Here is a 113,245-nt window from a genome sequence, read left to right on the forward strand (position 1 = left end):
GGCGACCGTCAGGTCGATGTCGATGACGGGCTTGGCGGCCAGCCCGGGGACCGACGTCGACCCCACGTGGTCGATCCGCAACGCGCGCTCGCCGAGCGCCGCGACGATGCCCGCGCGGAGCGTCTCGAAGAGCTCGGGCCAGGCGGCATCCGGATCCACGATCTCGATGTGCCGCACCTGCTCCACGGCGCCGACCCATGGCGAGAGTCCAGGCGGGGGCGGGGTGTCGTCGAACGACACGATCTGAGCGGCGGTGAGCACCACCCGAGCTTAGGAGTCGGCGAGGGCCGCGAGGCGCGCTTCTTCGTCGGCCGTGATCGCCGACTCGATGATCGGGCCGAGGGCGCCGTCCATGACCTGATCGAGGTTGTACGCCTTGTATCCGGTGCGGTGATCGGCGATGCGGTTCTCGGGGAAGTTGTAGGTGCGGATGCGCTCGGAGCGATCCATGCCGCGAATCTGCGACTTGCGCGCATCGGCGGCGACCGCGTCGCGCTCCTCCTGCTGCTTGGCGAGCAGGCGGGCGCGCAGCACGCGCATACCGGCCTCGCGGTTCTGCAGCTGCGACTTCTCGTTCTGCATCGACACGACGATTCCGGTGGGAACGTGGGTGATGCGCACCGCGGAGTCGGTCGTGTTCACGGACTGACCACCGGGGCCCGAGGAGCGGAAGACGTCGATCTTCAGGTCGTTCGGGTCGATGCCGACCTCTTCGGGCTCGTCGACCTCGGGGAACACGAGCACGCCCGTGGTGGAGGTGTGGATGCGACCCTGCGACTCGGTGGCGGGCACGCGCTGCACGCGGTGCACTCCGCCCTCGTATTTCAGGTGCGCCCAGACACCCTGAGCGGGGTCGCTCGACGATCCCTTGATCGCGACCTGGACGTCTTTGTAGCCGCCGAGATCGGATTCGGTGCGTTCGAGCAGCTCCGTCTTCCAGCCCATGGATGCCGCGTACTGCAGGTACATGCGCAGCAGGTCGGCCGCGAAGAGGGCGCTCTCGGCCCCACCCTCGCCGCCCTTGATCTCCATGATCACGTCACGGGCGTCGTCGGGGTCGCGCGGGATGAGCAGGCGCCGCAGGCGCTCCTGCGTCTCGGCCACGCGCTCCTCGAGCGCCGGGACCTCTTCTGCAAAGGCGGAGTCCTCACGGGCGAGCTCGCGAGCCGCCTCGAGGTCGTCGGACGCCGCGGTCCACGCTTCGTGGGCCGCGACGATCCGCGACAGCTCGGCGTAGCGTCGGTTGACGCGCTTGGCGCGCGCGGCGTCCGCGTGCACGGCCGGGTCGGAGAGTTCCTCCTGGACGGCCTTGTGCTCGTCGAGCAGTCCGCGGACCGACTCGAACATGGCGGGTTCCGACATCGCGCCTCCCGCCCCGATCAGCGGATGCTGTTGTCGTCACCGCCGCGCGAGGGCGCCGGGATCGACTTCTGCATCTGCACGAGGAACTCGACGTTGGACTGCGTCTCCTTGAGCTTTCCGAGCACGACCTCGAGGGCCTGCTGGGGGTCGAGACCGGCCAGCGCGCGACGGAGCTTCCAGGTGATCTTGACCTCGTCGCTCGACAGCAGCATCTCTTCGCGACGGGTGCTCGACGCGTTGACGTCGACCGCCGGGAAGATGCGCTTGTCGGCGAGCTGGCGGCTCAGGCGCAGTTCGCTGTTGCCGGTGCCCTTGAACTCCTCGAAGATCACGTCGTCCATCTTGGACCCGGTCTCCACGAGCGCCGTGGCCAGGATCGTGAGCGATCCGCCGTTCTCGATGTTGCGCGCGGCGCCGAAGAAGCGCTTGGGCGGGTACAGCGCCGAGGCGTCGACACCGCCGGAGAGCACGCGGCCCGAGGTGGGGGCGGCGAGGTTGTACGCGCGGCCGAGGCGGGTGATCGAGTCGAGCAGCACGACGACGTCGCGGCCGAGCTCGACGAGACGCTTCGCGCGCTCGATGGCCAGCTCGGCGACCGTGGTGTGGTCTTCGGCCGGACGGTCGAAGGTCGAGGCGATGACCTCGCCGCGCACGGTGCGCTGCATGTCGGTGACCTCTTCGGGACGCTCGTCGACGAGCACGACCATGAGGTGGACCTCGGGGTTGTTCGTCGCGATCGCGTTGGCGATCTGCTGCAGCACGATCGTCTTACCGGCCTTGGGGGGCGCGACGATCAGGCCGCGCTGGCCCTTGCCGACCGGGGCGACCAGGTCGATGATGCGCTGCGTGAGCTTCTCGGGGCCGGTCTCGAGGCGCAGGCGCTCCTGGGGGTACAGGGGCGTGAGGTTGTTGAACTCGACGCGGGTGGCGGCGTCGTCGACCGACAGGCCGTTGATCGAGTCGACCTGCACGAGCGCGTTGTACTTCTGACGGCCCTGCTGCTCGCCCTCGCGGGGCTGCTTGATGGCGCCGACGACGGCGTCGCCCTTGCGGAGGTTGTACTTCTTGACCTGACCGAGCGAGACGTAGACGTCGCTCGGGCCGGGCAGGTAGCCGGTGGTGCGCACGAACGCGTAGTTGTCGAGCACGTCGAGCACGCCGGCGATGGGGACGAGCACGTCGTCTTCGCCGATCTCGGTCTCGAACTCATCGCCCGCGGTGGTCTGGCCGCGGCGCTTGTTGCGCTGACGGTTGCGGCTGTTGGCTGCGCCGCCCTGCTGCTGCTGCGCCTGCTGGCCGTTCTGCGCGTTGTCGCGCTGGGCACCGTCGCGCTGGCCGCCGTCACGCTGGCCGCCGTCGCGCTGGCCGCCGTCGCGCTGTGCGCCGTTGTCGCGACCGCCCTCGCGCTGGCCGCCCTGCTGCTGCGGGGCCTCGGCCTCGTCGGCGGCGGGCTGAGCGACGTCGGCCTTGTCGGCGTCGGTCTTGTTGCGGTTGCGGTTGCGCGAGCGGCTGCGGCCACGGCCACGGGCCGGGGTCTCGTCGGCCTGCTCGGCACCGTCGGCGGGCGCGGCGTCTGCCTGCTCGGCGTCGGCCTGCTCGGCGTCGCCGTCAGCGGTCGCGGCGTCGGCGGCGGGAACCTCGGTGGCGGCAGCCTCGTCGACCGCGGGGGTCTCGGTGCTGGCGTCGGCGTCGGCGGCCACGTCGGCGGCCGTGGTGACCGGGGTGGTCGCGGGCTCGTCGGTCACGGCGTCGGCGGCAGCGGTCTCGGCGGCGGGCGCCTCGGCGGCGGCGGCCTCAGCGGCGGCCTTCTCTTCAGCGGCGGCGGCCTCGGCGGCGGCCGTCTCTTCGGCGGTCGCGCTCTTGGCACGGCGCGGAGCACGCTTGCGCGGGGCGCGCGCGGGCTTCTCGACCGGCGCCGCCTCTACGGCGGCGGGCTCTGCGGCGACCTCGGCGGCGGGCGCCTCCGCAGCGGCGGGCGCGTCGGCGACCGTCTCGGCCGGGGCCTCGGCGGCGAGAGCGTCATCGGTGAACAGTGCCTCGGGGGCGGCGTCGGCCGGGGCCTCGTCGGCCTCCGGGGCCGCTTCGCCCTCGGCCGCAGCGGGCGCGTCGGTCTGTTCGGTGTCGGTGCCCTCCACCGCAGCCGTGGGCTGCTCTTCGGTGGGGGTCTCGGCGCCCTCGGGCGCGTCGACGGGCTGGGTCTCGGAGATGGACTCCACGAGTGCTCCTCAGGATGAAACGTGATCAGATCGCGCGTCGTCGTGCAGATCGCAGACGACGGACACCAGCGGTTCGGGAGACTGCAGCCGATACCGGGTTCGCGATGTGTTGCGGATTTCGCAGGTGGTGCAGAGGCTCAGATTCGCGAATTTACGCGGAACCCTCTGCGTTTTTCACTGTACCACCCTTGACGTCGACGGCGAGCATGAGCGCCTGCCACGGGGTGTCGACGACGGATGCCATAAGATCCGCGGCCGCGAGTCGCTGTCCCGGCCCGTCGGCGAGGACGAGCACGCTCGGTCCGGCACCGGACACGACCGCGGCGTACCCCTCCGCGCGGAGGGCGCGCACGAGCCGGTCGGTCTCGGGCATGGCCTGCGCGCGGTAGTTCTGGTGCAGCTTGTCTTCGGTGGCCGCCATGAGCAGCTCGGGGCTCTGCGTCATCGCCGCGATCAGCAGCGCCGAGCGCGAGACGTTGAACACCGCGTCTTCCCGCGGCACCTGCAGCGGCTGGAGGCTGCGCGCGACCGCCGTCGACATCGTGAAGCTCGGCACGAGCACGAGGGGCGACACACCGCGGTGCACGATCAGCTGCTTGTGCTGGGGGCCGGCGGCATCCATCCACGCGATCGTGAGACCGCCGAACAGCCCGGGGGCAACGTTGTCGGGGTGGCCCTCCATCTCGGTCGCGAGGCGCAGCAGGTCGACGTCGCTGAATGCGACCTCGCCCTCAAGCAGACCCTTCGCGGCCAGGATGCCGGCGACCACGGCCGCACCGGACGAGCCCATGCCCCGCCCGTGCGGGATGACGTTGTGCGCGGTGAGGCGGAGCCCCGGCAGGGTGCGGCCGACCGAGGCGTACGTGTGCGCCATCGCGCGCACGACGAGGTGCGACGCATCGCGCGGCACCTCGGCGACCCCTTCGCCCTCGACCTCGATCTCGAGGCGGTCGCCCTCGAGCTGCTCGACGACGAGTTCGTCGTAGACGCTCAGTGCGAGGCCGAGGGTGTCGAAGCCGGGCCCGAGGTTCGCGCTGGTGGCGGGAACCCGGACGGCGACCCGACGGCCGGGGCCTGAACTCACGCGGTCACCGGCTGCAGGTCGAGCACGGAGGCGACCTCCGAGGTGGCGGCGTCGACGACGGTCGGCTGCACGTCGGTGCCGTCGGACTTGCGCAGGGCCCACTGGGGGTCCTTCAAGCCGTGGCCGGTGACGGTGAGCACGACCTTCGCGCCGGCGGGCACGATGCCGGCCTCGGCGCGCTCGAGCAGACCCGCGACGCTGATGGCCGAGGCGGGCTCGACGAAGATGCCCACCTCGCCGGCGAGGATCTTCTGCGCCTCGAGGATGCGGGCGTCGTCGATCGCGCCGAAGTAGCCGTCGGTGGCCTCGCGGGCTTCGAGGGCGAGATCCCACGACGCGGGGTTGCCGATGCGGATGGCGCTGGCGATCGTCTCGGGCTGCCTGACGACCTCGCCGCGCACGAGCGGCGCGGAACCCTCGGCCTGGAAGCCGAACATGCGGGGCACGCGCGTGGCGACGCCGCGGGCGGCCTCTTCGCGGTAGCCGCGCGAGTACGCGGTGTAGTTGCCGGCGTTGCCGACGGGGATGAAGTGGAAGTCGGGGGCGTCGCCCAGAACCTCGACGACCTCGTAGGCGGCGGTCTTCTGCCCCTCGATGCGGTCGGGGTTCACCGAGTTCACCAGGTGCACCGGGTAGTGGTCGGCGAGCTCGCGCGCGATCTCGAGGCAGTCGTCGAAGTTGCCGCGGATCTGGATGAGCCGGCCGTTGTGCGCCACCGCCTGGCTGAGCTTGCCCATGGCGATCTTGCCCTCGGGCACGAGCACCGCGGCGGTGATGCCGGCGTGGGCGGCGTAGGCCGCGGCCGAGGCCGAGGTGTTGCCGGTCGAGGCGCAGATGACGGCCTTCGCCCCATGCTCGACGGCGCGCGAGAGGGCCACGGTCATGCCGCGGTCCTTGAACGAACCCGTCGGGTTCATGCCCTCGTACTTCACCCAGACGTCGGCGCCGGTGCGACGCGACAGTGCGGGTGCGGGCAGCAACGGAGTGCCGCCCTCGCCCAGGGTGACGACGGTGGAGGCGTCGGTGACACCCAGACGGTCGGCGTATTCGCGGAGGACTCCGCCCCAGAGGTGTGCCATGTCAGTTCCCTTCCACACGCAGCACGGAGACCACGCGCTCGACGACGCCGCTCGCGGCGAGACGCTCGACGGTCTCGCTCAAATCCTGCTCGCGGGCCTTGTGTGTTCCGATGACCAGGCGGGCCGATCCCGCTCCGGTCGCTGAGCCTTGCGCTTCGTTCGCTGAGCCCGTCGAAACGACGGCACCCGAAGACGCCTCGATGACGGTCTGCTCGACGGTCGCGATCGACACGCGACCCTCGCTGAGGATGCCCGCGACGGTGGCCAGCACGCCCGGCTGGTCGTCGACCTCGAGCGTGATCTGGTACCGCGTGATGACGTGCCCGATCGGCACGGCGGGCAGGTTGGCACGGGTCGACTCACCCACGCCGATGCCGCCGGCGATGTGGCGGCGCGCGGCCGAGACCACGTCGCCGAGCACGGCCGAGGCGGTCTGCACGCCGCCGGCGCCGGCGCCGTAGAACATCAGGTCGCCCGCGGCCTCGGCCTGCACGAAGACGGCGTTGTTCGCACCGTGGACGCTCGCCAGCGGGTGCGTGCGCTCGACGAGCGCGGGGTACACGCGCACCGAGATCGACTCACCGCCGCCGTTCTCGCCGGCCAGGCGCTCGCACACGGCGAGGAGCTTGATGACGTAACCCGCGTGCCGGGCCGACTCGATCATCGCGGCGTCGACCGCGGTGATGCCCTCGCGGTGCACGGCGTCGAGCGGGACGGTGGTGTGGAAGGCGAGGCTCGCGAGGATCGCGGCCTTCTGCGCGGCGTCGTAGCCCTCGACGTCGGCGGTGGGGTCGGCCTCGGCGTACCCGAGGGCCTGCGCCTGGGCGAGCACGTCGCCGAAGTCGGCGCCCTCGGTGTCCATGCGGTCGAGGATGTAGTTCGTCGTGCCGTTGACGATGCCCATGATGCGCACGACCCGGTCGCCGGCGAGCGAGTCGCGCAGCGGTCGGATGATGGGGATGGCACCCGCGGCGGCGGCTTCGTAGTAGACCTCGGCGCCCACCTGGTCGGCGGCCTCGAACACCTCGGAGCCGTGGGTGGCCAGCAGCGCCTTGTTGGCGGTGACGACGTCGGCGCCCGACGCGATCGCGTGCAGCACCTGCGTGCGGGCGGGCTCGATGCCGCCCATGAGCTCGATGACGATGTCGCTGCCGACGATCAGGGTGTCGGCGTCGGTGGTGAACAGCTCGCGCGGCAGGTCGACGTCGCGCTTGGCGTCGAGGTCGCGCACGGCGATACCGGCGAGTTCGAGCTTCGCGCCCGCGCGGTCGGCGAGCTCGTCGCCGTGCCTGAGAAGCAGGTCGGCGACCTGCGAGCCGACGGCGCCGGCGCCGAGGAGCGCCACGCGGAGCGTGCGGTAGTCGGTCATTCGGTGTCTCCGTGGGGTGTTTTCGTGGGGGCGGATGCCGGGATCCCGGCGTCGCGCGCGAGCAGGTCGTCGATGCTCTCGCCGTGGACGATCACGCGGGCCCGACCGTCGCGCACGGCGACGACCGGCGGACGCGGGGTGTAGTTGTAGTTGCTCGCGAGCGAGAAGCAGTAGGCACCGGTGGCGGGCACGGCCAGCAGGTCGCCCGGGGTGACGTCGGAGGGGAGGTACTCGGCATCCACCACGATGTCGCCCGACTCGCAGTGGTGGCCGACGACGCGCGAGAGCGCCGGGGTCGCGCCGCTCGTGCGCGAGACCAGCCGCGCCGAGAAGTCGGCGCCGTACAGGGCGGGCCGGGCGTTGTCGCTCATGCCGCCGTCGACGCTGACGTAGGTGCGGTCGAGGTTCTCACCCGCCGTCACGGTCTTGACCGTGCCGACCTCGTAGAGGGTGATGCCGGCCTGACCGACGATGACGCGACCGGGCTCGGTGGCGACGTCGGGCATGGGGATGCCGCGCACCGCGCACTCGTCGGCGATGGCGTCGACGATGCCGTCGGCGATCTCTTCGATGGGCTTCGGGTAGTCGACCGAGGTGTACGAGATGCCGAAGCCGCCGCCGACGTTGAGCAGGGGGATCTCTCCCCCGGCCAGCAGGTCGGCGTGCAGGTCGACCAGGCGTGCGGCCGACTCGCGGAAGCCCGAGGAGTCGAAGATCTGCGAGCCGATATGGGCGTGCAGACCGACGAAGCGCAGGCTCGACAGCTCGCGGATGCGGGCCACGGCTTCGGCCGCCCCCTCGAGCGAGAAGCCGAACTTCTGGTCTTCGTGGGCGGTGGCGAGGAACGCGTGGGTCTCGGCGTGCACGCCCGTGCGCACGCGCACGAGCACCGACTGCACGGCGCCGCGACGCTCGGCGATCGCGGCGAGACGCTCGATCTCGATGGGGCTGTCGACGACGACCGAGCCGATCCCCACTTCGACGGCGCGTTCGAGCTCGGACACGCTCTTGTTGTTGCCGTGGAAGCCCAGGCGTGCCGGGTCGGCACCGGCGGCGAGCGCGACTTCGAGCTCACCACGCGTGCAGACGTCGACCGCGAGTCCTTCGTCGACGACCCAGCGCACGACCTCGGTCGAGAGGAACGCCTTGCCGGCGTAGTACACGCGGGCACGGATGCCGTGGCGCGCAGCCGCGGCGTCGAAGGCGGCGCGAGCGCGACGCGCGTGGGCGCGCACCTCGTTCTCGTCGAGCACGTAGAGGGGGGTGCCGAATCGGTCGCGGAGGTCGAAGACCGACACCCCGCCGACCTCGACGGAGCCGTCGGCGACGCGATGCGCGGACGAGGGCCAGACGGAGGCGACGAGCTCGTTCGCTTCGGCCGGGGCGGTGAGCCAGGCGGGCACGAGCGCGGAGTGCGAGGCGGACACAGGGGGACCAATCGGGTTTTGCGGCGACGCGACGGCCGCGGATCACGGCTCCCACCCGCGCGGAGAGTCACGCGGCGGGCAGTCCTTGCAGTCTAGGGCACGTCGTATGCCGCACCTTTCCCACGCCGGGGCGACGGTCACACCACGAAACGCCCACCCCGGATCGCGAGGGTCTGCGGCCGCGTGGTCACCGCGTCGACCCGGACGCTGTCGCGGTACACGCGCACGCGGTCGACCTCCGCGGCGTTCACGACGAGGACGAAGCCGTCGGCCACGGGGAAGCCGTCGAGGGCGGTCACGACCTTGTCGTGTGTCTCGTCGCCGTTCACCGACACGCTCACGAGCTCGGCGCCGTCGGCATCCGTCAGGGTGAGCTCGTAGTAGAGCCGCCCCTGGAAGTAGTAGTCGTGCGGGCGGATGCCGGTGGAGGTCGCGGTCAGGTGGGTTCCGTCGCGACTGATCCCGACCCACCCGGCGAGCCAGTCCATGATGCCGACGAACTGCAGTCCCGAGGTGACGCTGACGGGTGCGGGACGCCACAGCGCCTCGAGCGTGCCGTCGGCGCTCTGCAGCACCACCGTGACGCGGCCGTCGGTTCCGACGTCCTTCGCCGTCGACTCGGCGGCGGCGACCACGCTCGTCGCCCCGCCGAGCGTGGACAGGCCGGTCACGCGACCGGACGAGCCGTCGTGCTCGCCCAGGTCGATCGTCCCGTCGACGAGCGAGAGCGATCCGACGGGCAGGTCGTAGCCGACGGAGCGCTCCACGACCGCGTCGTGGGAGTCGACGGCCGCCCAGATCGGGTTCTGCAGCGCGGGGTACGCCGAGAGGGACGACAGCACGGATGCCGACAGGGGCACGCCCCACTCGGTGAAGAACGGACCCAGGTCGCGGTCGGCGACCCGCGACGCGATCTCGGCGAAGAGGTCTTTCTTGTCCTGGTCGGGCTCGGGCATCGACAGCCCGCGGATTCGCCGAACGCGGTACTCCTGGTTCAGCGCGGGATAGAAGGCGTCGCCGAAGGATCGGCGGAGCTGCTCGAACAGGTAGAGGCCGAGGAACGGATCGTCGGCGGTCATCTGCGCGTGGTCGCGCTCGTCGAGCGGGCGGGCGAGGTAGTGCGCGGCGCGGTCCTTGCGGTCGGCCTCGTCGTCGAGGCGGTTCTGCCCGGTCAGCCGGTTCTGCAGGGCGAGGGCCGAGATGTTGACGGTGACCTCCATCAGCCCGCTCCACCGGTACGCGGGCGCCTGGAAGGTGTGACCGACCTCGTGCCAGATCCCCCAGCTGTCGGTGTCGGTCAGCAGGGTCTCGCTGGCCCCGGTGTCGACCTGGAAGCACACCCACTGGCTGGTGGCGAACGCCCATCCGCCGCCGGAGTCGGGCCCGCCGAAGTACACGCGACCCGGGTACTTGCGCGCGACCCCGACCGCGGCGCGCGAGAGCCCGTAGACGTCGCAGGTGTACGCCACGACCCGGTCCAGGCGCAAGACGACGTCGGCCGGATCCCACGCCACGCCACGCGAGGCGAGGTCGTCGATCACCCGTCGCTGCAGGTCGGCGAAGGCCCGCTCCCCCACCAGCGTCACGGCCGGCGCGGCCGCCCACGCGGCGAGCTGGGCGGCGAACTCGTCGGGCTTGGTCTGATCCTTCACCCACACCGGGTGCGGGGCTCCACCGGAGATCGTCAGCGCTCCGGAGCGTTCGGTGGAGCCGTTGCGGACGAAGACGAGGCCGTCCTGGGGTGCGGTGATGCTCTGGGCACCCGGCGACAGGGCGATCACGCTGAGGTCCTGCTGCTGTCCCGCGTTGAAGGCGCGCCACGGCCCTCGCACCCCGATCACGAGCGACATGTCGGCGGGCGCGTCGGCTGCGACGACGACGTCGAGCGCGTCGCCTGCGAAGACGTACCGCCCGGTCGGCTGCAGGTCGCTGTGGGCGAACTGGCGGTTCTCGACCGCGGCGACGGCGTCTTGGCTCCCGTGCGCGAGCGCGATCACACGCGTGGTCGCGCCCGAGGAGTCGTGCGTCGAGGCCCGCGGCGCCCGCACCTCGAACGCGCAGCTCGCGGTTCCCGAGGCGGCGGCCACAGAGAGGGTGCCCCCGCCCGCCGCGGCGTCGCCGCGGACGCGCAGGGTCGTTTCGTACACCCCGGTCGCGTCGGTCAGACCCGTGGGCTGGTCGATGACCCCCTGGCCGGGGTCGCCCAGCGCGAGCACGACGGGCCGTCCCCCGAGCGGCGCGCCGTCGTCGTCGGGGCTCGTGACGCGCACGGCGACCACCTCGTCGGGATAGGCCCACGCGGGAGAGGTCGTCACCGTCCAGCCGCGCACGGCGCTCGAGGTCGATGCGGGCGCGGCCGCGACGGCGGCCACCGCGGGGACGGCCCAGGCGCCGGCGGCGAGCACGCTGCGGCGGGTGAGGGGGATGCTCATCGATCGGCCTCCGGATCGGGGTCGGCCCTTCGCGGGAGGTCCGGTGGGCGCGGGGCAGCATACGGCCGCGCGCCCCGCGGTCGCCTTCGGCGCCGCCGCGGAACGCTGCAGCGATCGCGGACCAAGGCGACACCACCCGCGGGTGAGGCCGCGGGCGATGCGCGGGCACCCCCCTGCGGGCGGGCGACGACCGCGTGTGGACCGCGACCTAGGGTGGCCCGGTGTCGTCCTGCCCCACCGTGCCCCCGCTCCTCGTCGACGCCGTCGGATCACGCGTGGCGATCGACCATTCAGGGCTCGACCCCGACGCCCGGGCCGCGGTCGAGAGCGCGTGGCGCGACGCCCGCAGCCGTGACGTCGTCACTGCCGACGCCACGGTCGTCGCCGACCCGTCGGTCTCCCGCGCACGCATGCTCTCCGACCTGTCGAGCGCCGTCACGCAGGCCGCGATCGTCGCCGGGCGCGGAAAGCGCTGGATGCTGCACGCGGCGGGCCTTGAGGCCTCCGACGGACGCGTGATCGTGCTGGTCGGCGCCTCGGGTGCGGGCAAGACCACCGCGACGCGCACCCTCGCCCGTCGGTGGGGGTACGTCTCGGACGAGACGGTCGGCATCGACCTCGACGGCACCGTGCATCCCTACCGCAAGCCGCTGTCGATCATCACCGACGGCCACGAGGTCAAAGTGCAGCGCGCCCCCGGCGACCTCGACCTGCGCGGGCTCGAGTCGACCCGTCTGCGGGTGGGCCGCATCGTGCTGCTCGACCGCCGCGCCGACCTGCGGCGAGCCCGACTGGTGCCCGTGTCACCGGCCGAGGCCCTCACCGCCTGCGCCCCGCACTCGAGCGCCATCACCTCTCTGCCGCGTCCGCTGCACGCGATCACGCGTCACCTCGACGCCACCGGAGGCGCACTCCGGGCGGAGTACACCGAGGCGGAGCAGCTGCTCGCGCTGTGCGACCACCTCGACCTCGCGGCCGCGCCGATCGAGCGGCCCCCGCTCGACGACGTTCCGCTGCGGGTCGCAGAGGCGACCGGGGGCCCGCGATATCGGCTGGCGGATGCCGTGGACTCCCTGTCGTTCGACGACGGGCGCCTCGCCGTGCTCACCGCCACCTCCGCGGGGGCGGGCACCCTGCGCGTGCTGGCCGGGCTGGCTCCTTCGCTGTGGAAGGCCGCCGACGGCGCGACGCTGGACGCCCTCGAAGACGCGGTGATGCACGGGCTCGGCGACGAGACGGCGGGTCCCGCGGTGCGCGGCATCCTGGATCAGCTCGTCGAGGCCGAACTGCTGCACGTCGAGGCCTGATGCCCCTGCGGCGCGCGAGAGCGTCTCAGCCGCAGCTGCCGTCGGCCTGCAGCGCGGGGTCGTCGAGGATGCCGCCGGCGACGTCGAAGGTCGCGACGAGGTCCTGCCCCTGCACGGTCGCCGAGGTGAGGGTGAGCCCGGCCGGAAGGCGATCGGCGATGCACAGGCTCTGCGTCTGCACGAGCGGGTCGGCGATGCCGCCGAACTGACCGCGGAGGGTGTCGGCGTCGATCGCGTTGCCGCCCACCGAGAAGGCGGAGGGCGTGAGCGTCAGGTCGCCCTCGGCCGCACCGGGAGACACCGTGGCCCCGATGGGGATGGCGATGCCGAACAGCGACAGCGAGGTCTCGAACGTCACGTCGGGGGCGGCCACGGTGACGGTGCCCGAGGGGAAGTCGGGGATCTGCGCGAGCAGCGACCGCAACTGGTCCTGGTCCAACCTCACCGAGGCGACTCCCCCGTCGGCCGCCGACGCACCCGACACGGGGACTCCGCGCAGCTCCACGCGCACGTCCCCGGTGATCGGGCCGAGGGTGACGTCGTCGGACGACACCGTGACGTCGTCGAGCCGCCCCGTGATGACCTGCGGCAGCACGAGGCCGCTCAGCTGCACGTCGACGTCCTGATCGGCGGGGAGGCCGACGTTCTCGACCACGAGCGTGCGGACCGTGCCGGTCACGACCGAGCGCGCGATGAACTCCGCCGCCACGACCGCGGCGACCAGCAGCACCACGACCACGACGAGCACCGCGATCCACCGCCCGCGACGGCGGCGGGGCGCTCGGGCGGGGGCCGCGGCGTCGGTCATCGTTACATCCGCTCCGGAGCGCTGACGCCGAGCAGGTCGAGGCCGTTGCGCAGCACCTGACCGGTGGCGTCGTTCAGCCACAGGCGCGTGCGGTGCACGGGTTCGACCGGGGCGTCGCCGAGCGGGATGACGCGGCAGTTGTCGTACCAGCGGTGGTAGAGACCCGCGAGCTCCTCGAGGTAGCGCGCGACGCGGTGCGGCTCGCGCACCTCGGCGGCGTAGGCGACGATGCGCGGGTACTCCTGCAGCGCTCCCAGCAGAGCCGATTCGGTCTCGTGGGCGAGGAGCTCGGGGGCGAACTCCGAGCGGTCGACACCCGAATCCGCGGCGTTGCGGGCAACGTTGTGCGTGCGGGCGTGCGCGTACTGCACATAGAAGACGGGGTTGTCGTTCGTGCGCTTCTGCAGGATCTCGGGGTCGAGCGTCAGCGGCGAATCGGCCGGGTAACGCGCGAGCGAGTACCGCAGGGCGTCGGTGCCGAGCCAGGCCTGCAGGTCGTCGAGCTCGACGATGTTCCCCGCTCGCTTCGACAGGCGCGCGCCGTTGATCGACACGAGCTGACCGATGAGCACCTCGATGTCCTTGTCGGGGTCGTCTCCCGCCGCACCCGCGAGGGCCTTGAGGCGGTGGACGTAGCCGTGGTGGTCGGCGCCGAGCAGGTAGATCTTGTGCGCGAAACCGCGGTCGCCCTTGTTGAGGTAGTACGCGGCATCGGCGGCGAAGTAGGTGTACTCGCCGTTCGAGCGCCGGATGACGCGGTTCTTGTCGTCGCCGAAGTCGGTCGTGCGCACCCACACGGCGTCGTCCTCGTCGAAGACGTGCCCCTGCTCGCGCAGGCGGTCGACGGCCTCGTCGACGAGGCTCGGCTGGCCCTCGATCCGCGCGTGCAGGTCGCGCTCCGAGAACCAGACGTCGAAGTGCACGTTGAAGCGCGCGAGCGAGGCCTGGATCTCGCCGAGCTGGAACCCGTAGGCCAGCTCGGTGGCGACGGAGATCTGCTCGGCGCGATCGAGGTCGAGGATGTCGGTGCGGGCGGCCTGCACGCGCTCCGCGAGAGCCGCGATGTACGCTCCGCCGTACCCGTCCTCGGGAGTCGGCTCGCCCGCGATGGCCGCGACGACGGAGCGACCGAAGCGCTCCATCTGGGCGCCGGCGTCGTTGATGTAGAACTCGCGCACCAGGGTCGCGCCGCTGGCCAGCAGCACGCGGGCGATCGCGTCACCCAGGGCCGCCCAGCGGGTGTGGCCGATGTGCAGCGGCCCGGTGGGGTTGGCGCTGACGAACTCGAGGTTGATCGTGTTGCCGCGCTGGGTGTCGTTCGTGCCGAACGCCGCTCCCTGCTCGACGATGAGCTTCGCCAGCGCGCCCGCCGCAGCGGCGTCGAGGCGGATGTTGATGAAGCCGGGGCCGGCCACCTCGACGCTCGCGATGCCGTCGACGGCCTCGAGGCCCGCGGCGATCTCGGCCGCGAACTCGCGCGGGTTCGCCCCGACGACCTTCGACAGCTTCAGGGCGGCGTTGGACGCCCAGTCGCCGTGGTCGCGGTTCTTCGGCCGCTCCAGCGGCAGATCGGCGGCGGTCAGCCCCGCCGACGAGCCCTCGCGTCGCGCCTCGGCGAGCGGAGCGATGACGGCGAGAAGGGCGGCGGAGAGGGCTGCAGGATCCATAACCCTGCAATTCTAGGCGGAGCGGACGACCCGACCCTCCGTTCGCCCTCAGGCGATCTGCACCAGGCCGCGGTGGTCGTCGGGCCCGACGGGGGCCTCGTCTTCGAGCACCGCATCGACGCGCATGCTCTCGAGGCCGACGTACCCGCCGTGATAGCTGAGGAAGGCGCAGTCCGCGGCGTCGCGCCCGGTCGCGATCCGCACCAGCGACCGGCGGTCCGACAGGCGCGTCGCGTCGATGACGTGCCACTGTCCGTCGAGGTACGCCTCGGCGACCGCGTGGAAGTCCATGGGCACCAGGCCCGGCGCGTAGCAGGCGGCGTAGCGGGCGGGAACGTCCATCGCGCGCAGCAGGGCGATCACGAGGTGCGCGTAGTCGCGGCACACGCCTTGACCGCTCGCCAGCGTGGTGACGGCGCTGTCGGTGCCGAGGCTGAGTCCGGGCGAATACGTGACGGTGGATGCCACGAACTCCGACACCGCGTCGATCAGGTCGGCGCCGACCAGTCCGCGGAACTGGCGACGGGCCTGCCCGAAGACCTCATCGGACTGGCAGTACCGACTCGGACGGAGGTAGGCGATGGTGTCGAGCGCGCTCGTCGCCGGCGGCGTGGCTTGCGCGTCGATGACGGCCTCGTACCGGATGCTCAGCGGACCCTGGTCGCCGATCAGCCGGTGCAGACGACTCCCGGCGGCGTCGACGAGCTCGGTGGCCGCCCACGTGAGGTCACCCCTCGAGAAGGTCAGCGTCTCCTCCGAGAGCGGCACGCCGCGCGCAGCGGTGATCTGGAAGATGAGGTCGACGGACGTCCCCAGATCGAGGTCGAGTTCGGCGGTCACGCGGCGCGGCACCGAGCAATCCTCGCACGCGGTGCGCACCGCACGGGCCGCCGCGACGAGCGGGCTTCAGCCCTTCTTGCCCGGACCACCGCCGGGCCCGCCGCCGTCTTTGCCGGGACCCTTGTCTTTGCCGTTGTCCCCGGGCCCGGGCGCCTTGTCGGCGGGGCCGTCGTTCGACGAATCGTCGCCGCCGTCGTCGGTCACCGTGTCCTGCTGATCGTCGGTGCTGGACTCGGTGGTCTGCGAGGGTTCGGGCGTCGGCGTGGGGGTCGACGCCGGAGCCGGGACCAGCGAGGTGAGGTCGGCGCGAACGGTGGCGATGCGCGTGAGGATGGCGTCGGCCTCGTCGGCCGCGATCTCCCCCGCGTCGCGGCGCGCGGTGACCTCGGCCTCGAGGGCGTCGAGGCTCGTCAGGGCCGTCGAGTAGTCGCCCGTCGAGGCCTGCTCGGCGACCGTCTGCACGCTCTGCTGCCACGCGGTCGGCGTCGCGGCGGGCGGGGTGCAGCCCGCGAGCACGAACACCGCCGCGACGGTCACGACGACCGCGGGAAGTCCGTGTCCCCTCACGGGGCCACCTCGTCGTAGAGGTCGTTCATGTGCTGGTCGAGGGGCTGCGGCAGCGTCGGCAGAGCGGGTTCGCTCGCGGCGCCCGTGTTGGTCATCGCGACGGCGGCGGTGATTCCCCCCGCGACCAGGACGGCGGCGACGACCGCGCCGATGATCATCGTGCGCCGCGACGGACGCCGGTCCGACCGCGGCTCCGTCGCCCGACCCGCATCGCGAGGCGCCGGTTCGAAGATGCGCGTCGGCGCGGTCGACCCGGGCAGGGTCCGCGTCTGCGCGGCGGCCTCCGCCGAAGCAGGCGGCACCGCCACATCGGACAGGGTGCGCAGGGCGACGATGAGGCCCGTGGCATCCGGTCTCTCGCTCGCTTCGATCGCCGTCATGCGCTCGAGCACCTCGCGCCACGCATGCGGGAGGTTCGCGGGAAGGTCGGGGGCCGAGACCAGTCGGGCCGCGAGCGCCTCGTGCGGCGTGCGCGAGCCGAACGGACGCTTCCCCGTGAGCGCCTCGAGCAACACCAGGCCCAGCGAGTACACGTCGCTCGCGGGGGCGGCGGGCATGCCCCGCGCCTGCTCGGGGCTGAGGTAGGCGGCGGTGCCGATGACGGTGTCGGCCTTGGTCATGCGCGTCGCACCGACCAGGGAGGCGATGCCGAAGTCGGCGAGGGTGGCCCGGGGCATCGCGCCCGTGTGCGCGGCGGGGCGGATGAGGATGTTCGACGGCTTCACGTCGCGGTGGACGATGCCGCGGCCGTGGATGACCGCGAACGCCTCGGCGATCTCGCGCCCGATGCGCGCGACCTCCGGGCCGGGGAGTGGTCCGCGCTCGATACGCTCCGCGAGGGTCGGGCCCGCGATGAGCTCCATCGCGAGGTACGCCGGAGTCGCGTCGAGCTTGGCGTCGTAGAGGGTGACGAGCGAGGGGTGCGAGAGAGAGGCCAACAGCCGGATCTCGGACCGCACCCGCGCCACGTCGGAAGGGTCGGCACCGTCGCCGTCGATGACCTTCAGCGCGAGCGTGCGCTCGAGCGCGGTGTCGACCGCCTCGTACACGCACGCGTAACCGCCCCGGCCGAGGGTACGGCCGAGACGGTAGCGACCGTCGAACAGATCGTCGACGGCAGGGTCGTAGGCGACGGTGGGTGTCGGTTCGCTCATGGGTGTCCTCCGGGGCGGCGGCCCCGCCGCGTCACACGAGGGGGTCGTTGTCGGAGCGCGTGGTCGACCGGGTGACCTGCGCGCCCCCGACGCCTTCGGTGCGGGTGACCGTGTCGGTCTGACGGCGACGGACGAGCATGACCACACCGATGAGGAAGACGACGACGCCCGCACCCATCATGATGTAGCCGATCGTGGTCAGATCGACGAACTGGTTGGGCAGATCCACCGCGAACGCGAGGATGGCGCCGATGACGAACAGCGCGATGCCGGCTCCGATGCTCATGATGAACCCCTTTCGAAGGTGCCCCCAGCATGGCAAGGACGGGGCGGATGCAGTATGCGCTTGACAACGGCTGTCAAGAGCGGTGCGGCTCCCGGCACGGGGGTGTGACATGGACGCCATGAGCCAGAACGACGTGACCACCCGATCCAACCGCGGCCAGTGGGAGAACTCCGTGGAGGGACGCCCCGAACTCTCGGCGAGCTTCTCGAGCCGGGAGGAGGCGGTCGATCAGGGTCGCGCCGTCGCCGACGAACTCGGTTCGCAGCACGTCGTCGAAGACGCCGAGCCGACCGGAGCCGTCACCGACGAGGACTGACCGCCCGGAGGACGACGAAGGCCGCGATCGATGCGATCGCGGCCTTTTCTCGGTGCCCCCGACAGGAATCGAACCTGCGACCTTTGGTACCGGAAACCAACGCTCTATCCCCTGAGCTACGGAGGCGGACCGGTCAAGGCTATCACCGCGCCCGGCGCCACCCCGACGCGGATCGGTGCCGCGGGGCGTGCGATCGCACCACCCCGCGGCATCCGGATCACTCGTCGCCGATGACGCCGATGCCGGTGGCCTGGTGGTCGGCGTTGGGGTCGTCCTTCGACGGCGCCTTGGCCTCTTCGTCGACGTCGTTCTCCTGGCTGGGCTTGACCGTGTCGTCGTCGCCGAGGTCGGCGGCGTCGTCGGGGGTGGAGTTCTGCTGGTCGCTCATGCGGGTCCCTTCGTCGCGTGGACCCCCAGCCTCGCAACCGCGACCCGGCGGAGGCACCGGCTTGACCGCGACCGCCGCCGGCTCTATCGGCCGAAGAGTCCCCGCACGCGTCGACCGATGGCCTGCGTGAGGATGACCTGCCGGCCGTTCACGTCGACCGTGAGCGTGGAGCCGGCCAGGCCCCGGCCGCGCACCGGCTCGGCGTCACCGCGCACGTAGGCCTCGGCGACGTCGACGTACACCGCGAGCAACTGCGCGCTCTGGTCCTTCGACGAGTTCGCATCGACGATCTGCACGCGATGGCCGGTGTCGGTCTCGACCGAGAACCAGCGCGACCCGGGGGTCGACACCAGCGCCCACCTGTCACCGCGGGCGAACCGCGCCCACGCGGCGCCGTCGCGCAGCTCGGTCGTCACCGCCAGATCGGCCTGCGCGAGCGCGAGCACCTCGAGCATGGCCAGCGCCTCGGCGGCAGTGACGTAGTCGCCGCGGTCGGCGCTCAGCCCACCCCACTCGAACCGGCGTTCGCTCATGCCGTCGCCTCCTCGCCGCACGCTCTCGACAGAGCGTAACCCCGCTCGAGACGGCCGGCGTCGACTCAGGCGGGCCGCAGGCTGTCGTCGGGGTGCAGGCTGCGCAACGGCACGGAGCCGTCGACGATCGCCTGCAGAGCTCGCGGACTGACCTCGAGCTCGGCCGAGATGGTCTCGATCGCGGCTCCCGACGACACGGCTTCGCGCAGGGCCGTCTCGGCCTCGCGGGACGCGGCGTCGACCTCCCCCGCCGAGCTGAGGACGAACGCCGACAGGCGTTCCCTCGCGAGACGGATCCACGCGCGCTGTCGTTCTCGCCGGTCGGCGACCTGCTGTGGTGACACGGACTCAGGTGACATGGTTCGCACTCCAGGGGGGAAGTGACGGCCCGCGCGGCTTCGCGAGCTCCCTTCCATGCTCATCGACCGAGGACGCTCCCGCATCCTCCGGAAGAACGACATTCGGAGGATCGCAGACGGATGCCACGGGCGCTCGCTCGCGCCCGTGGCATCCGGTTCAGTCGCCCTTCACGTTGACGATCTGCCGCAGCACGTGTCGCACGCTCACCAGGTCGGCGGCGTCGGCCATGACCCGGTCGATCGGCTTGTAGGCCTGCGGGATCTCGTCGAGGAAGGCGTCGGTGTCGCGGTACTCGATGCCGCGCATCGCCTCACGCAGCTGCTCGTGCGTGAAGGTCTTTCGCGCGGCCGACCGGGAGTACTCCCGGCCCGCCCCGTGCGGCGACGAGTTGAGCGACACCGGGTCGCCCCTCCCCTCCACCACGTACGACGCGGTGCCCATCGACCCCGGGATCAGGCCCGGCCGACCTTCGTCGGCCATGATCGCGCCCTTGCGCGAGACCCACACCCGCTTGCCGAAGTGCATCTCGGACTCGGTGAAGTTGTGGTGGCAGTTGATCCGCTCGCGCTCTTCGACAGGGGTGTCGAGGAACCGACCGAGCTGGTTCGCGACGCGGTCCATCATCTCTTCGCGGTTGAGCAGCGCGAAGTGCTGGGCCCACCGCAGTTCGCGGATGTACCGCGAGAACTCCGGCGTGCCCTCGACCAGGTACGCGAGGTCGGGATGCGGCAGCTCGATCCACCACTGCCTCGCCAGGCGCTGCGCGACACCGATGTGGTGCTTCGCGATGCGGTTGCCGATGCCCCGCGACCCGGAGTGCAGGAACATCCACACGTCGTCGTTCTCGTCGAGCGAGATCTCGATGAAGTGGTTGCCGCTGCCGAGCGACCCCAGCTGGTGACGCCAGTGCCCCGCGTACGACGCCGGATCGAACTCGGCCTTCTCGGCGCGGTCTTCGAGCTCGGCGATGCGCGGTTCGGCGGTCGCGACGATCTTGCGGTTGTCGCGGCCGGCCGACAGCGGGATGGCGCGCTCGATCTGCTGACGCAGCTCGGACAGGTCGCGTCCGTCGAGGTCGGCGGCGGTGAACTGCGTCTTGACGGCGATCATGCCGCAGCCGATGTCGACGCCGACGGCGGCCGGCATGATCGCCCCGAGCGTGGGGATGACCGAGCCGACCGTCGCGCCGAGGCCGAGGTGGGCGTCGGGCATGAGGGCGATGTGGGGGTGGATGAACGGCATCCGCGACGAGGTGCGGGCCTGTTCGACGGTCTTGTCGTCGATCAGGCTCGCCCACGACACGAGTCGTTCGGTGAGCTTCTGCATGGTTCCTTTCCTTCGTGCGTTGACGTCGTGCGGGTGTCCCGTAGACGTCGCGGGAGCGGCCTCGGATCGAGACGCCTCCCCCACGAGGGAAAGAGAAAAGCCCCGACCTGACGGTGCGGGGCGTGAGCAAATGAGCTTCAGACGACCGGCGCCGGAGGGTACGACGAGAGAGGGAACGACTTGTTCGTTCCCTGCTGCTCCTGACGCAGATCGCGCATGGCGGTCATCGTCTCGTCCTCTCGGCCTTCCGTGCCGGCGGCACGGACTTGCGAACATAACGGATGCCTCCGCGGCGGGCAAGCATCGATTCGTTGCTCACCCGCGCGGCGGCGGAATCACCCGGTGCGTTCTCAGGCCTGCGTGGGCTGATCGAAGTCCCAGTCGATGGGCTCGTCGTCGGCGTGAGGATCGGGGTCGACGGCGCGCAGGTGCGGTCGGGGGAACAGCCGGTGCTCCTTCAGCTCCTTCGCGGCGTGCGAGAAGTCGGGCTGCTCGTCATCCCACTCGAGGGGTGCCGACAAGACGTCGTTGCCGACGCCGATCACGAGCTCAGCCTGTGCGACTTTCTTGTCGTCGGTCACGATCGGAATGCTCACGGCCTCGGCCTGGCCCTCCTTGGCGACCGCCGCGGTCAGCTCGACCAGTGACGCCGCGACGTCGTCGGTGGTGATCACGGTCTCGCCGGCATAAGTCACGCATCGCATGCTGCAACACTGCGGCCTCGCGCCCCGCACCGCCGGTGGGTTGCCTCGCGACTCCCCGTGCAGTACGGCTCAGTCGCGACGCTGCGTCGTGCGGAACATGGCCTCGTCGAGCTCGAACCACACCGCCCGCACGGTGTCGAACTCGCCGAAGGGTGCGGGCTGCGGGTCACTGAGGGAGAGGCGGTAACCGCGGGGCAGATCATCCACGTGCTGTCCGTCGCGCGGGCCGCCGACGAGCACATAGATCACGGCGAATCGACCGCCGGGGTCTCGACCGCGACGCCGTCGACGGCGTCGCTCATGCGCTGCAGGAACGCCACGACCGCTGCGGACTCGTCGGGCGTCATGTCGATGACGGCGGCGAGCATGCGGTCGTGCATGTTGCCGAGCGTCTGTCGCACCTCGGCGTGAGCGCGCGGGGTGGCCTGGATGAAGATGCTGCGGCGGTCGTCGGGGTTGTTCGACCGCGTGATGTGACCCGACCGCTCGAGACGGTCGAGGATCGCCGTGGTCGATGCCGTGGAGAGACCGAGATACCTCGTCAGCTCCCCCGGCCGCACCCGCCGCGTGGAGTCGCGAAGCAGGTAGCGCAGCACGAGCAGTTCGTTCTCGCCCATCGACATGGAGTCGCGGGTACGACGACGCATCGCCACCTCGGCGGCGCGATAGATGCGCAAAGCCTCGAGCACCGCCTTGCTGCGGTGTCGTCGATCGCTCGGCTCGTCTCCGTACCAGTAGGTGACCTCGTCGGTTCCCGTGGGCGTGAGTCCGCGGGACGTGGTTTCGACGTCTGTCATGACACACTCCTCCCCGCTCTTCCCGGAACTGTACACCCGAAATAATAGTTAGACAAACTAGTTACTAATCGAGTATGTTCTAAACACAGCTAATCGCTTCCGAAGGGAGTTCCCCATGGGCCACCTGTACTACGGCACCGCAACCGAGTCGATCCAGATCCCGGACCGCCTGCTGTCCCACCTCAAGGTCGTCGTCACGACCAAGCTCCGCCGCAGCGAGAGCTTCACCCTCAGCTGGACGCACGTCGACGGCACCCCCGGCCGCTCCACCCTCTGGCTCCAGCCGGCGATCCCGATGCGCTTCGTCTTCGACAGCGCCGAGCCGGAGACCCTCAACGCCACCGTGCTGAAGAACATGGCCGACATGGCCAACTCCTCCGCCGGCCTGGTGGTCGACCTCCGCGTCGACATCCCCACCAGCGAGGCGTCGCCTCGTGTCAACCCCACGCGAACGACGGCGCCTGCGCGTCGCCGCTCGCTGTCTGTGGCGGCCTGAGATGACCACGGCATCCATCCCCTCCACCCTCGGCGCCGCTCGCGTGCTCTGGGCCAACGTTGACACCGGATTCTGGGTCGCCCACCGCGGCGGCGAGTACTTCGGTTGCGTCGACGCCGTTTCGGGCGGGTATGTCTCGCGCGACGCGCACGGCATTCCGATCGGGCGCTACGACGCCCTGAGCGCCGCGAAGGCTTCGCTGCGCACCACCTCCCACCCCGCGAACACCGCCCGTCGACACCGCTTCGAGCGTGCGAGCGTGTTGACGGCGACCGCGGTCGGCGGCACCGCCCTGGCTTTCGCCCTGACCGCCGGCGCCCTCGCGCCGCTGCTGTGATCGCGATGGGCGATATGGACCTGCGCGACGACGCCGACGACTTCGAGGAGGCGGCGACCGCCGACTTCCGCGAGCGCTACGGCGTCACCCCGCTCTGACCCCCGACGTGTCCGAAGAGGCGCGTCGACCCCCTTGTCACCCGGGCGCCCGCGTGCGAGCGTCGCCGATACGTCGAACGCGAGGAGAAGCGATGACCACCCACGACAAGAGCACGCCCGACCATGATTCCGCCGGCGCGGGCAGCGAATCGCCCGAAGAGGGCGCGGCCGCCCAGCACGACGCCGACGAAGCGGCGACGACCGAGGGCTCGCCCGCCGGCGACATCAGCTGACCGCCGCAACGCGTCGTCAGAAGGCGTAGCGCACCCGGCAGTACGGCAGCTTGCGCGCCACCAGCTCCGTCAGCGCGGCGACGCTCTGCGCCTTCAGCGGGTGGCGATAACGCACGTTCGTCGCGCCGTTCTGCGACACCTTCTCTTCTTGGACCTCGGGCGTCCACAGCAGGTCTTCGCCCTTCGGGTGCCACCCGAGGTTGACCTCGTGAAGCGCCTCGTTGTGCGTGAGGAAGATGATCTCGCACGCGAGTTGCGCCTTGGCGCGCGCGTGCAGCGCCGCGTCGAGCTCGTCGAACAGTTGCTCCCAGTCGGCGAGCCAGGTGGGCGTGAGGATGACGGGCGAGAAGTTGACGTGCACCTCGAAGCCCGCGTCGACGAAGTCGTTGATCGCGGCGATGCGCTCCGACATCGGCGTGGTCCGCAGGTCGGTGACGCGGGCCGTGCCGGCCGGCATGAGCGAGAACCGCACGCGGGTGCGACCCGCGGGATCCCACGCGAGAAGATCGCGATTGACGAACTTCGTCGCAAACGACACCTTCGCCGTCGGCATCATGCGGAACAGGTCGCACACGTCGCGGACGTTCTCGCTGATCATCGCGTCGACCGAGCAATCGCCGTTCTCGCCGATGTCGTACACCCACGCGTCGGGGTCGCACTGGTTCGGCTCGGTCTTGGCCCCGCGCGCCGCCACATGGCGCGCGAGGTGGCGCGAGATCTGCTCGACGTTGGCGAACACCGTGATGGGGTTGCTGTAGCCCTTGCGTCGCGGAACGTAGCAATAGCTGCAGGCCATCGCGCACCCGTTCGAGAGCGACGGCGCGATGAAGTCCGCCGAGCGGCCGTTCACCCGCGTGACGACGCTCTTCTTGACCCCGAGCACGAGCGCCTCGGTCTTGATGCGCACCCACCGGGCGACGTTGGTCTCGTCGCCGTGCACCTCGGGGATCTGCCAGTGCGAGGTGATCGGCACGATGTCGGCCTCGGGCCAGCGTGCCACGATCTCGCGCCCGCGTTCGAGCTCGAGAGCGGCGTCTTCGGCGTAGATGCGGGTGACCCGCAACAGGTTCTCGCGTTCGACGGCCATGGTTCCGTTCTACCCGGAACCTCCGACATCGGGCCCCTCGGGCATCGGCTGGCACCGCGGACACCACCACGTGCGACGCTGCTCGGGATCGTTCGCCACCTCATCGCGCACGCGCACGCGCGTGCCGCAGCGCAGGCAGGGCCGCCCGGCTCGACCGGCCACCCAGTGCGACGCTCCCTTGCGCGCGTTCCCCGTGGTCACCTGATACATCCCGGGCACCGTCGCCGAGACGCGCAGGCACCGCGCCGCCAGCTCCACGAGCGCGTCGAGGTCGGTCGCCCCGATGGGTGCGAAGGGGTGGATGCCGCGGAGGAAGGCGAGCTCGTTCACCCACAGGTTGCCGAGGCCGGCGATCAGCGACTGGTCGAGCAGCGCCGCGACGAAGGGCCGCGAGGGGTGCACCGAGAGGCGCCGCACGGCTTCGGCGGCGTCCCAGTCGTCGCGCAGCGGATCCGGGCCGAGGAAGCCGACGACGTCGACCTCGCGGGCCGTGGGCACGAGGTCGACCACGGGGAGATCGAGGCCCCACACCTCGCGCCCGTCGTCGAGGCGGAACCGCACGCGCGCCTTCTCGCGCACGGCGGTCGGCAGCGCCCGGCCCGCGCGGGTGATCGTCCAGCTCCCCTGCATCCGCAGGTGGGTGTGCAGCGTCGACCCGTCGTCGAACCGCGTCAGCAGGTGCTTCCCGTGGGTGTCGTGGCTCCGGATGCCGAGACCCGCCAGGCTCCTGCCCGCAGCGTTGCCCGAGCGGAGCTCGCCGTCGGCGATGCGCACTCCCCGGGTGGCGGCGTCGAGTCGTCGCCGCAGCCGGAAGACGCTGTCGCCCTCGGGCACGGCTACGACGCCGAGGAGGCCGCCGCGTGCAGCTGGTCGTCGCGGGGAGCGAGGTCGGGTCGCAGGCGCGTGCCGAACTCGTGGCGCAGAGCGCTCAACGCCGCGTGCCATCCGGCCAGACCGTGAACGCCGGGCCCGGGACTGGTCGACGACGAGCACAGGTAGACGCCCTTCATCGGGGTACGCCACGGGTCGGGGCTGTAGACGGGACGCCCGAGCAACTGCGTGAGGTTCGGAGCGCCGGCCGAGATGTCACCGCCGGGGAAGTTGGGGTTCCACGCCTGGATGTCGGTCGCGGTGCGCGACGAAGACGCCAGCACCGTGTCGCGGAAGCCGGGGGCGAAGCGCTCGATCTGGCGAACGACCGCCTCTTCCCGATCGGCCGGGCTGCCCGACGGCACGTGCGTGTAGGCCCAGAGCACGTGCTTGCCCTCCGGCGCCCGGGTGGAGTCGAACAGCGTGGGCTGGGCAGCCAGCACGTAGGGCGCGTCGGGCAGTGCGCCGCGGGCGACGGCGTTCTCGGCCGCCGCGATCTCGGCGCGCGTGCCGCCGATGTGGATCGTCCCCGCGCGGGCGACGTCGGGGTGGGCCCACGGCACCGGATCCGAGAGGGCGAAGTCGACCTTGGCCACGCCGCCGCCGTAGCGGAAGCGCTCCAACTGACGGCGGTACAGCTCCGGCATCCGCTCCCCCGCCATCGTCACCAGTGCACGCGGAGTGGTGTCGAGCAGCACCGCGCGCGAGGGCGGGAGTTCGTCGAGCGCGGTGACCTCGACACCGGCGTGCAGCACTCCGCCGTGCGCGCGGATGTCGGCGATCATGGCATCCGCGATCGACTGACTGCCACCCACGGGGATCGGCCAGCCGCGTCCGTGCCCGTACGTCGCGAGCACCAGGCCGGCCCCACCCGCGGCGAGACTCGGCTGGTGCAGGATCGTGTGCGCCGAGACGCCGGTGATCATGCTGGGCACGACGTCGTCGCGGAACCTCGCGTTCCACCACGGACCGCCCTGCTCGAGCGCGCGCAGGCCGAAGAACACGGCCGCGAGAGGATCGCCCGGAATGCGCAGCAGCGCATTGCCCGTGAAGTCGGCGACCCCGCGGAGGTGCTCGACCAGAGGGCGCATGAGGCGTTCGTACGCGGGGCCGTCGACGCCCAGCCCGTCGGCCGCGCGGGCCAGGTCGCGGTAGGCGAGGCCTGCGCGCCCGCCGTCGAGCGGGTGCGCGTACGACACCTCGGGCACGATTAGGGGCACGCGGCGCTCGAGTCCGAACTCGCGGAAGAACCACGACTCCAGGGCCAGCGGGTGCACCGCCGAGCCGACGTCGTGGCGGAATCCGGGGAGGGTGAGCTCGGCCGTGGAGGCCGCTCCCCCGAAGGTCTCGGCCCGCTCGTACACGGCGACCGACAGGCCCGCCCGGGCGAGGGTGACCGCCGCAGCCAACCCGTTGGGGCCCGACCCGACGATGACGGCGTCGTAACTCTCGCTCATCGCTGGATCGGCTCCCTCTCGGCGGTGGATGCGAAGCCCGCCGCCGCAGAGCCGCCCGAGGTTTCGGGCGCCCCGCCCTCGGCGAGGTAGGCGAGCCGGTGCAGCGTCTCGGCGTTGCGGTAGCGCGTGATCGCGTCGAACACGGTGTCGGGCAGAAGTTTCGTCGGGCCGGTCACCGGCTCCTCCTGGATGCGGACGACGCACGCGTCACCCCGTGCCCTCACGTCGATCGCGACGCGGGCGATGCCGATCGGTCCGCCGTGCGGCTCGAGGACCGCGCGGCGCGGCGGGTCCCACTCGCGCATCACCGTCGTGTCGTTCACCACGAGGGGCCATGACCCGAACGAGTGATGCAGGGTCGCCCCTTCGGCGGGCCACTGCTCCGAGACGTCGCGCATGCGAGAGGTGCCGACCACCCACAGCGGGTACAGCCAGCCGTTCGCCAAGACGCGGAACACGTCGTCGGGCGTGCAGCGCAGGAGGCGCACATTGCGGGCCATGGGTCGCTCCTCCTCGTCGGCGGGGGCGGGCTCGCGCCCGGCACGGCCTACGCTACGGCTCCGTCCGCACTCGTGGCACGGAGGTTGCGCCCCGGCGCGTCGCGGGATAACGGACTCAGGCGGCAGCGGGCAGCACGAACCACGCGCGCGTGCCACCGGCGGGAGACTCGTCGAGGCCGATCGAGCCGCGATGCGCCTCGACGATGCGCCGGCACGTCGCCAGACCGATGCCGATGCCCTGCACCTCGGCCCCGTGACCGCGCTGCATCGGTTCGAACACCCGCTCGCGCTGGTCTTCGGAGACCGCGTCGCCGTTGTCGTCGACGTTCACGCGCCAGCCGTCGGGAAGGGTCTCGACGCTGATCACGATGCGCGGGACCCGGTCGGCGGCGACGGTGAACTTCACGGCATTGGCGATGAGGTTCTGCAGCAGCACGCGCAGCAGGGTGTCGTCGGCGCGGACCTGGGTCGACGTGTCGACCGTCACCTCGGCCCCGGCGCTCACGACGACGCCGTCGAGGTCTTCGAGCACGGCGTCGACCGTCTCGGCGACGTCGACCTGGGTGATGTGCGGTCGCGCCCCGCCCATCCGCGCGAAGTCGAGGAGGTCGGTGACCATCGACGTCATGCGGCCGGCGGCGGCCTCCGCGCGCGCGAGCGACTGCGCCGCGCGCGGGGCGTCGACCATCTCGGGGCTGTCGGCGGCGAGCTCGAGGAAGCCGGCCAGGGCCGTCAGCGGGTTGCGCAGGTCGTGACTGATCTGCACCGCGAAGTGCTCGAGCTGCTCGTTCGACTCGATGAGATCGCGCTGCGCCCGCCGCAGTTCGAGCACGTCGATCACCTGGTGGGCGAGCAGATCGAGGGCCCGACTACTGGCATCCGACAGCTCTCCGACCTCGGTGTCGAAGACGCACAGCGTGCCGATGGCCACCCCGGCCGGAGTGATGAGCGGGCTCGAGGCGTAGAAGCGCGTGAACGCGATCTCGCCGGTGACGAAGGCGTTCTGGGCGAAGCGGGCATCGAGTCGGGCATCGGGGACGACAACGCGACCGGGGGTGCTGATGACGGCCGCGCACATCGAGTCTTCCCGCGCGCACGACGCGGCCTGGATGCCGACGGCCGCGACCTGGTGCTGCATGCGGTCGTCGATGATGTTGATGACCGCCGTCGGCACTCCGCACACGGTGGCGGCGAGCTCGACGAGACCCTGCAGGTCGGGTTCGGAGGGTTCGCCGACGAGGCGGTACTGCGCGATCGCCTCACGCCTGCTCACATCGTGTGCTGTGGACACGTCGTTCCCCCGATCTGGTTCCCGGGAAAGCCTACTGGTCGGCGGTTACACCGCGGCCGTCCGAAGCGAAAGGGGCTCGCGCCATCGTCTCGCAGCGCCGAGAGTCGGGGCATGAGCACTCCGTCCTTCCCCCAGACCCCGTCCGAGCCCACACCGCCGAACCCGTCGGAGCCGCTCGCCCCGACGCCGACGGAACCGACCGTCCCTTCCCCGGCCGAGCCGAATCCGGCACCGAGCGCGGGGACGTCGTCACCGGATGCCGTGGCCTCGGCGGGCCGCGACGGCGGAGCAACCGATGACTCCGAACCCGGCGCTTTCGCCACCGACGACGCCGAAGCCGTGGGATCGGCCGAGATGGACGCCGACAACGCCGTGGAGCAGGACACGATCGACGCGGTGGACCCGGGCGGGCGCCCCGACTGACCGACCGACGACGTGGAAAAGGGCGGTGCCTTCCGGCACCGCCCTTTTTCGTCCGTTCAGATGAGGATCACGGGTTGCCGCGGGTCCACAGCAGCAGGATCGCCACGGCCTGCAGCACGAGGCATCCGACCAGGATCGCCGTGCGGCGGCGCGGCGTCGACGACCACCGCTCGTCGCCCAGCAGCGGCGCCATCGGCATGAGGAGTCGGAACGTGCTCTGCTGCGGCAGGAACACCGCGAAGATGTAGACGCCGTAGCTGAAGCCGTAGGTCACGACCATCAGGCCGAGCTTGCGCACCGGCCGCGACCACATGAGCGCCGCGAACGCGACGAGCAGAGCGATCACGAGAACGATGCCCACGAAGCCGAGGTGCGTTCCCGCCTGGCGGAACCACGGCGTGAACGGCGTGAACTCGTCGTTGCCGACGTAGTCGAGCCACCAGCCGAGCTCGGTGCGGATGTAGGCGTTGTGGGTCCCCGTGACGTACTGCGCGATGTGGTTCCACGACAGGCCCGCCACGGCGATCACGAGGCCCGACGCCATGAGCGAGGCCCACTCGCGCATCGGGAACGGGTCGACCTTGCGGCGGAAGAAGCGCACGAGGAAGACGATGCCCAGCGCGAGCCCCAGGGCGAGCACGCCCGGCCGCGTGTACGCGGTGACGAGCCCGATCGGCAGGATCCACAGGTAACGCCGCTTGATGGCGAGCAGCATGCCCGCGAACATCAGCAGCATGAACAGGCCCTCGCTGTACCCGATGACGAAGAGGAACGACATCGGGGCGAAGGAGAAGAACACCAGCGCCCACCAGGCGGCCTGCGGCTTGGTGACCGTGCGCATCAGCACGAACAGTAGCCAGGTGGCGCCGAGGCTCGCGCCCAGGCTCATCATCACCGACACCGGCTGCCACCCGAGACCGGTGGCCCCGGAGATCACGCGGATCATGGTCGGCCAGACGGGGAGGAACGCCCAGTTGTTCGGGAGGATGTCACCCGAGACGTTCATGGGCAGCGACATCGGGTAGCCCTGAGCGGCGATCTGACCGTAGCGGTCGGCGTCCCACCCGGTGAGGTAGTCCCAGAAGGTGCCGAGGCGCTCGCTGTCGGGCCCGAAGCCCCAGCGCGCGGCCTTGGCGATCGAGTAGAAGCCCCACAGCATGCCGAAGTTGACGACGCGGGCGATGGCCCAGAGGATCAGGACCTTCGTGAAGGCACCGCGCTCGACCGGGACGACGCCCTCGGGCTTGCGCATGACGTCGCGCCCGTACTGGACGAGGGCACGACCGAGGCGCGAATCGCGCACGCGATCAAGGCGGCGCTGTCGCCCGATGACGGGTGACGGGCGGGTCGCGGGGGCAAGCTCGCTCGGCGGTGCGCTCACTCGGAACCTTTCACAGGGGAAGACATGGGCGAGTGACGACGGTGTCTGGCCCGGACAAGTGCAATTGGGTCGGATCGTACCGGATGAAACCGAACGTTCCCTCCGGTTGACTTTCGGCGAAATGGCCTGATCAGTGGGTGTCGCCCACGAGTTTCAGGCCGATCACGCACCCCACCAGACCGAGCACGAGCAGCACCTTCACCACCGAGACCGCCTCCGTGCCGCCGATCATCGCCACCACGACGGTGAGGGCTGCACCGATGCCGACCCAGACCGCGTACGCGGTGCCGGTCGGGATCTCGCGCATCGCGAAGGCGAGACCGCCCATGGATGCGACGAGGGCGACGCCGAAGATCACGCTCGGCCAGAGCTTGGTGAAGCCCTCCGAGCGCCCCAGGGCGGTGGCCCAGACGGCCTCGAGGATTCCGGACAGGATGAGGACGATCCACGACATGACGGTGCTCCTTGGCCAGTCTTGTCGCAGTCCGGGTACTGATCCGTCGTCCGGGGACGCGGGTCGGCGTCCGTCTTCCAGGGTAGCGAGCCGACCTGGGCAGGACCCGGGCACCGCGGCATCCGGGATCAGATGAGGAAGATCGATGCCGAATCCGGGTTGTGCGCGTGCACGAGGACTCCGAAGACGACCGCGTCGAACAGCAGGTGCACGGTCACCACGTACCAGAGCGAGCGGGTCTTCAAGAAGAGGAAGCCCTGCACGATCGCGAACGGGATCGTCAGCAGCGGGCCCCACGCCTGGTAGCCGAGCTCCCACAGGAACGACACGAACACGACCGCCTGCAGCAGGTTGGCGGTGAGGTCGGGGAAGTGCCGGCGCAACAGGACGAAGACCGTGCAGATGAAGAAGAGCTCGTCCCAGATGCCCACCGCGCCGACACCGACGAACAGGCGCGCGATGAGGTCGCCCGTGACCACCTCGGGCCAGTTGCGGTAGACGCCCGAGGTGATGAAGTAGAACGGCAGGATCAGGTAGCCGAGCACGATGACTCCGCCGAGCCACGCCCACTGCCACCAGGTCCAGCGGCCTCCCCCGCGCCAGGGGAAACGGATGGCGTAGTCGCGGTAGACGAAGCGCGAGACCACGTACGGCACGACGACGGCCCCGCCGAGGGCGAGGGTGAAACGCACGAACGCGGGGTTGTCGAGCTCGGCGTGCAGCGGGATCAGGCTGACGATGAACTGCCCGATCGCGATGAGCGATACATCGCGGGCGATGCTCGGCTCCTCGCCGCGCGCGAGGGCGACGCCGCCCAGGCGGTCGACGAGCACGGCGGATGCCACGGCGAGGGCGAGCAGGATCCACCCGAGCCACACGATCTGCACGACGAAGAGCGCGGGGGCGGCGAGGCACACCGCGAGCGCCGGGATCAGCTTGGGCGTCCACGTGGAACGCTCGCGGACCGGCACCGCGGTGTGCGCGGTCACGGCGAAACCCGCGTGTAGGTGAGGTCGCGGATGTCGCGGCCGACGCGCAGACCCTTCTGCTCGAAGGCGGTGAGCACGCGCCCCTCGAACCGCTCGGCCCAGTCCCCGTCGAATGCCCGCTCGAAACCGGGGGCGTCGTCGAGCACGTCGCGCATCTGGTCGGCGTAGTCCTGCCAGTCGGTCGCGAGGCGCAAAGTGCCGCCCGGGCGGATCGCCTGCGCGGCGATGCGCGCGAACGCGGGGGCGACGAGACGGCGCTTGGTGTGCTTGTTCTTGTGCCACGGGTCGGGGAAGAACACCCACAGCTCGTCGACGGATGCCGCGGGCAGCAGGTGCTCGAGCGCCTCCGGCGCGTTGGCCTCGACGAGGCGGAGGTTCTCCACGCCCTCGCGGTCGGCGTCGAGCATGGTGCGGGCCAGCCCCGCGGTGAACACCTCGACGGCGAGGAAGTCGGTGTCGGGGTGAGCGGCGGCGGCCGAGACGATCTGGTGGCCCTGGCCGGAGCCTATCTCGACGACCAGGCGGGCCGTGCGGCCGTAGACGGCGGCGGGGTCGACGGCGGTGCCCGGCTTGACGCTGGTCTCGGCGGCTGCGCGCTTGACCGGCAGCAGGTAGAACGGCGAGAGCTCGGCCCACGCGCGATCCTGCGCCTCCGACATGCGGCCGCTGCGCCGCACGAACGACACCGGCTTGTCGCGGAAGACAGGCGCGGCGGTGTCCATGCCGTCCAGGCTAGAGGGACGGTCGCCGGGAATGTGACGAACGGGCACCTTGCGGCCGCTCACGGGACGGTCACGAAGTCGATGAGCTCCTCGACGCGGCCGAGCAGGGCCGGCTCGAGGTCGCGGAAAGTGGTGACCTTCGACAGGATGTGCTGCCACGCGCGGGCGGTGTCTGCCTGCTCCTCGGCGGGCCAGCCCAGGGCGCGGCAGACGCCCACCTTCCACTCGATGCCGCGCGGTACCTCGGGCCACGCGGCGATGCCGAGGGCGCGGGGGGTGACGCACTGCCACACGTCGACGAAGGGGTGTCCGACGATGCGCACGTGCGCGCCGTGGCGGCCGCGGGCGATCTTCTCGGCGATGCGCGACTCCTTGGAGTTCGGCACGAGGTGGTCGACGAGTACGCCGTACCGGCGCTCGGCGGTGGGCGGCTCGGCGTCGAGCTTCTCTTCGAGCAGGTCGACGCCCTCGAGGAACTCCACGACCACGCCCTCGGCGCGCAGGTCGGCGCCCCACACCTTCTCGACGAGTTCGGCGTCGTGCTTGCCCTCGACGAAGATGCGGCTCGCGCGGGCGGTGCGCGCGCGCTGGTCGGCCGCCGCGAACGAGCCGGAGGCCGTGCGCGTGCGCCCCTTCGGCGCGGCCGCGGGAGCCTTCAACACCACGGGCTTGCCGTCGACGAGGAAGCCCCCGCCGAGCGGGAACAGCCGGCGCTTGCCGAAGCGGTCTTCGAGCTCGACGTTCATGCCGTCGATGCGGGTCACCGCCCCGACGAAGTCACTGCCGGCGACCTCGACGACGAGATCGGCGGATGCCGCGACCTCGGCGGGCGTGATGCGTCCGGCGTCGCGCCACCCGCGGGCGAGCACGTCGGTGCCGTAACGGTCGTCCATGGTGTACCTCCGAGCGTTCGAGCCTAGGCGGCGCCCGCGTGCGCTGACAGCGGACGCGCCGCTCCTTCCCCGGTGTCGGCGGTCGTTTGTAGGGTGGAACCTCCGGCCGCCGAAGGGGGATGCATGCGAAAGCCGATGCTGGCTCGTGCGATCTGCGTCGTGATGCTCGCGCTCATCGGCGTGGTCGTGGCGCCGCTGAGCGCCTCGGCCGTGCCGCCGCCGTCGCTGGGCTCGAGCTTCGTGCTCGACGACGTGAACGCGCTCACCGACGCCCAAGAAGCAGAGGTGCAGGCGAAACTGCTCGCCCTGTCCGACCAGACGGGCCTCGACATGTGGGTCGTCTACGTCGATTCGTTCACCAATCCCACCAGCGCGGCCGACTGGGCGAACGAGGCCGCCAACCGCAACAACCTCGGCCCCCACCAGTACCTCCTGGCGATCGCGATCCAGGGCGACACCTTCGAGTACTACCTCTCCGGCGACGTCGACGGCGGGGACCTCTCCGCCGACCAACTCGCCTCGATCGAGCAGGACCGCGTGCAACCGGCTCTCGAGGCCGGCGACGACGCCGGTGCCGCGATCGCCGCAGCCGACGGCATCCGCACCGCCCACGCCCAGGCCGGGGGCAACAAGCCCGCTCCCCCGCCGACCCCCGCGACCCAGAGCGGCCCGGCCATCGTCCCCGTCGTGCTGGTCGGCGTGCTGCTGCTCGCCATCGCGGGCGGTCTCATCTTCTTCGCGGTGCGACGACGTCGCGCCGCCGCACAGGGCGGATCGACCGCTGCCCCGGCCGAGAGCGTCGACGAGCTGCGCCGCCGCGCCGGATCGGCCCTCGTCGCCACCGACGACGCGGTCAAGACGAGCGAGCAAGAGCTCGGATTCGCCCGCGCTCAGTTCGGCGACGAGGCCGCGGCGCCCTTCATCGAGGTGCTCGCCCAGGCCAAGGCCGATCTCGACCGGGCCTTCTCGATTCAGCAGCAGCTCGACGACAGCACCCCCGAGACCCCCGAGCAGCAGCGCGCGGGCTACGCCGAGATCCTGCGCCTGTGCACCTCGGCCGACGAGGCCCTCGACGCCAAGGCCGCGGCCTTCGACGAGCTGCGCGCCCTCGAGGCCGACGCCCCCGCCGCCCTGGCTGCGGCACGCGAGCGACGCACCGCCGCCGAGCAGGCCCTGACCGCCGCCGACGCCGAGAGCACGCGGCTCGCGACCCTCTTCACCGCCGAGGCGCTCGCGTCCATCGCCGACAACCCCGCGCAGGCGCGGGCGCGGCTCGCCCTGGCGACCGAGCAGGAGGCCGCAGCCGATGCCGCCCTCACCGCCGGGCGCACGGGCGAGGCTGCGTTGGCGATCCGCGCCGCCCAAGCGGCGGTCGCTCAGGCCGAGACCCTCGAACGCGCGATCACGACGCTCGGCACCGACCTCGCCGAGGCCCAGCAGACCGCGGCGTCCCTTCGGGCCGAGGTCGAGGGCGACCTCGCCGCCGCGGCGGCGCTCCCCGATACCGACGGTCGCATCGCCCAGGCCATGGCCTCCACGCGGGCCCAACTCGACGCCGCGCGTGCCGCCGCGAGCGGTGCCCGCACCGACCCCCTCCGCGCCGTGCAGTCCCTGCAGCAGGCGAACGGCACCATTGACGCGGTACTCGACGCCGCTCGCGACGAGGCCGAACGCCGTCGCCGCGCCGAGGCGCAGCTCGAGGCCACGCTGACGCAGGCGCGTGCCCAGGTGCGCGCCACCGAGGACTTCATCGCCGCGCGCCGCGGTGCCATCGGACCGACCGCCCGCACGCGCCTGGCCGAGGCGGGCGCGGCGCTCGTGCAGGCCGAGCAGATGCGACAGACCGACCCCGTCACGGCATTGACCGCCGCGCAGCGCGCCGCGCAGTTGGCGGGCGACGCGAGCTCGCTCGCCCAGAACGACGTCGGTGCCTTCGGCGGTTCGGGGGGCTTCGGCGGAGGTGGCGGCGGAGGCGATCTGATGGGCGCCATCCTCGGCGGCATCGCCGTCAACTCGGTGCTGGGCGGCGGACGCCGCGGCGGCTTCGGCGGAGGAGGCCTGGGCAGCGTGCTCGGCGGACTGGGCGGAGGCCTCTCCGGCTCGGGGCGCTCGAGCGGCGGGTTCTCCGGCGGCGGTCGCTCCCGCAGCGGCGGCGGCGGCTTCGGCGGCGGGTTCTCCGGCGGCGGTCGCTCCCGCAGCGGCGGGGGCGGCGGGTTCTCCGGCGGAGGCCGCAATCGTGCCGGGGGCGGACGAGGAGGACGCCGCTGATCCACCCCCTCGCGGAGCATCGCCCGATCACAGAGAATTCGTAGCAACCGCCACCAGACTCGACATCGTCGCCTTCTGAAAGGAACACCCCGCATGGCCAAGCAGTCCATCTTCGGTCGCATCTCGACCCTCGTCCGCGCGAACATCAACGCGCTCCTCGACCAGGCCGAGGACCCGCAGAAGATGCTCGACCAGCTCGTCCGCGACTACTCGAACTCGATCGCCGACGCCGAGTCGGCCATCGCCGAGACGATCGGCAACCTGCGCCTGCTCGAGCGCGACCACCAGGAAGACGTTCAGGCAGCCGCCGAATGGGGCAACAAGGCCCTCGCCGCCAGCCGCAAGGGCGACGAGCTGCGCGCCTCCGGCAACGCGAGCGAGGCCGACAAGTTCGACAACCTCGCCAAGATCGCGCTCCAGCGTCAGATCACCGCCGAGAGCGAGGCCAAGGCGGCCGAGCCGACCATCGCCTCGCAGACCGAGGTCGTCGACAAGCTCAAGGACGGCCTCAACGGTATGAAGGGCAAGCTCGAGCAGCTGCGAGGCAAGCGCAGCGAGCTGCTCGCCCGCGCCAAGGTCGCCGAGGCCCAGAACAAGGTGCACGACGCCGTCAAGTCGATCGACGTGCTCGACCCCACGAGCGAGCTCGGCCGTTTCGAAGACAAGATCCGCCGCGAGGAGGCCCTCGCCGCCGGCAAGCAGGAGCTCGCCGCCTCGAGCATCGACGCGCAGTTCAACGCCCTCGAAGACGTGGGCGAGCTCACCGAGGTCGAGGCGCGCCTCGCCGCGCTGAAGGTCGGCGGCCCCCAGCGCGCCGCGATCGACGCACCGAGCCCCGACCAGGTCTGACAGACACCCGAGAGTGCATCGCCCGGACCCCGGGCGGTGCACTCTCGTCACACGTGCGAGGGAAGCCGCCCATGACCCGATTCATCGTCGCCCCGCAGTGGCAGGGCTCGTCGTCGTCCCGCGCGATGCAGCTGGTCGACGGGGCCGAGGCCGTCGCGGGCGACCTCCCCCGTGCCGCGACCACCCTGCTCGAGGCCCCGACCGAGGCCGGCGACGCGCAGGGCTCGCGGATCCACCGCATGAGCGCTCTGGTGCGCATGCGGCAGCGCATCGAAGACGCCGTCCGCTCGGCCGACGAGACGGCGATCGTGGTCGGCGGGGACTGCGGCGTCGCCCTCGGGGCCGTCTCCGCCGTGGCCGGCGACGATCTCGCGGTCGTCTGGATCGACGCGCACCCCGACCTCAATACCCCCGACTCCTCCCCCAGCGGTGCCTTCACGGGCATGGTGCTGCGCGGCATCGTGGGCGAGGGTGAGCCGCTGCTGCGCCTCGAGCCCGGGATCGACCCCGCGCGCCTCGTGCTGGTGGCCACGCGCGCGTGGGATCCCGAAGAAGAGGCCTTCGTCGCGGCGCACGGCATCACGGTCGTCTCTGCCGACGAGCTCTCCTCCCCCGACGCCCTCGCCGACGCGGTCGCCGCGACCGGTGCCAGCCGCGTGCACGTGCACGTCGACCTCGACGCTCTCGACCCGGCCGAGATCGGCGGCGTCGCGCAGGCCGTTCCCTTCGGCGCCCGCACCGCCGACCTCGTGGCATCCATTCGTCGCCTGAAAGAGACGACGCCGCTCGCGGGAGCCACCCTGACGGAGTTCTCGCCCGCGTCGCCCGCCGCGGCCGTCGACGACCTGGGCACGATCCTGCGACTGATCGGAGCCCTCGCGTGAGCCCGATCGCCCGCCCGCCCGCCGGATGGCGCGAGCGCGCCGACACGGCCGTGGCCCGCGGTCGCCGGTTCGACCGCTTCATCCCGGCGGCGTTGCTCGACTCCCGCGTCAGCCGGGTGGGCTACTGGTACGGCTGCACGGTCGGATGGGTGTGGGGCTCGATCTGGAGCACCGGACGCATCGAGAAGCGCCACGGGCTCTGGGTGTTCCGCGGGCTGCCGTCGTGGGCGTTCCCGCGGGGCGGCGTATGCGTGGGCGGATGCTTCCTCACCGGCGACGACCGCCCGAGCGACGCCGTGCTGGGCCACGAGGCCGTGCACAAGCGCCAGTGGCAGCGGTACGGCTTCCTTATGCCGCTGCTCTACGGGCTGGCCGGGCGCGATCCCCTGCGTAACCGCTTCGAGATCGAGGCGGGGCTCGTCGAGGGCAACTACGTACCGCGCGGCAGCTGAACCGCCGCGCGGCACGCGACCCGCGACGCACAGGTCCCTGAGCTCGTCGAAGGGCCCGGTGCACAGGTCCCTGAGCTTGTCGAAGGGCCCGGTACCCGCGGTTGTCCCGGTGCACAGGTCCCTGAGCTTGTCGAAGGGCCCGGTACCTGCGAAGGCCCCGGTGGCTTCGACAGGCTCAGCCACCTGGCGCAGCATAGGTCCCTGAGCTTGTCGAAGGGCCCGGTACCCGCGAAGGCCCCGGTGGCATCGACAAGCTCAGCCACCTGGCGCAGCAGAGGTCCCTGAGCTTGTCGAAGGGCCCGGTACCCGCGGTTGTCCCGGTGGCTTCGACAGGCTCAGCCACCTGGCGCAGCATAGGTCCCTGAGCTTGTCGAAGGGCCCGGTACCTGCGAAGGCCCCGGTGGCTTCGACAGGCTCAGCCACCTCGCGCGGTGCACAGGTGCCTGAGCTTGTCGAAGGGCCCGGTACTCGCGAAGGCCCCGGTGGCATCGACAGGCTCAGCCACCCCGCGACGCACAGGTCCCTGAGCTCGTCGAAGGGCCCGGTCCCCGTCAGCGGGCGGTCGAGAGACCGAAGCGCTCCGGCGTGTGGATCGCCTGCGGGTCGACGCCGTGGCGCGCGACGAGTTCGTCGACGATCTCGGCCGTGCCCAGGTAGCCGCCGAGCAGCACGACGCGGGTGGCGTCGTCGTCGCAGCAGAGCATCTCTCCGGCCCAGCCCGACACCGCACGGGTGACGGCCTCGCCCGGAGCGCAGCCGCGACCGGTGCCGGGGGCGCCGCCGCGACGCGAGCGGTCGAGCCAGCTCAGCGTCATGCGGGCGGGGGCGGCGATGCGGCCGATCCACGACTCGTCGGGCACCTCGATGAACACGCGGCCGGTCGAGCAGATCGGCAGGGTGGCGAGCAGGGCCTCGAGTTCGGCGAGCGAGTTCTCGTCGGCGGTCACGAGGTGCTGGACGCGGGTGTGCCGCGACGCGCGGCAGGCGGCGTCGTTGTGCTCGGTGGAGGTGGCCATGATGACCCCCACTATACCCTCAGTGAAGGGTTGCCTAACCTTGGTGTCGGCTGATGATCCACGCGTGGATCATGCCACCAGCACCTCGCGCAACCGCTCGAGCTCGGCATCCGTCATGCCGTGGGCGCGGAGATAGCCCGCGGGCGACCCGAACTCGCGGTCGAGGCGATCGAGCAGCGCCCGCATGGCGCGCGCGGGCGACCGCGTGGCCAGCTCGTCGGCGTGCACGTTGTCGGGGTGCAGGGCGCGGATCGCGGCGCGCACGCGCTCGGTGCGTGCGACCGGCAGCAACTGCTCGGTGCGCGCGTAGTCGGCGATCACGGCCTCGCGGTCGACGCCCGCCGCGGCGAGCGCCACCCCGATCGTGACTCCCGTGCGGTCTTTGCCGACGGTGCAGTGCACGAGCACGGGCTGGGCGGTCAGGATGCCGCGCACCACGGCGACCACGCGGTCGGCCGAGTCGTCGACGATGGAGGAGTAGAGCTCTTCGAGGCTGACGTCGCGCTCGAAGAACGACGCGACCGATCCCAGGAACAGCGGCTCGTGCTGCACCTCGATGAGAAGGTCGTCCAACCGGCTCGGATCGTTCGCGAGTTCGGCCTCGTCGCGCAGATCGATGATGCGGCGGATGCCGAGGGCTCGGAGATCCGCGATGCCGGTGTCGTCGACCTGCACGAGGTTGCCCGAGCGGAAGAGCACCCCCGAGCGCGTGGTGCCCTCACCTGCGGGGAGTCCTCCGACGTCGCGGAAGTTCGAGGCCCCCGAGACCAGCGAGCCGGTCATGCGGTGCCGTCCGCGTGCACGTGCGGGGCGGCACGGGCCGAGGGGCGCGGCGGCACGGGGTACCGACCGGCGATGGCGACGCGGTTGAAGGCGTTGATGGCCACGAGCACCCAGCTGAGCGCGACGTACTCCTGCTCGCTGAGGATGCCGCCTGCCTGGTCGTACACCTCGTCGGGGATGCCGTCTTCGTGGATGAAGGTGAACGACTCGGTCAGCTCCAGCGCGGCGCGCTCGCGCTCGTCGAAGACCCCCGACTCGCGCCAGGTGGCGATCTGCGCGATGACGTCGGCGTCGAGCCCGGCGGCGACCGCGGCATCGACGTGCACGCGCACGCAGTAGGCGCAGCCGTTCAGCTGCGAGGCGTGGATCTGCACGATCTCGCGCAGCCGCGCGTCGATGCCCGCCTCAGCGGCGAGGCGCCCGACGGTCGTCGAGAACGAGCGCAGCGCCGCGTAGGCCTCGGGAGCCGATTTCGACAGGTGCACGCGCCGTTCTTCGCCCATGGCCACAGCCTACGGCGACCCCGCGGGGCCGGGGCGTGGCGTTCGCCGAGTCCACGGCATCCGCTCACCCGGGGTTTCCCCCGCGGCGGTACGGCAACGCGACGGCGGTGGCGGCGGAGGCCGCGCGGTGACAGGCTGGACGGATGCCCGAGCTCGACGAGTTCTCGTTCCTTCCCGCCCAGGCCGCCGATCTCGGCCGCGAGGTCGCCGCCGTCGAACGCGTCGACCTGACCCTCGCCGACCACCGCCGGCTGAGCGCCCTGCGGTGGGGCGACGCCGATCCGGCGATCACGCTGCTGCACGGGGCGGGACTCAACGCCCACACGTGGGACACGACGCTGCTGCACCTCGGCGTCCCCGCGCTCGCGCTCGACCTCCCCGGGCACGGCGACTCGTCGTGGCGCGACGACGCCGCATACGTGGCGCGCGTTCTCGCCCCCGACGTGATCGCCGCCCTCGAGGCGTGGACGAGCGGTCCGCAGGTGCTGGTCGGACACTCGCTGGGCGGCCTCACCGCCGCAGCCGTCGCCGCTGCGCGCCCCGACCTCGTGTCGCGTCTCGTGATCGTCGACATCACCCCCGGCGTCGACCCGAGCGCGGGCCCCGCGCAGATCCGCGCCTTCTTCGCGGGCCCGACCGATTGGGCCTCGCGCGACGAGCTCGTCGAGCGCGCCCTGTCGTTCGGCCTCGGCGGCTCGCGCGAGGCGGCCACGCGGGGTGTCTTCCTCAACTCGCGCGTGCGCCCCGACGGCCGCGTGGAGTGGAAGCACCACTTCGCGCACCTCGCCGCCGCCGCGGTGAACGCCGGAGCGGACCCCTCGACCCCCGATGCCGTGCGCGCGGTGCTCGCGAGCACGGGATGGGACGACCTCGAGGCCGTGCGCGAGCCCGTCACCCTCGTACGCGGCGAGCGCGGATTCGTCACGGCACCGGATGCCGCGGACTTCGCCCGGCGCGTGCCCGGGGCAAGCATCGAGACCCTGTCGACGGGGCACAACGCCCAGGAGGAGGATCCGGCGGGTCTCGCGGAGCTCCTGCGCGGCGCGGTCGACGCGGCGCGCTGACCCCGACGCGTCGATCAGCCGGGCAGGGCGTGGGTTAGTGGACTCTGCGCCCCGCGTCACATGCCGTCGCGCACCGTCACAGACGACGGCGAGGGAATGCGGGTGAAAGTAGGCTGTTGCCACCCCTGCACGGCATCCACAGCACTCGGATGCCTTCGGCCTGCGAAAGGACACCCCGCAATGCTGCGCCGCACCGCCCTCGCCACGAGCGCGCTCCTGATCGGAGCTCTCCTGCTCACCTCGTGCACCGGCACCGACACCTCCCCCGCTCCGACGGGTGAAGCCGACCCGAACGGCACCCTCACGGTGGGGCTGAGCCTCGAGCCGACCAACCTCGACATCCGCCACACCAGCGGCGCCTCTCTCGAGCAGGCGCTCATCGACAACGTCTACCAGGGTCTGGTCACCCGCAACGGCGACGAGAACAACGCGATCGTCCCCGCCCTGTCGACCGCGTGGACGATCTCGCCCGACGGCCTCACCTACACCTTCACCCTGCGCGAGGGCGTGACCTTCCACGACGGCAGCGCGCTGACCGCCGACGACGTCGTCACGTCGCTGCAGACGACGAAGGACGACGCGACGATCCAGAACAGCGCCGACCTGGCGAACGTGGCATCCATCTCCTCCCCCGATGCCTCGACCGTCGTGGTCACCCTCGCGCAGCCGAACATCGACTTCCTGTTCGCCCTCACGGGCCGTGCGGGGCTCATCTTCAAGAACGGCGACACGACCAACTTCCAGACCTCGGCCAACGGCACGGGCCCCTTCCGCGTGGAGTCCCGCAACGTCGGCCAGAGCGTGACGCTCGCGCGCTACGACGGCTACTGGGGCGCCAAGGCCGGAGTGGCCGAGGTCGTGCTCGATTACATCCCCGACCGCAACGCCGCCGTCAACGCCGCCGTCGCCGGCGATCTCGACGTCCAGCTCGAGGTCGACCCCGAGCTGCGCGGACAGATCGACGGGACGAACAACTTCACGATCGATTCCGGCCTCACCACCGACAAGGGCACGCTCGCGTTCAACAACGCCAAGGCCCCGCTCAACGATCAGCGCGTGCGCGAGGCGCTGCGCCTGGCGATCGACCACGACGCGCTGATCCAGACGCTCGGGTCGGGCGAGACCCTGTCGGGCCCGATCCCGCCGCTCGACCCCGGGTACGAAGACCTCTCGGGCAGCATCTCGTACAACCCCGACCGCGCACGCGAGCTGCTCGCGCAGGCCGGCGCCGAGAACCTCAACCTCACGCTGACGATCCCCAACGTCTACCCCGGCGCGATCTCGACCTTCCTCGTGTCGTCGTTCGCCGACGTGGGCGTCACCCTGCAGGTCAAGCAGGTCGACTTCTCGGCCTGGCTGCAGGACGTCTACCAGAACAAGGACTACGACCTCAGCTTCGTGCGCCACGTCGAGGCCCGCGACTTCGGCAACTGGGCGAACCCCTCGTACTACTTCGGCTACGACAACGCCGAGGTGCAGGGTCTCTACGCCCAGGCGCTGGCGACCACCGACGAGCAGCAGTCGTCCGACCTGCTCGCCGAGGCCGCGCGCATCGTGAGCGACGACGACGCCGCCGACTGGCTGTTCCTGTCGACGCCGCTCACCGCGGTCGGCACGAACGTGGCGAACTTCCCGAAGAACTCCCTCAACGTGCGACTGCCGCTGTCGGCTGTGACGGTCGCGTCGGAGTGATCCGTTACGCGCTGACACGGCTGGGCCTGCTCGTTCTGGGCCTGGCCGTGGCCAGCGTGCTGATCTTCGTCTCGCTGCGGGTGCTCCCCGGCGACGTCGCGCAGGTGATCGCCGGAACGCAGGCCACCCCCGAGCAGATCGCCGCCCTGCGCGCGAGCCTCGGACTCGACGCTCCCCTGTGGACGCAGTACGCCGACTGGATCGGCGGTCTGCTGCGCGGCGACCTCGGCACCTCTCTGCTCACGGGGACGTCGGTGAGCGCCGAGCTGATCGACAAGGCACGGGTCACCGTGCCCCTGTCGATCATGTCGCTGACGATCGCGCTGCTGATCGGCATTCCGTTCGGTGTGCTCTCCGCCCTCGGGCGCCGGCGTGCGGCGGGGGCAGCGCTCAGCGTCGCCGCGCAGGCGCTCGCGGCGGTGCCGGTGGTGTGGGCGGGACTCATGCTCGTGGTGGTGTTCGCCGTGGGGCTCGGGTGGTTGCCACCCCAGGGTTTCCCGCGCGCCGGCTGGAACGACCCCGCCGCCGCATTCCGCGCGCTCGTGCTGCCCGCGCTGACGATCGGCGTGATCGAGGGGGCCATGCTGCTGCGGTTCGTGCGCAGCGCGACCCTGCAGGCGATCGGCCAGGACTATGTGCGCACCGCCGCCGCCAAAGGCCTGACCCGCACGCGCGCGCTGCTCAGCCACGGTCTGCCCAACGTGGGCCTCTCGGTCATCACGGTGCTGGGGCTGCAGATCGCCGGGATCATCGTGGGAGCCGTCGTCATCGAGCAGCTCTTCACGCTCCCGGGCGTGGGCCGCATGCTCGTCACCGACGTCGCCTCGCGCGACCTGCCCAAGGTGCAGGGCGAGCTTCTCGCGGTGACCGGCTTCGTGCTCATCGTGGGCTTCGTGGTCGACCTCGCGCATCGCCTGATCGACCCTCGACAGCGGGAGGCCGAGTGAACACCCTGAAACGCCTCTGGGGGCTGGGCACCGGCCGCTTCGGTCTCGTCATCGTGCTGCTCGTGCTGCTCGCCGCCGCGGTCTCGCTGGTGTGGACGCCGTTCGACCCCGCCGCCGTCGACGCCCGCGCGCGGTGGACGGATCCCTCGTGGCCCCACGTGCTGGGCACCGACGACAGCGGCCGCGACATCGCAAGCCTCCTGCTCGCCGGCGCCCGCACGACGGTGGTCGTCGCGGTCGGGGCGGGGGTCGTGGCATCCGTCATCGGCATCGCCCTCGGCGCCCTCGGCGCCCTCACGACCCGGTGGGTGCGCGAGAGCGTCTCGGTGCTCGTCGACATCCTCATCGCCTTCCCGGTGCTGATCATCGCGATGATGATCTCGGCCGTGTGGGGCGGGTCGCTGTTCGTGGTCATCTGGTCGGTGGGCATCGGGTTCGGCGTCAACGTCGCCCGCGTCACCCGGCCCGAGCTGCGCCGCGTACTGCACAGCGACTTCGTGCTCGCCGGGCGGGCCAGCGGGCTCTCGACCTGGCAGAACCTCACGCGGCACCTGCTGCCCAACGTCGCGCCCGTGTTCATCGTGCAGCTGTCGTGGGGCATGGCCGTGGCCGTGCTCGCCGAGGCGGGACTGTCGTACCTCGGGTTCGGCGCCCCCGTCACGCAGCCGTCGTGGGGCGTGCTGCTGAACAGCCTGCAGCCCTACATCGCCGTGCACCCGCTCACGGTGGTGTGGCCGGGGCTGGCGATCACCCTGACCGTGCTCGGACTCAACCTGCTGGGCGACGCCCTGCGCGAGGCGGCCGACCCGACGCTCGCCGAGCGCGCGCCGTCGGCACGGACGCATGTTCCGGGGGTGGTCGCATGAGCCTCGAGGTGACCGACCTGCGCATCGAGATCGGCGGCCGGGCCGTCGTCGACGGCATCTCGTTCGCGGTGCCCGACGGCGCACGCGTGGGGCTCATCGGCGAATCGGGCTCGGGCAAGTCGCTGACGGCCCTCGCCATCCTCGGGTTGCTGCCCGACGGGGCCGTGGCCTCCGGCAGCGTGCGGTGGAACGACCGCGAGATCCTCGGACTCCCCGACCGCGAGCTCGCGCGCCTGCGTGGCGACGACATCGGCATCGTCTTCCAGGAGCCCCGCACGGCCCTCAACCCCATCCGCACGGTGGGTCGCCAGATCGGCGAGTCGGTGCGGATCCACGAGAAGGTGTCGAAGCGCGAGGCCCTCGCCCGCGCGGTCGTCGAGGCCGAGCGCGTGGCCCTCCCCGACCCCGAACACCTCGTCTCGCGCTACCCGCACCAGCTTTCCGGCGGCCAGCGCCAGCGCGTCGCGATCGCGATGGCCCTCGCGTGCCGCCCGCGCCTGCTCATCGCCGACGAGCCGACCACCGCCCTCGACGTCACGATCCAAGCCGGGATCCTCTCGCTGCTGCGCTCCCTCGTGCACGACGCCGGCATGTCGCTGGTGTTCATCACGCACGATCTCGCGGTGCTCGCGCAGGTGGCCACGCATGCCGTCGTGCTCGAGCACGGCCGCGTCGTCGAACAGGGCGCCGTCGAAGAACTGCTGCGCGCGCCGTCGTCGCCCGTCACGCAGGCTCTGCTGCGCGATGCGACCGCGACGCTGTGGCATCCCGAGACCGGAACTCCCACCGCGATCCCGGAGGCCGCGACGCCCCAGCCGGCGCAGGGCTCGGGCGAACGGCATCCGGAATCGACCCCGGATGCCGCGGCACAGGGCTCCGCGCCGGATGCAGGCGCCGGTCGGCCCGACGCGACCCCGGCGGGTCCGGCCGACGCGCGGGATGCTGGCCGGCGGCCGCCCGAGACCGGGCCGGACGAGGAGGACACGCCGTGAGCGAGACGCTGATCCGCGCGCGGGGACTCTCGCGCACCTACCCCGCGCCGCGCGGCAGAGGATTCGGCCGCCCCGAGCGCACCGTCGGGCTGAGCGACGTCGACGTCTCGGTGCGGGAAGGCTCCGCCGTCGGGATCATCGGCGAATCGGGCTCGGGCAAGTCGACGCTCGTGCGCCTGCTGCTCGGACTCGACGTGCCCACCGCGGGCACCATCGAGGTCGAGGGACGCCCCGTCGACGCGCGCGGATCGGCGCGCTCGCTGCACTGGCTCCGCCGTACGACCGGCATCGTGTTCCAAGACCCGTACGCCTCGCTCGACCCGCGCATGAACGTCGAGCGCATCGTCGGCGAACCGCTGTGGGCGCTCGGCATCGAGGGCGACCGCCGCGCCCGCGTGCGCGAAGTGCTCGAGCAGGTGGGCCTCGAGGCCGACATGGCCACGCGCTTCCCGCACGAGTTCTCGGGCGGTCAGCGCCAGCGCATCGCCCTCGCGCGCGCGATCGTGCATCGTCCGCGCATCCTCGTCGGCGACGAGCCGCTCTCGGCCCTCGACGTCACGGTGCGCGCGCAGATCCTGCGCCTGCTGGCGCGGCTGCGGACCGAGGAGCAGCTGACCCTCGTGCTCGTCTCGCACGACATCGGCGTGGTGCAGAACGTCTGCGACCAGGTCGTCGTGATGAAAGACGGCCGCATCGTCGAGCAGGGACCGACCGAGAAGGTGCTGCTGCAGCCGCAGGCGGCGTACACGCGGCAGCTGCTGGCGTCGATTCCGACACTGCCGGCCTGACACTCGCCCGCCGGCGGTCACGAGAACAGGAGAGTGTCACCGGAACAGGCCGTTCCGGCGCGGATCGCCCTGTTCTCGTCGCATCTCCTGTTCTGGTGACGGATGCCGGCGGATCGGCCGTTCGGCACGGTCGCGCACGCGCCGATCAAGGGATCCCGCGATGTCGGAGGTCGGCGCTACCCTCGGCGCATGACCCCCGGTATCGTCCCCCCGTTCCTGCTCGACCGACTCGCCTCCACCGACGACCCGCGCATGGCCCGGGCCGCGGAAGCGGCGCGCAAGACCCTCGCCGTGCCGCGGCCGACGCGTCCGACACGATCCCGCCTGCGACTCTCGATCGAGGGCGACACCCTCGTGGCCGAGACCGGGCCGGCGCCCGATCGCATCATCTCCGACGCGGCGAACACCGAGAACCTGCCGGGCCGTCGCGTGCGCAGCGAAGACGACGCCCCCTCGGGCGACGCCGCCGTCGACGAGGCCTACGACGGCCTCGGCGAGACCTACGACTTCTTCTGGGAGGCCTTCGCCCGCGACGGCATCGACGCCGCCGGCGGGTCGCTGCTGGCCACCGTGCACTTCGGCGACGACTACGACAACGCGTTCTGGAACGGCGAGCGCATGGTCTTCGGCGATGGCGACGGCGACGTGTTCGTCGGGTTCACCCGGTCGCTCAGCGTGATCGCGCACGAGCTCGCTCACGGCGTCACCGAGGCCTCCGGCGGGCTCGAGTACCAGGGGCAGTCGGGCGCGCTCAACGAGTCACTGTCCGACGTGTTCGGTGCCCTCGCCGAACAGCACCACCTCCGCCAGAGCGCCGACGAGGCGTCGTGGCTCATCGGCGAGGGCATCTTCGCCGCCGCCGTGCAGGGCGAGGCCCTCCGCTCGATGAAGGCGCCGGGCACTGCCTACGACGACGACGTGCTCGGCACAGACCCGCAGCCGGCGCACATGCGCGACTACGTCGAGACGAGCGATGACAACGGCGGGGTGCACATCAACTCCGGCATCCCGAACAAGGCCTTCTACCTCGCCGCGACCGCGCTCGGCGGGTTCGCGTGGGAGCGCGCCGGTCTCATCTGGTACCGCACGATCACCGCCGGCACCCTGTCGCCCACCGCCGACTTCTCGGCGTTCGCGACCGCCACCCTGTCGGCCGCGGCCAGCGAGTACGGTGAGGAGTCGGAGGAGGTCGCCGCCGTCCGCGCCGCGTGGGCCGGGGTCGGCGTCGAGGAGGATGCCGCAGCCTGACACCGAGGACGACACCGAGAGCGCGGAGCGCTTCGTCGTCATCGTCGTGCGCTCGGGCGGTCTCGCGGGCCTGACGAAGCAGTGGCGGGCCGAGCCCGACCCCGAGGGTGCCCCGCACTGGCGTGCGCTGGTCGAGAGTTGCCCGTGGGACGCAGCCGCCGAGCCCTCCCCCGGAGCCGACCGCTACAGCTGGCGCATCGAGGTGCACCACGGCGACAAGGCCGTGCACGAGGTGCGCCTCGGCGACACCCAGGTCGCGGGCCCGTGGCGCGCGCTCGTCGACGAGGTGCGCCGCGCCGCGCCCGCGACGCCGGTCCGCCGGTAGCCGCCGGCTCAGCCACCTCGCATCAGAGGTCCCCGAGCGTGTCGAAGGGGCCGGTACCCGCTCGGCGACCGGCGGCTTCGACAGGCTCAGCCACCTCGCACGCGGCAACCGGGGGCTTTGACAGGCCCAGCCACCTCGCACGCGGCAACCGGCGGCTTCGACAGGCTCAGCCACCTCGCACGCGGCGGCGAAGCGCGTCAGCCGAACAGCCGCCGGCGGGGCTTCTTCTTCGAGGGGATGCTCTTCTGCAGGTACACCACGCCCAGCCAGCGCCCGAACTTGAAGCCGACGCGTCCCATGCGTCCGACCTCGGTGAAGCCGAGCTTCTCGTGCAGCGCGATCGAGGCGTCGGCGCCCTTGTCGCTGATCGCGGCGACCATCTCGCGGATGCCCAGCTCTTGGCAGGCCGCCAGCAGCGCCTCGAGCAGCGCGCGACCGAGACCCTTGCCCGCGGCCGCCTGACCGAGGTAGATCGAGTTCTCGACCGTGTAGCGGTACGCCGACTTCGACTGCCACGGCTGCACGAGGGCGTAGCCGAGGATCTGTCCACTCGGCGACTGTGCAACGAGGAACGGCAGCCCGAGCTTGTCGAGCGTGGCGTACTTGTCGCGCCACTTCGCGATCGACCACGCCTTCTCGTCGAAGGTCACCACGGAGTTGCGCACGTAGTAGTTGTAGATCTCGCGGATGTCGGGGATGTCGGCGGGAGTGGCCGGCCGGATCTCGTACGAGAACGGACGCTCGGGCGCGGGCGTCTTGCGCAGGTGCGCCGGCAGACGGCGACGGCTCTTCTCGTACTCCTCTTCCAGCACCCCGCCACTCTACGGGCGTCGCCGTTTCACGCGTATGACGTCGCGCGTGCGTCGACGACGCCGGATGCCGGGACCCCGGGCCGACGTCTCGGTCGCCGCCCGCGGCATCCGGTCGCTCCGATCAGAGCGTCGCGGCCCCGCTCACGCCGGGATGCGCCAGTCGACGGCATCCGCCCCCTGCTCCTCCAGCAGCGCGTTGACGCGCGAGAACGGCCGGGAGCCGAAGAAGCCGCGACTGGCCGACAGCGGCGAGGGATGCGGAGACGACACGATCGCGGTGTCACCGAGCAGCGGCGTGAGCCCCTGGGCGTCCTTGCCCCACAGCACCGCCACGAGCGGGGCGTCGCGCGCGACGAGGCAGCGGATCGCGTGCTCGGTCACCCGCTCCCAGCCCCAGCCGCGGTGCGAGGCCGGGGCGCCGGGCGCGACCGTGAGCACACGGTTCAGCAGCATGACCCCCTGCGCCGACCAGGCCGAGAGGTCGCCGTGCGCGGCGGGGGCGATCCCGAGATCGTCGGAGAGCTCGCGGTAGATGTTCGACAGGCTGCGCGGCAGCGGACGCACGTGCGGATCGACCGCGAACGACAGGCCGATGGGGTGCCCGGGCGTGGGATAGGGGTCCTGACCGACGATGAGCACGCGCACCGCGTCGAGCGGCGTGCGGAAGGCGCGCAGCACGAGGTCGCCCGCCGGAAGGTAGGGCGCGCCGTCCGAGCGCAGCCTCTCGCCGAGCGCGGAGATGTCGGCGGCCACGGGTTCGAGGGGCTGCACCCACGAGCGGTCGATCAGACCGGCATCCGCCAGCTCGCTGAGCGAATGCGCCGTCACGCCGCGTCCTCTTCGCTCACCGACCCCTGGTGCGACCACGGGAAGTCGATCCACAGCGAGGTGTCCTTCCACGCGTAGTCGGGGGTGACCACGGTCGTGGGCTTGGTGTAGATGACGGCCGAGCGGGCCTCGGCGCCGTGGCGATCGAGCAGCTTCACGGCGAGGTCGAGCGTGCGACCGCTGTCGGCGACGTCGTCGACGAGCAGCACCCGCCGCCCCTCGAGGTACGACAGGTCGAGGGCGGGCGGCAGCACCTCGGGGGCATCGAGCACCGTACCCACGCCCGTGTAGAACTCGACGTTCAGCGCCCCGCAGTTCTTCACTCCCAAGCCGTACGCGATGGCGCCGCCGGGCAGGAGTCCCCCGCGAGCGATGGCGACGACCACCTCGGGCTGGAATCCGTCGGCCACGATCGCCCGCGAGATCTCGCGCGTGGCGGCCCCGAAATCGTCCCAGCTCAGGCGCTCGCGTTCGTCCGTCACGGCGGACTCCTTTCATCGACTGTTCTCACCCTAGGTCTTTCCGCGAGGGGGCCCGGGCGCGGTGCTAGGGTCTCGCCATGTCGCGCATCTCCAGTGCGGTCGGACGCGTGCGCACCTCGGCGCTCGGCGTGACCGCGGGTCTGATCGGGTGGTTCGTGCTCGTGGAGCTCGCCAGCGGAATCCTGCAGGGGTACTACGTGCCACTGCTCCCCGACATCGTCGGACACCTCGGCATCCGCGATGCCGACGTCAACTGGTTCGAAGCGGCGCAGCTGCTGCTGTCGGCCCTGGTCCTGCCGGTGCTGGCCAAGCTCGGCGACATGTTCGGGCACAAGCGCATCCTGCTGTTCGCGGCGATCGCGACGGCCGCCGCCAGCTGGTGGCTCGTGTTCGCCGACTCGTTCACGACCTTCCTGCTCGCCTGGGCGCTGCAGGGCTTCTACGTGGTGTGGCTGCCGCTCGAGATCGCGCTCATCTTCGACCGCGGCCGGCGCGCGAGTCGCGGGTCGTCGCAGACGCGTCGCGCGGCGGGCCTGCTCGTGGTCGGCCTGCACGCGGGCGCGATCATCGGCGCCCTCGCCGCGGGCCGTCTGTTCACGGCGACCGGCGGCGATCTGAAGCTCGCCCTCGCCGTCCCCGCGATCGTGGTCAGCGCGATCGCGGTGGTCATCTGGCTGGGCGTCCCCGAGTCCGAGCGCGCCGGCGGTGAGCGCCGTCTGGACCTGCGCGGGTTCGTCATCCTCGCCGCGGCCCTGCTGTGCGTCACCGGGGCCCTGTCGTTCGTCCGGCTCCCCGCCGGTCCCGGACCGGTCGCGATCATCGCGCTGCTGGTGGCGGGCGTGGCGCTGGGCGCATGGTTCGTGCGGTTCGAGCTGCGTCAGCCCGATCCGGCGATCGACATCCGCGTGCTGCGCCGCCCGGAGATGTGGCCCGTGCAGGCCACCGCGTTCCTCGTGGGCATCAGCCTGCTGGGCGCCCAGGGACCGCTCGCGACCTACATGGGCACCGACCCCGCCCTCGGCTACGGCCTGGGTCTCGATGCCACCGACCGCTCGAACGTGATCGGCGTGTACCTGCTCTCGCTGATCGTCGGCGCGGTGCTGTTCGCCGTGACCTCCCGCCGGGCGAGCCCGCGCCTCACGCTCATCGGCGCCGCGGCCCTCGTCGGCATCGGGTACGGGCTCCTGCTGCCCCTGCACACCGGCCTGATCCCGACGCTGGCCTGCTTGATCGTGGCCGGACTCGGATCGGGCGCCCTGGTGGCGGCCATGCCCGCGGCCGCCGCCGCCGCGGCCCCGCGCGGGCAGACCGGCGTGGCCTCGGCCCTGACCAACACGACGAAGACGATCGGCGGTTCGATGTCGTCGGCGATCTTCGGCGTCGTGCTCGCCGGGGCCGCGGGAGCGGCGGTCGGTACGGCTGCGCCCCTCGCCGGTTATCTGACCGTCTGGGTCATCTGCAGTGCCGGCGGATTCGTCGCGGCCGTGCTGCTGTTCTTCGTGCCGAAGGTGGCGTTCGCGGATGCCGCCGAGGCCGAGGTCGCGGCCAGCGCAGCCCGCGGCGAGGTGGCCTGAGCCCGCGGCATCCGCCCCCGAAACGCCGAGCGGTCAGCGGGTCTGCAACGGACCCCGCGCCAGCAGGTGCTGCGCCGACTGCGCGACGGGACGCACCGTGACCAGGTCGAGGTTGACGTGGCCCGGCGCGTCGAGCGCGTAGGCGATCACGTCGGCCACGTCGTGGGCCGACAGCGGCGCCTCGACGCCCTCGTAGAGCTTGTCGGCGGCGTCCTTGTCTCCGCCGAGGCGGTTGAGCGTGAACTCCTCGGTGCGCACCATGCCCGGGGCGATCTCGATCACGCGGAGGGGTTCGCCGTTGAGCTCCTGACGCAGAGCGTGCACGAGCATCGCCTCCCCCGCCTTCGCGGCGTTGTACCCGCCGCCGCCGGGGTACGCCGTCTGCGCGGCCGTCGAGGTGACGAAGAGCAGGTCGGCGTGGCCCTCGTCGTCGGCCGCGCGCCGCAGCTGCGGGAGGAGGGCGGCGGTCAGTCGCTGGCTCGAGAGCACGTTCGCCTCGAACATCCAGCGCCAGTCGTCGGCCGCGCCGTCTTCGATGCGGTCGCTGCCCCGCGCGCCGCCGGCGACGTGCACGAGGGCGTCGACGCCACCCGTCTGGTCGAGCCACGCCGCGAGGGCGGCGACGGCGTCGGCGTCGGTGAGGTCGGCCGCGTGCGCGACGATGCCGGTCTCGGCCTCGAGCGCGTCGAGACGCTCGGCCCGACGGGCGACGCCCACGACATCCCATCCGCGCTCGCGGAGCAGGCGTGCGGTCGCCTCTCCGATTCCCGAACTGGCCCCGGTCACCACTGCACGTCGCGTCATGGCATCCACGCTAGCGCCCTCCTCCGACACCGCCGTCCGCGTCGCGCGGAGCGCTGTTACGGCCTGTGTCCGGGGCGCTTGTCGGTGTCGGAGGTCATCCCTACGCTCGCAACAGGCCACGGCGACCGCCCGGCCTCCAGAAGCTGAGGAGCAGTCATGTCGGCACCCGAGAACTGGCGTTTCGAGACCAAGCAGATCCACACCGGCGCTCAGCCCGACCCGGTGACCAAGGCCCGCGCCACCCCGATCTACCAGACCACCTCGTACGTGTTCGACAACGCCGACCACGCTGCGAACCTGTTCGCGCTGGCCGAGTTCGGAAACATCTACACGCGCATCCAGAACCCCACGCAAGACGTCGTCGAGCAGCGCGTCGCGGGCCTCGAGGGCGGCACCGGCGCCCTCCTCGTCGCCAGCGGCCAGGCGGCCGAGACCTTCGCCGTGCTCAACATCGCCCAGGCGGGCGACCACATCGTCTCGTCGAGCTCGATCTACGGCGGTACCTACAACCTCTTCAAGTACACCCTCGCCAAGCTCGGCATCGAGACGACCTTCGTCGAGAACCAGGACGACCCCGAGGAGTGGCGCGCGGCGGTGCGCCCCAACACGAAGCTGTTCTTCGCCGAGACCATCGGCAACCCCAAGATCAACGTGCTCGACATCCGCTCGGTCGCCGACATCGCGCACGAGGCCGGCGTGCCGCTCATCGTCGACAACACGATCGCGACCCCGTACCTCATCCGCCCCTTCGAGCACGGCGCCGACATCATCGTCCACTCGGCGACCAAGTTCCTCGGCGGGCATGGCACCACGATCGGCGGCGTCATCGTCGACGGCGGCACCTTCGCGTGGTCGGAGCACTCCGACCGCTTCCCCGGCCTCACGACCCCCGACCCCTCGTACCACGGCGCGGTCTACACCCAGGCGGTCGGCGACGGCCTCGCCTACATCATCAAGGCGCGCGTGCAGCTGCTGCGCGACCTCGGCGCCTCGATCTCGCCGCAGAGCGCGTGGCAGCTGATCCAGGGCATCGAGACGCTGTCGCTGCGCGTCGAGCGCCACGTGCAGAACGCACAGGAGATCGCGGAGTGGCTCGAGTCGCACCCCGACGTCGCGACCGTGAACTACTCGGGCCTGCCGACCTCGCCCTGGTACGCGGCGGCCAACAACTACGCCCCCAAGGGCGTCGGCGCGGTGCTGTCGTTCGAGCTGAAGGGCGGCGTCCAGGCGGGCCGCGAGTTCGTCAACTCGCTGAGCCTGTTCAGCCACCTCGCCAACATCGGCGACGTGCGCTCGCTGGTCATCCACCCGGCATCCACCACGCACTCGCAGCTCACGCCCGAGCAGCAGCTCACCGCGGGTGTCACCCCGGGCCTGGTGCGCCTGTCGGTGGGGCTCGAGAACATCGACGACCTCAAGGCCGACCTCGACCAGGCCCTCGCCGCCGCGCGTCGCCTGTCCGAGGCCGCCCGCGCCTGAGTTTCCCGCGCCTGGGCCGAGCACACGCCCGGGCCGAACACGCGCGAACGCCCCGCCCCGGTCCGCCGGGTCGGGGCGTTCGCGCGTGCGCCCACGTGCGTGAGGGGTCAGAATGTGTCGCCGAGCCGCGCGCGAGGCGACAGAAACCGACCCCTCACGCGGAGGCGGTCACACCTTCTGGCGCGGCCGCAGGCTGCCCAAGCCCCCGTCGACGCCGAGCACCTGGCCGGTCATCCACGCGTTCTCGGGTGCGAGGAGGAACTCCACTGCGCGCGCGACGTCGTCGGGCTCGCCGAGGCGCCCGAGCGGGTGCATGGCCTCCGACACCTTGCGCGACATGTCGCTCGCGGTGAGCTTCTCGGTCAACCGCGTCTGCACGAGGCCCGGGGCCACGGCGTTCACGCGCAGCCCGTGCGCGGCGTAGCTCGCGGCGGCCGACAGGGTGAGGCCGATCACCCCGGCCTTCGCCGCAGCGATGCCGTCGTGGTTCGGAAGACCTGCGAGGGCCGCCGCCGACGACACCAGCACCACCGCTCCCCCGTCGCGCATGTGGGATCCTGCGGCGCGGACGGCGGCGAACGCCGTGGTGAGCGAGGCCGCGATGAGCTCGTCGTACTGCTCGCGAGAGGTCAGGTGCGCGGGCTTGAGCAGCATCGAGCCCGCGAACACCGCGATGCCGTCGAGCTCGCCCGCCTCGCCGACGACCCGGTCGACGGCGTCGAAGTCGGTGGCATCCAGGGTGAAATCGGGTTCGATCCGCGAGGAATCCCGCGCGGTGGTCACGACGCGGTGTCCCGCGCCCTGCAGTCGTTTCGCCGTCGCCTGACCGATGTCGCTCGAGGCCGCGATGAGAAGGAAGTTCGCCATGCCGGGATCATGACGACCGCACCCGGGAGAGAACGGGTTCTTGACAACCCCCGTCGCCGTGGTGAGCGACCGTAACAGTCCGGTCGACCCCTCCGACACCGGAGAGAATGGATGCCATGGACTGGCAGATCTCCGAAGACACGGTGCCCTCGGCCCCGGTGACGGAGGCGGACGCCCGCTCCCTCCTCGGCCGGCCCCCCGCGACCGGAGCCTGGCGCGACGGCGACCCCGTCGGCGACCGCCGCTTCGCCTCGTTCGGCGAATTCCGCACCGAGACGGGGGGCACGCTCCCCGGCATCCGTCTCGCCTATGAGACCTGGGGTGAGCTTTCGCCCGCGCGCGACAATGCCGTGTTGATCCTGCACGCCCTCACCGGCGACAGCCACGTGCGCGGAGCGGCCGGACCCGGACACGCCACCGCCGGCTGGTGGAGCGACCTCGTGGGCCCGGGGGCCGCGATCGACACCGCCCGCTTCTTCGTGGTCGCCCCGAACATGCTGGGCGGATGCCAGGGCTCGACCGGTCCTGCGAGCATCGCCCCCGACGGGTACGAGTGGGCCTCCCGCTTCCCCTACCTGACCATCCGCGACCAGGTGTCGGCGCAGGCGCTGCTGGCCGATCAGCTCGGCATCGGCAGCTGGCACGCCGTCGTCGGCGGATCGATGGGCGGCATGCACGCGATCGAGTGGGCGGTCGGTCACCCCGACCGCGTCGAGCGCGCCGCGATCCTCTCCGCCCCGCCGATCACGACGGCCGACCAGATCGCGCTGAACTCCGTTCAGATGGACACCGTGCGCATGGACCCCCGCTTCGCCGGCGGCGAGTACTACGACGCGGGCGACGGCGACGGCCCGCACCGCGGTCTCGCGCTCGCGCGCCGCATGGCGCTGCTCAACTACCGCAGTCCCACCGAGCTCAACTCGCGCTTCCAGCGCTCGTGGCAGTCGGGGGTCAGCCCGCTGGGCCGCGGCGGACGCTTCGCGGTCGAGTCGTACCTCGACTTCCACGGCAACAAGTTCACCCGCCGCTTCGACGCGAACAGCTACCTGACCCTCGTCGAGGCGATGAACTCGCACGACGTCGGCCGTGATCGCGACGGCGTCGACGACGCACTCGGCCGCGTCACCGCGACCACGCTGGTGCTCGGGATCGACAGCGACCGCCTGTTCCCCATCGACGGCCAGCACCGCATCGCCCGCGGCATCCGCAACACCCTCGACGGCGACGCGGCGGTCGTGCTCTCGAGCGACTTCGGCCACGACGGCTTCCTCATCGAGACCGCCGCGGTGGCGACGCACCTCCGCCGCCTCTTCGCGAGCTGACGATTCCGGATGCCGCCGCCTCGACCGCCCGCGTCAGCGCTGCGTCGGGATCGAGCCGGTGATGGCGGTCTGCGCGGCCTCGGCCGCCGGTATCCGGTGCGCGGGGTGCCGGCCGCTGCGGTCCTCGACCCGGTAGGCGACGAACGCCACGGCGAGTCCGCCGATCGCGAGCACGGCGCCGACCCACGCGGGGGCCACGAGCCCGAGGCCCGCGGCGATCGCGAGACCGCCGAGGAACGCGCCGAGGCTGTTGCCGATGTTCAGCGCCGAGTGGTTGAGGGCCGCGGCGATCGACTGGTTGTCTTCGGCGACGTCCATGAGTCGCGTCTGGATCGACGGGCTGAGCGCTGAGCCGCAGAACGCCACGAGGAAGGCGAACAGCACGAGGCTCACGATCCAGCCGGCCGTCAGGGCGAGACCGACGGATGCCACGCCCAGGGCGATCAGCCCGACGAAGAGCCAGAACCGCAGGTCTTTGTCGGCGAGCGCGCCTCCGACGATGTTGCCGATGGTCATGCCGATCCCGACGATGACGAGCACGACCGACACCGCCCACTCGGGCTGGCCGGCGACGTCGGTGATCATGGGCGCGATGTAGCTGTACATGGCGAAGAACCCGCCGAAGCCGACCGCGCCGATGCCGAGGGCGAACCAGACCTGCCCGATGCGGAACACCCGCATCTCGTCGCGCAGGCGTCGTCCGGGGGTTCCGGGGTGCTTCGGCACGAAGAACGCGATGCACACCGTCGCGAGGGCGAAGATGCCCGCGACGACGGCGAAGGCGGCGCGCCATCCGACCTGCTGGCCGAGCAGGGTGCCCAGCGGCACGCCCACGACGTTCGCGATCGTGAGGCCCGTGAGCACGAAGGCCACTCCCTTGGCGCGGTTGCCGGGGCCGAGCACGTCGGCGGCGACGAGGGCGCCGATGCCGAAGTACGCCCCGTGCGGGAGTCCGGCGAGGAAGCGGGATGCCGCGACCAGCTCGAACGTCGGGGCGATCACGGTCAGCAGGGTGAAGAACGCCAGCGCTGCCGCCAGCACGATCATCACGCGGTGGCGAGGGAAGCGCGCGACCGAGCCCGCGATGGTGGGGGCGCCGACCACCACGCCGAGCGCGTAGAGGGAGATGAGCCACCCGGCCTGCGCGATGGCGTCGTCGGGCGACGCCGCGTAGGCGGTGGGCAGCAGATCGCGGCCGATGTTGGGCAGCAGGCCCATCACCACGAATTCGGTCATGCCGATGCCGAAGCTGCCGATGGCAAGAGAAAGGAGCGCCCGCATCGCCGCACCTCTCGAGGTCGTCGAAGAGGTCACCAGGCGATGCTAGTCGTGACGACGGCACGGGTCGAATCGTTTCGGGACCCGGGTGTGGCGGCCCGCGACGGCTCCTCCCCCGACGGCAGATCGGGTGAACTTTCCCCCGATGCGGCTTCTGGGCCGTCTGGGCGACGCATCCGACTGTCACGCTGGTCTCCACCGCAGACGAGAAGGGCACCGATCATGACCGAACCGCAGTCCTGGGTCCTCATCGGCACGTTCGCAGCGGCCATCCTCGGGGGAATGACCTTCACGACCAGGCTCATCACGACCACGCTCACCCAGGTCATCACCGCGAACACCGATCGGCTCGACGTCAAGATCGACGCGAGGTGCAACGAACTGGGCATGAAGATCGACACCGTCGAAGCCGTCCTGAACCACAAGATCGACGGTGTGGAGAGCAGACTCAACGCGAAGATCGACAGCGTCGAAGCCGGGCTCAAAGCGAAGATCGACGGCGTCGAGGGTCGGCTCCGGGGCGACATGGCCCGCATCGACGCCGACGTGACAGCGATCACGAAACGCATCTGGAACGACCCGCCGCGCGACTGAGGCAGGGGCCCTGCCACGCCGAACGGGCGTCCGCGGGGTTCAGTCCTCGCGACGCTCCAGCGCGTCTTCGAGGCGCTCGATCTTGCCGTCGATCTCGCCGGTGCGACCGGGACGGATGTCGGCCTTGAGCACGAGCGACACGCGCGATCCGTAGGGCATCACGGCATCCGTCGCCGCCTTCACGACGGCGAACACCTCGTCCCACTCCCCCTCGACCTCGGTGAACATCGAGGTCGTGCGGTGCGGCAGTCCCGACGCGCGCACCACGGCGACCGCCGCGGCGACGGCGTCGTGAACCGAGGCGTCGGGGTTCTCGGCGGCGAGGGTGCCGACGCCCGAGGGGGCGACGGAGAAGGCGATGAGCATGGTGCGAGCCTACGGCGACGTGCCCGCGGGCGGAACGGGCTCAGCGTGGCGCCGCCGTACCGGCGGGGCGGGACGGCGTCAACGCGTCGCAGGAGCGCGCGCCGGCGACCCGCGGGACGACGGGCGTCAGCGCCCCGCGGGCACGCGCGTCGGCAGGGGCCGGCGACCCGTGACGATCTCGCGCAGCCCCGCGGGCGGGCGGACGCGCCCCACCGGCACGCGCACGACCCGCACGATGGCCCACACCAGCAGCACGAGGCCGAGCACGTTGCGCGCCTCGAGCACGAACACCGGGAAGGGGTTCGGGTGCTGGGCCATGAGCCCGTCGTACATGAGCGGGTACATCCACTGGGTGAGCGCGGCGATCACGAGGGTCATCGCGGCGAAGCCGTACCAGCGTCGCCGGTCGATCATGAGGCCGAGCACGACGGGGGCGAACAGCCACACGTAGTACTGGGGCGAGCCGACCTTGTTGAGGGCGATGAACGCCGTCACCAGGGCGAGCGAGAGCGGCGGGAAGAGGCTGAGGAAGGTCGCGCCGCGACGCATCTTCAGCACGCCGACCACGGCGACCCCCGCCATGACGAGCAGCATGATCGGCGTCATCGCGGCGATCAGCGGCTCGGCTCCGGGCCCCGTCACCTGGAAGGTCAGCACGTCGCCGTCGTAGTACACCTCGTTGCCCGGCACGTAGAAGGCCGCGAGGAACATGTAGACCGCCCCGACGGGCGCTTCCATCTGGATGCCGCGGGTGGTCTGATCGCCCACGAAGCCGAACACGTAGGGGGCGCCGCCCAGGGCCACCACGGCGACGATCGTCACGAGCGAGACCGCGACCGCGCCGTAGACGAGAGCGAGGCGTCGGCGGATGGCGACGAGGCCGGCGGCGAGGATCGCGGCGGGCCACACCTTCATCCACACCGCGACCGAGAGCAGCACGGAGGCGAGGAACGGGCGCCGCAGCATCCAGATGCCGCCGAGGATCGCGAACGGCACGGTGATGCCGTCGATGCGGTAGAGGCCGACGGGGCCGACCAGCAGGATCGCGGCGAGCCAGAACCATGCGGCGAGCACGCGGCCGGTCGAGCGACCCTTGCCCACGAGGATGACGAAGGCGACGAGGTTGAACAGCGACACGGTGATCGCCCATGCGGGGGTGTACCCGGTGAACCAGGCGAAGATCCACGCGAAGGTCATCGGCAAAAACGCGAGCTGCGGGTAGATCCACTTCTCGGTGATCCCGGGCCACTGCCAGGTGTCGCTGCGGGTGCACGAGGTCACGTCGATGCCGCCGAACAGGGCGCAGCGCGACCACGGTTCGTACACCAGGTACACGTCGCCCATCGGCTCGTTGGGCTGCTGGTAGCCCAGGATCCCCACCACGACGTGTACGGCGACGAACGCGATCAACAGGGGAACGACACGCCTCAACACTGCTTCATCCTAAGCGGGCGGCTCCCCCGGCCCCCGACGAGCCCCCTCGGCCCGGCCGGTGGGACCGTCGGCAGGACCTTCAGTCGCGGTCGTCGGAGAGCACGGATGCCACGACCCGCGGCAGCGCCTCGGCGACGTCGAGCGCGGTGAGGGGTCCCCCGTCGGCTCCGCTGTCCTTCGAGGCCCGCGTCCCAGCGGCTCCGTGCAGCCAGGCCGCGGCCGCCGCGCACCGGGCCAGATCGTCGAGGCCGTCGCGCCGGTCGGCGACGGCGCCGGCGACCACCGCGCCGAGCACCCCGCCGAGCACGTCGCCCGTGCCGGCGGTCGCCAGCCACGGTGTGCCCGCAGTCACCCGTCGACTGCGCCCGGCCGCGGCGACGATCGTGACCGCGCCCTTCAGCAGCACGACCCCGCCGAACGCGGCCGCCGTCTCGAGGGCCGCCTCCTCCCGCTCGTCGTCGTCGCCGATCTCGACGGAGGCGAGCCCGAGGGCCTCGCGCAGCCGGGTGAGCTCGCGGGCGTGCGGCGTCACGATCACGGGTGCGCTCGCAGCCGGCACCAGATCGAGCGCACCGGCGTCGACCACGACCGGCAGATCGCCGTTCAGGATGCCGCGCAGGGCCGCCGTCTCGGCCGCGTCGCGCTCGGCGGCATCCGTCCCCGATCCGATCACCCACGCCTGCACGCGCCCGTCGGCTGTCACGGTCTCGGGCCGTCGCTGCAGCACGAGATCCTGCGCGCGCTGCGGCCCCAGGTAGCGGACCATGCCCGTGCCGGTGCGCCACGCGGCCTCGACGCCGAGCACCGCGGCACCCGGATAGCGGGCCGATCCGGTGCGCAGGCCCACCACTCCGCGGGAATACTTGTCGTCGTGCGCGGTTGGCCTCCGCAGTGCCCGGGCGGCATCGCGCCCGCTGAACTCCATCGCCGTCATGGCGTCACCCTAGAACGCGGAGGTTCCCCATGAGCGCCCTCTTCACTCCTCTTACGATCCGCGGTATCGAACTGCGCAACCGCCTGTGGGTCTCGCCCATGTGCCAGTACAGCGCCGTCGACGGAATGCCGAACGACTGGCACCACGTGCACCTCGCGCAGTTCGCTGCCGGCGGGGCCGGCCTCGTCATCGCCGAGGCGACGGCGGTGTCGCCCGAGGGCCGCATCTCGCCCGACGACACGGGCCTGTGGACCGACGCGCAGGCCGACGCCTGGTCGTCGATCGTGGCGGCCATCCGCGCGCGCGGTGCCGTGGCCGGGGTGCAGCTGGGCCACGCGGGCCGCAAGGCTTCGACCACCTCTCCCCTCACGGGCGGGCGCGGCACCGTGTCCATCGACGACGGCGGCTGGAGCACCGTCGCCCCCTCGGCGATCGCCTACGACGCGTTCGCCGAGCCGGTCGCCCTCGACGCGCGCGGCATCGAGAAGGTCGTCGACGACTTCGCCGATGCGGCCCGTCGCGCCGTTGCCGCGGGCTTCGAGGTGCTCGAGGTGCACGCCGCCCACGGCTACCTGCTGCACCAGTTCCTCTCGCCCCTGACCAACCACCGCGACGACGAGTGGGGCGGCTCGTTCGAGAACCGCGTGCGACTGCTCGTGCGCGTGACCGAGGCCGTGCGGGCCGCCGCCCCCGACGCGGCGGTGTTCGTGCGCTTCTCGGCCACCGACGCGGCCGAGGGCGGATGGAGCGTCGACGACACCGTCGCGGCCTCACGTCTCGTCGCCGACGCGGGCGCCGACCTGATGGACGTCTCCAGCGGCGGACTCGTGCCCCACCAGCACATCGTCCCCGGGCCCGGCTACCAGGTCGACTACGCCGAGACCGTCCGCCGCGAGACGGGCCTGCTCGTCGCCGCGGTCGGCATGATCGACGACCCGACCTTCGGCGAGCAGATCCTCGCCGACGGCCGCGCCGACGCGATCCTCTCGGCCCGCGAGTGGCTGCGCGACCCGCACTACGCGCTGCGCGCCGCGGCGGCCCTGGGGGCACCGAACCCCGCCCCCGCGCAGTACGTCCGCGCGTACTGAGGCCGGCCCCCCACACGAAGACACCGGATGCCGCGAGCCCCAGGGGCCGCGGCATCCGGTGTCTCGAACCGGGGTCAGACGAAGCGGCGACGCTCCGTGGCGTCCTGCACCTCGCCCACGAGCTCTTCGATGACGTCCTCGAGGAAGAGCACGGCCCGCACATCACCCTCGTCGTCGCGGACCTGGGCGAGGTGGCGACCCGAGCGACGCATGAGCGCGAGCGCGTCTTCGAGATCGGTCGTCTCGAGCACCGACACCATGTGATGCACGCGCTTGTTCGGGATGGGGCGCGCCATGTCGGCATCCGCCCCCTCCGCCGCGCGCAGCACGTCCTTCAGGTGCACGTACCCCGTGGGGTTGCCGGCGCCGTCGACGATCACGTAGCGCGAGTAGCCGTGCTGCGCGACCGCGCGCTCGATCTCGGCGGGCGTGGTCGTCTCGGGAAGGGTCACGAGCTCGGCCATCGGCACCGCGATGTCGGCGGCCTTCTTCTCGGTGAACTCCACCACCGCGGTGACCGTGCCCGACGCGTCGTCGAGCACGCCCTCGCGACGCGACTGCGTCACGATCGTCGCGACCTCATCGAGCGTGTAGGTCGAGGCGGCCTCGTCCTTGGGCTCGACGCGGAACAGGCGCAGCACGTGGTTGGCCGTCCAGTTCAGCGCGACGATGATCGGGTGGAACGCCTTCGACACCGCCACCAGCGGCGGGGCGAGCATGAGCACCGCACGATCGGGCAGCGAGAACGCGAGGTTCTTCGGCACCATCTCGCCGAACACCACGTGCAGGTACGACACCAGCAGCAGTGCGACGACGAAGCCGATGACGCCGACGGCGGCCTCCGGCAGACCCGTGAGCCCCAGGGGCCCCTCGAGCAGGTGGTGGATCGCCGGTTCCGAGACGTTCAGGATCAGCAGCGAGCAGATCGTGATGCCGAGCTGGCAGGTCGCCAGCATCATCGTCGCGTGCTCCATGGCGTACAGCGCGGTCTTGGCGGCACGCGATCCCCGGTCGGCGTGCGGCTCGATCTGCGAGCGGCGTGCCGAGATGACCGCGAACTCCGCGGCGACGAAGAACGCGTTGAAGGCGAGCAGCACCACGAGCCACGCGATTCCGGCCCAGTCGTTCATCACTGGTCCCCTCCCTTCGCGGCACGCACGAGGTCGTCGACGTCCTGCTCGTGGGGGGTGGGCGTGAACTGCACGCGGTCGACGCGGCGACCGTCCATGCGCTGCACGGCGAGCACCCCGTCGTCGAGGTCGACGGTGTCGCCGACGGCGGGGATGCGCTCGAGCGCGGCCATGATGAATCCTCCGACGGTGTCGTAGACCTCGCCCTCGGGCACGCGCACGCCGGCGCGGTCGAGGGCCTCATCGGGTCGCAGGTCGCCCGGGAAGGTGACGGATGCCGCGGAGTGCACGACACCCGCGCGCGAGCGGTCGTGCTCGTCGAGCACCTCGCCCACGATCTCCTCGACCAGGTCTTCGAGCGTCACGACGCCGGCGGTTCCGCCGTACTCGTCGACGACGATCGCCATCTGGTAGCCGCGCGAGCGCAGCTCCGACACGAGGGTGTCGAGGTGCACCGTCTCGGGCACGCGCAGCGGCTCGGTCGACAGCGCCGCCACGGGCACGTCGCCGCGACGCTCGCGGGGCACGCCGATCGCGGCCTTGAGGTGCACCACGCCGATGATGTCGTCCATCGACTCGCCGTACACGGGGAAGCGGCTGTGGCCGGTGCGACGGGCGAGCTGCACCACGTCGTCGGCGGGGTCGCCCGCGGCGAGCGCGTGCACGCTCGGGCGCGGGGTCATGACGTCGGCCGCGCTGAGGCGGGCGAAGGTGAGGCTGCGGTCGAGGAGCGAGGCGGTGTCCTTCTCGAGCATGCCGGCGCTCGCCGAGCGCTTGACGAGGCTCGACAGTTCTTCGGCCGAGCGGGCGCCCGAGAGCTCCTCCTTCGGCTCGACGCCCATCGCGCGCAGCACGCCGTTGGCGCTGCCGTTGAGCACGAGGATCGCGGGCTTGAACACCGCGGTGAAGGCCACCTGGAAGGGCAGCACGAGCTTGCCGGTCTGGCGCGGGATGGCCAGGGCGAAGTTCTTGGGCACGAGCTCGCCGAGGATCATCGACAGCACCGTGGCGAAGCCGACGCCGATGATCGCCGCGAGGGGAATCAGGACCGTCTCGGGCACGCCCCACCCCTGGAACAGCGGGCGCAGCAGGTTCGAGATCGCCGGCTCCATCGTGTAACCGGTGAGCAGCGTCGTCAGCGTGATGCCCAACTGCGCGCTCGACAGGTGCGTCGAGGTGATGCGCAGTGCATCGATCGTGAGCGACAGGCGGGTCTCGCCCGCGGCGCGGCGGGATTCGAGGTCGGCGCGGTCGAGGTTGACGAGCGCGAACTCGCTCGCGACGAACAGACCGGTACCCACGGTGAGCAGAAGCCCCACGCCCAGCATGACGTAATCCATCAGGCATCACCCCCGCTCGAGCGTGCGGCGGAAGAGGGTCTGTGGGGCCTGGGTCTACAACTGGGAGGGTCGTCCATCGTGACGTCGATTCTATTGCAGCCCGGGGCCTGCGGCATCCGTCTCGTGCAGGTCTTTCGCAGCGGGGAGGATGGGCGGATGGATGCCGACACCCCGGCGCAGCACCGCGCCGCCGCCGCGGAAAGAGCGGTGCTCGATCGCTACCTCCATCGCTACGGCCCCGTCGCCTGGGCGCACGCCTCGGTCGCCGACGCCCGCACCGCCCGGACGTGGCACTACTGGTGGCACGCCCATCTGATCCACGTGCTCGCCGACGCCGAGCGCAACCGCCCCGATCCGCGCCGCCGCCGGCTCCTGCGACGACTGGGCCGCGGCGTGACCCTGCGCACCATCGGGCGCTGGACCACGCCGTTCTACGACGACATCGCCTGGATGGGTCTCGGACTGTTCTCCAGCCGCGCCAACCCCCGCGCGTTCCGCAAGATCGCCGGCGTTCTGCACGAGGCGATCGACCCGAACGTCGGCGCCCTGCCGTGGAGCGTCGGCAGCGCGCTGTACAACGCCCCCGCGAACGCGCCGGGGGCGATGGTGCTCGCCCTCACCGGCCACCGGGCTGAGGCGGAGCGACTCGCCGACTGGATGGCATCCATCCTCGACGACGAGGCCACCGGTCTCGTGCGCGACGGCATCGAGCACGACGCGGTGCGCCCCGACCTGTGGACCTACAACCAGGGCGCCACGATCGCCCTCGAGCTGCTGCTGGGCGAGTCGGCGATCGACGAGACCGACGCCGCGTGGAGGCACGTGCGCCGGGCGCGCGAGCTCGTGCTCGCGGTCGAGCGCTGGTGCGCCGACGACGACGGCCTCTTCCCCGCGGCCGGAGGCGGCGACGGAGGCCTGTTCGGCGGCATCCTGGCCCGCTACCTCGCCGATGCGGCCGTGGAACTGTCCGAGAGCGAAGACGCCGAGGGCGACGCCGCCGCACGCGCGGCCCGCCGCCTGATCGAGCGCAATGCCGACGCCCTGTGGGAGGGCCGGCGCGAGGGGCTGTTCCCGGCCGACCCGCGCCGTGCGGCCACCGACGACGGCGACGACCTCGACCTCTCGGTGCAGATGGGCGCCTGGATCACGCTCGAGGCCGCGGCGAGCCTCGACCGCCTGCTCACCAGCTGACGGGGAGCGCCTTTCCCTCTTCGTACCCGGCGGCCGACTGCAGGCCGACCCGTGCGCGCTCGTGGAACTCGGCGACGGTGGCCGCCCCGGCGTAGGTGAACGACGAGCGCACGCCCGAGGTGATCATGTCGAGCAGGTCTTCGAGACCCGGGCGCTGGGGGTCGAGGTAGATCCGCGACGACGAGATCCCCTCGGCGAACAGCTCCTTGCGCGCCCGCTCGAAGGGGTCGAGCGCTCCGAAGCGCCCCTGCACCGCCTTCGTGGAGGCCATGCCCCACGACTCCTTGTAGAGCCGCCCGGCGTCGTCGGTGCGCAGGCGCCCCGGCGCCTCGATGGTGCCCGCGAACCACGAGCCGATCATGACGGATGCCGCGCCAGCGGCCAGCGCGAGAGCCACGTCGCGCGGGTAGCGCACCCCGCCGTCGGCCCAGACGTGCGCCCCGACCGCCCGCGCGGCCTCGGCCGTCTCGAGTACGGCCGAGAACTGGGGGCGCCCGACGGCCGTCATCATGCGGGTCGTGCACATCGCGCCCGGACCGACGCCGACCTTGAGGATCGTCGCGCCCGCGTCGGTGAGGTCGCGCACGCCGACGGCGGTGACGATGTTGCCGGCGGCGATCGGGATGCCGAGATCCAGCGCCGCCACCTCGCGCAGGGCCCGCAGCATCTGGGCCTGGTGGCCGTGCGCGGTGTCGACCACCAGCACGTCGACCCCGGCCCCGGCGAGGGCGCGGGCCTTGGTCGCCACGTCGCCGTTGACGCCCACCGCGGCGGCCACGATCAGGCGGCCGTCGGCGTCGACTGCGGGGCGGTAGACCGAGTCGCGCAGCGCGCTGCGCGCCGAGAGCGTGCCGACGACGCGATCGCCGTCGACCACGGCGACGATGTCGGCGCCCGCCGACTCCACGAGGGAGAAGACCGCGCGCGGGTCGCCCACGCGCTCGACCTCGACGACGGGGGCGTCGCTGCGGGCGATGTCGCCGAGCAGGGCGTCGGGAAGGGCCGTCGCCAGGCGCTGCGCCGAGACGATCCCCCGGAACCCGGCGAGGTCGATGACCCCTCCCTCGCGCTGGTCGGCGACGATCACGCCGCGGCCGGGCACGGGAGGCAGGGCGAGGCGCGCGTCGGCGACGGTGGCCGACGGCGGGAAGACCAGCGGGGCGTCCCACGCCACCGGCTGCGCCTTGACGTGGGCGATGGCCTCGACCAGGCGCGGCAGCGGCATGTCCTGCGGCAACACGCCGAGTCCGCCGCGACGCGCGAGGGTCGCGGCCAGTCGCGTGCCGGTCACCGAGTTCATGTTCGACGACACCAGGGGAATGGTCGCTCCGCTGCCGTCGGCGGGGGCGAGGTCCACGTCGAGGCGGCTGCGCACCTCGGAATGACGGGGGACGAGGAAGACGTCCGAGTAGGTCAGGTCGACATCGGGCTGGGCGCCGGAGAACTGCATGGCATCCACCCCATCACACCATTCGAAAGTAAAGGCCCCGTAAAGCCCCCGGATGCCCGCAGAAACCTCGGCTAGGCTGGAAGACGCGTTTGACGGCGACGTCGGCGCATCCACAGGAATCTTCATTGAGGAAAGCAGGCGATCGACTGTGTCGAGCCAGGTGACGGGCGTCGGTACTTCGAGCGAGGGCGAGTTCGGCGCGAACGAGTGGCTCGTAGACGAACTCTACGAACAGTTCAAAGTCGACAAGCACTCCGTAGACAAGGCCTGGTGGCCGATCCTGGAGGCGTACCACCCGGTCGTCGACGGGTCTTCCGCCGCCGCTCCCCCGCCCTCCGCGCCTCAGGCGCAGTCGGGGTCCGAGCCCAAGCCGGTGACGGCCCCCATCCCCGTGGTCGGTCAGGCGCCCGTCGCCCGCACCACGGCGAAGCCCGCGAAGCCGCAGCCCATCCCGGCGCAGGCGCCCAGCACGGTGCCCTCGGCCGCCGGCCAGAGCACCGAAGAAGACCGCGTGACGGTCCTCAAGGGCATGCCGAAGGCCCTCGCGTCCAACATGGACGACTCGCTGACGGTTCCCACCGCGACCAGCGTGCGCACCATCCCGGCGAAGCTGATGATCGACAACCGCATCGTCATCAACAACCACATGTCGCGGACGCGCGGCGGCAAGGTCAGCTTCACCCACCTCATCGGGTGGGCGCTCATCCAGGCGCTCAAGGAGTTCCCGAGCCAGAACGTCTACTACGCCGAGATCGACGGCAAGCCCTCGGTCGTGGCACCCGCGCACGTCAACCTGGGCATCGCGATCGACATGCCCAAGCCCGACGGCTCGCGCGCCCTGCTGGTCCCCAGCATCAAGCGCGCCGACACGCTCAGCTTCGGCGAGTTCCTCGCCTCGTACGAAGACCTCGTGCGTCGCGCCCGCACCAACAAGCTCACCCCCGCCGACTTCCAGGGCACCACGGTGTCGCTGACCAACCCCGGCGGCATCGGCACCGTGCACTCGGTCCCCCGCCTCATGCGCGGCCAGGGCGCGATCATCGGCGCCGGCGCGCTCGACTACCCCGCCGAGTTCATGGGCGCGAGCACCAAGACGCTCAACGAGCTCGCGATCGGCAAGACGATCACGCTCACCAGCACCTACGACCACCGCGTCATCCAAGGTGCCGGCTCGGGCGAGTTCCTCAAGAAGGTGCACGAGCTCCTCATCGGCGAGCGCGGCTTCTACGACGACATCTTCGCCGCGCTGCGCATCCCCTACGCCCCCATCCACTGGGCGGCCGACGTCAGCGTCGACATCTCCGAGCGCATCGACAAGAGCGCGCGCGTGCAGGAGCTCATCAACTCCTACCGCGTGCGCGGTCACCTCATGGCCGACATCGACCCGCTCGAGTACGTCCAGCGCACGCACCCCGACCTCGAGATCGAGTCGCACGGGCTGACGTTCTGGGACCTCGACCGCGAGTTCGTCACCAACGGTCTCGGCGGCAAGCGCGTGGCCAAGCTGCGCGACATCCTCGGCGTGCTGCGCGACTCGTACTGCCGCACGATGGGCGTGGAGTACATGCACATCCAGGACCCGGCCCAGCGCCAGTGGTTCCAGAGCAACATCGAGGTCAAGTACACCAAGCCGGGCCACGACGAGCAGCTGCGCATCCTGTCGAAGCTGAACCAGGCCGAGGCGTTCGAGACGTTCCTGCAGACCAAGTACGTCGGCCAGAAGCGCTTCAGCCTCGAGGGCGGCGAGTCGCTCATCCCGCTACTCGACCAGATCCTCCAGGGCGCGGCGGCCACCGGCCTCGACGGAGCCGCGATCGGCATGGCCCACCGCGGCCGCCTCAACGTGCTCACCAACATCGCGGGCAAGACCTACGGTCACGTGTTCCGCGAGTTCGAGGGCGCCGTCGCGATCGGCAGCAAGCGCGGCTCGGGCGACGTGAAGTACCACCTCGGCACCGAGGGCACCTTCGTCGGCGACGAGGGACACGAGCTCCCGGTCTACCTGGCGGCCAACCCCTCGCACCTCGAGACCGTCGACGGCGTGCTCGAGGGCATCGTCCGCGCCAAGCAGGACCGCAAGCCCATCGGCACGTTCTCGTGGCTGCCCATCCTCGTGCACGGCGACGCCGCGTTCGCGGGTCAGGGCGTCGTGGTCGAGACGCTGCAGATGTCGCAGCTGCGCGGCTACCGCACCGGCGGCACGATCCACGTGGTCGTCAACAACCAGGTCGGCTTCACCACCACGCCCACCGACGCCCGCACCTCGGTGTACGCCACCGATGTCGCCAAGACGATCCAGGCGCCGATCCTGCACGTGAACGGCGACGACCCCGAGGCCGTCGTGCGCGCGGCCGAGCTCGCGTTCATGTACCGCGAGGAGTTCCACCGCGACATCGTCATCGACCTCGTCTGCTACCGCCGCCGTGGTCACAACGAGGGCGACGACCCCTCGATGACCCAGCCGCTGATGACCAACCTCATCGAGGCCAAGCGTTCGGTCCGCCGTCTGTACACCGAGTCGCTCGTCGGCCGCGGTGACATCACCGAAGACGAGTACGAGCAGGCGAAGCAGGACTTCCAGCGCCGACTCGAGGTGGCCTTCGCCGACACGCACGAGGCCGAGACGGGCACCAACCCGGTCGTCACCACCGACGCGGCCGACGAGCCCGCGGTGGGCGCTCCCGAGACCACCGGCGTCTCGCGCGAGGTCGTCCAGCACATCGGCGACGCCTTCGTGAACAAGCCCGACGGCTTCACGGTGCACACCAAGCTGCAGCAGCTGCTCGACAAGCGTCACGACATGAGCCGCAACGGCAACATCGACTGGGCTTTCGGCGAGCTCCTCGCCTTCGGCTCGGTGCTGATGGAGGGCACGCCCGTACGCCTGGCCGGTCAGGACTCGCGCCGCGGCACCTTCGTGCAGCGTCACTCGGTGCTGCACGACCGCGACAACGGCCAGGAATGGCTGCCGCTGGCGAACCTCAGCGAGAACCAGGGCCGCTTCTGGGTCTACGACTCGCTGCTCAGCGAGTACGCCGCGATGGCGTTCGAGTACGGCTACTCGGTCGAGCGCTCCGACGCCCTCGTGCTGTGGGAAGCCCAGTTCGGCGACTTCGCCAACGGCGCGCAGTCGGTCATCGACGAGTTCATCTCGTCGGCCGACCAGAAGTGGGCGCAGCAGTCGAGCGTCGTGCTGCTGCTCCCCCACGGCTACGAAGGACAGGGACCCGACCACTCGTCGGCACGCATCGAGCGTTACCTGCAGATGTGCGCGCAGGACAACATGATCGTGGCGCGCCCCTCGACCCCCGCGTCGTACTTCCACCTGCTGCGTCGTCAGGCGTACCAGCGCCCCCGTCGTCCGCTCGTGGTCTTCACGCCGAAGGCGATGCTGCGTCTGCGCGGAGCGACCAGCCCCGTCGATGACTTCCTCGAGGGTCGGTTCGAGCCGGTGCTCGACGACGATCGCGGCCTCGACCGCGGCGCCGTGAAGCGCGTGCTCCTGCACGCCGGCAAGATCCACTGGGATCTGCGCGCCGAGCTCGAGAAGAACCCGAACCCCGAGATCGCCCTGGTGCGGGTCGAGCAGTACTACCCCGCCCCGATCGACGAGCTCAAGAAGGTGCTCGCGCAGTACCCGAACGCCGAGCTGGCGTGGGTGCAGGACGAGCCCGAGAACCAGGGCGCGTGGCCGTTCATCGCCCTCGAGGTCGCCGACCAGCTCGACGGCCGCCCGGTGCGTCGCATCTCGCGTGCCGCCGCCGCCTCGACGGCGACCGGTTCGCCCAAGGTGCACGCGAACGAGCACGCCGCGATCATGAGCGAAGCGCTCGCGCGCTGATCTCGCGAACGAAGGGGCCCTGCCGACCGGCGGGGCCCCTTCGTCGTTCCCGGATGCCGCGGTGCCGAGGTCGTGAGACGTCACCTGTCATGCCGCGGAGGCGTCGCAGAATCCGCGTGACGTCGAGGAATCGCACCCTCCGCACCGAGAAGTCCGGATCCGGCGCTGATCTGCGGATCCGCTGCACGGCGGCGACCTTCCCGCGGGCGGAGCCCTCCCGCGCAGGACTCAGGACGCCGGAGGTGCCGCGAGACCGAGCGCAGGCGCGAGCGCCGGGATGGCCCACGCGAGGCCCTTGTCGAGCGCCTCACCGGTATGGCCGGCGCCGTCGACGACGTAGGTCAGCACCGTGAAGCCCGCGGCCCGCGCGGCCTCGGAGTTCGCCTGCTGCCCCGGACCGAACGTGGTGTCCGCGCCACCCCACGTGAACACCGCCGTGTGACCGGTGTAGGTCCCCGCGGGGGCTGCGGCCATGATGACCGAGGGCTTCGAGGCCTGGAAGGCGTTCGCATCGCCCTTGTACACGTCGGTCGTCGTCTGGGAAGGGTGCTCCGACCCGGGGAACTCGTTGCCCGAGACGTCTAGCACCTGCCCCCAGATGTCGGGGTACTTCGCCCCGTAGTACGCGGCGCAGGCACCACCGTTCGAGAAGCCGCCGATGGTCCAGTAGCGGTGGTCCTGCACGATGTTGAGGTTGCTCGCCGCCCACTGCGGGACCATCTTGTTGATGTAGGTCTCCACCGTGCCGTAGGTCGCCGAGTCGGCGCACGCCGGGTCTTTCTCGGGGGCGCTCAATTGGTCGACGACGACCGCGATCGGTGCGAGGCCGCCGTGCTGGGCGGCGAACGCGTCGAGGGCCTTCGCCAGGGCCGAGGGGTCGGGGCTGCCCGGCTGCCCCATCATGAAGACGAGAAGCGGGAGCGCCGGCGGGTTGGCGACACGGGCGGCAGGCGGGAGGTACAGCGAGGCGTCACGCGCCGCGAACTGCCCCGTCGGGATCTTGGTCGAGCCGGTCAGCGCGCTCACCGAGCTCATCGTGGGCATGTCGGCCGGAGGCTGCCACCGCTCGTACAGGGTCGCCGGATCGCCCGCGGCGTCGTCACGCGGCGGCAACGAGGCCGGATCGAGCGCCTGCACACCGAGGATCGCGGCGATGTTGTGGGTCACGCCGTATGCCGCGTTGACGCCGAGCGCTCCCGCGAGCAGCGAGGCGATCACCGTCACGATCCCGATGATGCGCCGCGCCCACGGGCGGCGGCAGATGCCGACGACGCCCACCGCGGCTGCTCCGACCGCGACGGCCGCCCTCGACGCAGCGCCGACCGGCAGCGGCCCTTCGAACACGCCCATCGACTCGAGCACGTGCGCTGCGATGTACATCGCCACGGCCGCTCCGAGGCCGATCGCGCCCGTCGCGACGAGGCGACGCGGGGCCCACAGCACGATCGCGACGACACCGAGACCCGTCAGGATGGCGCAGACGGCGAGCAACGGACTGTCGATGAGCTCGAACGACAGCACGAACCTGTTCATCGACGCCCCTCCCATGCAGTGCGGGCGAGGGCGACCATCTCCCGGCGCGACGCGTCGGGCAGATACGCCCGCCCGACCGCGGCGCCGATCGCGGGCAGCTCGAGGGGGTCCCGGTAGGCCAGCGCGAGGGGGCGATAGCGGGGGCGGAACTTGCCCTTGAAGCGGAACAGCGACGCGAACCCGTACGCCGGCTCGAGCACTTCGGCCAGCCACCGCAGCAGCGCGCGCAGCGGGGCGGGGTCGTCGTCGGCCGCTTCGTCGGGGTCGTCGGCCAGGGGCGCGCCCGACAGACTCAGCACGACGGCGCCCTCCTGCTGCAACTCGAGGGCCGCCTTGGCGATGAGGAACTCCATCATGCCGTTCGGGCCGTCGGTGCGACGCCGCATGAAGTCGAGGGTCCACCCGGTGATCACCCCGTCGGTCCAGCTCGGCATCCAACTGGTGACGGCCTCGATGCGGTCGTCGGGTCCGACGGCGAGCAGCAGCCGGACGTCGCGGTCGCGCAGCTCGTCGAGGGAGCCGAGCGTGAAGCCCATCTCGGGCAGCGCGCGGTCGGCCACCCACTCCTCGTCGATCGCCACCACCTGCGAGGCCTGCGCGACGCTGAGCTCGTTCCAGCGCGACCAGACCGCGGTGTAGCCCTCGCGCTCGGCGCGGGTGAGGGGCTGGCGCACCTTCTGCCAGGTCTTGCCCGCGAAGGTCAGGCCGGGGAGGTCCATCACCGTCTCGACGCCCACCGGCACGTGGCGCCAGCCGAGCGCGGCGAGGTCGTCGAGCGTGTCGGAGTGGATGCTGTAGAACGCCGGCGTCCAGTCGTGCTCGACGCAGTAGTCGGTGAAGGCGCGCAGAGCCTCGGGCCGCCGCCCCTCGGGCGCGAGGGGGTCTGCGACGGCGAGGGCCACGTCGCCGACGAGGCGGTACGCCACGGCGCACTCGCGGTCGTCGGAGTACCAGTGGCGGTTGCCCTCCCACGTGCCGAGGAACCCGAGGGTGTCGCTGCCGCGGCGCAGCAGCTCGCGGTAGTGGGCTTCGTCGCCCGCATCGGGGCGCCGCGCGCGGCGGTACAGCCACAGGATCGCCGCGACCACGATCGCCCAGAACAGCACGCCGATCCACTGGTAGGCGAAGAGCGCAGGGCCCCCGTGCGGGAAGGCTCCGCCGCCACCCGGATGCGCGAACGCCGGCGGAAGGAAGCGGCGCAGCGTCAGTCCGACCAGGTCGAGCACCGAGACCTCGCGGTCGAAGGCGCGTCGCCCCACGGCCTCGACCACGAACAGGGTCGATGCGCACACGATAAAGGCGACCACGAGCGCCACGGCGACGGTGCGGGCGGCACGACGGGTCGCGCGCACCGGGAAGCGCGCACGGGCGACGTACAGTGCCGCGGCGAGCACGAGAGGGAGCACGATCGACGCCAACGCCCAGAGCACGTACTCGGCGCCGCTGCCGTCGACCCACGGGTCGATGCGCAGCCGGCCGTCGAGGAGCGAGACGATCGGGAGCACGGCGGATGCCAGAAGCACCACGGTCGCCAGCACCCAGGCCGAGCGGCGCCCCTGTCGCAGGCCCCACGCGGCCACCAGCAGCAGCACGAGGGGCACGATCGCCAGGAGGGCGGGACCGGCCCCGCGGGTCATCAGCAGGGCGATCTGTTCGTCGCAGACCGAGGAGGCGACGCTCCCGCACTGCGAGAGGATCTCGTCGTCGTACTGGGTGTACGCCTCGACGACGAGCGAGAGCGGACCGCGACCCCCGCCGCTGACCAGTGCCACGATCGGACCGCTGCCCACCACGGCGACGAGCAGTGCCAGGAGCGTGCGCGTCTCACGGGTCGAGCTGCGGTGCCACGACCGGCGCTCGCGCCCGCGGGCCAGGACCGCCCCGACGAGCAGGCCGATGACGGCGGCGCTGAGGCGGTACCAGGAGTCGGCATCGCCGGCGTAAAGGGCGAACATGCCCAGCAGCGCGAAGCCGATCAGGCGCACGCGGCGGCGCCAGAGGGTGGGGGCGAAAGCCGTGCCGGCCATGACGGCGCCCGCGAGGGGAGTGGTCGGGTCGAGCACCGGCACCTCGGCGGCCACCACGGGGCGCAGGTCGGTCAGCGTCCACGCGGCCGCGTGCAGGCCGATGCCGACGAGGAGTCCGCTGAAGCCGATCACGAACAGCAGCACCGCGGTGCGGCGTGATCCGAGCAGGCGTTCGGCGTACGCCAGAACGGTGAGGGCCAGCAGCACCGACGACACGGCGTCGATGGTCGAGTCGGGCACGACGAGAGCCGTGAGCAGGGTCCACCACCGGCCGCTGCCGAACGTCGCGAGGGGTCCGGCACCCCAGACCAGGGCGTCCTCATTCCACAGCGATCCCGTCGCGGCGGCGGCGGCGATCACGAGCACCGCGGCGCACACGGCGACGGGATTGGCGCGCACGTATCGGCGCAGAGCGGAACTCACCGCACCCAGGCGCGTCGGAGGTCGCTCCTCGAGCGGGGGCGCAGCGGTTTCGGACATCGGCGGCATCGTATTGCTGTTTCCTATGAGGGCCCAGATCAGATGACCATCATGCGCCGATAGCCCCTGCGCCCGCGACGCGGGTCAGTACCAGATGTCGAGGTGCGGCGTGACGGCAGCGGCGAACGCGCGATCGAGCGCCGCGCACTCGTTCATCCCCGCTTTCACCAGGCCGGCGGCCGCGAGCTCGGTGGCGCGGACGCCGCCGAGCAGCAGGGAGCCGAGCGCCCCCACGGTCATCTCCACGGCGGCGGCAGCGTCGGTCGGCATGACCGCGGCCTCTCCGTCGTCGCCGATCGTCACGCGCCACGTGCCGTCGGCGAGTCCGAGCGGGTCGTCGACGCGCAGCACGAGATCGAGGGGCGCGGCGTACGCGCGCGCGGCGAGCGCGGCCGGAACGTCGAGCACGCGCAGCCAGTGGTGGTCGGTCAGGGTCGCGGTGACGGCCCGGCGGTCGTCGACCATCCACTGCACGGGCGGCACCGGCTGCTGCAGCCACGCCTTCACCCGACCGACGAGGTCGTGCTCGATCGCGAAACGCCAGAGTGCGGCGTAGGCGTCGGCGTCGGCGGCGAAGAGCGTGCGCACCTCGAGATCGTGCGCCGAGAAGTCGTCGCGCTCGTCGATCGTGTAGACGAGGACGCCGGTCTCGACGCCGTCGGCGTCGCGGTAGACCACCGCGCGCACGCGCTCGGCCGCCTTGTCGCCGGGGGCCAGACCGGCCAGACCGCGCCAGCGGCCGTCCCAGCCGGGCACTGCTCCGGGCTGGCGCACCCGCACCCGCTCGTGCACGGCGTGCAGGCGCTCGACGAGTGAATCCTTCGGGACGAAGTCGAGACGCCCCGGAGCCTGCGGCCCCGTCCAGCGCGCGCGCCGCGTGTCGACGACGACGTCGGACGCCCACGCCGCGGGCGAGAAGCCCCACCGGCCGTAGATCGTCGCCTCGGTCACCGTGAGGCCCGCGAGGGCGAACCCGGCGGCCTTGGCCGTGCGCAGCTCTCCGCCGATCATGGCGCGCGCGATCCCGCGCCGTCGATGCGTCGGGGCGACGGTGACCGCGCTGATGGCCCACAGATCGATCGTGCGACCGGGAGACTCCGTCAGCGCGGTCGCCCACGAGTCGATCGTTCCGACGGGCATGGCGGGGACGGCCCCCGCGCGATCGAAGACGCCCGTCAGTCGGCGGGTGCGCAGCGTGAGCCGCGAGTTGTCGACCTCGGCATCCGTCGACTCCCCACCGAGGAACCCGCGGCCGACCGCCTGCAGGAACGGACGGAAGTCGTCGCCATCGGCGTCGACCCGCCGGTACTCGAGGCCCGCGGCGGCGAGGTCGTCGCCGGAGGTCTGGTCGAGGGGCAGCGTCAGAGTGTCGAGGGATGCCATGCCCCCAGCCTAGGGACACCCTCCGACATCGCCGAGCGACCGGCGACCGGGGCCGGCTCAGTGCGTGGCTTGGATGGCGCGCAGGCGCGAGAGCACCTGGTCGCGCAACTCGTCGGGCGCCGTCTCTTTGCACGCCCGCGCCACCACATCGGTCAGCGTGCGCGCCACGAGGGCTTCGTCCTGGCATCCGGGGCAGTTCTCGAGGTGCTCCCGGATGTCCTTCGCCTCGGTCTTGCAGACCTCGTTGCGCAGGTACTCCTCGAGGTCACGTCGCGCCTTGTCGCAGCCGCAGTCGCTCATTTCTTCTCTCCCGTCGCGGCCGTGATGCCGCGCTCCTTGGCGTAGTCCGACAGCAGGTCGCGCAGCAGCCGCCGGCCGCGGTGCAGACGGCTCATGACCGTACCGATCGGAGTTTTCATGATGTCGGCGATCTCCTGGTAGGCGAAGCCCTCGACGTCGGCGAGGTACACCGCCATCCGGAAATCCTCGGGGATCGACTGCAGGGCGTCTTTGACGACGGATGCCGGCATGTGGTCGATCGCTTCGGCCTCGGCCGAACGGGCGCTGCTCGCGGTGGTCGACTCGGCTCCGCCGAGCTGCCAGTCCTCGAGGTCGTCGATCGCGCTCTGGTAAGGCTCGCGCTGCTTCTTGCGATACGTGTTGATGTACGTGTTCGTCAGGATGCGGTACAGCCACGCCTTGAGGTTCGTGCCCTGCGTGAACGTCGCCCACGAACCGAAGGCCTTGACGAAGGTCTCCTGCACCAGATCGGCGGCGTCGGCGGGGTTGCGCGTCATGCGCATGGCCGCGGCGTAGAGCTGATCCATGAAGGGCAGGGCCTGCTCTTCGAACTGTGCGCGGGGCTCCGCCTGCGGGCCGGCGTCTGCGGTGTCGTTCATCGCGCGCCAGTCTACGTCGGGCGCGTCGACGACCACCGGGACGGCTGTCGCCGTGCGGTCGAGCTCGAGAAGTGCGGTCACGTGTCGTCCCCTTTCAGTAGGCTAGGAACCGATGACTCCCCTCGGGTATTCCCCTTCCGCAGACACTCCCCGTGGCGAATGGGACGCGCCCGTCGCACGGGGTGCGGTCGAGGCCACCGTCACCGTGCCCGGGTCGAAGTCGCTGACCAATCGCGAGCTCGTGCTCGCGGCCATCGCCGACGGGCCCGGCACGCTGCACGCGCCGCTGCACTCCGACGACTCGGCGCGCATGATCGACTCCCTGCGCGCGCTCGGCGTCGGCATCGACGAGGTCGAGACCGACTCGCCCTTCGGCCCCGATCTGCTCGTGACTCCCCCGTCGTCGTTCGCCGGCGACAGCACGGTCGACTGCGGGCAGGCCGGCACGGTCATGCGCTTCGTCGCCCCGCTGGCCGGATTCGCCCGCGGCGACGTGCACGTCACGGCCCACGAGAGCGCTCTGCACCGCCCCATGGGTGCCATGATCCGCGCCCTGCGCGATGTGGGCGTCGACATCGACGACGGCGGCCACTGGTCGCTCCCCTTCTCGGTGCGCGGGCACGGTCACGTGCGCGGCGGAGAGGTCGAGATCGACGCGAGCCAGTCGAGTCAGTTCGTCTCGGGCCTGCTGCTGGCCGCCCCCCGCTTCGACGTCGGTCTGCACCTGCGCCACGTCGGCTCGCGCCTGCCGAGCGTTCCCCACATCGACATGACCGTCGAGGCCCTCGCCCACCGCGCGGTGCACGTCGAGCGCCCCGCGCCGGGCGAGTGGATCGTGCCGGCGGGGCCGGTGCGCGCGAAAGACGTCGCGATCGAGCCCGACCTCTCCAACGCAGCCCCCTTCCTGGCCGCCGCGATGGTCACGGGCGGCTCGGTCACGGTCACGGGGTGGCCTCTGCACAGCACCCAGCCGGGAGCTCTGCTGGTCGACATCCTCGCCGAGATGGGCGCTCGCGTGAGCCGCCGCGGCGGGGCGCTGACCGTGGCGGGCGGCGAAGACGGCATCGTCGGCGTCGAGCTCGACCTGTCGGCGGCCGGCGAACTGGCCCCCACGCTCTTCGGGCTCGCGGCCTTCGCCGACGGCCCCACCACGCTGCACGGCATCGGCCACATCCGCGGCCACGAGACCGACCGCATCGCCGCCCTCGTCGGCAACCTGCGCTCGCTCGGCGGAGAGGCGCACGAGCTCGACGACGGCATCCGCATCGTCCCCCGCCCGCTGCGCGGTGGAGAGTGGAAGGCGCACCACGACCACCGCCTGGCCACGACGGGCGCGCTGATCGGCCTGCGCGTGCCGGGCGTGCGCATCGACGACATCGGCACCACGGCCAAGACGCTCCCCCAGTTCGCCGCCCTGTGGCAGGCCATGCTGGGCGCGGATGCGGCGGGCGACTGAGTGATGAGCTGGCTCGACGACGATGACGACGACGACCTGGAGTTCGACGAGTCGTCGATCCGGGTACGCCCGAATCCCAAGGCCAACCGACCACGCACGAAGCGCCGTCCCGCCCACGCCGATGCGCAGATCGCGCGGGTGCTCGGCGTCGACCGCGGCCGCTACACCGTGCTCGTCGACGAAGACGGCCCCGACGAGCGGCGCGTGCTCGCGACGCGCGCCCGCGAGCTGCGCAAGCAGCCGATCGTCAACGGCGACCGCGCCAAGGTCGTCGGCGACCTCTCCGGCGACGAGGGGACGCTGGGCCGCATCATCGGCCTCGAGGAGCGCACCTCGCTCCTGCGCCGGAGCGCCGACGACACCGATCAGGTCGAGCGGGTCATCGTCGCCAACGCCGACCAGATGCTCGTCGTGGTGGCCGCGGCCGACCCCGAGCCGCGTGCGCGACTGGTCGACCGGTACCTCGTCGCGGCCCTCGACGCCGGCATCCGCCCTTTGCTCGTCGTGACCAAGACCGACCTCGCCGACCCGACCGAGTTCCTCGCGCACTTCGTCGGCATCGACCTGCGCGTGTTCACCAGTGCACAGGGAGAGATGCCGCTCGACGAGATCGGCGAGGCCCTCGCCGGGCACTCCACGGTGTTCGTCGGGCACTCGGGTGTGGGCAAGTCGACGCTGGTGAACGCCCTCACGGGCTCCGAACGCGCGATCGGTCACGTCAACACCGTCACCGGTCGCGGGCGCCACACCTCGTCGTCGGCCGTCTCGCTGCGCTATCGCGGACCAGCCGGCAGCGGCTGGGTCATCGACACCCCGGGCGTGCGCTCGTTCGGCCTCGGCCACGTCGATCCCGCGCACGTGCTCGGCGCCTTCACCGACCTGGCCGCGGTGGCCGAGGAATGCCCCCGCGGCTGCACGCACCTGCCCGACGCCCCCGACTGCGCGATCATCGAGGCCGTCGAGTCCGGCCGACTCGGACCCGGGGCCGCCGCGCGACTCGACTCGCTGCAGCGCCTGCTGACGACGTTCCAGGGCATCGAGCGTTCTAGGCTGGAGGGGTGACGAACCTCGAACCCGGCTCCGCCGCGCCCGACTTCACCCTGATGGACCAAGACGAGCACCCCGTATCGCTCAGCGACTTCCGCGGGCGCCGCGTCATCGTGTACTTCTACCCCGCGGCGCAGACGCCCGGGTGCACGACGCAGGCTTGCGACTTCCGCGACAGCCTCGCCTCGCTGCAGGGCGCCGGCTACACGGTGCTCGGCGTCTCGCGCGACACCCCCGAGAAGTTGCGCGCCTTCCGCGACAGCGACGGACTCACCTTCCCGCTGCTGAGCGACCCCGACCACGCCGTGCACGAGGCCTACGGCGCGTGGGGCGAGAAGCAGAACTACGGCAAGACCATCACCGGCGTGCTGCGCTCGACCTTCGTCATCGACGAAGAGGGCACCGTCGTCGAGGCCATGGTGAACGTCAAAGCCACCGGGCACGTCGCGCGACTGCGCAAGAAGCTCGGCGTCGACGCGGCCTGAGCCACGGCATCCGGAACCCCGCCCCGCGCCCGCGGTCGGCGGGGTTCTGCCGTTCTCAGGCGTCGGTGTCGGCGTCGCGGCGGCGCGGTACGGCACCATGAACGGCGAGGAAGAGCAGCACGAGGCCGACGATCGCGGGCAGCGCGATGAGAAGAGCCACGAAGGGGGCGGCCCACTCCCCCGTGATCGCACCGATCGCGACCGACAGGATGAGCAGCTGCGTCACGATGCCACCCGAGCGTCCGGCCGACACGTCTCGCGCGGTGGCCACGGCGAATCCGGCAACCGCCACGGCGCCGATCACGGTCAGCACGATGAGCGCGATCGAGCTCACGGCGGAGTCGGTGTCGCCGCCGATGAGGGCGACCGTCTGCCACCCGGCGAGGGCCAGGATGCCGAGGGCTTCGAGACCCAGGAGTGCGGCTGCCGCGAGACGAACGGGCATCGGGAATGGCCTCCTCGACGCGCAGCTCCGCGCCGTTACGTTCCGGAAACCTCGCGGTTACCTCTTGATCAGGCGTAATCGCTATGGGAGCATAGAACAAGCCGTGTGCTCCCACAGCGAAGTGGGGCGAGCAATCGCTCGCGTTCCCACCAGGGTACCGGACCCGAATCCCGGTGCCGAATCGTCTGAAATTTCTGTTACAAGGAGCACCTCTATGGATTGGCGCGACAAAGCAGCCTGCCTGACCGTCGACCCCGAACTGTTCTTCCCGGTCGGCAACACCGGCCCCGCGGTCGATCAGATCGAGAAGGCCAAGTCGGTCTGCGCACGCTGCACCGTCACCGAGGTCTGCCTGCAGTACGCCCTCGAGTCCGGTCAGGACTCGGGCGTGTGGGGTGGCCTGAGCGAAGACGAGCGTCGCGCGCTCAAGCGCCGCGCCGCCCGCGCCCGCCGCGCCTCCTGACGACAGCGTCTCCGGCAGAAGCCCGCCCCTCGGGGCGGGCTTCTCCGCGTTTCGGGGCTCTCCCGGGAATCCGTTTCGGCCCGGGCGCCGTTCCGCGCGGAATGCGCCGGCACGCGGCATCCGGAATCGGAACGGATGCCGCGGGGCTCAGGCCGACGCGCCGCCGATGTAGCGCAGCGGGATCTCGATCGTGACCTCGGTGCCGCTGCCCATGAGGGTGTGCCAGTCGATCGTGCCGCCGAGCTCGCCCTGGATGAGGGTGCGGACGATCTGCGTGCCCAGACCGCGACCGACCTGCCCCTCGGGGAGGCCGACGCCGGTGTCGCGCACGCTGACCTCGAGCATCTCGCCGTTGCGCTCCGCGGCGATCTCGACGTCGCCCTCCTGGCCGGCGAGCCCGTGCTCGACGGCGTTGGTCACCAACTCCGTGAGGGCGAGCGCGAGCGGCGTCGCGAACTGGCTCGGGAGCGTGCCGAACTGACCGGTCGTGCGCGTGCGGGCGCGAGTGTTCGGGGCGGCGGCGACCTCGGCGACGAGCTTGAGCACGCGCGCGAAGACGTCGTCGAAGTCGACGTTCTGAGCGAGACCCTCCGACAGGGTGTCGTGCACGACCGCGATCGCCGAGACGCGGCGCATGGCCTGGGTGAGGGCGTCGCGCGCCTCGTCGGAGTGGGTGCGGCGCGCCTGGATGCGCAGCAGCGAGGCGACCGTCTGCAGGTTGTTCTTGACGCGGTGGTGGATCTCGCGGATCGTCGCGTCTTTGGTGATGAGCTCCTGCTCCTGGTGGCGGATCTCGGTGACGTCACGGCTCAGCACGATCGCACCGATGCGCGTGCCGCGGTCGCGCAACGGAATGGTGCGCAGCGACACCTGCACGCCCCGCGCCTCCATGTCGGCGCGCCACGGTGCGCGCCCGCTCACGACCACGGGCAGCGACTCGTCGACGTCCTGCCGCTTGGCCGGAAGGATGCGCGCTGTCACCTCGGCGAGCGACTCGCCCTCGAGCTCGTCGTCGAAGCCCATGCGGTTGAACGCCGAGAGGGCGTTGGGGCTGGCGAAGGTCGTGATGCCGTCGACGTCGAGACGGATCAGCCCGTCCGAGGCGCGCGGCGCTCCGCGGCGCGGGGCCGTGGGGGCGGCCAGGTCGGGGAACTCGGCCGACGAGATCATGCCGAACAGGTCGTCGGCGCAGTCGTTGAAGGTGATCTGCTGACGCGAGGGGGTGCGCGTCTCACCGAGATTGGTGTGGCGGGTGAGCACGCCGACCGTGGTGACGGCGTGGCCCTCGCGCGACAGCTCGCGCACGATCGGCACTGCGCGCACGCGCGTGGGCGTCTCTTCGAACCAGTCGGGCGACGCGGAGTCGACGATGCGCCCGCTCTGGAAGGCGTCGCGTACCTGGGTGCGCCACTGCGGTCGCACGCGGTCTCCGACGATGTCGCGATAGAACAGCGTCGCCGCTCCCCCGGGCCGGGTGTGGGCGACCGCGACGAACGAGTCGTCGGGGGTGGGCACCCAGATGACGATGTCGGCGAACGCGAGGTCGGCGAGCAATTGCCCGTCACCCGCGAGCCGGTGCAGCCACTCGACGTCCGCCTCGCTGGAGCGGCCCTGGGCGTAGACGAGTTCACTCAGTGTCGACACCGACTCAGTCAACCACGCCGTGTCGTCGGCGTGTGCCGGCTGAGCGAGCCCGGTGGGCGCCGAGATTCGACCGTCGGGCGATCGATTTCACCCGCTGCGGCGGACTGCCGTGCATCGTATCGCATGTATACATGTACATGACGGACTTCGCACGCCGTCGTCGCCGACCGCCACTCCCCCACGACGGGCGGTCGGCCCGGCCCCGGGGCGCGGCGGGCCCAGCCCCGGGGCATGGCGGGCCGCGAGCCGTGCGGGTCGCAGGTGAACTCCCCCATCCCCCAGAACGGGGGACAAGGCGAGCGGCGAGACCACTCCGGGTCAGGGTGGGAGCGGTTCCGCCGGCTTCCTGTGCACGGTCGTCGGCCCGCTCCCGAACCCCGGGCGCCGCGGATTCTCCACATTCCAGGCGCCGTGGCGTGTCGTCCCCAGATGCTCCCGGTGCCGTCGTCGCTCCGCGCGGCTCCCCTACTGTCGGCATCACCCCCCGCTCGCTGCACGCACCACAGCCCGGAGGAAATCCATGTCACCGAAGCCCGCCCCTCGCCCCACCCCGCCCGCTCCATCCGACCCCGACTTCTTCGATCGGCAGCGCACCCCGACCGCCCAGCTCCCGCCGCCGGCGGTCTTCACGCGCAACGTCGCGCGCGGTGCGTTCGAGGTCCTCGCCGGAGTCCGCCGAGCGGAGCAGCTCACGCGCTGGATGTCGGAAGACGTGCTCGACCGCCTCACCACGATCAAGAACCTGTCGGCCCGCGCGCGCAGCGCCCGTCGCGTGCTCAGCCTCTACGACGTGTACGAGGTGCAGCGCGTGCGCCTCTCCTCGCCCGGCGACGGCATCATCGAGGCCACGGTGACCGCCTCCGCGCGGGCGCGCACCCGCGCCCTGGCCATGCGGATCGAGGGCCTCGACGGACGCTGGCGCGTCACCTCGCTCGGCATGATGTGATTCGCAGCGTCGACCGTCCGCCGCCCGGCGAGCTCTTCAGCCGCGCGGTCGGACCGGTCGGCGCTGCGGCGGCACCCCGGCCGGCCGAAGCGACGCCGGCGGGCGCCGTGCCGGGCACGGGCCCTGGTCGCCGCGGATCGACCGGGTCACGGCATCCGCGTCACGGCCTCTGAGTCACGGCGTCCGGCGTCACGTCAGCCGCGTCACGGCGTCCGCGTCACGGCATTCACGCCATGGCATCCGCGTCCCGGTGACCACGTCACGGCGTCCGGGGTTACGGCATCCGCGTCACGGCCGCCAGGTCGAGAGGAAGTTGCCGAGCCGCTCGATGGCGTCGCTGATGACCCGCGCCTCGGGGAGCGTGACGATGCGCACGTGGTCGGTCGCCGGCCAGTTGAAGCCCGACCCCTGCACGAGCAGCACGTGCTCGGCGACCAGGAAGTCGCGCACGAACTTGCCGTCGTCGGGGATCTCGTACACCTCGGGGTCGAAGCGCGGGAAGGCGTAGAGAGCGCCGCGCGGCATGACGCACGAGACCCCGGGGATGGCCTCGAGGCCCTCCCACGCGGCATCCCGCTGCTCGTGCAGTCGACCCGACGGGGCGATGAGCGCGTCGATCGACTGCACCCCCGACAACGCCGCCTGCACCGCGAACTGCGCGGGGACGTTGGGGCACAGGCGGGTCGAGGCCAGCAGATTGATGCCGTGCAGGAAGCCCTGCGCGTGGTCCTTGGGGCCCGTGATCGCGAGCCACCCCGAACGGTAGCCAGCGACGCGGTAGGTCTTGGACAGGCCGTTGAAGGTCAGGCACAGCAGGTCGGGGGCGATCGTCGCCATCGGGATGTGCACGGCCCCGTCGAACAGGATGCGGTCGTAGATCTCGTCCGACAGCAGCAGCAGCGAGTGCTCGCGCGCGATCGCCGCGATCCCCTCGAGCACCTCGCGCGAGTAGACCGCGCCGGTGGGGTTGTTCGGGTTGATGACCACGATCGCTTTGGTGCGCGGGGTCACCTTCGACCGGATGTCCTCCAGGTCGGGCTGCCACTCGCGCGCCTCGTCGCACAGGTAGTGCACGGGGGTCCCGCCGCCGAGGCTCGTCATGGCCGTCCACAGCGGGTAGTCGGGGGCGGGGATGAGCACCTCGTCGCCCTCGTCGAGCAGGGCCTGCATGGTCATCGTGATGAGCTCGGACACGCCGTTGCCCAGGAACACGTGGTCGGGGTCGAGGTGCGGGAAGCCGGGCTCCTGCTCGTAGCGCGAGACGATCGCACGACGGGCCGACAGGATGCCGCGGCTGTCGCTGTAGCCGTGCGCGTTGGGCACCGAGGCGATCATGTCGCGCACGATCTGGTGCGGCGCCTCGAAGCCGAAGATGGCGGGGTTGCCGGTGTTGAGCTTGAGGATCGCGTGCCCCTCGGCCTCCAGACGGTCGGCCTCGACGAGGGCCTCTCCACGGATCTCGTAGAGGACGTCCTTCAGCTTCGATGACTGGTCGAGGGGGCGCAGCGGGCTCATCGGTTCAGGATATCCCCGCGCCTTCGGAGCCAATCGACACCCGGTGGCCCGCCCGCGGCGGAACCGTCGTGCGGATCCGGAGCCCGACACGCCGCCCCGAGGGCGTTCCCGCCGGCGCGCCGAGCCCGCGATCCGCGCGACGGCGGTCCCGCCGCACCCGAGCCCGGAAACGCCGGATGCCGCGTCCCGGGGTGGGACGCGGCATCCGGGGATCCGTCTTACTTCTTCTTCGCGGCCCGGCGATCGGCGCGGTTGCCCGACCCCGCTTGCTCGGGAGCGTCGGTGCGCTGCCCGAACGCGCCGCGGGCGGCGGCGGGCGCCTCGGCGGCGGGCGCGGCGGCCGGCTGAGCCGCCTGGCGCACGCGGTTGGTCGCCGCCTGCTGCACCTGACCGCGGTCGTTGCGCACCTCGACCTCGCCCGCGTCGTTCGCGGCGGAGTACTCCAGGCGCTGGGTCTCGACGGGGGTGGGCGCCAGGCCCTTCGCCTCGACCTGGGCCGCGGGCTCGCCCTCGACCTCGCGCACCTCGACTTCGAGGTTGTAGAGGAAGCCGACCGACTCCTCCTTGATCTGCCCCATCATCGACTGAAACATCTGGTAACCCTCGCGCTGGTACTCGATGAGCGGGTCGCGCTGGGCCATGGCACGCAGGCCGATGCCGTCCTTGAGGTAGTCCATCTCGTAGAGGTGCTCGCGCCAGCGGCGGTCGAGCACCTGCAGCACCACGCGGCGCTCGAGCTCGCGCAGAGCCTGGGCGCCGAGGGCCTTCTCGCGGTTCTCGTACGCGATGCGGGCGTCGGAGATGATCTCGCGCTTGAGCCCCTCGGGCGTGATGCGGCCCTTGCTGCCGCCCGCCTCGGCCACGACCTCGTCGATCGTGACGCTCACCGGGTACATGGTCTTCAACTCGGTCCACAGGGCGTCGAAGTCCCACGACTCGGTGTGACCCGAGCCGGTGTGGTCGTCGATGACGGCCGTGATGGCGTCTTCGATGAAGTGCTGCACGCGGTCGGCGATGTCGTCGCCCTGGAGCATGTGACGGCGGTCGGCGTAGATCGCCTCGCGCTGGCGGTTCAGCACGTCGTCGTACTTGAGGACGTTCTTGCGCATCTCGGCGTTGCGCGCCTCGACCTGCGACTGCGCGCTCTTGATCGCGCGCGAGACAAGGCCCGACTCGATGGCGACGTCGTCGGGGAAGTTGGTCCGGGCGAGGATGGCCTCGGCCGCGCCCGACTGGAACAGGCGCATGAGGTCGTCGGTGAGCGACAAGTAGAAGCGGCTCTCGCCGGGATCGCCCTGACGGCCGGAGCGACCGCGCAGCTGGTTGTCGATGCGGCGCGACTCGTGGCGCTCGGTGCCGAGCACGTAGAGGCCACCGGCCTCGACGACCTTCGCGGCTTCCTCGGCGACGACGTCGCGCATGCCCTGGTAGACCGAGTCCCACTCGGACTCGTAGGCCTCGGGCGTCTCGACGGGGTCGAGGTTCTTCGCCTTCATCTCCTGCACGGCGAGGAACTCGGCGTTTCCGCCGAGCATGATGTCGGTTCCACGACCGGCCATGTTGGTGGCGACGGTGACGGCGCCCAGACGACCGGCGCGGGCGACGATCTCGGCCTCGCGCGCGTGGTTCTTGGCGTTGAGCACCTCGTGGCGCACGCCCTTCTTCGCGAGCAGGCGCGAGAGATACTCGCTCTTCTCGACGCTCGTGGTGCCCACGAGGACGGGCTGGCCCTTCTCGTGGCGCTCGACGATGTCTTCGACGACCTGCGCGAACTTGGCCGTCTCGTTCTTGTAGACGAGGTCGGACTGGTCTTTGCGGATCATCGGCTTGTTCGTGGGGATGGGCACCACGCCGAGCTTGTAGGTCGACATGAACTCGGCCGCCTCGGTCTCGGCGGTACCGGTCATGCCCGAGAGCTTCTCGTACAGGCGGAAGTAGTTCTGCAGCGTGACGGTGGCCAGGGTCTGGTTCTCGGCCTTGACCGGCACGTTCTCCTTCGCCTCGATGGCCTGGTGGATGCCCTCGTTGTAGCGACGGCCCACGAGGATGCGACCGGTGTGCTCGTCGACGATCATGACCTCGTCGTTCATCACGACGTAGTCGGTGTCGCGCTTGAACAGCGCGATCGCCTTGATCGAGTTGTTGAGGAACGAGATCAGCGGGGTGTTGGCCGACTCGTACAGGTTGTCGATGCCGAGGTAGTCCTCGACCTTCTCGATGCCGGGCTCGAGCACACCGATCGTGCGCTTCTTCTCGTCGACCTCGTAGTCGACCCCGGCCTCGAGGGTACGGGCGAGCTTGGCGAACTCCGCGAACCAGCGGTTGGCCTCACCGGATGCCGGGCCCGAGATGATCAGCGGGGTGCGGGCCTCGTCGATGAGGATCGAGTCGACCTCGTCGACGATCGCGTAGAAGTGACCGCGCTGCACGAGGTCTTCCTTACGCCAGGCCATGTTGTCGCGCAGGTAGTCGAAGCCGAACTCGTTGTTCGTGCCGTAGCTGATGTCGGCCTCGTACTGCTGGCGGCGCACCTCGGGGGTCTGACCGGCCACGACGGTGCCCGTGGTCATGCCCAGCGCGCGGTAGACGCGACCCATCAGCTCGGACTGGTAGCTCGCGAGGAAGTCGTTGACCGTGATGACGTGAACGCCCTGGCCCGCGATCGCATTGAGGTAGGCCGGCAGGGCCGCGGTCAGGGTCTTGCCCTCACCGGTCTTCATCTCGGCGATGTTGCCGAGGTGCAGGGCCGCGCCGCCCATGATCTGCACGTCGTAGGGACGCTGGCCGAGCGTGCGCTTGGCCGCCTCGCGCACGGCGGCGAACGCCTCGGGCATGAGCTGGTCGAGCGTCTCGCCGGCGTCGAAGCGGGCGCGCAGCTCGACGGTCTCGTTGCGCAGCTCGTCGTCGGTGAGCTGCTCGTAGTCCTCTTCGAGCGCTCCGGTCGCCTTCACGACGCCCTGCAGTCGGCGCAGGATGCGGCCCTCGCCGGCGCGCAGCAGTTTCTCGAGCGGATTGGCCACGAGCATCTCCATCTGGTCGGGTGCGGTGTCCGTACGGACACCGGCCTGCGAACAGGCATACATCGCCCATGTTATCCGTGTTACCCGTTCGTGACCTGCGAGCAGGCCGCAATCCGAAAGAGCCGCTCGTGCCTGCAGCGAACACACGGCTGGGGGCGCGAAACACCGGCTTAGGATCGAGCCATGGCCGGTTTCTGGGGCAAGAGGAAGCGCGAAGAACAAGACGCGGCGGATGCCGACCTGGCACGCCGAGCGGAACTGGCGATCGTCGCGGCCGACGAACGTGTGCGCCTCACCTCCGATGAGCTCGACTTCGCCCGTGCCGAGCTCGGCGACAAGGCCACGGAAGACCTCGCGGCGGCCCTCGACTCCGTGCGGACGCACCTCGCCGAGGCATTCCAGCTGCACCAGCTGAACCACGACGAGATCCCCGACACCAAAGAAGAGCTGCGCACGCGCAACGTGCGCATCATCCAGCTCTCGCAGTGGGCCGAAGACCTGCTCGAAGAGCGCACCCAGGTGCTGCAGCCCAAGATCGACGCCGTGCGACGCGCCCCCGAGATCCTCGCGCGCGTCCGCGCCGACCGCGACCGCCTCGCCGAACGCATCCCGAACGCCCGCGAGGTCGTGGATCGCCTCTCGCGGCGCTACAGCGACTCCGCCCTCTCGCAGATCGGCGGCAACCCGGAGGAGATCGAGCAGCTGCTCGACTTCGCCGTGCACACCGCCTCGGTCTCCGAGCGTCGTCGCGACGCCGGCCAGCGCGAGCAGGCGTCCGTCGCCCTCGAGGCCGCGACCGAGGCCGTGCGCCGGGCCGAATCTCTCCTCGACGCCGTGGACACCTTCGAGATCGAGGCGCTGCGCGCCGAGTCGACCCTCGCCGCCGTCGTCGACGACTCGCGCAACGACCTCGTCGAAGCGCGACGCGGCCCGCAGACCCCCGTCGTCACCCAGGCGATGGCGACGCTGCAGCAGGCGTTGACCGCCCTGCCTGCATCCGGAACGCGGAGCGACCCCTTCGCGGCCCTGTCGTCGCTGCGCCAGGCGAACGCCGACCTCGACCGCGCGCGCGAGCGCGCCGCCCGGCCGGTGCCCTCGCAAGACCAGGTCGACCACGCGATCGACGACGCCGATCGGCAGATCGCCGTCGCGCGCGGCCTCATCACCGGCCACCGCGGCTGGATCGGGGCCGACGCCCGCACGCGCTTCGTCGAGGCGGAGCGTCTGCGCGCCGGACTCCCCCTCGGCCCCATCTCCGAAGACGACCGCGAGACGGCCCTCGCCACCGCGCGTCGCGCCGGCTCCCTGGCATCCGAGGCCCTGCAGATCGCCCAGCGCGACATCGAGCAGTCACGCCCCGACGACTGGGGCGGCAACGGCTACGGCCGGGGCGGCGGCTACGGCCGCGGGGGCGGCATGGGCGGCGGCAACATGGTCGGCGGCATGCTCGGCGGCCTCGTCATCGGATCGCTCCTCGGCGACATCTTCGACGGCTGACCCGGCCACTCCCCCCGTCAGACCACTTCCGTGGCGCGCAGGAGCACGACCCGTTCGGGGAACGAACCCGGCAGATGCAGCCCCGCCGCGGCAAGCGCCCGCCCGCTCATCGTCACACCGGCCCCGTCGGCGTACCACGGTGGGTCGGCGCGGCCCGGGTCGGGTGTGCCGACGACCACCGGCGCGACCCGGTAGGTCTTTTCGGCGTCCAGGCCCGGCAGGGTGAAGCGGCCGCGCGGAGACACCGTCGGACGAGTCAGGAACACGAGGAAGACGAGTGCCTCCGAGCGATCGGCAGCCACGACGGCCGTGACCTGGAACGAGGGGTCGATCTCCTCCGCCCGAGCGATCTCGCCCGTGTGGAGAAGGGCGCGATGGTCGCGGTAGAAGCGGATCCACTCGGCGAGGTCGGCATTCTCCTGCGGGGTCGCCTGCGCCAGATCCCACTCGATGCCGAAATGGCCCAAGAGCGCGGTGGCCGCCCGGAACGACAGCGGATGTGACCGGCCGGTCGTGTGGTTGACGCTCGAACCGATGTGGGAACCGAGCAGCTCGGCCGGAAGCAGTTGAAGGGTCCACCGCATCATCTGCTGCCGTTCGAGGGGATCGATGCAGTCACTCACCCACACGCGATCGGTGCGCTCGATGACGCCGAGGTCGACGCGACCGCCGCCGGACGAGCAGGACTCGATCTCCAGACCGGGGAACCGGCGACGCAGCTCGTCCATCAGACGGTAAGCCGCGAGTGTCTGCGCGTGCACGCCCGGCTTCCCCGCCGGGGCGGTGCCGGCATCGATGAGGTCACGGTTGTGATCCCACTTGATGTACGAGATGTCGTGGGCGGCGAGGACCGCCGTCATCGCGTCGAGGACGTATCGATACGCCTCGTCGATGCCGAGGTTGAGCACCTGCTGGCCGCGTCCGCGGACGGGCAGCCGCCCGCCCGTCTGCATGATCCACTCGGGGTGCGCCCGGGCCAGGGCGCTGTCCTCGTTGACCATCTCGGGTTCGAACCACAGCCCGAACTGCATCCCCAGCGACGTCACCCGATCGACGAGCGGGGTCAGGCCGTCGGGCCAGAGGCCGGCATCCACCGTCCAATCCCCGAGCCCGCTCGTGTCGTCCCTCCGCCCGGTGAACCAGCCGTCGTCGAGCACGTACCGCTCCACCCCGATCGCGGCGGCGCGGTCGGCGAGGTCGAGGAGCCGATCGAGATCGTGATCGAAGTAGACGGCCTCCCACACGTTCAGGGTCACCGGCCGGGGCGTCGCCGGGTGCGTCGGGCGCCCGCGCAGGAACCGGTGGAAACGATGAGCCTGCTCATCGAGTCCCGCACCGTAGGCCGCGTAGACCCACGGTGATCGGTACCTCTCGCCCCGGTCGAGCCCGACCTCGCCCGGGAGCAGCAGCTCGCCGCCCCCGATCACCTGCGCCCCCGCCGACAACCGCTCGGCGTAGTGACGGTGGTTGCCGCTGAAACCGACGTGGACGCCCCAGACCTCGCCGGCGCCGAAACCGAATCCCGTCTCGCCGACGGTGAGCACCGTCGCCGCATCCGGACCCGTGCGGCCCTTGCGGCCCTCGCGATCGTGGATGCCGACGACGAGCTCGCGACGCTGCGGGATGCGCTCCTTGCTCCATCGTCCGGCGAAGTCGAGGATCTCCCGAGCCCGCACCGGGATCGGGAACGCCAGCGCGATCCCGTCGGCGCTGTACACGCCCGCCCCGATGTTCTCCAGCTCTGCGCGGGCGCGCAGCAGTCCGCTCGCCGCCAGCTCGATGTCGAGCTCGAGGCGCAGACCCGCGGTCTCGTCGGCGGCGGCCACCGTCACGACGGCCGGGCCGGCCTGGACGAGACGTCCATCGCGACGGAGGGGATCCCCCTCAGCCGCGACCGCGACGGAGACGACGGTGAACTTCGGCGACCAGTCCGCACCTGCGCGATGCCCCGTCACTCCGGGCCTGCCCTCCCACCCGGCATGGTGCTCGGGGAGCATCGCGACGCGCACGGGCTCGTCCACGACGTTTCCCGATGCCGGTTCGATCGCCGCCAGGCGCAGGGCGTCGGCCTCGACCTCGCTCAGCCGGCCGAGACCCGCCCCCCAGTGCAGGATCGCCGGCAGGCGCCCCTCGGTGAGGTCGAGAAGAACGCTCACCCCGCCCGCAGCGAGATGGAGAATCGTGTCCGCGGGGATCAGCTCGGCGCTCCCGTGCATGCTCACGCGGACGCCCGAGCGGAGGGCGAGCGGGGGCCGCGCAGGCGCAGCGTCACGAGCTCGAAGGGCCGGAGGTCCAGCTCGATCGCCCGGTCAGAGGTCGACGAAACCCCCGTCCCGGGCAGTGCCCGCTCGAGCAGATCCGTCGCCTCCACGGCATCCCACTCGATGGAGGTGGTCAGGGTCGCGCTCACGCGGTCACCATGGGCCTCGTAGAGGCGCACCACGAGATCTCCGCTGTCGTCCTCGGCGAGCTTGACCGCCTCGATCACGACCGCGGGGTGCGACACGGCGACGAGCGCGGGCACGGCCGCACCACGCAACGGGCGCATCGGCAGGCTCTGGCGATATCCGTCCACGACCGCGTCCGGAATGCCACCCGGCCGGAGGCTGACGGTGAACTCGTGACGACCCTGGTCGGCGCCCGGGTCGGGGTATCGCGGTGCGCGAAGGAGGGACAGCCGCGCGACGACCATCGGCCGACCGGACGGCGCCTGAAGCGTGCGCAGGTCGTGGCCGTAGACCACGTCGTTCGCGATGGCGACACCCCACGACGGCTCGCCGACATGGACCCATCGGTGGGCCACGGTCTCGAAGCGGGCCGAGTCCCAGGACGTGTTGCGGTGGATGGCCCGATGCAGATGGCCGTACTGGATCTCAGAGGCCGCGCGGTCGGCGCGCAGATCGAGCGGGAACGCCAGTTTGAGCAGCTTCTGGGACTCGTGCCAGTCGATGTCGAACGACAGGTCCACGCGCCCCTCGCGAACGCGCACACGGACGTCGATGCGCGAGGCGCCGAACCGGTGCCGGATGAAGACCGCGTCGCCGTCGATCCGGACGTCGACCGGATCCGTCAGCGCGCGGCCGGAGCGCTGATCCTCCTCATTGATGTCCCACGCGTCCCACTCACGCGGAGTGTCGCGCAGCACGTGCAGGACGCCCCCGGGGACGCCGTCGGGAAGGACCTCACGTCCGACGACGAGGTCGCGGATGGAGGTGAATGCTCCCCGACGATCGACGACCACGCGGAGGGTGTCGTCCTGGAGGACGAAGACGTCGCCGTCGGCGGCGGGCACGACGGGCTCGACCGGGCGGGACGGCCCGATCGACATCGCCTCGACGCCGTCGCGGAGGTACGGGCCCGCGTTGGCGCTGAGCTGAGCGTCTCCCCCCGTCGCGAGCGACGCGAGCGACGCGGCGATGATCTTCTCGAGGACCTCGGCCACGCGCGCGTACGCGGCCTCGGCCTCCTGATGGACCCAGGCGATCGAGGTCCCCGGGAGGATGTCGTGGAACTGCAGCAGCAGTACCTGCCGCCAGGCGTCGCGCAGTTCCCGCGCGGGATAGGGGGTCCCCCGGAGGATCGCCGCCGTCGCTGCCCACAACTCCGCCTGCCGCAGCAGCGCCTCGCTGTGGCGGTTGCCCCGCTTCGTCTTCTGCTGCGAGACGAGCGTGCCGCGATGCAGTTCGAGGTACATCTCACCCACCCAGACGGGCGGAGAGGCGAGTTCGGCCTCCGCGGCCGCGAAGAACGACTGCGGATCGCTCAGGAAGACCCGGGGCGAACCCTCGAGGTCGCGTTTGCGATGAGCCTGGGCCAGCATCTCGCGAGTGGGCCCTCCCCCTCCGTCCCCCCAGCCGAACAGCCCAAGAACCTCGCGGGCCCGACCCTTCTCGCTGAAGACGCGCTCCGTGCGGGCGAGATCCGCGGCCCCGAGATCGGAGTTGTACGTCTCGGCGGGCGGAAGATGCGTGAACAGGCGGGACCCGTCGATCCCTTCCCAGTGGAACGTCGAGTAGGGAATGCGGTTCGTCTCGTTCCACGACGGCTTCTGCGTCACGAACGACCGGGCACCGGCCGCGCGGGCGATCTGCGGCAGGGCGGCGCTGTACCCGAACGAGTCGGGCAGCCACACCTCGGCACTGTCGACCCCGAACTCCTCGAGGAAGAACGCCTTGCCCTGCACGAACTGTCGAGCGAGCGACTCGCCGCTGGGCATGTTGGTGTCGGATTCGACCCACATCCCCCCGACCGGGCGGAAGCGACCGGCGGCCACGGCCGAGCGGACCCGCTCGAACAGTTCCGGCTGACTCTGCTTCAACCAGAGGTACTGCTGTGCCGACGACGCGGCGAAGACGAAGTCGGGGTCGCGATCGATGAGGTCGACGACGTTCGCGAACGTGCGCGCGACCTTGCGGACGGTCTCGCGAGTCGGCCACAACCACGCCGAATCGATGTGCGCGTGTCCCACGGCGCTCACGCGCAGCGCGCTGCCCGGCGCCGTCATCGCGAGCGCGGGGGCCAGGACCTCGCGCCCGCTCTGCGCCGTCGCCGAGACGTCGTCGGGATCCATGACGTCGACCATGCGCTCCAGCGCATGCACGATGTCGGCGCGGCGCGCCGTCTCGGGGGGCAGGGTCTGAACCAGTCCCTCGAGGGCGATGACGTCCTGCAGCAGTTCCCACACGACGACATCGCGGCGAACGAGCTCGAGACGGACGAGGCGGTAGTGCTCGTCGTCGCCGGCCGTCGCAGGATCGCCCAGCGACGTCGGTTCGTACTCGTAGGGCACCTGGATGGTCGGGTTGGCCGCGGCTTCCAGCAGCAGCCGGAACGAGCCCGCGTGTGGGAGGGGCACCCACGCGTTGCGGGGTTCGATGGCTTTCACGATCGTGCCGTCGGGGCGGTAGGCGGTCGCTTCCGCCTGGAACCCGGGCTGCTCCTCGACGAATCCGAGGTCGACCAGCAGCTCGGCCTCGTCGACCGGCCACTCGGCGGGGACCTCTCCGCGCACGTCGAACCACACCGTGTCCCACGGCCGCCCCCACGACGCGCCCAGGGCGATCGGCTCGAACTCCTGCACCGCCGCGGTCGCGAAGGGGACGGGCTCCCCGCCGACCCTCCATGCCCGGATCTCCACCGGACGGGTATCGCGGTGAACGGCCGGCGCGAGGCGGAAGCGGGTGAAGCGCCGCACCCTCTGCATCGCGAGCGTCTCGGCATCCAATCTCACCCGCCCGTTGGGGTTCTCCTCGGCTGTCACGCGCCGTTCTCCCGCGGCGCGATCAGCTCACGGGTGTAGTAATCGACGAGGCCGTCGGGCGAGCCGAGCACCGGCCGGTCGAACTCCCCGGTCAGGTACATGGGCGTGACGAGGTACGACTCGCGCTCGCGAGAGGAGTACGCCCACTTCACGCCGTTCGCGATCACGCGCTGCACGTCGGGATGGTGGTAGACGGGGTAGATCTCGTCGCCGGGGCTGAAGTAGAAGACCTTGCCGTATCCGCGGCGATAGGTGATGCCGCTGCGGAACACCTCGCCGCCGGAGAAGCTGCTGATGAACACCAGCTCATCGGGTTCGGGGATGTCGAAGAACTCGCCGTACATCTCCTGCCCCGGGATGACGAGCGGCTGCGGGACGCCCTCGGCGATCGGATGCCGCGGCGACACCGTCCAGACGAGCTCGCTGTCGGCGTCGTTGCGCCACCGCAGGCTGCACGTCGTCCCCATGAGCCGACGGAAGATCTTGGAGTGGTGCCCCGAGTGCAGGACGATGATGCCCATCCCCTCGAGGACGTGCTTCTGGATGCGGTCCACGACCTCGTCCGCGACCTCCTCGTGGGCGGTGTGGCCCCACCAGAGCAGTACATCGGTCTCGGCGAGCAGTTCCTCCGTCATCCCGTGCTCGGCGTCGTCGAGCACGCGCGTGGTCACGGTGACCTCCTCGCCCAGCAGACCCGTGATGCCGGCCGCGATGGTGCTGTGCATCCCGTCGGGATAGATGCCGCGGACGACCTCGTTGATCTGCTCGTGGCGGTTCTCACCCCACACGACGACGCGGATGGCCTTCTTCGGCAGGGTGGGAGTGGTCATCGAGCGCCTCCAGACGCGATCATGGCCGGGGCTGACCCCCAGGCCGGTGTGGTGATGCCGTCGGCGGCGCTCGTCCACGACCGCAGAAGGTCGCGGATGTCATCGTGCTCCTCGGCGGCGATGGCGAGCGCGAGCGACTCCTCGATCAGGTCGTCGAGCACGACCTTCTCGCCGCCGCGGTCGCTGCTGCGGATCGCGCCCTCGACCATCGCGAGGGTGCGGACGTTCGCGCGCACTTCGTTCTGCGGGGTGCGACCCGACCGCAGGGACGCGACGAATTCCTTCAGGGACCCCTCGATGCCTTCGCTGTCGCTGCGCACCTCGACCTCGACGCCGACCGTGTCGGTCTCGACGAGGGCATCCCCGTCCCAGTGCGTGGCGCCGTGCTCGGCGTAGACCCGCCAGTCGGCGTTCCACGACGTCTGCAGTCCGGGCGTCGCGCGGCTCCCCGAGTAGACGAATCGCGCGCCCGAGGCCAGCTCGAAGGTGGCCGTGGCGGCCGCGTCACCGGCGAACCAGCTCCACGACGGGTTCCAGGAGTCGCAGCGCACGCTGACCGGTTCGTCGGCGCTGAGGTAACGCAGCATGTCGAAGTGGTGCACCGACATGTCGACCAGCAGAGGGTGCGCCATCTGCTCGCGGAAGCCGGGCTCGTGGTCCTCGTGGAAGAACTGCGCGTGCACGGCTCCGATCGGACCGAGCGCGCCCACCACGTCGCGGAACGCCGCGAGGTGGTCGAAGTAGCGTCGCGACTGGCTGACCATGAGCAGCTGCCCCGTCGCGTCGGCGAGTGCGACCTGGCGCAATGCCTCGGCGACCGTCGGGGCGAGCGGCTTCTCGCACAGGACGGGGAGCCCCGCGCGCATCGCCTGCTCGTTCACGACCCGATGCGCCTGCGGCACCGTGACGTTGACGACGGCTCGGGCACCGGATCGCTCGACGACGTCGACGAGGGATGCGCCGACGACCGCGTCGAGGCCGATCCCCGCGACGGTCTCGCGCGCGAGGTCGACGTCGAGATCGACGACGCCGACGGCGCGTGCGTGCGGCGAGCGCGACAGCATCCGCAACCACTCCCCACCCATCGCTCCGGCACCGACGACCACGACGGGTAGACGCATCGACTCGGACATCTCCGTCATCCCTTCAACGCTCCGCCGAGGCTCGACTTGAGCAGGTTCTTGCGCACCAGCATGTACAGCACGGCGGGGGGCAGGACATAGACCACGGCGCTCGCGGCCAGCAGGCCCCAGTCGACGATGTTGCGCTCGCTGAAGGCGCGGAACAGTCCGATCGCGAGCGGGTAGAGCTCCTGGTTCTGCAGGAGCACGAGCGGGGTGAGGAAGTCGCCCCACGAACCCATGAACATGAGCATGGCCGCCGCGCCCAGTCCGGGTCCCATGAGCGGGAGGACGATGCGCCGAGCACCCTGGAGGCGGGTGTTGCCGTCGGTCCAGGCCGCTTCCTCGAGCTCCATCGGGACCGCGTCGACGGTGCCCTTCATCAACCAGAGGGTCACCGGCAGTCCACTGACCGCCTGCACGATGATGAGCCCGTGCAGGGTGTTGGCCAATCCCAGGTTGACCATGATCAGGTACAGCGCCACGATCGTCGCCGGCGCCGGGATGACGCGGATCAGCAGGATGCTGAACATGAAGAACCGTCGTCCGCGAAAGGCGAACCGCGACAAGGCGTAGCCTCCGGCGATCCCGAGGACGAGGTTCAACGCCGTCGACGAGATCGCGATGATCAGACTGTTCACCAGAAGCAGGGGCGTTCCGGATGCCGTGAAGAAGCGCACGAAGTTCTCGAACGAGAGCGCCGGCCATTGGACCGTCGCGCCCGCATCGGCGTCGACGGCGCTGAACACGACCCACGCGAACGGGACGAGGCAGAACAGTGCCAGCACGACGATCAGCGCGTAGCCGATGCATCTCTGCAGGACGTCGACGGGACCGAGACGACGTCGACGTTCGACGTGCGCGGAAGCCGCGACGCGGCTGTCGATGGCGGTCATGTCACACCTCTACCTTCGCCAGGCGCACGTATGTGAAGCCCAGCACGACGACGATGACGAGCAGGATGATCGACGCGGCGCTGCCGATGCCGATCTGCGAGAACTGCAGGGCCCGCTCGTAGATGTAGATGGCGGCGATGCGCGTCTGACCGCCGGGGCCACCTCGGGTGAGGAAGTACACGAGACCGAACACGCCGACGGTGCTGATGGTCGTGAGCAGCAGGTAGAGGAAGACCGGACCGCGGATGAGCGGAAGGGTGACGTGCCGAAACACCTGGACGGCGCTGGCCCCATCGACGCGGGCGGCTTCGATCAGCTCAGCAGGGACGTCCTCGAGGGCGGCCTGGAACATGATCATGGCGAAGGCCAGACCACGCCAGATGTTGACGAGGATGATGGCGAGCATCGGCGCCGTCTGCAACCACGCGGTGGGCTCGGAGCCGAACACCGCGGTGAGCCGGTTCAGCGTCCCCTCCGGGCTGGTCGCCAGCACGCTGGCCCAGGTGAGCGAGGCGACGACCTCCGGAACGACCATCGGCATGAGCAGCGCGGCCCCGAAGAAGCCCTTGCCGCGGATCCACGGCCGACTCAACAGGATCGCGGCGACCATTCCGAGCACCGTTTGCCCGACGATCGCCGACCAGAAGAGGAAGGTGCCGGTCTGCCCCAGGGAGCCGAGGAAGTCGGTGCTGCCGAGCAGGTACGCGTAGTTGTCGAACCCCACGAACTTCGGATTTCGCGCCGCGAACCCCGTCAACTGCGTGTTGGTGAGGCTGAGCCAGATGCCGTACACGGCCGGCAGCACGATGAACAGCACGATCAGGACGGCCGAGGGGCCCAGCAGAAGGAGGACCAGCGGCCATGTGCGGGCGCGCCGGCGCCGCGGCGCAGGCGGCTGCTCAGCCGTCTGCACCGCGGCGGGGACGTCGATGATCGACGTCACTGCTTCACCAGGCTCGGTCCGAGCAGGTCGGTGGCGTCCTTCTTGAAGGCCTCGTAGGCCTGCTTGCCGTCGGCCTGACCGCTCAGGATCAGCTCGGTCGCGGTGGCGACCGCCTGGCTGATCTGGTCGGCGCCGTCGCCGGTCACCACGAAGACGCTGTTCGAGAGGTCTTCACCGGCCTGCAGCAGCTGCGGCTCGCCGGAGTAGGGGGCCACGTCGTCGAGGTCGTCGCGGGCGGACGCCGCTCCCGAGGCCACGAGCTGCTCGGCCAGCGGCTTGCCGCTGGAGAGGTACTTGATGAACTCGAAGGCCGCGGCCTTCTTGTCGGAGTCGGCGGAGATCGCGTAACCGCCACCGGTGCTGCTCCAGCCGTAGGGCTGGTCGCCGTCGCGCAGACCCGGCCACTGCCACGTCGAGACCTTCTCGGTGAGGCCGTCGATGGGGGTGGCACCGTCGGGGCCCCAGTCGAACTTCCATCCCCACGTGCCCTGAGCCGAGACCTGGATGTCGCCCGCGGGGAACTTGACGTACTTCGTCGGCTCCCACGGGTTCGGGTTCTGCAGATCCTGGACCGGCATGAGGCCCTTCTGCACGAGCTCGGCGTAGAGCTCGAAGACGGCGAGCCAGCCGGGGGTGTCGAGATCCCACGTCGCCGTCTCGCTGTCGTAGTACCCGGTGTCGGTCCCGCCGAGCAGAGGCTGGAAGCCCTCGCCCCACGTTCCGCCACCCCAGGCCGTTCCGGCGGGGATGACGATGGGCGTCCCACCGGTGGCCGCCTTGACCTTCTCGAGGCGCGAGATCAGGTCGTCCCAGGTCTTGGGCTGCGTCGTGTCGACGCCGAGCTGCTCGAGCACGTCCTTGCGGTAGAAGAGGTTCAGCACGCCGGCGCCGGAGGGGAGGTTGTAGACCTGACCGTCCTGTCGGGTCATGGCCTCTTTGACGGCGGGGTAGTAGTGCTCCCAGCCCTCCCACTGGTCGAGGTAGGAATCGAGGGGCTCGAGGTAACCGGCCGACGACCACGCTATGGCCATGTTCTCGCCGATGTCGAGCACGTCGGGCGCCTGACCGGCGATGAGCTGCTGGGTGAGCTTGGTCTTCACCTGCTCGTCCGTCAGCACATCGGCGATGAGGTCGACCTTGATGTCCTTGCCCTGCTCCTTCATCGCGGCTTCGAAGCCCGGGATCTCCTTGGAGATCGCGTCGATGTTGGTCTGCTTGCTCTCCAGAATGCTGATCGTCACGGGGCCGTCCGTGCCGTCGCCGCTCGTGGCGTCTCCGGCGGAGCAGCCGGTGAGTCCCGCCGCGGTGACCACGGTGGCCGTGAACGCAGCAACGACGTATTTGCGCTTCATTGCGATGCCTCTCCTGGAAACACCCCGTCGGCTGCTTTGCCGAGCTGTCGGGTCCATCCCGTCTGCATGTTAGGACAATTGGAATGAGGTCGTCAACCGTCTCGGGCGACTTTGTACTAACATGACATACGCAGGTTTTGTCAGTCCGGACGAGAGTCGAGGGTCGCATGCTCGAGGGAGAACAGCCGGTCGTGCTGCCGGCGGAACAGCTGCTTCAGCCTATGGCGCAGGCCGCGCCACTGTGGATCCGGCTCTCGCGCGGACTCGAGGCCGCAATCGCCTCGGGGGCCCTGCCCCCGGGCGCTCGGCTCGAGAACGAGGTCTCGATGAGCGAGAGACTGTCGCTCTCGCGACCGACGGTGCGACGCGCCATCCAGGAACTCGTCGACAAGGGCCTGCTCGTTCGCCGACGCGGAGTGGGAACACAGGTCGTCCACGGTTCGGTGGCGCGGCAGATCGATCTGACCAGCCTGTACGACGACCTGAAGCGGTCGGGACGCGTCCCCTCCACCCGCGTGCTCGACGTGACCTTCGCCCGGGTGGGTCCCGAGGTGACCGAGCAGTTGGGTCTCGACCAGACCTCCCGCGTGCTGAAGATCCGCCGCGTGCGCTTCGCCGACTCCGTGCCGATCGCCGTCCTCGAGAACTATCTGCCCGACACCTTCGCCGACATTACCGCGGAGCGACTCGCCGAGGTCGGCCTCTACCAGGAGTTGCATGCCCGGGGCGTGACGCTGCGCGTCGCGCGCCAGCGCATCGGCGCCCGTCGGGCCAGCGTCGACGAGGGGCTGCTGCTGGACATCGGACGCGGCGCCCCCGTGCTCACCATGGACCGCACCGCCTACGACGCCGACGGCGCCGCCGTCGAGTACGGCCGCCATTGCTACCGCCCCGACCTCTACGGGTTCGAGATGACCCTCGTCGAGCGATGAGGCCCGCGGTGTCGGCGACCCTGCAGGACGTGGCCACGCTCGCGGGGGTGTCCATCAAGACCGTGTCCAACGTCGTGCGCGGGTATCAGCACGTGCGCCCCTCCACGCGTGCCCGGGTGCAGGCCGCCATCGATGAGCTGGGATACGTCCCTCACAGCATCGCCCGTCGTCTGGCCACCGGCACGACGGGGATGGTCGCGTTCGCGCTGCCGGCGATCGAGACGCCCTACTTCGCGGAGCTGGCCGCCCTCGTCTCCACCGAGATCGGCGGCTTCGACTACCGCCTGCTGATCGAGCAGACGTCGGGCAGTCTCGATGACGAGCGAGCGGTTCTGCGGGGGCGCGAGCAGGGGCTGATCGACGGACTCATCTTCCAGCCCACCGAACTCGACGCCGACGCCATCGAGCAGTTCCGCGGGTCCACCCCTCTCGTCCTGCTGGGCGAGATCCCTCCGCCGCCGACGGTCGATCACGTCATGGTCGACAACATCGCCGCGGCGCGGGCCGCCACGTTCCACCTGCTGCACTCGGGGCGGACGCGCATCGCCTTCCTCGGATACGCGGCAGCCGCCGGCCATGCGACGGCGAGCCTGCGCGCCGAGGGCTATCTGTCGGCCCTCGAGGACTGCGGAGCTCATCGCAGCGACGACCTGCTCATCCCGATGCAGCGCTTCGGGGCGTTCGCGGCCGAGGCGGCGGTGATCGATGCGATCGAGACGGGGGTGAGCTTCGACGGCCTGGTGTGCTTCGACGACCTCGCCGGCATCGGGGCGATGAAGGCCCTCGCCCGCGCGGGACGCGTCGTCCCCGACGACGTGGGCGTCGTCGGGTGGGACGACATCCTGATGTCCAACTTCACCAATCCGGGGCTGACGACCGTCCGCCCCGACAAGCCCACGCTGACCCGAACGGCCTTCCGGATGCTCCGGGAGCGCATGGACGGAGCGGGCGGCCCCGGTCGGCACGAGACGGTCGGATTCGACCTGGTCGTGCGCGGGAGTACCGCGAGCTAATTTGCAGCGCTGGAAAATCTGCGCCACAGTGTTGCGCATGCAACCCCTGACTCCTCCTGCATCCGACCTCGATGGCGAGTACCCGCGACCGCAGCTGCGCCGACCCGACTGGCGGAGCCTCGACGGCGAGTGGCGCTTCGCCTACGACGACGACGAAACCGGCACGGCGGCGGGCTGGTTCCGCACCGGCGACTTCGACCGCGTCATCGCCGTGCCGTACCCTCCGGAATCGGCTCTCTCGGGCATCGGCGACACGTCCTACCACGCGGTGCTCTGGTACTCCCGTCGTCTGAGCGCCGAGGAGGTCGCGCGCACCAACCCCGCCGGGCGCCTTCTGCTGCACTTCGGCGCGGTCGACTACGCCGCGACCGTCTGGCTCAACGGCAGCCAGGTGGCCACGCACCGCGGTGGGCAGACGCCCTTCACCGCCGACATCACCGACCACATCGCCGCGGACGGCGACGATCTCCTCGTCGTGCAGGCGATCGACCGTCCCCTCGACGTCGGTCAGCCCCGGGGCAAGCAGGAGTGGCTGCCGGAGCCGCACGAGATCTGGTACTCCCGCACGAGCGGCATCTGGCAGCCCGTGTGGGTCGAGGAGGTGCCCGCGACCCACGTCACCGAACTCTCGTGGCGCACGACGCGCAGCACCGACAGCGTCGTCCTGGAAGTCCTCTGCAACCGCCCCCTCGGCCCCGACGCGGTGATCGACGTGGAGCTGAGCTACGCCGGTTCCCCTCTCACCCGGGTGCAGGTCGCGTCGCCGGCCACGGGGGCGCCGATCCTCGACATCCCCCTGCGCGACCAGCGCAACGGACAGCACTACGAGAAGCTCGTCTGGACGCCCGAGACACCCCGACTGATCGACGCGACCGTCACGATCACCGACGGGGACTCCGTCGACGCGGTCTCGTCGTACCTGGGGCTGCGTACCGTCGGCACGGCGGCCGGACGGTTCCTGCTCAACGACCGGCCGTACTTCGTCCGCTCGGTACTCGAGCAGGGGTTCTGGCCGGAGTCCCACCTCGCCGCACCCAGCGCGGACGCGCTGCGGGCCGAGGTGCAGCTCATCAAGGACATGGGATTCAATGCCGCCCGCCTCCACCAGAAGGCCGAGGACCCCCGGTTCCTTTATTGGGCGGACCGGCTCGGCCTGCTGCTGTGGGGAGAGGCGCCCGCCGCGTTCGAATTCACCACCAGCGCGATGACCGATCTGACCCGCGAGTGGGTCGACCTCGTCCGTCGCGATCGCTCGCACCCCTCGATCGTCACGTGGGTGCCCTTCAACGAGAGCTGGGGCGTGCGCGACGTCGTCACGGACGAGCCGCAGCGGGCGTTCACGCGCGGATTGGCCGACCTGACCCGCGCGCTCGATCCGACCCGCCCCGTCATCTCGAACGACGGGTGGGAGCACACCCGATCGGACATCCTCTCGGTGCACGACTACGACCCCGACCCCGAGACGTTCGCCCGGCGCTACGCCGATCGGGACGCCCTGTCGCGATTGTTCGCCGGGTACGGCCCGTCGCACCGGCTGATGATGGCGGAGGGGACGGCCGACGTCGACACCCTCCCGGTCATGGTCACCGAGTTCGGGGGCGTGAAGTACGAGACCTCCGCCTCGGCGCCGGCATGGGGATACTCCACGAGCGCGACCCCCGAAGAGCTGGAACATCACCTCCGCGGCCTCTTCGGCGCTCTCCTCGACAGCACCGTGCTGTCCGGCTTCTGCTACACGCAGCTCACCGACACGATGCAGGAGGCGAACGGCCTCGCCTTCGAGGACCGGACGCCGAAACTGCCCCTCGAGACGCTCCGATCCATCATCGGCCGGGAGTCCCACTCGCAGCCCTGAGCGCTCGCCTCGAACGACGGCGAACGGCGGTGGACCTTCGGGGCCACCGCCGTTCGCGACTGGACGGGGAGGACCGTGCTCAGCCGAGCAGCGGCCGCTGCCGCGCGCGCAGCCGTTCGTAATCGGCGCGCGCGAGAGCGGTCGACGGCAGCGTCGAGTGCGCGGCGACCGGGACGTCCCACCACCCCTCGCCGTCGGGGGCGTACCGCAGCGGATCGGCATCGACATGGATGAGGGTCGTCCGCGAAGACGCCTTCGCCGCTCTCACCGCGGCCTCGAGATCGCGCGCAGCGCCCTCACCGGGCGCGACCTCGATGACGTCCACGCCGTACGACCGTGCGTTCGCGGCCAGATCGATCGGCACGTATCGCTCGCCCTCGAGGTCGGGCACCGCGGCATCCGTCATGCGGTACGCGGTTCCGAACCGCTGGGCGCCCACGGTCTCGGAGAGGTGTCCGATCGATGCATAGCCGTGGTTCTGCACGAGGACCACGACGATCTTCAGTCCCTCCGACACCGCGGTGACGAGCTCGGTGTGCAGCATCAGATACGACCCGTCGCCGACCATGACGAGCACTTCTCGATCGGGCGCACCGCGACGCACCCCGAGGCCGCCGGCGATCTCGTATCCCATCGTCGAGAACGCGTACTCGACGTGGTAGCCGAGTGGGTCGCGCACCCTCCATAGCTTGTGCAGATCTCCGGGAAGAGAACCGGCCGCCTGCACGAGCACGTCCGTGGGGTCGCTGGCGGCGTGGACGGCGCCGATGATCTCGGACTGCCCGAGCAGCCTCGCGCCCGTGGGAGCGAGCGCGCGGTCGACGACCGCCTCCCACTCGGCCTTCTCGACCCGGATCCGCTCCGCGTACGAGGCCTCGACGGCCGTCCCCTCGAGTCCGTCGACGAGTGCGTCCAGTGCCCGCCGGGCGTCGGCGACCACCGGCAGACGGCTGCCGTGCTTGTAGGCATCGAAGGAGGCGACGTTGATGTTGACGAAGCGGACCCCGTCACGTCGGAAGGCGCTGCGGCTCGCGGTGGTGAAGTCGCTGTAGCGGGTGCCCACCCCGATGACGAGGTCCGCGTCGGCGGCCAGTCTGTTCGCGGCCGTGGACCCGGTCGCGCCGACGCCGCCGAGGTACTGGGGATGATCCCACGGCAGCACGCCGACGCCCGCCTGCGTGGCGCCCACGGGAATTCCCGTCTGCTCCACGAGGCGACGCAGAGCGTCTTCGGCCCCCGAGTAGAGCACTCCTCCCCCGGCCACGATGAACGGCGCCTGGGCCCCGCGGATCGCCGCGATCGCCCGCCCCAGCTCGTCGGGCTCGGGCACGGGCCGTCGCACGTGCCAGTCACGCGGCTCCAGGAACTCGACCGGCACCTCGATCGCCTCGGCCTGCACGTCTTCGGGCAGGGCGATCGTGACGGCCCCCGTCTCGGCGGGATCGGTCAGCACGCGCATCGCGGCGAGCGCGATCGAGAACAGTTGCTCGGGGCGCTGGACGCGGTCGAAGAACCGCGAGACGGGGCGGAACGCGTCGGTGACCTGGAGGCCGGTGTCGTGGGGATGCTCGAGCTGCTGCAGAACGGGATCGGCCACGCGCGTCGCGAAGGTGTCCGACGGCAGCAACAGCACGGGGAGTCTGTTCGCCGTGGCCAGAGCGGCCCCGGTGAGCATGTTGGCGGCCCCCGGGCCGACGGATGCGGCGGCGGCGTAGGTGGCGCGCCGGCGGTGCATCCGTGCGTAGCCCACGGCCTGATGCACCATCGCCTGCTCGTTGCGCGCCTGGTGGTAGGGCATGAGACCGGGCTCGTCGGTGTGCAACTGCACCAGCGCCTGTCCGATGCCGGCGACGTTGCCGTGACCGAAGATGCCGAACGTGCCCGCGATGGTGCGTTCGCGGATGTCTCCGTCGACCGTCCACTGGTTGGCGAGGAAGGTGATCAACGCCTGGGCGACGGTCATCGTCCGCGTCCGGGGTGCCATGGACGGCGCGGATTCGGGGTCGAGGGTCATGCGTCGGTCTCCTTCGCCGCGTAGGGCAATCGAGGGTCGGGGCGCTGGTGCGCCCAGGAAGAGCGCACCCATGCGTGAGCGGGGTCGTCCGTGATGCGCCAGGCGCGCTCCGCGCCCGGGCCGGCCATGACGTTCAAGTAGTAGAGGTCGTAGCCGGGGGCGGCGACCGCGGGTCCGTGATATCCGTACGGCACGAACGCGATGTCGCCCGTGCCGACGCGGGCGGTCGTGTCGATGGGCCGTCGATCCGAGGCGTAGGCCGCGAACAGCCCGAACGGCTCCGCTCCGCTGGGCGGCGTCGTGCCGCGGGCGGGAGCCGTCTCGAAGTAGTAGATCTCCTCGAGTTCGCTCTCGGTCGGCGACGGCGCATCGTGCTTGTGAGGCGGGTACGACGACCAGTTCTCGGCGGGCGTGATCACCTCGCACACGATGAGCTTCTGCGCGGCCATCGCCCCCGGCACACCGAAGTTGTGCACCTGCCGGGTGGAGCGCCCGGCACCGCGGATCTCGACCGGCACGTCCGCGGCTCGCATGACCGTGGGGTCCGAGGACCGGGTCGCCGGCGCCTCCGCGACGGCGACCCGACCGGTGCCGATGACGCGGAGCGGCGTGTCGATGCCGGCGTGCGCGACGTCGGTCGGCCCGTGGAAGACCGACTCCCGCCCCGCCAGCTCCCAGCGGCTGTCGCCGAGCACGACGGAGAACGATCCGGCCAGGGGCACGACCATGCGCTCGACGGCGTCGGCGGGAAGGCGGATCTCGCCGTCGAGCTCCGCGACGCGGATCCCCGTGTGCGTCCACCCCGGCGCCCTTCCCGCGCCGCCGATGCTCTCCCACGGCCCCTCGGCCAGCGACCCGCGAGGGTAGAGCCATTCGTTCGTCATGCTCGTCCGGCGACCGCGCGGGGGTGCACCATCGCTGCCGCGGTGTCGACCGCCCCGGCCACGTCGTCGTCGTCGGGATAGAGCAGGGTGCGCCCGACGACGAGGCCCCGGATGCCAGGGAGGGTCAGCGCATCCTGCCAGGAGGCGAAGGTCTCGTCCGGACCGGTCGTCGGATCGCCGCCGAGGAGGAGGGTCGGCAACGTCGAGGCCTCGGCCACGCGCTCCATGTCGGGAACCACGGGGAGCTTCAACCAGCTGTAGGCCGACGTGTTGCCGAGCCCCGTGGCGATGGCGATCGACCTGATGACAGCGTCGGCCGTCAGGTCGGTGCGGACGCGACCCTGCTCCCAGAAGCTCATGAAGGGTTCGAGCATGATCGGGATCCGCGCCTCGGCGGCTGCCGTCACGGCCGCCGCGCTCGCCTCGAGCGTCGGTGCCGTCGCCGGGTCGCCGAGGTTGATGCGCACGAGGAGCTTGGCGAGGTCGATCCCGTCGCGAGTCAGGGCCGGCACGTCGTAGGCCGTGAATCGGTCGTCCATCTCGAAGGTCGCGCCCTGCAGACCCCCGCGGTTCATCGATCCGACGACGATCTTCCCGTCCAGCGCGCCGAGGAGGGCGAGGTCCTCGACGATGTCGGGGGTGCCGAGCACGCCGTCGACACCGGGGCGCCCCAGGGCGGCCACGAGCCGTTCCAGCAGGTCGACCCTGCTGGCCATCGCGCCGGAGCGGCCGCCCACGCCCAAGGCGCCGCGCGCGGGGTGGTCGGCCGCGACGATGAACAGGCGCCCGTCGCCGTCAAGCAGAGACCGCCGCCGCCGGTCGCGCAGCGCGTGCGCGACACGACCCGGCTCCTCGGCTCGGATGCGGCGCAGTTCGTCGAGGTCAAACACGCGCCACCGACCCGTCGAGGAGGTGGCGGACGTCGGCTTCGCCCGGCATCGCGGTCGAACATTCGCGTCTGCCCGCGACGATCGCGCCCGCGGCGTTCGCCCAGCGCAGCGTCTCTTCGAGGTCCCAGTCGGCGAGCAGACCGTGGCACAGGGCCCCGCCGAAGGCATCGCCCGCACCGAGACCGTTCACGACCGCCACGGCGAACGGCGCCACTTCGACGCGGCGCTCGCGCGTCTTGGCGAGGACGCCCTTGGGGCCCTGCTTCACGATCGCCAGCTGAACACCCCGCTCGAGCAGGGCGTCCGCGGCACGGTCCGGGTCGGTCTCGCCGACGGCGATCTCGCACTCCTCGAGGTTGCCGACCGCCACCGTCACCTGCCCGATCGCCGCTCGCACCTGGGAGCGCGCCTCGTCGGGGCTCCCCCAGAACATCGGGCGGTAGTCGAGGTCGAGCACCGTGAGCGGTCGGCGCCCCCGCGCGTCCCAGGCCGCGAAGTGGGCGGCCCGACTCGGCTCCCGACTCAAGCCCGTCACGGTGGACCAGAACACCCTCGCCGTCCGCACGGCATCGACGTCGATCTCGCCGGGGCGGATCACCAGATCGGGGGCGATCGGGTCGCGATAGAAGTACAGCGGGAAGTGGTCGGGCGGGAAGATCTCGCAGAACGTCACCGGGGTGTTCAGTCCCGGGACCACGTCGATGAAGCGGTCGGAGACCCCGAGTCGGGACAGTTCGCGTCGCACGAACTCGCCGAAGGGGTCGGCGCCCGTGCGGCTGATCAAGGCCGCGCTCCGGCCGTAGCGGGCGGCGGCGACCGCGACGTTCGCCGCGGAACCACCGAGGTACTTCCCGAAGGTCGAGACGTCCGGCAGGCCGACGCCGTCCTGCAGGGGATACAGGTCGACTCCGGCTCGGCCGATGGCGAGCACGTCGAGCGGTGCGGTGGCTGCGGGAGAACTCAAAACGGGGCGATCCTCTTCGATCGGGGGAACCGGCAGGTCGCGTGAGCGCATAGCTCGCACGACTTTGTACTTACAAATACCGATCCTACGGCGTCGACCGTTGTTTCCCCAAGGATCACTCCGCATGCAACGGCAACTCCCCCTCACACGACACGACGCCCCCGACCTTCCGGCCGGGGGCGTCGTGTCGTTCGTTCAGGTCAGGAAGCGACCGGCACGGCAGGCTGAGCCTGGGTCGTCAGCTCGATCACGCCGTAGTCCCAGCCCTTGCGGCGGTAGACGACGCTGGGGTGATCGGTGCGCGCGTCGATGAACAGGAAGAAGTCGTGGCCGACCAGTTCCATGCGGTCGACCGCGTCTTCGACGGTCATCCACTCCGCCTCGAACTCCTTCTGGCGGATGACGACCGGGCAGTAGTCCTCTTCTCCGGCCGAGTCGGCCTGCACCGGCACCGAGCCGGTCGCGACCGCGCGCAGCACCTCGACCGAGGCGGGTTCGACGTCGATGCCGGCGATCTCTCCGGTGCCCTTCTCGAACTTCGCGCCGCGCGGGTGGTTGCGCAGATCGACGCGCTTGTCCTTCGCGCGGCGCACCTGCTCCGAGATCTTGTCGACAGCGAGGTCGAGAGCGGCGAACTTGTCGGCGTCGGTGGCTTCGGCCCGCACGACGGGGCCCTTGCCGTCGAGGGTGAGCTCGACCGTATCGTCTTCCATCCGTCCGTTGCGATAGGAGCGATGCGTCACCTTGACCTCGAGCGCCTGCGCACGCGGCGCCAGGTGCTCGATGCGGCTGACCTTCTCTTCGACCACCGAGCGGAAACGATCGGTGATACCGACTCCCACGCCGACGATGTTGGTGTCCATCCGTGACCTCCTTGTTCCGGGTTCCGCCCGGTCTAAGGGCGGAACGTCCGTCGCCTTCAGTCATCCTTACGCTAGTGCTCGGCCACCCTCATGTCACGTGGCAATCACCCCTGATTCATCTTGCGGCTCACCGATTCATCCCGCATCGCCGTGATGACGCGGCGTGGCCGCCAGGGTGACCGCGATCACCCGATCGGCCCCCGCCGCGCGCAGCGCACGTGCCGCCTCGACGAGGGTCGCCCCCGTGGTCACGACGTCGTCGACGACCACGACGGTGCCCGTCACGGGGCGCGCCCTCAGGGCCCCCTCGAGGTTGCGCCGGCGCGCGTGGAGGCCCAGCCCGCGCTGATCCAGCGTCGATCGCTGCAGGTGCAGCAGCCGCTGCGTGCGCCACCCCGCCCGGGCGACCAGCAGGTCGACGGGTCGGTAGCCCCGTCGCCGGAACGCCGCGCGGGATCCGGGCACGCTCGTCACCTGCGCACCGGCCGGGGTCGCGCTGCGCAGCGCGGCATCGAGGGCGGGGGCGAGCTTTCCTGCGAGCCCGGTGCGTCCGTCCTCCTTGAGAGCGCGGATGGTGCGCGCGACCACACCGTCGAAGGGCAGGGCCGAGGTGACGGTGAGACCGGGGGCCAGCGGACGCCGCGTGCACCGCGGGGCGAGGGCGTCGCGGCATCCGGAGCAGAGGGACACATCGAGCGCGTCGCATCCCGCGCACGAGACCGGCAACCAGAACGTCAGGGCGTCGCTGAAGGCTGCGGCGACGACGGAGGCGAGGGTCATTCCCCCACGCTGGCCGACAGGGCACGGCCGCACCGCCCACCCTCCCCCGTTCGGGGAGGGAACGGCGGAACACACCGCTGGGGAGGAGGGGTCGGCCGCTACGAGGTCGTGCCCTGCTGACCCGCCAGCACCCGGATGCCGGTGGCCACCAGGGTCCACGAGCTGCCGCGACGGCTGTACAGACGACCGGAGTCGTCGAGCACGCGCACGCTCGTGCTACCGGCCGCCAGCGTGCGCGCCCCGTCGGGCGCGGCCGACTCGGTTCCGCGACCTCCGACGTTGAGCTCGCGCAGCAGGCTGCCGCCGTCGACCGCGACGAGCACGCCGACGCTGGTGTCGTCGAGCCACGCGAGGTCGAACGCCCCCTGTTGCGAGAACGACAGCACGTGCGGGGCGCCGAGTGTGACCTCGCCTCCCTCGCGCTCGATGCCGGCGACCCACACCTCTCGGGTCCCCGAGACCGTCACGATCGCCGCGACCCGCGTGCCGTCGCGCGAGATCTGCATCGCGGTGATCTCCGACGCGTCGGGCCAGGCGTTGCCCACCTGGCGCGGCACACCTTCGGCGGTGATCGCGCGCACCTGGTTCGGCGCGTTCGCCGGCACGCTCCAGATGGCTCCCTCGGCGTCGATCGAGGGCGCGATGAGTCCGGGACGCTCGTCGAGCAGGAAGGTCTGCCCGTCGGCCAGGGCGCTGGCCACCGGCCCCTGCTGGGTGCGCACCGCCGCGAGAGACCGGTCGGCCTCGAGCTCGACGGCCGTCGGGGCGAGCGACTCCACGGCGTCGGAGAGACCGTCGATCGCCTCGACGGTGTCGCCGGTGAGCGAGCCGAACGCCCCCGCGGTGGTCAGCACCGCCGGCGAGGGGTCGACGCGGGTGACGCGCACCGGCACCTCGGAGGCGGTGATGGGAGTGCCCTCGACCGTCATCTGCACGTCGCTGATGCCGGCCGTGACGAGGCTGCGGGCGAGCTGCGTCTGCATGCGGTCGAGCGTCGTGCGGTCCAGGCTCAGCGCCGCGGGGGGCAGCTGCACCTGGGCGACGCCGCTCGAGGAGAGCGTGACGGAGCGGCCCACCAGCGACAGTTCGTCGGGGAAGGCCGAGCGCACGGCCCCGGCGAGCCACGGGCTCGGGCGACCGTCGACGAGGGCGGTGGCGACGCGGCTCGCCACGAACCCGCGCGGGAACCACCGCACGTCGGGCACGATGAAGCTCCACGTCGGGTCGAAGTAGGCGATCGAGGCCGACTGGTAGACGGTCGGGAACACCTCCTCGTACAGCACCACGCCATCGGGGGCCGCGGTGATGCGCCACTGCCCGTCGATCTGGGTGAGGGCGAACGCGAGGTTGACAGCGGTCCCGGATGCCGCGGGCGCATACGCGCCGGAAGAGTCGACGGATGCCACGGTGGCGAGCGACACCGTGACCCCGGTGCCGTCGTCAGTGGCCGTGGCGCGGCGGTCGGCGAGACGGTCGATGGTGACGCTCGCCCGCGGATCCCACTGGGTGCCGGGCGCCAGGAACGTCTTCGCGGTCGCCCAGTCGTCGGCAGGGCCGGAACCGGCGCGCAGGAACCCCTCGACGATGTCGGCGGGCGCGGCGTCGTCTTGCGGACCGTCGGGGACGAACGCGAAGGCCTGGGTGTCGTCGGTCTGCGGGCCGCGGCCCGGATTGACGTATCCCGAGGTCGGCAGCCCCGTGCACGCGGCGAGCGCGAGCACGAGGGTCAGGCTGACGAGGGCGAGAGCGCGCCTCACGGGGTCCTCCTCACGCCGGGGCGGGTGGAGATCGGCTGGGTCAGTCCCAGCGCCTCCAGGGCGCCGCCCTGCTCGTCGTCGGGGACGAGGGGCAGCGGCGAACTGCTCACGGGCTTGCCGTCGCGCGGCAGGGTCAGCACGAAGTTGGAGCCGCGGCCGGGCTCGGACCACACTGCCAGGGTGCCGCCGTGCAGACGCGCGTCGCCGAGGGCGATCGACAGGCCCAGGCCCGTTCCGCCGATGGTGCGCACGCGCGAGGGGTCGGCGCGCCAGAAGCGGTCGAACACCCGCTCGACGTCGTCGGCGGTCATGCCCAGGCCGAAGTCGCGCACGCCCAGGGCCACGGCATCCCGATCGCTGTCGACCGACACGACGATGGGGCGCCCCTCGCCGTGCTCGATGGCGTTGCCGAGGAGGTTGCGCACGATGCGGCGCACGCGGCGGGCGTCCATCTCGACCGGCGTGTACCCGCCGGGTGCGACGAGCCGCACGTCGGAGCCGTGGCCCTCGGCCAGCTGCTCCATCGAGTCGATGACGTCTTCGGCCAGGTGCGCGAGGCTCGTGGCCTCGAGCTCGAGCTGCACCGACCCCGCGTCGTACCGGCTGATCTCGAGCAGGTCGGTCAGCAGCACCTCGAAGCGCTGCACTTGCGCGTGCAGGAGTTCGGCGGCGCGGCCGGTGGCGGGATCGAACTCCGCGCGCTGATCGTTGATCATGTCGGCGGCCAGGCGAATGGTCGTCAGCGGGGTGCGCAGCTCGTGCGACACGTCGGAGACGAAACGCTGCTGCACGAGCGACAGGTCGGCGAGCTCCTTGATCTGCTGCTCGATGCTGTCGGCCATGGCGTTGAACGAGCGGTTCAGCGTGGCCAGCTCGTCTTCTCCGCGCACGGGCAACCGCACCCCGAGGTCGCCCGCGGCGAGCTTGGCGCTGGTCTCGGCGGCATCCGCGATCGGCGTCGTCACCGAGCGCAGCACGAACCACGCGATCGCCCCGATCAACAGCACCAGCACGAGACCCACGACCCACAGCAGCACCTGCACGAACGCGAGGGTCTGCGAGGCGCTGGTGAGGTCGTACCCCATGTACAGCTCGTACGAATCGACGCCGTCTTCGGCCGGGAAGCGCAGTTGATGACCGACGAGGATGCCGGGAACCTCGCGGCCGTTGTCGGTGGGCAGCGCGACCGACTGCCACCACTGCAGGTCGGGGCTCGACTGCACCTGCGTGCGCATCGCCTCGGTGACGATGCTCGACTGGAACGCGGGAGAGATGAACGGCTGCGGAGCCAGCGGCGAGGGCGGACC

Annotated in this window: 103 protein-coding genes, 1 tRNA gene, 1 pseudogene and 1 riboswitch (2 of these 106 only partly in view); of the genes and pseudogenes, 34 read left to right on the forward strand and 71 right to left on the reverse strand. The window is 71.2% G+C overall.

The window, feature by feature from the left end; translation table 11 throughout:
* The 8 genes from FS769_RS01725 to FS769_RS01760 all read right to left on the reverse strand — a co-directional run.
* Window positions 1-261, reverse strand: the 5' end (the start) of a protein-coding gene (locus FS769_RS01725; protein WP_144828580.1) for a GrpB family protein. It extends 333 nt beyond the left edge of the window; the window shows 261 of its 594 coding nt (coding positions 1-261); the start codon lies at window positions 259-261; its stop codon lies off the left edge, out of view.
* A gap of 9 nt (window positions 262-270) precedes the next feature.
* Window positions 271-1,347: a peptide chain release factor 1 gene (gene prfA / locus FS769_RS01730; protein ID WP_144828583.1), complete on the reverse strand. Its 1,077-nt coding sequence runs from the start codon at window positions 1,345-1,347 to the stop codon at window positions 271-273.
* 32 nt (window positions 1,348-1,379) lie between these two features.
* Window positions 1,380-3,578 (reverse strand): transcription termination factor Rho, encoded by a 2,199-nt coding sequence (rho, locus tag FS769_RS01735; protein ID WP_144828585.1) that lies wholly within the window; start codon window positions 3,576-3,578, stop codon window positions 1,380-1,382.
* Between the two features lie 151 nt (window positions 3,579-3,729).
* Complete coding sequence (thrB, locus tag FS769_RS01740) at window positions 3,730-4,662, reverse strand: homoserine kinase (RefSeq protein WP_144828588.1); 933 nt, start codon at window positions 4,660-4,662, stop codon at window positions 3,730-3,732.
* Window positions 4,659-5,741 (reverse strand): threonine synthase, encoded by a 1,083-nt coding sequence (gene thrC, locus FS769_RS01745; RefSeq protein WP_144828591.1) that lies wholly within the window; start codon window positions 5,739-5,741, stop codon window positions 4,659-4,661. The genes thrB and thrC overlap by 4 nt, the downstream gene beginning before the upstream one ends.
* A gap of 1 nt (window position 5,742) precedes the next feature.
* On the reverse strand, window positions 5,743-7,110 hold the full coding sequence (locus FS769_RS01750; RefSeq protein WP_144828594.1) for a homoserine dehydrogenase: 1,368 nt from the start codon (window positions 7,108-7,110) through the stop codon (window positions 5,743-5,745).
* Window positions 7,107-8,537 (reverse strand): diaminopimelate decarboxylase, encoded by a 1,431-nt coding sequence (lysA, locus tag FS769_RS01755; protein ID WP_186325383.1) that lies wholly within the window; start codon window positions 8,535-8,537, stop codon window positions 7,107-7,109. Before lysA ends, FS769_RS01750 begins: the two co-directional genes overlap by 4 nt.
* 137 nt (window positions 8,538-8,674) lie before the next feature.
* The gene (locus FS769_RS01760; protein WP_144828600.1) at window positions 8,675-10,969 is read right to left on the reverse strand and encodes a M60 family metallopeptidase; all 2,295 of its coding nucleotides are present in this window, start codon (window positions 10,967-10,969) and stop codon (window positions 8,675-8,677) included.
* 221 nt (window positions 10,970-11,190) lie between these two features.
* Between FS769_RS01760 and FS769_RS01765 the strand changes: the two genes are divergently transcribed.
* Complete coding sequence (locus FS769_RS01765; protein WP_144828603.1) at window positions 11,191-12,276, forward strand: hypothetical protein; 1,086 nt, start codon at window positions 11,191-11,193, stop codon at window positions 12,274-12,276.
* 25 nt (window positions 12,277-12,301) lie between these two features.
* On the opposite strand, the gene FS769_RS01770 is transcribed toward FS769_RS01765, so the two are convergent.
* The 6 genes from FS769_RS01770 to FS769_RS01795 are packed head-to-tail and all read right to left on the reverse strand — an operon-like array spanning window position 12,302 to window position 17,598.
* Window positions 12,302-13,084, reverse strand: a complete 783-nt coding sequence (locus FS769_RS01770; RefSeq protein WP_144828606.1) for a DUF2993 domain-containing protein — start codon at window positions 13,082-13,084, stop codon at window positions 12,302-12,304.
* A gap of 2 nt (window positions 13,085-13,086) precedes the next feature.
* The gene (locus tag FS769_RS01775) at window positions 13,087-14,751 is read right to left on the reverse strand and encodes an arginine--tRNA ligase (RefSeq protein WP_144828609.1); all 1,665 of its coding nucleotides are present in this window, start codon (window positions 14,749-14,751) and stop codon (window positions 13,087-13,089) included.
* A gap of 48 nt (window positions 14,752-14,799) precedes the next feature.
* Window positions 14,800-15,603, reverse strand: coding sequence for a transglutaminase family protein (locus FS769_RS01780; RefSeq protein WP_144828612.1), 804 nt, complete (start codon window positions 15,601-15,603; stop codon window positions 14,800-14,802).
* Between the two features lie 54 nt (window positions 15,604-15,657).
* Window positions 15,658-16,158 carry a hypothetical protein gene (locus FS769_RS01785; RefSeq protein ID WP_144828615.1) on the reverse strand — a complete coding sequence of 167 codons (501 nt, stop codon included), beginning with the start codon at window positions 16,156-16,158 and terminating at the stop codon, window positions 15,658-15,660.
* Window positions 16,155-17,312, reverse strand: a complete 1,158-nt coding sequence (locus FS769_RS01790; protein WP_144828618.1) for a serine/threonine-protein kinase — start codon at window positions 17,310-17,312, stop codon at window positions 16,155-16,157. The genes FS769_RS01785 and FS769_RS01790 overlap by 4 nt, the downstream gene beginning before the upstream one ends.
* Before the next feature lie 31 nt (window positions 17,313-17,343).
* Window positions 17,344-17,598 carry a DUF6458 family protein gene (locus FS769_RS01795; protein WP_144828621.1) on the reverse strand — a complete coding sequence of 85 codons (255 nt, stop codon included), beginning with the start codon at window positions 17,596-17,598 and terminating at the stop codon, window positions 17,344-17,346.
* A 109-nt stretch (window positions 17,599-17,707) separates the two neighbouring features.
* Here FS769_RS01795 and FS769_RS01800 point away from each other — a divergent pair, with 109 nt between their 5' ends.
* A complete protein-coding gene (locus tag FS769_RS01800) occupies window positions 17,708-17,914 on the forward strand; it encodes a DUF2188 domain-containing protein (protein WP_230704349.1) in 207 nt (68 codons plus the stop codon).
* Window positions 17,915-17,967: 53 nt separating this feature from the next.
* Here the strand turns inward: FS769_RS01800 and FS769_RS01805 are convergent.
* The 8 genes from FS769_RS01805 to FS769_RS01830 form a co-directional block, all read right to left on the reverse strand.
* Window positions 17,968-18,040 (reverse strand) — tRNA-Arg (locus FS769_RS01805).
* A 91-nt stretch (window positions 18,041-18,131) separates the two neighbouring features.
* Complete coding sequence (locus FS769_RS16720) at window positions 18,132-18,302, reverse strand: hypothetical protein (protein ID WP_186325384.1); 171 nt, start codon at window positions 18,300-18,302, stop codon at window positions 18,132-18,134.
* 83 nt (window positions 18,303-18,385) lie between these two features.
* Window positions 18,386-18,835 carry a hypothetical protein gene (locus FS769_RS01810; protein WP_144828624.1) on the reverse strand — a complete coding sequence of 150 codons (450 nt, stop codon included), beginning with the start codon at window positions 18,833-18,835 and terminating at the stop codon, window positions 18,386-18,388.
* 65 nt (window positions 18,836-18,900) lie between these two features.
* Window positions 18,901-19,179 (reverse strand): hypothetical protein, encoded by a 279-nt coding sequence (locus FS769_RS01815; protein ID WP_144828627.1) that lies wholly within the window; start codon window positions 19,177-19,179, stop codon window positions 18,901-18,903.
* Window positions 19,180-19,351: 172 nt separating this feature from the next.
* Window positions 19,352-20,521, reverse strand: a complete 1,170-nt coding sequence (locus FS769_RS01820) for an RtcB family protein (protein ID WP_144828629.1) — start codon at window positions 20,519-20,521, stop codon at window positions 19,352-19,354.
* Between the two features lie 350 nt (window positions 20,522-20,871).
* On the reverse strand, window positions 20,872-21,225 hold the full coding sequence (locus FS769_RS01825) for a hypothetical protein (protein WP_186325385.1): 354 nt from the start codon (window positions 21,223-21,225) through the stop codon (window positions 20,872-20,874).
* 69 nt (window positions 21,226-21,294) lie between these two features.
* The gene (locus tag FS769_RS16725; RefSeq protein ID WP_186325386.1) at window positions 21,295-21,432 is read right to left on the reverse strand and encodes a hypothetical protein; all 138 of its coding nucleotides are present in this window, start codon (window positions 21,430-21,432) and stop codon (window positions 21,295-21,297) included.
* 38 nt (window positions 21,433-21,470) lie between these two features.
* Window positions 21,471-22,022, reverse strand: coding sequence for a MarR family winged helix-turn-helix transcriptional regulator (locus tag FS769_RS01830; RefSeq protein ID WP_144828634.1), 552 nt, complete (start codon window positions 22,020-22,022; stop codon window positions 21,471-21,473).
* 115 nt (window positions 22,023-22,137) lie between these two features.
* Between FS769_RS01830 and FS769_RS01835 the strand changes: the two genes are divergently transcribed.
* The 3 genes from FS769_RS01835 (at window position 22,138) to FS769_RS16730 (ending at window position 23,186) form a co-directional block, all read left to right on the forward strand.
* Window positions 22,138-22,518, forward strand: a complete 381-nt coding sequence (locus FS769_RS01835; RefSeq protein ID WP_144828637.1) for a hypothetical protein — start codon at window positions 22,138-22,140, stop codon at window positions 22,516-22,518.
* 1 nt (window position 22,519) lies between these two features.
* On the forward strand, window positions 22,520-22,855 hold the full coding sequence (locus FS769_RS01840) for a hypothetical protein (RefSeq protein ID WP_144828640.1): 336 nt from the start codon (window positions 22,520-22,522) through the stop codon (window positions 22,853-22,855).
* A gap of 190 nt (window positions 22,856-23,045) precedes the next feature.
* Window positions 23,046-23,186, forward strand: coding sequence for a hypothetical protein (locus FS769_RS16730; protein ID WP_186325387.1), 141 nt, complete (start codon window positions 23,046-23,048; stop codon window positions 23,184-23,186).
* Between the two features lie 16 nt (window positions 23,187-23,202).
* On the opposite strand, the gene FS769_RS01845 is transcribed toward FS769_RS16730, so the two are convergent.
* From FS769_RS01845 to FS769_RS01865, 5 genes are all read right to left on the reverse strand, one after another.
* Window positions 23,203-24,273 (reverse strand): spore photoproduct lyase family protein, encoded by a 1,071-nt coding sequence (locus FS769_RS01845; protein WP_144828643.1) that lies wholly within the window; start codon window positions 24,271-24,273, stop codon window positions 23,203-23,205.
* A 9-nt stretch (window positions 24,274-24,282) separates the two neighbouring features.
* Window positions 24,283-25,107: a DNA-formamidopyrimidine glycosylase family protein gene (locus FS769_RS01850; protein ID WP_144828646.1), complete on the reverse strand. Its 825-nt coding sequence runs from the start codon at window positions 25,105-25,107 to the stop codon at window positions 24,283-24,285.
* 2 nt (window positions 25,108-25,109) lie between these two features.
* Complete coding sequence (locus tag FS769_RS01855) at window positions 25,110-26,600, reverse strand: NAD(P)/FAD-dependent oxidoreductase (protein ID WP_144828649.1); 1,491 nt, start codon at window positions 26,598-26,600, stop codon at window positions 25,110-25,112.
* Window positions 26,597-27,100 (reverse strand): SRPBCC family protein, encoded by a 504-nt coding sequence (locus FS769_RS01860; protein WP_144828652.1) that lies wholly within the window; start codon window positions 27,098-27,100, stop codon window positions 26,597-26,599. Before FS769_RS01860 ends, FS769_RS01855 begins: the two co-directional genes overlap by 4 nt.
* A 115-nt stretch (window positions 27,101-27,215) precedes the next feature.
* Window positions 27,216-28,373 carry an ATP-binding protein gene (locus tag FS769_RS01865; protein WP_230704343.1) on the reverse strand — a complete coding sequence of 386 codons (1,158 nt, stop codon included), beginning with the start codon at window positions 28,371-28,373 and terminating at the stop codon, window positions 27,216-27,218.
* A gap of 129 nt (window positions 28,374-28,502) precedes the next feature.
* On the opposite strand from FS769_RS01865, the gene FS769_RS01870 reads away from it, so the two are divergent.
* Window positions 28,503-28,814, forward strand: coding sequence for a hypothetical protein (locus tag FS769_RS01870; protein WP_144828657.1), 312 nt, complete (start codon window positions 28,503-28,505; stop codon window positions 28,812-28,814).
* Window positions 28,815-28,881: 67 nt separating this feature from the next.
* Here FS769_RS01870 and FS769_RS01875 read toward each other — a convergent pair whose 3' ends face one another.
* The 5 genes from FS769_RS01875 to FS769_RS01895 all read right to left on the reverse strand — a co-directional run bounded on the left by FS769_RS01875 (window position 28,882) and on the right by FS769_RS01895 (window position 33,253).
* Window positions 28,882-30,117, reverse strand: a complete 1,236-nt coding sequence (locus FS769_RS01875) for a mannosyltransferase family protein (RefSeq protein WP_144828659.1) — start codon at window positions 30,115-30,117, stop codon at window positions 28,882-28,884.
* A gap of 208 nt (window positions 30,118-30,325) precedes the next feature.
* Window positions 30,326-30,649 (reverse strand): multidrug efflux SMR transporter, encoded by a 324-nt coding sequence (locus FS769_RS01880; RefSeq protein ID WP_144828662.1) that lies wholly within the window; start codon window positions 30,647-30,649, stop codon window positions 30,326-30,328.
* A gap of 10 nt (window positions 30,650-30,659) precedes the next feature.
* Window positions 30,660-30,724: riboswitch (guanidine-III (ykkC-III) riboswitch) on the reverse strand.
* Between the two features lie 53 nt (window positions 30,725-30,777).
* Window positions 30,778-31,638, reverse strand: coding sequence for a CPBP family intramembrane glutamic endopeptidase (locus tag FS769_RS01885; protein WP_186325388.1), 861 nt, complete (start codon window positions 31,636-31,638; stop codon window positions 30,778-30,780).
* A complete protein-coding gene (gene trmB, locus FS769_RS01890; protein ID WP_144828665.1) occupies window positions 31,635-32,360 on the reverse strand; it encodes a tRNA (guanosine(46)-N7)-methyltransferase TrmB in 726 nt (241 codons plus the stop codon). The genes FS769_RS01885 and trmB overlap by 4 nt, the downstream gene beginning before the upstream one ends.
* A 59-nt stretch (window positions 32,361-32,419) precedes the next feature.
* A complete protein-coding gene (locus tag FS769_RS01895; protein ID WP_144828668.1) occupies window positions 32,420-33,253 on the reverse strand; it encodes a DUF3097 domain-containing protein in 834 nt (277 codons plus the stop codon).
* A 123-nt stretch (window positions 33,254-33,376) separates the two neighbouring features.
* Here FS769_RS01895 and FS769_RS01900 point away from each other — a divergent pair, with 123 nt between their 5' ends.
* From FS769_RS01900 to FS769_RS01915, 4 genes are all read left to right on the forward strand, one after another.
* Window positions 33,377-35,521, forward strand: a complete 2,145-nt coding sequence (locus FS769_RS01900; RefSeq protein WP_260979668.1) for a YgcG family protein — start codon at window positions 33,377-33,379, stop codon at window positions 35,519-35,521.
* A 93-nt stretch (window positions 35,522-35,614) separates the two neighbouring features.
* Complete coding sequence (locus tag FS769_RS01905; protein ID WP_144828671.1) at window positions 35,615-36,370, forward strand: PspA/IM30 family protein; 756 nt, start codon at window positions 35,615-35,617, stop codon at window positions 36,368-36,370.
* A 71-nt stretch (window positions 36,371-36,441) separates the two neighbouring features.
* On the forward strand, window positions 36,442-37,254 hold the full coding sequence (locus FS769_RS01910; RefSeq protein ID WP_144828674.1) for an arginase family protein: 813 nt from the start codon (window positions 36,442-36,444) through the stop codon (window positions 37,252-37,254).
* Window positions 37,251-37,706: a Fe-S oxidoreductase gene (locus tag FS769_RS01915; RefSeq protein WP_144828676.1), complete on the forward strand. Its 456-nt coding sequence runs from the start codon at window positions 37,251-37,253 to the stop codon at window positions 37,704-37,706. Before FS769_RS01910 ends, FS769_RS01915 begins: the two co-directional genes overlap by 4 nt.
* 551 nt (window positions 37,707-38,257) lie before the next feature.
* Here the strand turns inward: FS769_RS01915 and FS769_RS01920 are convergent.
* From FS769_RS01920 to FS769_RS01930, 3 genes are all read right to left on the reverse strand, one after another.
* Window positions 38,258-38,722, reverse strand: a complete 465-nt coding sequence (locus FS769_RS01920; protein WP_144828679.1) for an SIP domain-containing protein — start codon at window positions 38,720-38,722, stop codon at window positions 38,258-38,260.
* A 69-nt stretch (window positions 38,723-38,791) separates the two neighbouring features.
* Entirely contained in the window at window positions 38,792-39,505 is a 714-nt protein-coding gene (locus FS769_RS01925; protein WP_144828682.1) for a tyrosine-protein phosphatase, read from the reverse strand.
* Window positions 39,502-40,008 carry a carboxymuconolactone decarboxylase family protein gene (locus tag FS769_RS01930; RefSeq protein WP_144828684.1) on the reverse strand — a complete coding sequence of 169 codons (507 nt, stop codon included), beginning with the start codon at window positions 40,006-40,008 and terminating at the stop codon, window positions 39,502-39,504. The genes FS769_RS01925 and FS769_RS01930 overlap by 4 nt, the downstream gene beginning before the upstream one ends.
* 143 nt (window positions 40,009-40,151) lie before the next feature.
* Between FS769_RS01930 and FS769_RS01935 the strand changes: the two genes are divergently transcribed.
* The 8 genes and pseudogenes from FS769_RS01935 (at window position 40,152) to FS769_RS01970 (ending at window position 47,930) form a co-directional block, all read left to right on the forward strand.
* A complete protein-coding gene (locus tag FS769_RS01935; protein WP_144828687.1) occupies window positions 40,152-41,072 on the forward strand; it encodes an alpha/beta fold hydrolase in 921 nt (306 codons plus the stop codon).
* Window positions 41,073-41,252: 180 nt separating this feature from the next.
* On the forward strand, window positions 41,253-42,764 hold the full coding sequence (locus FS769_RS01940) for an ABC transporter substrate-binding protein (protein WP_144828690.1): 1,512 nt from the start codon (window positions 41,253-41,255) through the stop codon (window positions 42,762-42,764).
* Entirely contained in the window at window positions 42,761-43,711 is a 951-nt protein-coding gene (locus FS769_RS01945; RefSeq protein WP_144828693.1) for an ABC transporter permease, read from the forward strand. Before FS769_RS01940 ends, FS769_RS01945 begins: the two co-directional genes overlap by 4 nt.
* On the forward strand, window positions 43,708-44,577 hold the full coding sequence (locus tag FS769_RS01950; RefSeq protein ID WP_144828696.1) for an ABC transporter permease: 870 nt from the start codon (window positions 43,708-43,710) through the stop codon (window positions 44,575-44,577). Before FS769_RS01945 ends, FS769_RS01950 begins: the two co-directional genes overlap by 4 nt.
* Window positions 44,574-45,350, forward strand: a pseudogene (locus tag FS769_RS01955) (ATP-binding cassette domain-containing protein); the annotation flags it as partial. The gene FS769_RS01950 and the pseudogene FS769_RS01955, both read left to right, overlap by 4 nt.
* Before the next feature lie 215 nt (window positions 45,351-45,565).
* On the forward strand, window positions 45,566-46,357 hold the full coding sequence (locus FS769_RS01960) for an ABC transporter ATP-binding protein (RefSeq protein WP_186325389.1): 792 nt from the start codon (window positions 45,566-45,568) through the stop codon (window positions 46,355-46,357).
* 189 nt (window positions 46,358-46,546) lie between these two features.
* On the forward strand, window positions 46,547-47,605 hold the full coding sequence (locus FS769_RS01965) for a M4 family metallopeptidase (protein ID WP_144828702.1): 1,059 nt from the start codon (window positions 46,547-46,549) through the stop codon (window positions 47,603-47,605).
* On the forward strand, window positions 47,592-47,930 hold the full coding sequence (locus tag FS769_RS01970) for a protealysin inhibitor emfourin (RefSeq protein WP_144828705.1): 339 nt from the start codon (window positions 47,592-47,594) through the stop codon (window positions 47,928-47,930). The genes FS769_RS01965 and FS769_RS01970 overlap by 14 nt, the downstream gene beginning before the upstream one ends.
* A gap of 197 nt (window positions 47,931-48,127) precedes the next feature.
* Here FS769_RS01970 and FS769_RS01975 read toward each other — a convergent pair whose 3' ends face one another.
* The 3 genes from FS769_RS01975 to FS769_RS01985 all read right to left on the reverse strand — a co-directional run bounded on the left by FS769_RS01975 (window position 48,128) and on the right by FS769_RS01985 (window position 50,052).
* Complete coding sequence (locus FS769_RS01975) at window positions 48,128-48,742, reverse strand: GNAT family N-acetyltransferase (RefSeq protein WP_144828708.1); 615 nt, start codon at window positions 48,740-48,742, stop codon at window positions 48,128-48,130.
* Window positions 48,743-48,883: 141 nt separating this feature from the next.
* Window positions 48,884-49,570, reverse strand: a complete 687-nt coding sequence (locus tag FS769_RS01980) for a uracil-DNA glycosylase (protein WP_144828711.1) — start codon at window positions 49,568-49,570, stop codon at window positions 48,884-48,886.
* The gene (locus FS769_RS01985) at window positions 49,567-50,052 is read right to left on the reverse strand and encodes a phosphoribosyltransferase (RefSeq protein WP_144828714.1); all 486 of its coding nucleotides are present in this window, start codon (window positions 50,050-50,052) and stop codon (window positions 49,567-49,569) included. The genes FS769_RS01980 and FS769_RS01985 overlap by 4 nt, the downstream gene beginning before the upstream one ends.
* 77 nt (window positions 50,053-50,129) lie before the next feature.
* Between FS769_RS01985 and FS769_RS01990 the strand changes: the two genes are divergently transcribed.
* Entirely contained in the window at window positions 50,130-51,626 is a 1,497-nt protein-coding gene (locus FS769_RS01990; protein ID WP_186325390.1) for an MFS transporter, read from the forward strand.
* 33 nt (window positions 51,627-51,659) lie between these two features.
* Here the strand turns inward: FS769_RS01990 and FS769_RS01995 are convergent, their stop codons facing one another.
* Window positions 51,660-52,430, reverse strand: a complete 771-nt coding sequence (locus FS769_RS01995) for an SDR family oxidoreductase (protein ID WP_186325391.1) — start codon at window positions 52,428-52,430, stop codon at window positions 51,660-51,662.
* A 156-nt stretch (window positions 52,431-52,586) separates the two neighbouring features.
* Between FS769_RS01995 and FS769_RS02000 the strand changes: the two genes are divergently transcribed.
* Complete coding sequence (locus FS769_RS02000) at window positions 52,587-53,909, forward strand: bifunctional o-acetylhomoserine/o-acetylserine sulfhydrylase (protein WP_144828717.1); 1,323 nt, start codon at window positions 52,587-52,589, stop codon at window positions 53,907-53,909.
* A 168-nt stretch (window positions 53,910-54,077) separates the two neighbouring features.
* Here FS769_RS02000 and FS769_RS02005 read toward each other — a convergent pair whose 3' ends face one another.
* Window positions 54,078-54,776: an SDR family NAD(P)-dependent oxidoreductase gene (locus FS769_RS02005; RefSeq protein ID WP_144782242.1), complete on the reverse strand. Its 699-nt coding sequence runs from the start codon at window positions 54,774-54,776 to the stop codon at window positions 54,078-54,080.
* A gap of 116 nt (window positions 54,777-54,892) precedes the next feature.
* Here FS769_RS02005 and FS769_RS02010 point away from each other — a divergent pair, with 116 nt between their 5' ends.
* A complete protein-coding gene (locus FS769_RS02010; protein WP_144828720.1) occupies window positions 54,893-56,098 on the forward strand; it encodes a homoserine O-acetyltransferase in 1,206 nt (401 codons plus the stop codon).
* A 33-nt stretch (window positions 56,099-56,131) separates the two neighbouring features.
* Here the strand turns inward: FS769_RS02010 and FS769_RS02015 are convergent, their stop codons facing one another.
* Window positions 56,132-57,379, reverse strand: coding sequence for an MFS transporter (locus FS769_RS02015; RefSeq protein WP_144831761.1), 1,248 nt, complete (start codon window positions 57,377-57,379; stop codon window positions 56,132-56,134).
* Between the two features lie 48 nt (window positions 57,380-57,427).
* Here FS769_RS02015 and FS769_RS02020 point away from each other — a divergent pair, with 48 nt between their 5' ends.
* Window positions 57,428-57,970 carry a hypothetical protein gene (locus FS769_RS02020; RefSeq protein ID WP_186325392.1) on the forward strand — a complete coding sequence of 181 codons (543 nt, stop codon included), beginning with the start codon at window positions 57,428-57,430 and terminating at the stop codon, window positions 57,968-57,970.
* 39 nt (window positions 57,971-58,009) lie between these two features.
* On the opposite strand, the gene FS769_RS02025 is transcribed toward FS769_RS02020, so the two are convergent.
* The 3 genes from FS769_RS02025 to FS769_RS02035 all read right to left on the reverse strand — a co-directional run bounded on the left by FS769_RS02025 (window position 58,010) and on the right by FS769_RS02035 (window position 60,704).
* Window positions 58,010-58,336 carry a thiamine-binding protein gene (locus FS769_RS02025; RefSeq protein ID WP_144828725.1) on the reverse strand — a complete coding sequence of 109 codons (327 nt, stop codon included), beginning with the start codon at window positions 58,334-58,336 and terminating at the stop codon, window positions 58,010-58,012.
* A gap of 126 nt (window positions 58,337-58,462) precedes the next feature.
* Window positions 58,463-59,770 carry a glycosyltransferase family 87 protein gene (locus tag FS769_RS02030; RefSeq protein WP_144828728.1) on the reverse strand — a complete coding sequence of 436 codons (1,308 nt, stop codon included), beginning with the start codon at window positions 59,768-59,770 and terminating at the stop codon, window positions 58,463-58,465.
* Between the two features lie 79 nt (window positions 59,771-59,849).
* Window positions 59,850-60,704 (reverse strand): ADP/ATP-dependent (S)-NAD(P)H-hydrate dehydratase, encoded by an 855-nt coding sequence (locus tag FS769_RS02035; RefSeq protein ID WP_144828732.1) that lies wholly within the window; start codon window positions 60,702-60,704, stop codon window positions 59,850-59,852.
* Window positions 60,705-60,733: 29 nt separating this feature from the next.
* Between FS769_RS02035 and FS769_RS02040 the strand changes: the two genes are divergently transcribed.
* Window positions 60,734-61,792 (forward strand): NADH:flavin oxidoreductase/NADH oxidase, encoded by a 1,059-nt coding sequence (locus tag FS769_RS02040; protein WP_144828736.1) that lies wholly within the window; start codon window positions 60,734-60,736, stop codon window positions 61,790-61,792.
* A 74-nt stretch (window positions 61,793-61,866) separates the two neighbouring features.
* Here the strand turns inward: FS769_RS02040 and FS769_RS02045 are convergent, their stop codons facing one another.
* Both FS769_RS02045 and FS769_RS02050 read right to left on the reverse strand, forming a co-directional pair.
* Window positions 61,867-62,922 carry a hemolysin family protein gene (locus FS769_RS02045; RefSeq protein ID WP_144828739.1) on the reverse strand — a complete coding sequence of 352 codons (1,056 nt, stop codon included), beginning with the start codon at window positions 62,920-62,922 and terminating at the stop codon, window positions 61,867-61,869.
* On the reverse strand, window positions 62,922-64,262 hold the full coding sequence (locus tag FS769_RS02050; RefSeq protein ID WP_144828742.1) for a hemolysin family protein: 1,341 nt from the start codon (window positions 64,260-64,262) through the stop codon (window positions 62,922-62,924). The genes FS769_RS02045 and FS769_RS02050 overlap by 1 nt, the downstream gene beginning before the upstream one ends.
* 156 nt (window positions 64,263-64,418) lie before the next feature.
* On the opposite strand from FS769_RS02050, the gene FS769_RS02055 reads away from it, so the two are divergent.
* Window positions 64,419-65,453, forward strand: coding sequence for a glycoside hydrolase family 76 protein (locus FS769_RS02055; protein WP_144828745.1), 1,035 nt, complete (start codon window positions 64,419-64,421; stop codon window positions 65,451-65,453).
* On the opposite strand, the gene FS769_RS02060 is transcribed toward FS769_RS02055, so the two are convergent.
* Window positions 65,443-66,903, reverse strand: a complete 1,461-nt coding sequence (locus FS769_RS02060; protein ID WP_144831764.1) for a GuaB1 family IMP dehydrogenase-related protein — start codon at window positions 66,901-66,903, stop codon at window positions 65,443-65,445. The genes FS769_RS02055 and FS769_RS02060 overlap by 11 nt on opposite strands.
* Before the next feature lie 148 nt (window positions 66,904-67,051).
* Between FS769_RS02060 and FS769_RS02065 the strand changes: the two genes are divergently transcribed.
* On the forward strand, window positions 67,052-70,744 hold the full coding sequence (locus tag FS769_RS02065) for a multifunctional oxoglutarate decarboxylase/oxoglutarate dehydrogenase thiamine pyrophosphate-binding subunit/dihydrolipoyllysine-residue succinyltransferase subunit (protein WP_144828747.1): 3,693 nt from the start codon (window positions 67,052-67,054) through the stop codon (window positions 70,742-70,744).
* A 228-nt stretch (window positions 70,745-70,972) separates the two neighbouring features.
* Here FS769_RS02065 and FS769_RS02070 read toward each other — a convergent pair whose 3' ends face one another.
* The 5 genes from FS769_RS02070 to FS769_RS02090 all read right to left on the reverse strand — a co-directional run bounded on the left by FS769_RS02070 (window position 70,973) and on the right by FS769_RS02090 (window position 77,147).
* On the reverse strand, window positions 70,973-72,277 hold the full coding sequence (locus FS769_RS02070; protein WP_144828750.1) for an esterase family protein: 1,305 nt from the start codon (window positions 72,275-72,277) through the stop codon (window positions 70,973-70,975).
* Window positions 72,274-74,784: a bifunctional lysylphosphatidylglycerol flippase/synthetase MprF gene (locus tag FS769_RS02075; RefSeq protein ID WP_186325393.1), complete on the reverse strand. Its 2,511-nt coding sequence runs from the start codon at window positions 74,782-74,784 to the stop codon at window positions 72,274-72,276. The genes FS769_RS02070 and FS769_RS02075 overlap by 4 nt, the downstream gene beginning before the upstream one ends.
* Before the next feature lie 84 nt (window positions 74,785-74,868).
* A complete protein-coding gene (locus FS769_RS02080) occupies window positions 74,869-76,167 on the reverse strand; it encodes a GNAT family N-acetyltransferase (RefSeq protein ID WP_144828756.1) in 1,299 nt (432 codons plus the stop codon).
* A gap of 57 nt (window positions 76,168-76,224) precedes the next feature.
* Window positions 76,225-76,467: a zf-HC2 domain-containing protein gene (locus FS769_RS02085; RefSeq protein WP_144828759.1), complete on the reverse strand. Its 243-nt coding sequence runs from the start codon at window positions 76,465-76,467 to the stop codon at window positions 76,225-76,227.
* Window positions 76,464-77,147: a sigma-70 family RNA polymerase sigma factor gene (locus tag FS769_RS02090; RefSeq protein WP_396652400.1), complete on the reverse strand. Its 684-nt coding sequence runs from the start codon at window positions 77,145-77,147 to the stop codon at window positions 76,464-76,466. Before FS769_RS02090 ends, FS769_RS02085 begins: the two co-directional genes overlap by 4 nt.
* 31 nt (window positions 77,148-77,178) lie before the next feature.
* On the opposite strand from FS769_RS02090, the gene aroA reads away from it, so the two are divergent.
* From aroA to bcp, 3 genes are read left to right on the forward strand one after another with little or no spacing between them, the layout of a single operon-like run.
* Window positions 77,179-78,522 (forward strand): 3-phosphoshikimate 1-carboxyvinyltransferase, encoded by a 1,344-nt coding sequence (aroA, locus tag FS769_RS02095; RefSeq protein ID WP_144828762.1) that lies wholly within the window; start codon window positions 77,179-77,181, stop codon window positions 78,520-78,522.
* A 3-nt stretch (window positions 78,523-78,525) separates the two neighbouring features.
* Entirely contained in the window at window positions 78,526-79,584 is a 1,059-nt protein-coding gene (gene rsgA, locus FS769_RS02100) for a ribosome small subunit-dependent GTPase A (RefSeq protein WP_144828765.1), read from the forward strand.
* On the forward strand, window positions 79,581-80,054 hold the full coding sequence (gene bcp / locus FS769_RS02105; protein ID WP_144828768.1) for a thioredoxin-dependent thiol peroxidase: 474 nt from the start codon (window positions 79,581-79,583) through the stop codon (window positions 80,052-80,054). The genes rsgA and bcp overlap by 4 nt, the downstream gene beginning before the upstream one ends.
* Before the next feature lie 55 nt (window positions 80,055-80,109).
* Here bcp and FS769_RS02110 read toward each other — a convergent pair whose 3' ends face one another.
* On the reverse strand, window positions 80,110-80,499 hold the full coding sequence (locus FS769_RS02110; protein ID WP_144828770.1) for a histidine kinase: 390 nt from the start codon (window positions 80,497-80,499) through the stop codon (window positions 80,110-80,112).
* A gap of 214 nt (window positions 80,500-80,713) precedes the next feature.
* Between FS769_RS02110 and FS769_RS02115 the strand changes: the two genes are divergently transcribed.
* Window positions 80,714-80,962 carry a WhiB family transcriptional regulator gene (locus FS769_RS02115; protein WP_013583608.1) on the forward strand — a complete coding sequence of 83 codons (249 nt, stop codon included), beginning with the start codon at window positions 80,714-80,716 and terminating at the stop codon, window positions 80,960-80,962.
* 147 nt (window positions 80,963-81,109) lie between these two features.
* Here the strand turns inward: FS769_RS02115 and FS769_RS02120 are convergent, their stop codons facing one another.
* Entirely contained in the window at window positions 81,110-82,606 is a 1,497-nt protein-coding gene (locus tag FS769_RS02120) for a sensor histidine kinase (RefSeq protein WP_144828773.1), read from the reverse strand.
* A gap of 520 nt (window positions 82,607-83,126) precedes the next feature.
* Here FS769_RS02120 and FS769_RS02125 point away from each other — a divergent pair.
* Complete coding sequence (locus FS769_RS02125) at window positions 83,127-83,552, forward strand: Rv3235 family protein (protein WP_144828775.1); 426 nt, start codon at window positions 83,127-83,129, stop codon at window positions 83,550-83,552.
* Between the two features lie 288 nt (window positions 83,553-83,840).
* Here the strand turns inward: FS769_RS02125 and FS769_RS02130 are convergent, their stop codons facing one another.
* Window positions 83,841-85,067 carry a pyridoxal phosphate-dependent aminotransferase gene (locus FS769_RS02130; RefSeq protein ID WP_144828778.1) on the reverse strand — a complete coding sequence of 409 codons (1,227 nt, stop codon included), beginning with the start codon at window positions 85,065-85,067 and terminating at the stop codon, window positions 83,841-83,843.
* A gap of 218 nt (window positions 85,068-85,285) precedes the next feature.
* Entirely contained in the window at window positions 85,286-88,087 is a 2,802-nt protein-coding gene (secA, locus tag FS769_RS02135) for a preprotein translocase subunit SecA (RefSeq protein ID WP_144828781.1), read from the reverse strand.
* 183 nt (window positions 88,088-88,270) lie between these two features.
* On the opposite strand from secA, the gene FS769_RS02140 reads away from it, so the two are divergent.
* The gene (locus FS769_RS02140; RefSeq protein WP_144828783.1) at window positions 88,271-89,584 is read left to right on the forward strand and encodes a hypothetical protein; all 1,314 of its coding nucleotides are present in this window, start codon (window positions 88,271-88,273) and stop codon (window positions 89,582-89,584) included.
* Between the two features lie 17 nt (window positions 89,585-89,601).
* Here the strand turns inward: FS769_RS02140 and FS769_RS02145 are convergent, their stop codons facing one another.
* The 7 genes from FS769_RS02145 to FS769_RS02175 are packed head-to-tail and all read right to left on the reverse strand — an operon-like array spanning window position 89,602 to window position 99,986.
* Window positions 89,602-91,800 (reverse strand): alpha-galactosidase, encoded by a 2,199-nt coding sequence (locus FS769_RS02145; protein ID WP_144831771.1) that lies wholly within the window; start codon window positions 91,798-91,800, stop codon window positions 89,602-89,604.
* Between the two features lie 2 nt (window positions 91,801-91,802).
* Window positions 91,803-94,844: a glycoside hydrolase family 38 C-terminal domain-containing protein gene (locus tag FS769_RS02150; RefSeq protein ID WP_308071693.1), complete on the reverse strand. Its 3,042-nt coding sequence runs from the start codon at window positions 94,842-94,844 to the stop codon at window positions 91,803-91,805.
* Window positions 94,841-95,674, reverse strand: coding sequence for a ThuA domain-containing protein (locus FS769_RS02155; RefSeq protein WP_144828785.1), 834 nt, complete (start codon window positions 95,672-95,674; stop codon window positions 94,841-94,843). The genes FS769_RS02150 and FS769_RS02155 overlap by 4 nt, the downstream gene beginning before the upstream one ends.
* The gene (locus FS769_RS02160) at window positions 95,671-96,816 is read right to left on the reverse strand and encodes a Gfo/Idh/MocA family protein (RefSeq protein WP_222123885.1); all 1,146 of its coding nucleotides are present in this window, start codon (window positions 96,814-96,816) and stop codon (window positions 95,671-95,673) included. Before FS769_RS02160 ends, FS769_RS02155 begins: the two co-directional genes overlap by 4 nt.
* Complete coding sequence (locus tag FS769_RS02165) at window positions 96,813-97,691, reverse strand: carbohydrate ABC transporter permease (RefSeq protein ID WP_144828788.1); 879 nt, start codon at window positions 97,689-97,691, stop codon at window positions 96,813-96,815. The genes FS769_RS02160 and FS769_RS02165 overlap by 4 nt, the downstream gene beginning before the upstream one ends.
* A gap of 1 nt (window position 97,692) precedes the next feature.
* The gene (locus tag FS769_RS02170; RefSeq protein ID WP_222123886.1) at window positions 97,693-98,634 is read right to left on the reverse strand and encodes a carbohydrate ABC transporter permease; all 942 of its coding nucleotides are present in this window, start codon (window positions 98,632-98,634) and stop codon (window positions 97,693-97,695) included.
* The gene (locus FS769_RS02175; protein WP_144828791.1) at window positions 98,631-99,986 is read right to left on the reverse strand and encodes an ABC transporter substrate-binding protein; all 1,356 of its coding nucleotides are present in this window, start codon (window positions 99,984-99,986) and stop codon (window positions 98,631-98,633) included. The genes FS769_RS02170 and FS769_RS02175 overlap by 4 nt, the downstream gene beginning before the upstream one ends.
* A 221-nt stretch (window positions 99,987-100,207) precedes the next feature.
* Here FS769_RS02175 and FS769_RS02180 point away from each other — a divergent pair, with 221 nt between their 5' ends.
* From FS769_RS02180 to FS769_RS02190, 3 genes are read left to right on the forward strand one after another with little or no spacing between them, the layout of a single operon-like run.
* A complete protein-coding gene (locus FS769_RS02180; RefSeq protein ID WP_230704526.1) occupies window positions 100,208-100,918 on the forward strand; it encodes a GntR family transcriptional regulator in 711 nt (236 codons plus the stop codon).
* 8 nt (window positions 100,919-100,926) lie between these two features.
* Complete coding sequence (locus FS769_RS02185; RefSeq protein WP_144828797.1) at window positions 100,927-101,931, forward strand: LacI family DNA-binding transcriptional regulator; 1,005 nt, start codon at window positions 100,927-100,929, stop codon at window positions 101,929-101,931.
* Between the two features lie 37 nt (window positions 101,932-101,968).
* Window positions 101,969-103,786, forward strand: coding sequence for a glycoside hydrolase family 2 protein (locus FS769_RS02190; RefSeq protein WP_144828800.1), 1,818 nt, complete (start codon window positions 101,969-101,971; stop codon window positions 103,784-103,786).
* Between the two features lie 79 nt (window positions 103,787-103,865).
* Here the strand turns inward: FS769_RS02190 and iolD are convergent, their stop codons facing one another.
* From iolD to mtrB, 8 genes are all read right to left on the reverse strand, one after another.
* Window positions 103,866-105,800: a 3D-(3,5/4)-trihydroxycyclohexane-1,2-dione acylhydrolase (decyclizing) gene (gene iolD, locus FS769_RS02195; RefSeq protein ID WP_230704327.1), complete on the reverse strand. Its 1,935-nt coding sequence runs from the start codon at window positions 105,798-105,800 to the stop codon at window positions 103,866-103,868.
* Window positions 105,797-106,684 carry a 5-deoxy-glucuronate isomerase gene (gene iolB, locus FS769_RS02200; RefSeq protein WP_144828803.1) on the reverse strand — a complete coding sequence of 296 codons (888 nt, stop codon included), beginning with the start codon at window positions 106,682-106,684 and terminating at the stop codon, window positions 105,797-105,799. Before iolB ends, iolD begins: the two co-directional genes overlap by 4 nt.
* The gene (locus FS769_RS02205) at window positions 106,681-107,574 is read right to left on the reverse strand and encodes a deoxyribose-phosphate aldolase (protein WP_222123887.1); all 894 of its coding nucleotides are present in this window, start codon (window positions 107,572-107,574) and stop codon (window positions 106,681-106,683) included. Before FS769_RS02205 ends, iolB begins: the two co-directional genes overlap by 4 nt.
* The gene (gene iolC, locus FS769_RS02210) at window positions 107,567-108,538 is read right to left on the reverse strand and encodes a 5-dehydro-2-deoxygluconokinase (protein WP_230704326.1); all 972 of its coding nucleotides are present in this window, start codon (window positions 108,536-108,538) and stop codon (window positions 107,567-107,569) included. Before iolC ends, FS769_RS02205 begins: the two co-directional genes overlap by 8 nt.
* A gap of 200 nt (window positions 108,539-108,738) precedes the next feature.
* The gene (gene hpf / locus FS769_RS02215) at window positions 108,739-109,401 is read right to left on the reverse strand and encodes a ribosome hibernation-promoting factor, HPF/YfiA family (protein WP_144828809.1); all 663 of its coding nucleotides are present in this window, start codon (window positions 109,399-109,401) and stop codon (window positions 108,739-108,741) included.
* Between the two features lie 135 nt (window positions 109,402-109,536).
* Complete coding sequence (locus FS769_RS02220) at window positions 109,537-110,181, reverse strand: ComF family protein (RefSeq protein ID WP_144828812.1); 645 nt, start codon at window positions 110,179-110,181, stop codon at window positions 109,537-109,539.
* A 98-nt stretch (window positions 110,182-110,279) separates the two neighbouring features.
* Window positions 110,280-111,938 (reverse strand): LpqB family beta-propeller domain-containing protein, encoded by a 1,659-nt coding sequence (locus FS769_RS02225; RefSeq protein ID WP_144828815.1) that lies wholly within the window; start codon window positions 111,936-111,938, stop codon window positions 110,280-110,282.
* On the reverse strand, window positions 111,935-113,245 hold the 3' portion of the coding sequence (mtrB, locus tag FS769_RS02230) for an MtrAB system histidine kinase MtrB (protein WP_144828818.1). 375 nt of this gene lie beyond the right edge of the window; only the last 1,311 of its 1,686 coding nucleotides appear in the window; the start codon falls outside the window, past its right edge — the gene reads right to left on this strand; its stop codon occupies window positions 111,935-111,937. Before mtrB ends, FS769_RS02225 begins: the two co-directional genes overlap by 4 nt.

Source organism: Microbacterium sp. BH-3-3-3 (assembly GCF_007679045.1).
Taxonomy (GTDB): Bacteria; Actinomycetota; Actinomycetes; order Actinomycetales; family Microbacteriaceae; genus Microbacterium; species Microbacterium algihabitans.

Excerpts from the sequence above, each read along its gene's own strand:
- FS769_RS02040 (WP_144828736.1), top strand. The coding sequence starts at position 60,734 with ATGAGCGCCCTCTTCACTCCTCTTACGATCCGCGGTATCGAACTGCGC.
- FS769_RS01910 (WP_144828674.1), top strand. The coding sequence starts at position 36,442 with ATGACCCGATTCATCGTCGCCCCGCAGTGGCAGGGCTCGTCGTCGTCC.
- FS769_RS01880 (WP_144828662.1), bottom strand. The coding sequence starts at position 30,649 with ATGTCGTGGATCGTCCTCATCCTGTCCGGAATCCTCGAGGCCGTCTGG.
- FS769_RS02050 (WP_144828742.1), bottom strand. The coding sequence starts at position 64,262 with ATGGATTACGTCATGCTGGGCGTGGGGCTTCTGCTCACCGTGGGTACC.
- FS769_RS02060 (WP_144831764.1), bottom strand. The coding sequence starts at position 66,903 with ATGCAGTTCTCCGGCGCCCAGCCCGATGTCGACCTGACCTACTCGGAC.
- FS769_RS02000 (WP_144828717.1), top strand. The coding sequence starts at position 52,587 with ATGTCGGCACCCGAGAACTGGCGTTTCGAGACCAAGCAGATCCACACC.
- FS769_RS01995 (WP_186325391.1), bottom strand. The coding sequence starts at position 52,430 with ATGACGCGACGTGCAGTGGTGACCGGGGCCAGTTCGGGAATCGGAGAG.
- FS769_RS02045 (WP_144828739.1), bottom strand. The coding sequence starts at position 62,922 with ATGAACGACTGGGCCGGAATCGCGTGGCTCGTGGTGCTGCTCGCCTTC.
- FS769_RS01895 (WP_144828668.1), bottom strand. The coding sequence starts at position 33,253 with ATGGACGACCGTTACGGCACCGACGTGCTCGCCCGCGGGTGGCGCGAC.
- FS769_RS01930 (WP_144828684.1), bottom strand. The coding sequence starts at position 40,008 with ATGGGCGAAGAACGGCGCGTGCACCTGTCGAAATCGGCTCCCGAGGCC.
- FS769_RS01795 (WP_144828621.1), bottom strand. The coding sequence starts at position 17,598 with ATGAGCATCGGAGCCGGCATCGCGCTGTTCGTCATCGGCGCCATCCTC.
- FS769_RS01935 (WP_144828687.1), top strand. The coding sequence starts at position 40,152 with ATGCCCGAGCTCGACGAGTTCTCGTTCCTTCCCGCCCAGGCCGCCGAT.
- FS769_RS16720 (WP_186325384.1), bottom strand. The coding sequence starts at position 18,302 with ATGAGCGACCAGCAGAACTCCACCCCCGACGACGCCGCCGACCTCGGC.
- FS769_RS01920 (WP_144828679.1), bottom strand. The coding sequence starts at position 38,722 with ATGGCCACCTCCACCGAGCACAACGACGCCGCCTGCCGCGCGTCGCGG.
- FS769_RS02190 (WP_144828800.1), top strand. The coding sequence starts at position 101,969 with ATGCAACCCCTGACTCCTCCTGCATCCGACCTCGATGGCGAGTACCCG.
- FS769_RS02085 (WP_144828759.1), bottom strand. The coding sequence starts at position 76,467 with ATGAGCGACTGCGGCTGCGACAAGGCGCGACGTGACCTCGAGGAGTAC.
- FS769_RS01760 (WP_144828600.1), bottom strand. The coding sequence starts at position 10,969 with ATGAGCATCCCCCTCACCCGCCGCAGCGTGCTCGCCGCCGGCGCCTGG.
- FS769_RS01925 (WP_144828682.1), bottom strand. The coding sequence starts at position 39,505 with ATGACCGGCTCGCTGGTCTCGGGGGCCTCGAACTTCCGCGACGTCGGA.
- FS769_RS01860 (WP_144828652.1), bottom strand. The coding sequence starts at position 27,100 with ATGGCCCGCAATGTGCGCCTCCTGCGCTGCACGCCCGACGACGTGTTC.
- FS769_RS02155 (WP_144828785.1), bottom strand. The coding sequence starts at position 95,674 with ATGACCACTCCCACCCTGCCGAAGAAGGCCATCCGCGTCGTCGTGTGG.
- FS769_RS02035 (WP_144828732.1), bottom strand. The coding sequence starts at position 60,704 with ATGACGGCGATGGAGTTCAGCGGGCGCGATGCCGCCCGGGCACTGCGG.
- FS769_RS02055 (WP_144828745.1), top strand. The coding sequence starts at position 64,419 with ATGGATGCCGACACCCCGGCGCAGCACCGCGCCGCCGCCGCGGAAAGA.
- FS769_RS02015 (WP_144831761.1), bottom strand. The coding sequence starts at position 57,379 with ATGCGGGCGCTCCTTTCTCTTGCCATCGGCAGCTTCGGCATCGGCATG.
- FS769_RS02110 (WP_144828770.1), bottom strand. The coding sequence starts at position 80,499 with ATGCCCGTTCGTCTCGCGGCAGCCGCACTCCTGGGTCTCGAAGCCCTC.
- rsgA (WP_144828765.1), top strand. The coding sequence starts at position 78,526 with ATGAGCTGGCTCGACGACGATGACGACGACGACCTGGAGTTCGACGAG.
- FS769_RS01790 (WP_144828618.1), bottom strand. The coding sequence starts at position 17,312 with ATGAGCGAACCGACACCCACCGTCGCCTACGACCCTGCCGTCGACGAT.
- FS769_RS02010 (WP_144828720.1), top strand. The coding sequence starts at position 54,893 with ATGGACTGGCAGATCTCCGAAGACACGGTGCCCTCGGCCCCGGTGACG.
- FS769_RS01970 (WP_144828705.1), top strand. The coding sequence starts at position 47,592 with ATGCCGCAGCCTGACACCGAGGACGACACCGAGAGCGCGGAGCGCTTC.
- FS769_RS01750 (WP_144828594.1), bottom strand. The coding sequence starts at position 7,110 with ATGACCGACTACCGCACGCTCCGCGTGGCGCTCCTCGGCGCCGGCGCC.
- FS769_RS02130 (WP_144828778.1), bottom strand. The coding sequence starts at position 85,067 with ATGAGCCCGCTGCGCCCCCTCGACCAGTCATCGAAGCTGAAGGACGTC.
- FS769_RS01820 (WP_144828629.1), bottom strand. The coding sequence starts at position 20,521 with ATGCAGAAGCTCACCGAACGACTCGTGTCGTGGGCGAGCCTGATCGAC.
- FS769_RS01840 (WP_144828640.1), top strand. The coding sequence starts at position 22,520 with ATGACCACGGCATCCATCCCCTCCACCCTCGGCGCCGCTCGCGTGCTC.
- FS769_RS01830 (WP_144828634.1), bottom strand. The coding sequence starts at position 22,022 with ATGACAGACGTCGAAACCACGTCCCGCGGACTCACGCCCACGGGAACC.
- FS769_RS02025 (WP_144828725.1), bottom strand. The coding sequence starts at position 58,336 with ATGCTCATCGCCTTCTCCGTCGCCCCCTCGGGCGTCGGCACCCTCGCC.
- FS769_RS01825 (WP_186325385.1), bottom strand. The coding sequence starts at position 21,225 with ATGCGATGCGTGACTTATGCCGGCGAGACCGTGATCACCACCGACGAC.
- FS769_RS16730 (WP_186325387.1), top strand. The coding sequence starts at position 23,046 with ATGACCACCCACGACAAGAGCACGCCCGACCATGATTCCGCCGGCGCG.
- iolD (WP_230704327.1), bottom strand. The coding sequence starts at position 105,800 with ATGACCCTCGACCCCGAATCCGCGCCGTCCATGGCACCCCGGACGCGG.
- FS769_RS01965 (WP_144828702.1), top strand. The coding sequence starts at position 46,547 with ATGACCCCCGGTATCGTCCCCCCGTTCCTGCTCGACCGACTCGCCTCC.
- FS769_RS02145 (WP_144831771.1), bottom strand. The coding sequence starts at position 91,800 with ATGCACGGGAGCGCCGAGCTGATCCCCGCGGACACGATTCTCCATCTC.
- FS769_RS01810 (WP_144828624.1), bottom strand. The coding sequence starts at position 18,835 with ATGAGCGAACGCCGGTTCGAGTGGGGTGGGCTGAGCGCCGACCGCGGC.
- trmB (WP_144828665.1), bottom strand. The coding sequence starts at position 32,360 with ATGGACACCGCCGCGCCTGTCTTCCGCGACAAGCCGGTGTCGTTCGTG.
- FS769_RS02180 (WP_230704526.1), top strand. The coding sequence starts at position 100,208 with ATGGCGCAGGCCGCGCCACTGTGGATCCGGCTCTCGCGCGGACTCGAG.
- FS769_RS01870 (WP_144828657.1), top strand. The coding sequence starts at position 28,503 with ATGAGCACTCCGTCCTTCCCCCAGACCCCGTCCGAGCCCACACCGCCG.
- thrC (WP_144828591.1), bottom strand. The coding sequence starts at position 5,741 with ATGGCACACCTCTGGGGCGGAGTCCTCCGCGAATACGCCGACCGTCTG.
- FS769_RS01770 (WP_144828606.1), bottom strand. The coding sequence starts at position 13,084 with ATGACCGACGCCGCGGCCCCCGCCCGAGCGCCCCGCCGCCGTCGCGGG.
- FS769_RS02070 (WP_144828750.1), bottom strand. The coding sequence starts at position 72,277 with ATGAACAGGTTCGTGCTGTCGTTCGAGCTCATCGACAGTCCGTTGCTC.
- FS769_RS02220 (WP_144828812.1), bottom strand. The coding sequence starts at position 110,181 with ATGACCCTCGCCTCCGTCGTCGCCGCAGCCTTCAGCGACGCCCTGACG.
- FS769_RS02125 (WP_144828775.1), top strand. The coding sequence starts at position 83,127 with ATGTCACCGAAGCCCGCCCCTCGCCCCACCCCGCCCGCTCCATCCGAC.
- FS769_RS01835 (WP_144828637.1), top strand. The coding sequence starts at position 22,138 with ATGGGCCACCTGTACTACGGCACCGCAACCGAGTCGATCCAGATCCCG.
- FS769_RS01990 (WP_186325390.1), top strand. The coding sequence starts at position 50,130 with ATGTCGCGCATCTCCAGTGCGGTCGGACGCGTGCGCACCTCGGCGCTC.
- FS769_RS01800 (WP_230704349.1), top strand. The coding sequence starts at position 17,708 with ATGGACGCCATGAGCCAGAACGACGTGACCACCCGATCCAACCGCGGC.
- FS769_RS02005 (WP_144782242.1), bottom strand. The coding sequence starts at position 54,776 with ATGGCGAACTTCCTTCTCATCGCGGCCTCGAGCGACATCGGTCAGGCG.
- FS769_RS01845 (WP_144828643.1), bottom strand. The coding sequence starts at position 24,273 with ATGGCCGTCGAACGCGAGAACCTGTTGCGGGTCACCCGCATCTACGCC.
- iolB (WP_144828803.1), bottom strand. The coding sequence starts at position 106,684 with ATGACGAACGAATGGCTCTACCCTCGCGGGTCGCTGGCCGAGGGGCCG.
- FS769_RS02080 (WP_144828756.1), bottom strand. The coding sequence starts at position 76,167 with ATGGCATCCCTCGACACTCTGACGCTGCCCCTCGACCAGACCTCCGGC.
- FS769_RS02175 (WP_144828791.1), bottom strand. The coding sequence starts at position 99,986 with ATGAAGCGCAAATACGTCGTTGCTGCGTTCACGGCCACCGTGGTCACC.
- hpf (WP_144828809.1), bottom strand. The coding sequence starts at position 109,401 with ATGGACACCAACATCGTCGGCGTGGGAGTCGGTATCACCGATCGTTTC.
- FS769_RS02115 (WP_013583608.1), top strand. The coding sequence starts at position 80,714 with ATGGATTGGCGCGACAAAGCAGCCTGCCTGACCGTCGACCCCGAACTG.
- FS769_RS01775 (WP_144828609.1), bottom strand. The coding sequence starts at position 14,751 with ATGGATCCTGCAGCCCTCTCCGCCGCCCTTCTCGCCGTCATCGCTCCG.
- FS769_RS02160 (WP_222123885.1), bottom strand. The coding sequence starts at position 96,816 with ATGACGGAGATGTCCGAGTCGATGCGTCTACCCGTCGTGGTCGTCGGT.
- FS769_RS01940 (WP_144828690.1), top strand. The coding sequence starts at position 41,253 with ATGCTGCGCCGCACCGCCCTCGCCACGAGCGCGCTCCTGATCGGAGCT.
- aroA (WP_144828762.1), top strand. The coding sequence starts at position 77,179 with ATGACTCCCCTCGGGTATTCCCCTTCCGCAGACACTCCCCGTGGCGAA.
- FS769_RS01905 (WP_144828671.1), top strand. The coding sequence starts at position 35,615 with ATGGCCAAGCAGTCCATCTTCGGTCGCATCTCGACCCTCGTCCGCGCG.
- FS769_RS02075 (WP_186325393.1), bottom strand. The coding sequence starts at position 74,784 with ATGTCCGAAACCGCTGCGCCCCCGCTCGAGGAGCGACCTCCGACGCGC.
- FS769_RS01855 (WP_144828649.1), bottom strand. The coding sequence starts at position 26,600 with ATGAGCGAGAGTTACGACGCCGTCATCGTCGGGTCGGGCCCCAACGGG.
- FS769_RS01900 (WP_260979668.1), top strand. The coding sequence starts at position 33,377 with ATGCGAAAGCCGATGCTGGCTCGTGCGATCTGCGTCGTGATGCTCGCG.
- prfA (WP_144828583.1), bottom strand. The coding sequence starts at position 1,347 with ATGTTCGAGTCGGTCCGCGGACTGCTCGACGAGCACAAGGCCGTCCAG.
- FS769_RS02140 (WP_144828783.1), top strand. The coding sequence starts at position 88,271 with ATGGCCGGTTTCTGGGGCAAGAGGAAGCGCGAAGAACAAGACGCGGCG.
- FS769_RS02165 (WP_144828788.1), bottom strand. The coding sequence starts at position 97,691 with ATGACCGCCATCGACAGCCGCGTCGCGGCTTCCGCGCACGTCGAACGT.